Here is a 110,654-nt window from a genome sequence, read left to right as displayed (position 1 = left end):
TTTTCCTATCTAAAAAGCGATGACTTACGCAAATGGAAAGTTCGTTTTCGGCGGAAAAGAAGTAGAGCCTGCAAAGCTCCAGGACCTGTGGCAGTTTCTGTATGACTCATACACGGGGCTCGGGGGATACGAAGACGGAAGCTATCTCGTCAAGCACAAGAGAGAACCTCAGGAGAAATACGAAAGGAGAAAGAAGCTTGCCTATTATCCGAACTATGTCAAGAAGATAGTGGACACATACACGGCACAGATTTTCAAAACTCCCCCCGAAAGGGAGCTCACGCCCGAATACGAGCTCTTCGTGAACGACGCTGACAGGAAAGGCACATACATAGACGACTTCATGAGGAGAGCTTTCAAGCTTGCACTCATATTCGGAACAGCCTTCATAGTCGTTGACAAGCCCTCGGAAACCGCAAGGACGAAGCAGGAAGAGATTGAAAAAAAGCTCCTTCCCTATGCCACGATACGGCTTCCGTGGCAGGTTGAGAGCTACGAGCTCGATGAATACGGAAACCTTGTTCGTATTGTCTTCAAGGAAGGGAAGAAGAGAAAGAGAGAGTATTCCCTTGAAAGTTTTAAGGTATATGAGGGAAAGAGGCTTGTTCTTGAAAGAGAAAATCCCCTCGGAGTTCTCCCTATCGCAGTTCTCAGGACTTCCGACCAGCTTCTATACGAAGAGCTCTTTTCCGAGCCCTTCATATACACGATAGCGATGCTCAACTTTGAGCTCTACAACCTCATATCCGAGATTCGGGAAATTCTCAGAAACATCACGTTTCCCATACTCACGTATCCCTCAAGAAGTCCCGAATTCCTCGCGAACGCAAGCATAGAAATAGGAACGGAGAACGCTCTCATATACAATCCCGAGGGAGGAGGAAGGCCGGACTTCATAGCTCCCCCGCCAGCTCCCGTTGAGGTCTATATGGAATACATGAACCTCGTTATAGAGCAGATATACAGAACCGCAAACCTCGAGTTCACGCTCGGCTCTCAGTCCCAGAGGTCGGGAGTGGCTCTGGAGTTTGAGTTTCAGAACCTCAACACTCTCCTTTCCATGTTTGCCATGAACCTTGAGAAAACCGAATACGAGATTGCAAACATAGTCTCAAGATGGCACGGGAAGGAAAGCTTTGATGGAAGAATCAACTACAGGAAGGACTTCTCCTTCAGGGACGTAGAAAGGGAACTCAAGATTGCTCTTGACTCGCTCACAGCAGGCATCCAGTCCGCAACCTTCACCGCGGAAGTTCAGAAGAAGATTGCGAAGCTTGTTCTCAAGGACGAGGTTGAGGACGAAGTGATGGAGAGGATATACACGGAGATTGAAGGACTTGAAGGCATAGACAATCAGCTCAAGAATGAGCTCAAGCTGTGAACTGGGAACTCCTGAGACAGATATTTCTTGAAATCCTCAACGAGCTCCTTGAAGAGGAAGAGGAAAAGGCAGAAGAATTCCTCCAGAAACTTCTGGAAACACAGGACGCAACTATCCTGCCCACAGAGTTTACCTCCGAGCTCATTTCACTTCTCCTCTCAAAAATAGCCCAGACCGTTCAGGTGTATTCCGAGCTCACGGGGAAAGACCTTCAGAGCGTCGTTGAAGAAGTCGTGAACGAGGTCTATCCCGACGGGCTCAATCTCTCCCAAAGGCTCTGGAAGTGGGACGCAGAAACAAGGCAGGGGATAGCGAACATCATCGCATTGGGAGCAAGGGCTCGTCGTTCCGCAATGGCCATCGCATACGAGATTGAAAGCTATCTCACGCTCCGCGGGGAGTTTGACAATGCCCTTCGGGAAAAGTGGATAGAGGAGCTCAGGCAGGCTCTATCCCTGAACGTCAGAAGCCCCAAGGATAGGAGAAGACTTGAAAGGCTTCTCAAAAGACTTGAGCGTAGCCTTTCACGAGTGAAAGGAGAAAGATACACGGAAAGGAAGATTTTCATTCAGAAGCTCAAGAAAGCCCTTGAAAAGGAAAACGAGAGACTCCTCAGAAGAAGCCTTGAGCACTTCATCAGGAGAGAAACGCTTTCCCGCATACAGCGTATCACGGCAACCGAGCTTGCGAATACATTCCACAAGGTTCAGATACGGGCGACCGAAGGGGACAGGCATCTCGTAGGCTACAGGTGGAGACTCTCGAGGGCTCATCCGAAACCAGATATCTGCGACGTGTATGCAAATGTTGATTTTGGTCTCGGTAGGGGAGTGTGGCCGAAAGAAAAAGTCCCGAGGAGAAAGCCCCATCCCCACTGCCTCTGTTTTCTCGTCCCCATATACAAGCGAGAAAAAGAACAAGCGGGAGAACCGAAGTGGAACCTTGAACCGCTTGCCAAGCAGCACAAATACCTCCAGGCTCTCAAAGAGCTCGGCTACGACCTTGAGAAAGTGATTGACCTTGACACGGAAACGGGGAGATATCTCAGGGAGAAGGACTTTCTTGAGAAATTCGGGCTTGACAGGGAAGAGTGGAGAGAAATCAAGCGGGCTCTGACGGACAGAAAGCTCCGAAAACTCGGCGAAATTCTCGGGATAGGGGCAAGGAGCATATACAGGGAAGGGCACCTGGTCAAGCATCCCTTGAGAGAGGAATACCAAAAAGTTGTAGCGATATACAGGGACTTGCTGGGGAATGAGAGGGTTTTGACGGAATTTTACCAGAGAAAAATGGAGTCCCCCATCCTGCCCAAAAGGAAAACATGGCAGATTCCATACAGGGAGTGGGGAGCGAAAAACCTTGAAAAACTCTTGCGAGACCCCGACGTGATACTGAGCGATAGAGAAGAGGCCTATCTCTACGGAAAATGGCACAAAGGGCAACTTGTGGTAGCTGTGGTCGGGAGTGATAGTTTCATTATCTATACGGTCTATCCCCTTGAAAACGCAAAAGAAATTCTTGAAGGGAAGTCAGAAAGGTATAGAGTTATTTATAGGAGATGATTCTGCATTACAAAGAACACTACTTTGGGGAAGTTTACGAGCTTGACAGTGGACAGGAAGGTAAACCGGTAGATACAAAGGAAAGTCTTATCGATATCCATATCAACAACAAAGGGGAGATTGTCTATTTATGGCAAGAGCTTGTAGGCGATAACTGGGAAGCAAACTTTGAGGTATTAGAGGAAGTTTTAGACAAAATAAAGCCTAAAGGCCTCTACACAGTCCCCGAACTCGGGCTTGAGAACGTTCCGTTTTACGAGGTAATAAGGGCGGTAAGAGAAAGAGTCCTGGGAGAATTAAAAGTTTAGGCACGTCAAAAACTTGCATTTTTTGAAACGAACAGTTCCGTTTTTATCCACAAAAGGTAATTTTTAGAGCATACCGCCCGGCTCACCACCTACCTGACCTAGGTAATAAAATCCTCTTCCTTAAGGGCTTACATATTTTATATGCTTAAACTGGTTCTCGTTACAAAAGAAGATTGTCCAAGGTGTGAAAGGGCTAAGAAACTTTTACATAAATTGAAGGAAGAGCTTCCCATAGATTGGGAAGAAGTTGATATGTATGAATACATGGACGTTTTAACTTATCTCGGCTACAGAACCGTTCCGGTCCTTCTTGTATGGAACGAAGGTGAGGATTACACCGAGGAGGATGTTATCTTTGTCGGTGAGCTTCCGAGATACTGGAGACTCAAGTCAATCCTGGAGGAGAGGTTAAAAGCTGTGAAAAATTAGTCGTAAAAATACGTATATACTTGCCCGGAAGGAAGCGGGATATAGAATAAGGATATAGAGGGGATTGATGAAAGATAAAGTAGTTGTGGGAGTATGTCCGCATGACAGGGAAAACAAAACCTACTGGGAAAACTTTGCCAAGAAGCTTGAAAGTTTAATCGGAAAAAAGGTTGAGCTTTTCTTTCCCGAAAGCTTTGATACGGAAAAAGATGAGATAAGAAGTGGAAGGTTTGACCTCTACTATGCTAGTCCCGACGTTGCCCTTGAGCTTTATAAAATGGATTATGTTCCGGTAGGCAGGTTAAAAGGAAAAATCGACGAAATCGTTCTCCTCGGAAAGAAACAAAAGGAGAAGGAGGTTTACAGCGTAGCCCTCGCGGATTTGAAGATACTCCTTTTCGGGCTATTGAAATTTAAAAAGATAGACAGGGATAGAATTCGTATAATCTATACATCAAATCATGAAGAAACTTTAAAGAATTTAAAGGAATGCAGTGCGGATTACGGAATAGTTTACGGAAGACCTGAAAATATAGAAGGATTAGAACTTTATGAAACTTTTTCTATAAAAACTCACCACCTATTTATGGCGAAAAAAGAAGAAAAGAGTTTATGGAAAAATATTTTAAAAAATTTTGAAGATGTAGAAACGGTTGAAGAGGAAGCTATTGGGGAGATAAAGAACCTTGTGAATGAACTTAATGAACTTCTTAATGCTTGGCACGAACACGATATAGCGAAGGCTGTAAAAAATATAAGGGGCATAGGTGTAATTATTTACGGAAAAAGAATTTTATTTGTAAACTCATTTATATCTGAGTTAACGGGGTACTCAGAGGAAGAGCTTCTCAGAATGAATCCCTTAGAGCTTGTTGATGAAGAGTATAAGGAACTCGTTTCTTCAATTATAGAAAGAAGATTACGGGGAGAAAGGTTTCCCATTCTTTACAAGGAGTTAAAGTTCAAAAGAAAAGACGGAAGAAGGATATGGGCTCTCGTATTTTCCGACACAATCTTATACGAAGGTAAGTACGCGGGATTTGTTCTGGTATTTGATATAACAAAGAGAAAGCTATTTGAAAAACTTTATACATTTTTAAGAGAGTTAAACCAAGTTATTACCATAACTCAAACGGAGGAAGAGCTGTTTCGCGAATCATGCAAAATCTTAAAGAAAAATCTTGATATAAAAGGTATTTCCGTTTACAATGACAGATATAAAGAAATAGTAACCTGCGGTGAGAAAATAAATATAGACATAAAAGAAGCTTTTGAAAAAGGAAGAATACTAATAAAAGAGGATTATCGCTTGGCCATTATACCTATAATGGTTAAAGAAAGAGTTAAGTACGCTTACGTTATAAGTTACGAGGAGCCTTACTACTTTGATGAAGATAAAAGGGAAATTCTTGAGGAGTTCAAAAAGGATATAGAGTTTGCCTTAGAACGTATCAGTAAGTTTAGAACCGCATTAATAGTTTCAAGGGCTCTTCACATATCTCCCGATGTCGTATTTATACTGAATGAAAATGGAGATATACTTTATGCAAATGAAGGGGCACATAAATTACTCGGAAGGGAGAAATTAACGGGAGAGAATTTTTACAAGTTATTTAAAGAGGAGAGTGTAAAAGAAGGGAAAAATTACACAGCCGGCATTCTTTCAGCGATAAAAGAATCAGGGGATAAGGTTTACCTTGAATTTCGGAAAATAACTATAAATCTTCCTGGGAATAAAAAGGTTCTGGTTGTTGTAGGAAGGGATATAACCGCGGAAAGGGAACTTACGGAAAAGGTAGAAAACTTACTCTACAGAGATGTTTTAACTAATCTGCTGAATTACGAAGGTTTTAAGAGAAAAGTTTCGGAAATATTGAGTGTAAATGCTGGAATAGGCGCATTGATAATTATTGATATTCAAAACTTTTCAATAATAAACAGAGTATATGGGAGGGAAACAGGAGACAGAATAATACTGGAAATCGCAGATAGATTAAAGAATATCCTGAGAAAGGGGGATATAATAGCCCGTGTTGGCGGAGACGAGTTTGCCATATTCGCTTATCCTTTAAAAAGTAAGGAAAACACTTTGAGCATTCTCGAAAAGATAAAAAGGGTGTTTTTAAAACCCTTTGCAACCGGTGATACCACATTGAGCGTTCACTTTTCCGCGGGTGTTAGCCTGTATCCTTTTGATGGAAAAAGCTTTGAGGAGTTATACGAGAAAGCTTCCTTGGCCTTAAAAGAAGCAAAGAGGGAAGGAGCAGATGCCATAAGCTTCTTTAACGAGGAGCTGGATAAAAAGGCGGAACAGCTGATTGAGGTTGAAATACTTTTAAAAAGAGCAGTTGAAGAAAATCTTTTTACCTTCTTCTTTCAGCCCTATTATAAGCTTGAAATGCTGGAAATCGCAGGTGTTGAAGCACTTATAAGAATTAGGGACGGGAAAAAGATTATAACTCCCGATAAGTTTATTGAGTTTATAGAAAGGGGAGTTATGTGGGAAGAGTTTATAAGTTTTATGTTTAGCGAAATTGAAAGAATTTTAAAGAAATGGCCTATACCTGTATCCTTCAATATGTGTGCCAGGAGTTTTAGGAGCGATTACGTTATGAACAAACTCATAGACATCTGCAAGAAATACAAAGGGAAACTTACACTTGAGATAACCGAGAGGCTACTCATAGAGGATATAGATAGGACTAAGAAGATTCTAGAAAACCTAAAGAAATGCGGAAGGATAGCAGTTGACGACTTCGGAACTGGTTATTCCTCTCTTTCCTATCTCAGGGATATTCCGCTGGACATAGTTAAGATAGATAAAAGCTTCATAAAAAATATGCTCAAGAACGTTTTTGATAGGGCTTTGGTTGAAGCTATTATCTCCTTTACGAACAAGATTGGCCTTGAAAGTCTTGCGGAAGGTGTGGAAACAAAAGAGGAGTATGAATATCTGAAGAGGATAGGCTGTAAATACGGACAGGGATTTTACTTTGCAAAACCTATGCCCGAAGAGGAAATAGATAAACTCTTGGAGGAAAAGGGATTACTTTAAAGGAACAACTTCAATTTCACCAAAAGGCTCTTTTTCCTTGAAAACTTCTCCCGTGAATGTGTAAACCTTTACTTCCTCTTTCTTCCAGCAATCTTTTGGAAGACCTGCTTTCAGGCATGTGAGTGAAAGAAACTCCTCGGGAGAAAGCCCGTGTTCTACCGCAACCTGTGGAAGCAAAAGTCCGCTTCTTCCTCCCGCCTCAACTATTAAACCGTGTTTACCAATCTCTATCTTCCTGGGTAGTTTTTCTTTTTTCCCTTTAAACTCCTCGGGAACGGAAAGGAGAGTAATCTCCCAGAGGGTTTTATCAAATTCTTCTTTTTCAAGGGGTTTGAAACGCGGGTCCTTAAAGGCTGAGCTCAACGAGGTGTATACTGTTCCGTACCAGAGGGGGTAAATGGGTAGGGGAACGCCTATACAACCTCTCAGCTCTTCATCTGGATAACGCTTTAGCGTTGTAAATATTCCCCTCTTTTCCTTATACTTCTCCTTCAGAAACTCGGGAACTAAAATCTCTTCACCTTTGAAGGCCTTCCATACCGCTTCCCTTCCGAGAGCGACAAGCTCTTCAACATTTCTGATATCCATAGTATAAAATAAATTTATAGGGCTTTACTCATATTTCAACGGGCTATGAGTTCGCCAATCTTGAATATGGGGAGATAAAGGGCTATAAGTATTCCACCGACTATTGTTCCCAAGAAGACTATTAAGAGAGGCTCTATCAGGGATATGAGTCCCTCAACCGCTCTATCTACTTCTTCCTCGTAGAAGTTTGCTATTGAGCTGAGCATCTCGTCCAGATTACCCGTTTCCTCGCCCACCCTTATCATGGCTATAACCATTCTCGGGAACATGTTCGTTTTTTGAAGCGAAGCCCAGAGGGCTTTACCGCTTAGAACGTCTTCTTTCGCTTCTTCAAGGGCTTCCTTTAAGGGAACCAATCCCACAACCCTTGCTGTTATATCTATTGCGCGGTCTATGGAAACTCCTGAGGTGTATAACGTTGAAAAGGTTCTGGCAAAAAGGGCGTAATTACTTTTCAAAAAGATATCACCGAACTTCGGTATACGAATCAAAAGATTATGAACCGCTTTCCTGAAGGTATAGCTATTTTTGTAAAAAGTTGTGAATATAAAAGCGAATACAACTATAAAACTGAGTATATAGGGAAGATTTTCCTGTAAAGCTCTTGAAACGTTGAGGAGAATTTGAGTTGGAAGGGGCAATTCAGCTCCAAATGAGCGATATATATCCGCAAACTTTGGAACTACAAAGGTAAGAATTCCCCAGACAATAATTGTTGCGAATAAAAGAACAAACGTGGGGTAGTAGGATGCGCTCTTAATCTTACCTTTTATAAATGCAAGCTTTTCGTAATACTCGGAAGTTCTTCTCAAAACGAGGTCAAGTTCACCCGTTTCTTCACCTACCGCAACCATGTTTATAATAAATTCGGGAAATATATCCCTTCTCTTTTCAAGAGCTGCGTGGAATGAGCTACCTTCTTCAATCTCCTTTGAAACCTCGAGTAAAGCCTCTTTTAATTTCTTATTTGAAACCTGTTCCGCTATAAGTTCTAAAGCTTCAACTATCGGAACACCCGAAGCTATAAGAACGGATAACTGCCTCGTTATGAGGGACCAATCCCTATAGGAAACTCCTCCGAACGGAAGGGAAATCTTAAAACTAATGGAAATTCCCTTTCCCCTTTCTTTGTCCTTTTCCTTTACCTCTTTCGCGGAAATGAGTATAAGGTTTTGAGAGGAGAGTTTAAGGGTTAAGTCGTTAAGGGAGGCAAATTCCCCCTCCCCTTCAACTACTCTCCCGTCCTCAGTTATAGCCCTGTAGTGGTATAAGGGCATTATCTACCACTCCGTATCATCCTCTCAAGCTCTTTCGGGTCCGGAGAGGCTTCAAGGGCATTTTCTAAGGTTATCAATCCCATCTTATAAAGTTTATATAGACTCTGGTTCATGGTTTGCATACCCGTTTCCGCCTGACCGCTCTGCATAATGGAGTAAATCTGCTGGAGCTTGTTTTCCCTGATAAGGTTTCTTATAGCGGTATTTGGAATAAGCAATTCGTAAGCGAGAACTCTTCCACCACCAATTTTAGGAAGAAGCCTTTGGGATATTATTCCCTGAAGGACGAAGGAAAGGACTGTTCTAACCTGTTCCTGTTGCTCGGGGGGAAACATATCAACAATTCTGCTTATCGTGGATATTGCAGTATTTGTGTGAAGGGTTCCGAAAACGAGGTGTCCCGTTTCCGCAGCCCTCAGAGCTGTCTCCATGGTTTCGAGGTCCCTCATCTCACCGACGAGTATTACATCGGGGTCTTCCCTGAGAGCTGCCCTCAGGGCCTCACTGAAGGAGTGAACGTCCTGGTCAATCTCCCTCTGGTTAACTATGGATTTTCTGTGGGTAAATAGGTATTCTATTGGGTCCTCAATCGTTATTATGTGGTAGGGCATGTGCTCGTTAATGTAGTTTATCATCGCGGCAAGGGTTGTTGACTTACCCGAACCCGTTGGACCCGTCACGAGAACGAGACCCATCTTCTTATGACAAAGCTCGAGAACCTTTGGTGTTAATCCGAGCTCCTCTACCTTCGGTATTCTCGAGGGAAGTAAACGGAATACCGCAGCTACGGAGCTTCTCTGATAAAAAACGTTAGCCCTGAATCTGCCGAGACCCTTAACACCGAACGAGAAATCAACCTGCCCTTTTTCTTCAAGCCTCGTTCTGTGCTTTTCCGCCATTACGGAGTAAGCGAGCTTCTGAGTGTCTTCGGGTCTGAGTTTCGGAAACTCATTAAGGAATCTTATGGCACCGTCAACCCTTACAGCGGGAGGGACACCAACCGTTATGTGTATATCGCTTGCTTTGAGCTCGTAAGCCTTTTTGAGAATATCTATTACCTTTATTTCTACCGTCATGCGTCCTTATTATCATATAATACTTTTACGTGAAAGTTCTTGTAGTTGGAAACGGAGGAAGAGAGCACGCGATAGCCTGGAAGGTAAGCCAGAGTCCACTTCTAAGTGAGCTTTATGTAGCCAAGGGAAACGCAGGTATATGGGAGATAGGAAAAAAGGTAAATATATCTCCCACAGATGTTGAGAGCCTTGCGGAATTTGCGGAAAAGGAGGGGATAGATTTTACGATTGTGGGTCCGGAAGCACCCCTCGTTGAGGGAATAGTTGACGCCTTTGAGAAAAGAGGGCTTAAGATTTTCGGACCTAATAAGGAAGCCTCAAAGCTTGAGGGAAGCAAGGCCTTTGCTAAATCCTTTATGAAGAAGTACAACATACCAACCGCGAGATACGAGGTCTTTACGGATTTTGAGAAGGCAAAGGAATACGTTGAAAAAGTAGGAGCCCCCATAGTTGTAAAGGCGGATGGGCTCGCAGCCGGAAAGGGTGCGGTTGTTTGCGAAACCGTTGAGAAGGCAATTGAAACCCTTGACCTTTTTCTTAATAAAAAGGTTTTCGGAAAAGCTTCCGAGAAAGTGGTTATTGAGGAGTTTCTGGAAGGTGAAGAGGCATCATACATAGTTATGATAAACGGGGATAAATACGTTCCTCTCCCAACCTCTCAGGACCACAAGAGACTCCTTGACGGGGATAGGGGACCGAATACGGGCGGAATGGGTGCTTACTCGCCTACCCCTGTTATAGACAGAGAAACGGAGGAGAGAATAAAGAGGGAGATTGTTGAAAGGGTCATAGAGGGTCTCAAAAATGAGGGTATATACTACAGAGGTTTCCTTTACGCGGGTTTAATGATAACGAAGGAAGGTCCTAAAGTTCTTGAGTTCAACGTCAGGCTCGGAGACCCGGAAGCCCAGCCTATACTTATGCGCATAAAAGGGGATTTTCTTAAGCTCCTGCTTGATTTTTACGAAGGAAAGGATATAAGCCTTGAGGTGAGCGATAACTGGGCTCTCTGTGTTGTTCTTGCCTCTAAGGGGTATCCTCAGAAACCCGAAACGGGTAAGATTATCCATGGACTGAAGTATCTCAAAAAGATGGAAGATGTTGTGGTATTCCACGCGGGAACAAAGAGGGAAGGAGAATTTATCGTTAGCTCTGGGGGAAGGGTTCTAAACGTTTGTGCCTACGGAAATACCTTAAAAGAGGCAAAGGAAAGAGCTTACGAAGCGATTAAATACGTCTGCTTTGAGGGGATGCATTACAGAAAGGATATAGGAGATAAAGCCTTTAAATACCTAAAGGAGTAGTTTCTCCTCCCACTCGTAGTAATCGGGGGTGAACAGTTTTACTCTCTTTTTCTTAAATTCTCTCGTTGAGAATAAAACCTTGTAGTTCCTTATGCCCGTTTCCTTAGAGAGGTATTCGCATAGCTCAAGAACCTCTTTTCTCTCCCTTCCGTGAATCATTGTAAAGAGGTTATACTCCCAAATTCCGTTTGTTTTCCTCTCGTAGCAGTGGGAAATTGCTTTAAAGCTTGAGAAAAACCTTCCTACTTCTTCAACTCTATTCTTTTCTACCTTCCAGACTGCCATTCCGTTTGCCCTGAAACCTGCCCTTCTGTGAAAGAGTATTGCGGAAAACCTCCTCATAACGCCTTTTTCCCTGAGGCTTTTCAGGGTTTCTAACAGCTTTTCCTCATCAACGCCGAGTTTTTGTGCTATATCTTCAAAAGGTTTTTCCTTTATGGGAAGGCTCTCCTGGGTTTCCCTTATAACAGCTTTCTCAAACTCCTTTAAAGGAACGGGTTTTTCTTCCTTTACTTCCCTGACTTCCTCCCTTTCAAATACCGAGCCAAAACTGAGCTTAACGCCTATTTTAAAAGTTTTTACGGTTTTGAGGACGGTGTAATCTTTTACGCTACATATTTCCGAAAGCCTCTTTACCGCCTCTTCAAGGCTGAGCTTAGCATCTGGGGGAGTCGCTATTGTAAACCACAGGTTGAACTCGTCGTTCCTTTCGTAGTTGTGACTTACGCCCGGGCATGTGTTTATAAGCTTCGCCACCGATTCAATCCTCTCGGGAGGAACCTTAAAGGCAACGAGGGAGCTGTCGTATCCCGCCCTTTTTGTGTCGTAAATGGGGGAAATCTGCCTTATCACCTTTTCCCTCATGAGCCTTTCTACTTCTTTTATGACCTCCCTCTCGGGTATGCCGAGCTTTTCCGCCACGTATCTGAAAGGTCTTTCAAGTATCGGTATGTCTTCCTGGAGTATCTTTAAGAGCTCCATAGGTGAACCTCCCCGTCTCGTTAAACTCCTTCAGGACCTTATGAAGATTTACAACATTCCCAATGACCATAACCGCTGGGGGATTTACTTCGGGAGGGTTTTCCGAAACCTCCTTTAAGGTTGATATAACTATTCTCTGGTCCTCGGTAGTTCCCCTTTCCACGAAGGCAACGGGCTCGTAGGGGTTTCTCCCGGCGTTTATGAGCTCCTTTGCTATTCTCCGTCTGTTTTTCACTCCCATCAGTATTACAACCGTGTCTATATCTTTAAAGGCCTTCCAGTTTACATACTTTCTCTTTCCAACGGTTTCGTGTCCCGTAACGACTGCGAAGGAGGAGGATATTCCCCTGAAGGTTAAGGGGATTCCCCCGTATTCGGGAACCGCGTAAAAGGAGCTTACGCCGGGAACGAGCTCGTAAGGTATCCCGTTCCTCTCAAGGAAAAGGGCTTCCTCTCCTCCCCTGCCGAATATAAAGGGGTCTCCTCCCTTCAGTCTCACAACGTTTTTGTAAAGTTTTGCGTAAAAGAGGAGAAGCCTGTTAATCTCTTCTTGGGGAATGGTGTGCTTCCCGTCCTCCTTTCCCACGTAAACGAGCTTTGCCAAAGGGTTTACGTAGTTCAGTATATCCTCGTTTACAAGTCTGTCGTAAAGAACCACGTCCGCCTTTTTCAGTATTCTGTATGCCTTCAGGGTGAGGAGTTCGGGGTCTCCGGGTCCCGCTCCCACGATGTAAACCTTTCCCATATCACTCACCTCCGTAAATAAAAACGCCCGAAGGCGTAGGAACGCTTATCTCCTTCACAACTTCAAGCTCAGGAACGCTTACCTTTTTCAACTTTCCCTCATAGTAAGAGGAGAGGTATATAAACCTTCCGTCCCTCGTAAATCTGAAGTGGAGAATTCTCTTCCCGAGGGCTTTCGTTTTTAAAACTCTTTTCTCTCTCAGGTCAATGAGCGTCAGGTAATCCTCCGTATCCCCGCTGTAATTTACCGCTAAATACTTCCCGTCCGGGGAAACTCTCACGAAAACGGGAAGCCCCTTCACTTCAATGCTCCCCAGGTATGAGAAATCCCTCAGACTTATCACGTGAATCTTTCTCTCTCCTACCGCGGGTATGTAAGCCTTTTCCTCCCAGACTCCCCAAAAGCCGAAGTGGGGAATCTTGAAAACAACCTCCTTCCCTTCTGCTTTAAAGAGGACTTTCTTATATGAGAAATTTCTAAGGTTTATTAGGCCTATTCCCTCCTCAAGAAAGAATCCCACTACGTATATATCCCCGTAAAGGAAAGCGTCAAAGGGCATCTTACCGACGGGTATGCTTCTCAACAGCCCGTAGTTATCGCATCTCCTTATCTCAACGGTATCCTTGTCCATGAGGGCGTAAACGAAGAGGTTTTCCCTTCCCTTTATGCCGACGTTTCTTGAGCCCGTTTTTATCCTTCTTAGGATTTTCAGTTCCGTGTTGAGAATAACTACGTCTTTGGGGGAGTAGTTTGCAACGAGAACCTTATCCCCACAGAAGTTCAGCCCTATCGTGCTTTCCCCAACTTTTACCTTTTTCAGGAGTTTGTAATTTCGGGGGTCTATCTTTGAGAGGTATCCATCCCTGCTTATGAGGTATCCGTATCCCTTGAAGAATTTAAGGGTTGCGTGATTCAGATTTCCGAGTCCCTTAATCTCTTCAACGAGTTTATCTTCTTTTATAACCGCGAGACTTCCCTTCTCCCTCTCTACGACGAAGACATCACCGAAGGCAAAGAAGAATAATAATAAAATCAGAGGTAACATAACGGGTCCTCCTCAAAAAGGTCTCCGTAGGCGAAGTAGGCCCTTGCCCTTGAGTTTCCGTTACATACCTCAAGGTATGGACATTCGGAACATCTTCCCTTGAGCTTTCTCGGGCGTTCCCTTAGTTTTGAGAGAATGCCGTTAGAGTTCCATATCTCTTTAAAGCTCCTTTCCCTTAGATTCCCGAGAATTAGGGGGAAGAAGGGGTCGGGCTTTACGTTTCCCCTGTGGTCTATATTCACAAGCCTTTCTCCCGCGCTGTTTCCTCCCCAGTTTTTCAGTCCCTCATAAAGGTATTCCCCGTATTCGGGATAACGTTCGGAAAAAAGCTTATAGAGAAGAACGCCATCGCACTCGTTGTTTCCCGTAACGACCTCTATCTCCTTTCCCTTCTCAACGTAAGAGAGAGCCCTCTCAAGAATTCTTTTTACAACGCCCTTATACTCCTCCTTTTCAACACCGCCAAGCCTTTTCCCCCTTCCCGCAAAAACTATGTGGGAGATATAAATCTTCGGTATTTCCAAGTCCTCAACGAGCGTAAATACGTAATCAAGGGAGTCCTTCGTAAGCTCCGTTAGGGTGAACCTTAGCCCTGTCCTTATTCCTTCCGAAAGGCACAGCTCCAGGGCTCTTACGGACTCCCGGAAGGCTCCCCTCTTTCCCCTGAAGAGGTCGTGAACCTCGGGATTTCCGTCAACGCTTATTCCCACGTAATCAAAGCTTTCCTTTATCTCCTTTACGTTATCCTCCTTTATGAGTATCCCGTTCGTTGAGAGGTATGTTTTAAATCCTTTATCTTTCAGTATCTTCGCTATATCGTAAATATCCTCCCTGAGGAGGGGCTCACCTCCCGAAATAATTACGAACCTAACGCCTTCTTCTTTCAACTCATCGGAAATCCTCTTTATCTCATCAAGGGAAAGCTCTTCCCTTTTATTCTGGTTTGCGGAAGCGTAGCAGTGCTTACAGTAAAGGTTGCACCTGTTCGTGAGATTCCATATAAGGATTACTCCGTTTATGGGCTTCGGAACTTCCTTCCTTAATGCTTTCCTTACATACCGGCTTACTCTCAGCATCTTTCACTCCACCAAATCCTTTCTTAAAGCTTCAAAAAGCTCCATTAACGCCTCAAGCTCATAGGCACTCAGTCTTATCCTGGGCATGGCGTTTCTGGTGTATCCGAGGAGCTTATAGTTTTTTTCGGGGTTTAAAATCTGGGAAAGTATTAAATCCTTCGGTCTGTTTTTCGCTATCCATTCAAGAGGCGGTGCGAAGGCTTCTCTTTTGAGGTGGTGGCATCCCCAGCACTTCTCCATAAATACCTCGTATCCGAGAAAGGCCCCGTATAAGCTTCTGCTTTTTAGTATCGCGTTATACTTCCCCACAGGATACTTAAGGGGGTAGCTCTTCATTTTCTTAAAGCTGTATGCGTCCAAAAGCTCAAGCCCCTCCCCAAGAACGCTCAGGTATGCTATATTCCCGTCCCCGGAAAACTCCGCATGAGTAAAGGTTCCCCCTTCGGAGACCTTAATTCTTTCAAGCCTTAGGCTCTTTTTGTTAAGGAGGAGTACGTAATTTCTGTAGGTGTCGAGCCAGAGGTATGGGTTCTTGAAGTGGGTCCTCACGAAGAAGCCCTTCTCCTTTAACCTGAAGGTTTTTATTTTCTTCCAGTTGTAAAGCTCCCAGAGTGTCAGGCTCCCGTCCCTGTGTCTCGTAGCCATATAAAATTTTCCCTTCCTATACCAGAAGCTGACCGCAAAGAGGTGGGGAAGGCTCCCGGTTTTTTCTTCATAAACTTTTTTAAAATCCTCAATTCTGTAAATAACTACCTTCTTTCCATCCCTTGAGCTTCCTATTATGTAGTTCTCAAAGGGGTCAATGAAGTAGTCCTGAAGGGGCTCCTCAACGGGATAGCTCCTCAGGGTCTTGTTAAATATGCCTACCTCCCTTCTATCCCTGTAGGCCACTATCAGGGCATCCCTCTTATAGAGGGTGTATATCGCACTTATTCTGCCCTTTAAGGGAATAACTTTTAAGGGTTTCAACGCTCTTGAGAGTACGACGAGCTGTTTCGGGAGGACGCATCCCGCAACAACGTTCTCCCCGTATAGGGCTATGTTTCTGAGGTAAACGCATGCCCTAACCTTTGAGAGGGGTCTTCTCTCTTTCAGGTCGTATGAGATTATCCATCCATCCCTTGAAGGAACGTAAAATACATAATCTTTCAGGGAAAACTTAACTCCTCCGTGGACGTATTTCATGGGGAACTTATCAAGAAGCCTTTCCCCTTCAAGGAGGTAAACAAAGCCGCTTTTATCAACCGCTACGGTGATGTTTATAAACTTCTTTATCTCGTAATTCTTCGGTTTTTCCTCTAAGTATTGAAAGCTTTTCTTTATTTCCTCAAGCCCGTAATTTACGTTTTTCACGGGTTTAGTTATGTAGGAAATGAGAGCGTTAATCTCTTCCTGGGTAAGGTTAGGGAAGGGAGGCATGCCCGTTGCAGAGAGTCCCTCCCTGATTATTTTCTTTAGGTTTTTTCCCTTTAAAAACTCGGGGATTAAGGGAGGTGCTGTTTTGCCGAGTCTGTCTTTGCCGTGGCAGGGAGAACAGTATTTTTCGTAAATTTCCGTCTTTCCGAAGGAAAAAAGGAAGAAAACAAAAAGAGGCAGTGCAATGAGGGAAGGCATATATACACCTCAGTAAATGTCGTGGGTCGTGGTATAAACGTTGAATATGCCCGTGGGCGTCCTCACCCAGTCTCCCGTTATCACCTTCTTGAGTTTCATCGTTTTGTCGTCGTAAACCGCTATAGCGGTGGGCTGGTCCTTCCTTCCCCATATGGAAATCCATACCTCCTTGCCGTGCATGTCGTATTCGGGGTGAACAACCCTTGCGTTTTCGGGCATTTTGTATCCCGCTTTTTTGAGGTCCTCTATCACGTCTATTGTCTTGATAACCTTTAAGGTCTTCTTATCAATTACGTAAACCTCTTTCTTTAGCTTGTCGTCGGGATTGAGCGGTCTGTCAACCCATATGTGTTTTGAGTTGGGGTGAGTCTTTATAAAGAGCGTTCCTCCTCCGGGACCGGGGAGTTCTATGTTTGCGACAACCTTCCAGGCATACTGGGGATGACCTTCGGGGTCCGTTCCTATGCAGGCTACATTGTTAGAACCTATGTGTCCAGTACACCATATCGGTCCGTATTTGGGATGGTTAACGTTCGCTCCCCTTCCAGGGTGGGGCTTTACACCGGTTTCTACTTTTGCGACGAGTTTTTTCTCCTTTGCGTCAACCGCTACGACCTTATTCCTCATATTTGCCGCAACGAGGAAATACCTCTTTGAAGAGTCCCATCCCCCGTCGTGGAGGTATCTCTCGGTTTCTATCATGTTCACCTTAACGTCGGGAAGTTTTGAGTAATCAACAATCCAGACATGTCCCGTCTCCTTTACCGAGACAATCCATGCGGGGTCGTAGTGGGAGGCAACGATTGAAGCTACCCTTGCTTCCCTAACAAACTCTTCCGTATCGTATGTATAACCGCTCGTTGATACTATCTTGAGGGGCTTTAGGGTCTGTCCGTCAAGTATAACTATGCTTGGAGGCCAGTAACAGCCCACTATCGCGAGTTTGTCCATGTAGTTTCCTTTTCTTCCCTTATACTTGCTCGTGTCTATTGAACGGGCATCGTAACAAACCTTAACCTCCGCAACCTTGTCCGGCTTCTTCATCCACAGGTCTATGAGCGTGGCCTTTCCGTCCCTTCCTATAGTGAGGAAGTACCTTCCCGTTCCCGAGGAACGGAATATGTGAACCGCAAATCCCGTATCAACAATATTTACGAGTTCTTTCGTATCCCCGTCTATTATCGCAACCTTTCCTATGTCCCTGAGTATTACGCCCATAAAGTTCTTCCAGTTTCTCTTGTGCTCGGGCTTTTTGGGTCTTTCCTCGGGGGGAACGTAAACGTGCCAGGTCTTTAGCATGTCCTGAAGTGCCATCTCGGGAGGCGGAGGGGGTTCGTGCATTAGGAACTTCGCAAGGAGCTCTATTTCCTCTTCTGTAAGAACTCCTTGCTTTCCCCAGTCGGGCATTCCGCCGGGCGTTCCGTTGTAAACTATCCACTTTATGTAGTCAATTCCCCTCTGTTTCATAATCTCGGGTTTTAAGGGAGGTCCCGTTGCTCCTCCCCTGAGCATCCCGTGACATCCCGCACACCTGTCAAAGTAAATCTGTGCCGCCTTTTTCATCTCCTCGGGAGTAAGCTCCGGAGGTTTCGTTTCTGCCTTTACAACACCCCACACCAGAACCAGGCTACTAACCGCAAGAGAAGCAAGACGCTTCATGACACGCCTCCTTATGACCTTTATCAGTAAATAAATATATACTTTCATATGATTTTAGTCAATAATAAAATGACCTTAAAATCAGAAATTTCTTTTTAGTCTCCCCCGCTAATAAAATCTAAACTTGACAAATAAAGTGCCTCGTGTATATTTAATTATTAGCCCTGCGACGGGACAGGGTGAATCCCCCAGGCCCGAAAGGGAGCAAGGGTAAGCCCGCCGTCCCGTGCGCAGGGTCCTTTCTTAAACCTGGAGGAGGTATTCCGTGGGTTCCCAGGAACTCGCACAGGAGTTAAAGCAACTAAAAGACGGTCGCAAAAACGGAGAAATTTCCCCCGCGGAATTTTATAAACGTTTGCTTAAGCTGGTGGCAAAGCTTGCCAACGAACTCCACGAGGAAGCAATATCCGAGGATAACGTAAAGAAGCAGATACCTTTAATTTTAGCCTTTTTGGAGGAACAGATTAAGAAGTACGCGGAAAGAGGTCATTAATGACCTACGTTCCTTTTGCAAGGAAATACAGACCTAAGTTCTTCAGGGAAGTTATCGGACAAGAGGTTCCCGTTAGAGTTTTAAAAAACGCAATAAGAAATAACAGAGTTTCTCACGCATACCTGTTTGCGGGACCCCGGGGTGTTGGAAAGACGACCATAGCGAGAATTCTCGCAAAAGCCTTAAACTGCAAGAACCCCTCCGGAGGAGAACCCTGCGGGGAGTGTGAAAACTGCAGGGAGATAGATAAGGGCATATTCCCCGACCTCATAGAGATGGACGCAGCCTCAAACAGAGGTATAGACGATGTAAGAACATTAAAAGAAGCGGTTAATTACAAACCCATAAAGGGAAAGTATAAGGTTTACATAATAGACGAAGCTCACATGCTAACGAAGGAGGCCTTTAACGCCCTTCTCAAAACCCTTGAAGAACCCCCTCCCAATACCGTTTTCGTTCTCTGCACAACGGAATACGACAAGATACTCCCGACAATCCTCTCAAGGTGCCAGAGGATAATCTTCAGCAAAGTTCCCAAAGAAAAGGTTATTGAGTATATGAAGTTAATATGTGAAAAAGAAGGGATAGAGTATGAGGAGGAAGCCCTTAACATACTCGCTCAAGCCTCTGAGGGATGCATGAGGGACGCTGCTTCCCTCCTTGACCAGGCAAGCGTTTACGGAGAGGGAAGGGTAACGAAGGAAGCTGTTGAGAACTTCCTCGGTATCTTAAGTGCGGAAACAGTAAGGAGTTTCATGAAGCTTCTCCTTGATTCACAGGTTGATGAAGCGATAAACTTCCTTAGGGAACTTTCCCAGAAGGGATACAACCTTACGAAGTTCTGGGAGATGCTTGAGGAAGAAATAAGGCACGCCATTCTCGTAAAAAGCCTCCAGAAACCCGAAAGGATTGTTGAAAATCCGGAGGATTACGAGGAGTTTAAAAATTACCCCCTTGAGGCACTCCTTTATCTTGAAAACGTTGTGAACAGGGGAAAGGTTGAGTCGCGAACGAGGGAGCCCCTGTTTGCCTACGAGCTTGCGGTAATAAAGACGAAGATTGTTAAGGAGATTATCCCCATATCAAGACTTGGAAAGGTTGAGGTAAAGGAGGAAAAACCGACGAAAGAGGAAATAAAAGAAAAGAAGGAAGAGAAGGAAGAAAGCCTTAAAGATAAGCTTGAAAGGGAAGCAAAACCCATACTGAGAGAACTCATAAGAAACGGGTTTGAAGAGAAGGGGAAGTTAATAATAAAGCTTGATGAGAAAACTTACGAGAGGTTTAAAAAGGAGCTTGAGGAACTCAAAAGCAGGTTTCCCTTCGTTGAGTATGAGGTTGAGGTAAAAAAAAATTCCTCAAGACCGGAGCAAGATGAAGCTGTTTTAAAGGTTATGGAGCTGTTCAATGCGAAAATCGTCAGGGTCAGAGATAAAGGCAAAGGTGATTAAGGTAAGAATGCCCGTTGAAGAGGTCGGGTTGTTCAATTCCCTAATAGACGGGCTTCCCCGTTACGCCCTCACGAGAACAAAAGAGAAGGGAACTGGAGAGGTTTACGTTCTTGCAACGCCACACAAAGTAAAGGAGCTGATGGAAGCCCTTGAGGGAATGAAGAAACACATAAAAGGCCTTGAAATCCTCGGGGAAACAGACGAGGAGCTTACCTTTTAAATTAAAATTCTATGGGAGATTCCTTTAAGCTCGTATCGGAGTTAAAGCCAGCGGGAGACCAGCCAAAAGCTATAGAAAAACTTCTTGAGAATCTTGAGAGGGGTGTAAAGGAACAGGTCCTACTGGGAGCGACGGGAACGGGAAAAACGTATACCTTAGCCAACGTAATAGCCCGGTACAATAAGCCCACACTCGTTGTCGTTCACAACAAGATTCTCGCAGCCCAGCTCTACAGGGAGTTTAAGGAGCTTTTTCCCGAGAATGCGGTTGAGTATTTCGTTTCTTACTACGATTATTATCAGCCCGAGGCATACATACCCGAAAAGGATTTATACATAGAGAAGGATGCGAGCATAAACGAGACCCTTGAGCGATACCGACACTCCGCAACTATATCCGTTCTGGAAAGAAGGGACGTGATAGTTGTAGCTTCCGTTTCCTGCATATACGGACTCGGAAAGCCGGAGCATTACGAGAAGCTCAGGATAAAGCTTGAGAGGGGAATAAGGCTTAGCCTCTCAAAACTTCTGAGGAAACTCATAGAGCTCGGATACCAGAGGAACGATTACGCCTTCAAGAGGGCGACCTTTTCTGTGAGGGGGGACGCGGTTGAGATTGTCCCCTCAAACACGGAGGATTACCTCGTAAGGGTTGAGTTCTGGGACGATGAAGTGGAGCGTATAGTATTAATAGATATATTAAATAGACACATAATTAAGGAAGTTGATAGCTTCTCACTATTTCCCGCTTCCCACTACATAGCCCCCAGACCCACGGTAGAACAGGCACTTGAGGAGATAGAGAAAGACTTAATAGAGAGAGTCAACTGGTTCAAGAAAAGGGGAAGGAACGTAGAAGCCCAAAGACTTTACCAGAGAACTATGCACGACCTTGAGATGATTAGGGAGCTCGGACACTGCAAGGGCATAGAGAACTACTCGAGGTATTTTGACGGAAGAAAACCGGGAGAACCTCCCTTTACCCTTCTCGATTACTTCCCCGAGGATTTTCTCCTCATAATAGACGAGTCCCACATGACCGTTCCCCAGCTGAGGGCTATGTATAACGGGGACAGGAGCAGGAAGGAAAAGCTCGTTGAATACGGATGGAGGCTTCCCTCAGCCCTTGACAACAGACCCCTTAAGTTTGAAGAATTCCTTGAGAGGATAAACCAGGTTATATACGTATCCGCAACACCCGGGGAGTGGGAACTCCAGAGGAGCAAGGGAAACGTTGTTGAACAGATAGTGAGACCGACGGGACTCCTTGACCCCGTGGTTGAAGTGAGACCGAAGATGAACCAACTTGAGGACCTGGTTAAGGAGATTAAGGAAGTGAAAAAGAGAAAGGAGCGAGCTCTCGTCCTCACGACAACGAAAAGGCTTGCGGAGGACGTTGCCGACTACCTTACGGAAAGGAAGATAAAGGCAAAATACATGCACTCGGAGCTTGATGCGATAGAGAGGGCGAAGCTGGTAAAGGAGCTCAGGGAGGGAGGAATAGACGTTATAGTGGGCGTGAATCTACTCAGAGAGGGGCTTGACCTTCCGGAGGTTTCCCTCGTCGCCATACTTGAGGCGGACAAAGAAGGATTTTTAAGGAGTTATCAGGCACTCATACAGACGATAGGGAGGGCCGCGAGAAACGTTCACGGAAAGGCCATACTTTACGCAGACAGGATAACGAAAGCCATGGAAAAAGCGATAAACGAAACAAACAGGAGGAGGAAGATACAGGAGGAGTTCAACAAAAAGCACGGGATAACGCCGAGAAGCGTGAAGAAACCCGTAAAGGAACTCCTCGCCCTTGAAGAGCTTGATTACGTGGAGCTTCCCACGGACATACCGAAAGGTGTGAAATCCGAGGAGGATATTCTCAAGAAAATAGAAAAGCTTGAGAAGGAGATGTGGAAGTGTGCGAAGAACTGGGAGTTTGAGAAAGCGGCAAAGCTAAGGGACGAGATAAAAAAACTGAAAAAGCTTATAGGAATAGATTGAGAACTCCTTTAAGCTATTGTTATGGAAAAGGTTGCGATAATCACGGGAATAAAGAGAATAGGAAGGGAAGTATCAAAGTTCCTTATAGATAAAGGTTATAACCTCACGGTGGTTTACTTCAGAAGCGAAGAGGCAGCAAAGGAGATAAAGGAATACGGAGCTTTCAAGGGAAAAGAGGTTTTAACCTTAAAGCTTGATTTGTGCCTTTCCGAGAACACGAAAAGAGTCGTTGAAGAGACCCTGAATAAGTTCGGGAGAGTTGACGCCTTCGTTCACCTTGCCTCTCCGTACGTGAGAAAACCCATACTTGAGACAATGAGGGAGGATTTATACAACCACTTCATACCAATAGCGGAGGCTTTCTTCTTTATCTCTATTGAGAGCTACAAAGCTATGTTGAAAAACGAGGGAGATATAAAGGGGCATATAGTAGCCTTCGGGGACTGGGCTACCGAAATTTCCCCTTACAAAAACTTCGGGGCTTACTTCGTCGCAAAGGGAGCACTTCACACCGCGGTAAGAGTTCTCGCAAAGGAGTTTGCCCCTCACGTTCCCGTGAACTGCATAGCTCCCGGCCCCGTCCTCAAAGCGGAAAACTACACCCAGGAAGAGTGGGAAAAAATACTCAAGCGAACTCCCATGAGAAGAGAGGTATCAATGAAGGACATACTTAAAACCCTTGACCTACTTCTCACAACTAACAGCATAACGGGGGAGATAATAATGGTTGACGGAGGAAGACACATAGCGGGCTCGGGCGTTTAAAATATTTTTCATCAATGAGGGAGCTTCTTGAGGAGATTTATAAAGATACACTCAAGAAAAGGGGGAACAAATTCTTGGGAGTTATTAAATTTGAGAATTTAAAGTTTCTTGAGGAGCTACTGAATACAGATTTGGGAATAAGGGGAAGGCTTGAGAAAGGGGAAGAACCGAGGAGGAAAAGACCCTTCATAGGCTGGTATATCTCCGGGGAGGAATTAAAACTCGTTTTCCTCACGCGGAGAAAACAAAACCCTCACGTGAACCTGAGGCTATGCAAAAGATGCCCAAATCTTTATGAGGACACTTATATATTCAGGGACAGAAAAAGAAGTTTTGTTGGATACATACTCAAATCAAATACTCTAAAAGATTTCATACTTTGCGGAAGTTGCGAAGACCTTGAATATCTTGAGAGTTTGAGGTTTTACCGTGGCGGATATTAAGGGTAAAGTTTTCGCATTCCTTGAGGGAAAGGAGAAGGAGTATTTTAAGGAGCTAATAAAAAAGGAAGCGACAAAAAGCGGGCTTGAAGTCTTCCTGAGAAAAAAGATAGGAGACGATTACGTGGATGAGATACTCTCGGTTTTATACCTAAAACTTTATCTCCTGAAGGAGGAACTTGAAACAAGACCCCGGATAAACCACTCCTATATCTCAAGGGTTATATACACCTGTATGGTTGACACACTGAACGGGAATTCAGAGGAAAAGGTTGTCTTTAGGGACGAGGAGGGAGAGGTGAGGGATTTTGAGGAGGTTTTCGGAGAGGAAGAGGATTACGAATTAAGTCCTGCTTCGGAGGAGCTCTTCGGTGCTGTAAGTAATAAACTGAAGGATAAAGACATAGACGTTCTGTGTTATTACCTATATAAGGAGCTTTACTCGGTTGAGATAAAGCTTGAGGGTATGAACAAAACAACCCTTTATAAGAGATGGGAAAGGCTGAAGAAGAAGCTTGCAAAACTCTTTCCTTTTAAGCCTACAGAAGAAGAGTTTAGAGAGTTTGCGGAAAAGTATCTGTCAGAGGTATGTGAAAAAAGAGGTTATAAGAGGAAGGAGGAAAATTGATGGACATCCAGAAAATCCTTTACGAGAACTACGTAAAGCGAAGAGGAAGGATACTCCTTGAGGCAAAAAATCCCACGGAACCGAAAGTAGGAGAGGTGAGGCTCTTTCTGACGGACCCGCCCGAGTGGTTTCTCGTAATAAATAAGGAGGGAGAGTTATATACAATTGTCCCCCTTACATCTTTTGTTCAGCTGGCGATTACGAATAAAAAACCTCCCGTAATAAGTTGGAAAAAGTTCAGCCTCGTTCCCCTCCCCTTCTGGGTTTTCGGAAGGAAAGAAATTTTAAAAAAGTATTCAAAACCCGTATTCAGGATAAACGAGAAAGGTCTTGAAAAAGTCAGGGAATACGTGAGAACGGCGAGAACGAAAGGGATAGGAAAGTGGAGGGAGAAGTTTATAAAAGCGGTTTACAAGAGGTATGAGGATTTAAACCTCTCATCAATTGCATACACAATTCTAAAGGAAGAAAGTGAGGAAAATGAGGTTATCGTTCAGTTCCCCACTCTTTTAGCTTACAGGTTAACGGAAAGACCAGAGCTTAGAGTCGCTGCACAGCCCCAGAATTACCTGAGGGGGGAAAACTGGCTCGGCGTCGTTGAGGGGAATAAGCTAATTATTTACCTTCCAGAGGAGCTTATAGGGAAGAGAGTAAGGATAACCTTAAGAGGTGAGCTCATTTACGAAGGTATGGGGGAGGAGAGGATAATTATTGAAAACCTTCCCGAGCTTCCTTCTTACTCTTTCCTTGAGGAGGAGTTAGATGTTCAGGTATTACGCGATTGAGGACGAGCACTTCAAAGGGCTACTCTGGAACGGCAAGCTTGACGAAGACTTAGACGAAGTCATGGAGCAGTTTCAGCTCCTGACACCCTTCAAGCAGTATGAGCTCGTGAAATACATAAAGGAAAAGAAGGTTTATCCGAGTCTCGGCAAGCTAACGGAAGCTTTTCGCGTGTCCGAGGAGGAGGGAAGGGCCTTTTTAAATAACCCCTTCAGGGAGGTTTTAATACCCACGGTAAACGATGGGGAAGGGAAGCTCGTTAGAGCTATAACCGTTGAGGGCTTGAGCAAAGTCATCACAAATGCAGAACACCTCAAAAGTTCCCTCAACGTTATAAAGGATTTCCTCGGATTTGGCTTTTTCGCCTTCTTTGATGAGTTTTTCTCCGGGGAGAGCTATATGCTGTCTCTAACTCTTTCCCTGTATGTTGAAAACCTTCCCCAGGATTTACTATTTACGGGAAAAATAGACAGGGAAGGGAGGATTTACGAGGCAAACGGAATACCCAAAAAGAGGAAGCTCGCTCAAAAATACGGATACAGACTCATTCCGCCCTCAAGACTCTCCAACGTCCGGGATATAAAAGCCTGGCTTGATGCTGAGAGATACGACGTTCCCCTCTTCATTACGAAAACAACCCAGAACTACGAGGGAGAGTTCAGGAGCTTCCTGAAAAGCCTTTTAATAGAGAATGTTGATAAAGTTCTTGAGAACCTTGAACTTTTTAACGCTATAGGTGAAGAAACCGTTCTTATGATTACGGGAAGGCTCGAGCCTAAAGAAAGCGTGTGGAAAGAAAAAGTAGGGGATTTTTACAGAAGAATAAAGAAGATTGAGGAAAAGCTCTCGGGGAGAGAGGTTTACCACATAGGAATTAACGGGGCCTCTGCTTTTGCCTTTGCGTGCGGAACGATTTACGGAAGCTATAAGCCCTTTGTCTTTTACCATTTCCAGAACGGGGAGTATATACCCCTGAAGGTTGATAACGTCAGAAGCTTAAAGGAAAGGCTAAAGGAATACGAGAGCATAAAATACACCTATGAGGAAGGAGGGGAAAAACTTGTTGTTATCCTTTCCCTTTCCCACCACAGCGCTGAAGCGGACGTGAAGGCCTACACAAAGGCCCTGAACCCCTCTTACCTTATTGTGAGACATAAAAAATCGGGAAATCTTGCACCCGAAGAAATGATAAAGGTATCAAGAGAAATAGCGAGCCTCATACAGGACATAAGGGAGAAAAAGAGTGTAAGGGAGTTTCACTTCTTCTTTTCCGCCCCCGTTGCTGTCTGCTTCATGGTGGGTGTAGCCTTTGGTTATTACAGCCCCGGCTACATATACAATTACGAAAAACCATATGGTTATGAAAGAGTTCTTAAACTTGAGGATATAAGAAACATAAGGGAGGGAAATATCTTTGAGATTTATCGTAAAGCTTAAGGCAGAGAAGCCTGCGAGGATAAACGCTGATTACAGGAGGAGGTTTATCTCCCTTCTAAAGAAAACTCTTGGAGAGGATTACTTTTCAGAGGAAGGACCGAGACCCTATACCTTTTGCGTTTACTTTAAAGATGCAAAGTTCAAGGGAGACTTTATAGATAACGTAAAAGGTATTAACCTACGCTTCTCTTCGGGGGACATTGAAACTATAGTTAGGTTTTACAACGGCATACTGAGGCTAAAAAAGGAAAAATACAGACACAGGATAGGAAACCAAGCATTCAGTATCGTGAGGATAGAAAGGGAAGAGATGAAAACACTCACGGGAGCTTTTAAAACTCTCTCCCCTCTAATCGTTGAGAGAATAGGATTTAGAAATGAAAGGGAGAGGTATATAACACCCGACGAAGAGGAGTTTAACATCTCCCTCCTTGAGAACGTAAAGAGGAGATACGAAGCGATAAAGGGAGAACCCCTTAAGGTTAAGGAGTTTGAGTTTATACCTGTTAAGGGAAAAAATGTCCTTGTGAAGCACTACGGAGGAGTGTTAAAGGGATTTCTCGGGAAATTCATCCTCAGAGCTGATTCGGAACTCCTTAAGTTCGTTTACCTTTACGGCTTGGGGCTTAGAACGGGGCAGGGATTTGGTTACATTGAGGTGTCAGATTCTGAAGAAACCGAAGGTTAATAAACGTTAGGGAGGTATAAATATGGGAGGCTTAACCTTAACCGTAATAACCTCAAGGGCTTCAAGCCTGAACTACGGGGAGAATATAGGAAACGTCTCTATCCTGAAAAAGGTTACCCTCGGAGACGGAGCCCAGAAAACCTATATCTCAGATAAGGCACTAAAGTATGACATAAGGAGAAAGGGAAAAGAAGAAAAAGGATGGAAGCTCCTTGACGAAAAGTTAAAGGAACTAATTGAGGGAAAGAAGAGGGAAAGGAAACAGAAGAACAAAACGGAAACGGTTCTTGACGTTGACGAGTTCGGAAAAGAGCTAATAAAGGAGTATGAGGAGTTTGACCTTTTCGGAGGACTCTTTACGAACCTTCCCGTAAAACTCTCTTACGGAAACAGCGTAAAGAGAACGAGCCCCGTTAAGCTAACCTACGCCTTTTCCGTGAGCCCCTTCAGGGGAGACATGAACTTTCTCAACAACATTGACGCATACAACAGGTATATAAAGCACGTGGAAGAAAAGTCCGAGCAGGCAATAGCCTACACCGAGGAACACACCTCTCATTATGTATATACCATCACTGTTGACCTTGACAGGATAGGCATATGGAAAGGGGAGGAAAAAGCGGAGAAAGTTCTTGAGGAAGAGGAAAGAACAAAAAGGATTCAGGAGCTTTTAGATATAATCCTCACCCTTGACAGGCAGATAAAGGGAAGGTGGGAAAACCTCTCTCCCATTTTCGTGATAGGTGGGATATTCTCGGTAAAACATCCTTTCTTTATGAACGGAGTTGACTGTGAGGAAAGGGAAGGCAAGCTCCTTCTCAACCTCGGCAGGCTCAGGGATGCATTGAACATAGTTCCAGAAGGGGAGAGGGACAACGTTCTCGTAGGGCTAAACACCGGATACTTCCTTAACGAAGAGGAGATAAGGAAGGAACTAAAACCCCTTTCCGTTGGTGATGTCTTCACAAGATTAAAGGAGGAGGTCAAGAAATACTATGAGGGTTCTTAAGTTTGAGCTTTTCTCTCCCTGTGCCACTTTTAAAACTCCCTTCTCCATTAAGGGGGTGGAGACCTATCCCCTGCCCCCATACTCCACGATTATTGGACTTCTTTATACCGCCCTCGGAAGAAAGTGGAAAGGGGAGAGGTTCAGGCTATCAGTTCAGGGAAACCACGAGAGCGTATTCAGGGATTATGTGAGCCTGAAGAAGTATAACTATAAGGATAAAGAGCTGGAAAAAGTTCCCCTTGAAATTCCCAGGCTTTATAACCTCACGGTAAAGGTTCACGTCCAGGGAGAGGAGGAGCTCCTGAAGGAGTTTAAAAAGGCTCTTGAGCAGCCAAGAGTTTACCTATTCCTTTCCGGCGGAGAGTATCCCGTCCTCGTCAAGGATATAAAGCTTCTGGAAGCGGAAAAAAGATATATAGAGGAGGAGCTTCTCTATTCCGCATTTATCCCCGCAAAGGAGGATATTTCCCTGTATTCAAAGGGCATATACTACAGAATTCCCTACTTCTGCAGGTTTGAAGAGGAAAGGGAGTGCGAGTGGGCGGAGGTTTACTACTACCAGAAGGGGACGGACTTTGAGGGGGAAGTTTTCGTAGATGAGGAGGGCGAACCCCTATGGCTGTGAATTTTTACATAACCGGATGGCTTACAGCTTCTGCAGGCGTGGGTCTGATAAAGGCATTTAAGGAATACGGAGAGGAGAGTTTCACGGTTGAGGGGAATAAAATCGGAATTCCCGAGGAATTGATTGAGGAAATTCCCCGGGTGCTTGCAAATATACTCACAGAAAACTACGAGCTTAAAGAAAGCCTTAGCGTGAAAGATGCATTACAGAAAGCTTTAAGCCCCTTTAGAAACTTTCACAACAACCACGTGGTGATAAACAATTCCTCAATAAAGAAGTGGGCAGAGGAGAAGGAGGGAAAGGTAAAAAGTAAGGATGAGCTTAAAAAACTTCTTGAGGAATACCTTACTCACGTAATTTTTGAGAATATACTCAAGAGTAAAGAGAGCGAGAAAGCCTGCTTCTTCTGTAACGAGAGGAAAGCTTACCTAAAAGGGAGAGAGGTGAGTGTGTTTGACGCAACCGTCTTCACACCCCTTTCTGGAAGCCTTGAAACGGTTAATAACTTCTTTTACAACGGAAGGAGCAACCTATACCTATGCAAGGAGTGTGAGCTTTTCTTTCTTTTCTCTTCCTTCGGATTTACGAGAACACCGAGGGGAACATACATATTCGCATATGTCCCAGACCTTATGGAAACCTACAGTATAAACAATATGCTCCACATTGAAAAAGAATTCTCAAAGGAGTGGTTTGACAGAAGCGTAGCGGAAATAGTCAAAAATATAGAGAAGGAAAAAGCGGATTGGCTTCTTTCAAACATATACTTCGTGGAGCTTGAACCTTTCGGTAGGGATAAATCAAAGATATACACCTTCAGCATACCCCCTAGGGTTGCGAGAGCTATGAAGCGTTATCTTGATGAATACCCCAAAAATCTGAACTCCTTATTTGGAACCTTCCTTGAATACATATACTCGGGAAGGAACTTATACGAGCTTTTACTTCTTATTTTGTCAGGATATCTATTCTCTGAGAGTTATAAAAAAGGAGGAAAACTACCACCTCCCATTAAGTTCGGAACTGCTCAAAAATTTCTCCCAAAATACCTTCTATTTTTCATAAAATTTCAGGAGGTTCTTGATATGAGGGATAACGTGGAGAAGCAAATTAACTGGGCTTATGCGGAGGGGCTTAACCTGAGAAAGGAAATCTTCAGAAATGCGGAAAATGAGGAAAGGGCAAAGAAAAAGATACAGGGCATCTCTTACAGACTCCTTGATGCAGTAAGGAGGAGGGATACGGACAGCTTTGAGCAGAACGTAATAAGGGCATACCTTGAGGTTGAGAGGGAGATACCTTACCTGTTCGTTGAGGCTATGAAAAGCGGGGCTTTTAACAGAATAGCCTATGCCTTCCTCATAGGTCTTAACGGCGGGAATAAAGGCGATGGAGAACCTTCTGAGTAAATACTGGGCAAAATCGGACGGCACAACCATAAGGGAGCACACCGATAAACTCCTTGAGAACCTGAAGCACTTAAGAAACCTCTACGGGGAAAAGATAGAGAAAGTCGTTCCCGAGAGCTTCAGGAAGGAGTTCTGGAAAGCCCTTGAGCTTGCATGTGAGTATCATGACTACGGGAAGCTCCATAAACACTTCCAGAAGAAGGCGGGAAACAAAAGCGTGAAACCAGATAAAGGACTTCCCGAAGTGAGGCACAACCTCCTCTCTCCCGCATTCATTCCTGAGGATATTCCAAAACCTTTAAAGGACCTCGTCATACTTGCGGTTCTGAATCACCACGAATACGTTCCCGACGAACAGGACATTGAAAAAGTCAGGGAGGTTCTTGAAAAGGAGTTCGGGAAAGAACTTAAATACAAAAAATTATTAAAGAACGAGGAGTATAATTACCTCGGAGAACTATCAAAGAGATTTCCCTATGTTGAGAAAACTTACATACTCCTTAAAGGATTTCTCCTCAGGATAGACCACGCAAGCAGTAATAAATACTTCCCGAAGGTTGAGACAGAGAAACTCTCGGAAAACGAGAAAAGGGTTGAAAAGTATCTCAAGGAGAGGAAAAATAATCAACTTAACGGGCTTCAGAGGTTTGTTCTTGAAAACAGGGAGGATAACCTTCTAATAACCGCATCCACGGGATACGGAAAGACGGAAGCGGGCTTCATATTCCTGAAGGAAAAAGGATTCTTCACACTCCCTATAAGAACGGCTGTAAACGCTATATACGAGAGGGCTAAAGAGGTGTTTTCGGAGGAAGAAGCGGGACTCCTCCACAGCACAGCAATCCTCTACAGAATAGGGGACGAGGTAGAGAGAAACTCCTTTGAGGGGATAGTTAAGGATTACCACCTTTCAAGGAACTTCGGAAAGCCCCTTCTCGTATCAACACCCGACCAGTTCATGCCCTTCATCTTCAGACCCGCGGGTTTTGAGAAATACCTTGCTACCCTTTCATACTCAAGAGTCGTTATAGACGAGATACAGCTATTTGAACCCCATACCCTTGGCTTCATCGTTGAAGCGGTAAAAAAGATAACCGAGTTCGGGGGAAAGATAATGGTCTCAACTGCAACCCTTCCAACCTTCGTAAGGAAGGACCTCATAAACCTGAACTTTAAGGAAAAGGTATTTCTGAAAAGAGAAGAGAGGCACAATGTAAAGGTTCTTAAAGACTCACTAATAAACGCCGTGGAATTTATAAAGAAACTCTCAAGAGAGGGAAAGGTATTAGTAATAACGAACACCGTAAAAAGAGCTGTGGAACTCGGAAGACTTCTCGGAGGAAACATTCTTCACGCACGCTTTACCTACAGAGATAGGAGAAAAAAGGAAAAGGAAATAGAGGAGTTCTTCAAAGCCGAGGGAAAAGGCATATGGATAACAACGCAGATAGCGGAAGCTTCCCTGGACCTTGATGCGGATTACCTCATAACCGAGCTTTCTTCTGTTGATTCTCTTATCCAGAGGATGGGAAGAGTGAACAGGCAGGGAAAAAAGTCTATAGATAAACCCAATGTTTACATATATACACGGGATATTTCGGGAGTTGGAAGCGTTTACAAGAAGAGTCTTCTTGAGATAACGGAGAAAAACCTTAAAGAAGGTATATGGGACGAGGAGTTCAAGTATAGTCTCACGGAAAGGGTTTATGAGGAAGTCTTCAGGCTTGATGAAGAATACAGAAAACATTACGAAAAAGCAAAATCTTACATAAAAGACCTGTGGAGTCTGAAGAAACGCTTTAACAAGAACGAGGCACAAAGGATGTTCAGAGATATATTCTCAATAACCGTAATTCCCGAAGTGTTCAGGGAAGAAGTTGAACCTCTAATAGAAAAAGACAGGGAGGAGAAGGATTTAATGAACAGATATATATACCTTAAAGAAATCCTTGATTACACCCTTGACGTTCTCCCTTACAGGGGAAGTTTTGAACCCGTATGGGGATTAAAAGGGATTTACTGGGCTAAGGGGACTTACAGCGGGAGTGAGGGCTTTACTCCCACCGAAGAAGAAGGAGGCAACATCATTTGAACTTAAAGGAGCTTAAGTTTAAGGGAACGCAGGTAGCTTACGCTGTTATATGTCTCCGAAAACTATGGCTCTTTTCAAGAGGTGTTTCCTTTGAACACACCTCCGACAGGGTTCTACTCGGAAAGGTGATAGACGAGAATACCTTCAAAGAAGAGGAAGGTATAACGGACGAGAGCGTTAGCATAGCTTTCCTGAAAGCTGGAGATGAGGTTATTGTTCACGAGGTAAAGCTCACCAGCTCCCTTGAGGAGGCCCACATACTCCAGGTTAAGTATTACATTTACTACCTAAAGCAGAAAGGTATAAAAACGAGAAAAGGAATACTCCACTACCCAAGGGCAAAAAGGATAAAGGAAGTTCATCTCACCGAAGAAGACGAGAAGCTGATAGAGAACACCCTTGAGAAAATAGAAAAGGTGTTATCCTCAGCAACACCCCCGAGGGTGGAGAAGAAACCTTACCGCAAAAGCTGTGCTTACTATATGTTCTGCTATGGGTAGGGCTTACTACATCTTAAGGGAAGGAAGGCTCGTAAGGAAGGAAAACACACTCCACTTTGAGGGTGAAGACGTCAAGAAAAGCATTCCCCTTGAAGATATAGAGGAACTCTTTATAATGACCAACTTAAGTATAACAACGAAAGTTCTTTCCCTACTTGCAAAAAACGGCGTAATTACACATCTTTTCAACCGCTACGGATACTACGTAGGAAGCTTTTATCCGAGAGAAACCCATGTATCTGGTCATCTTTTGATAAAACAGGCGGAACACTATCTTGACCGAGAAAAAAGGCTCTACCTTGCCAAGGCCTTCGTTATAGGTTCCATACAGAACCTCTCTTACGTTTACAAGCTGGAAGCGGAAAAATACTTCAAACAGCTTGAGAAAGCGGAAAGTATAGAGGAGGTTATGAATGTTGAGGCGGGATTCAGAAAGCTATGCTACGAGAAACTTGAAGAGATAAGCGGTTTTGATTTCGGAAAGAGAACAAAAAGACCACCTCAAAACATGCTTAATGCCCTTATATCTTTCGGAAACTCCCTCGTTTACGCAAAAGTTCTCGGAGAGATATACTACACACCCCTCAATCCTACGATAAGCTACCTTCACGAACCGTCCACAAAGAGGTTTTCTTTATCTCTTGATATAGCGGAGATTTTTAAACCCATACTTTCCGATAAACTCATCTTAGACCTTATAAAAAGGGAAAAGATTACGGAAAAACACTTCAGAAAAGAGCTAAACGCATCTTACCTGAATGAGGAAGGAAAAAGAGTGTTCCTTTCCGAGTTTGATAATCTCCTGAATAAGACAATTAAACACCCAAACTCAGGAGAAAGGTTTCCCATAAAACATTAATCAGACTGGAACTATACAAGTTAATAAAACACCTGCTCGGAGAAGAGCTTTACATACCCCTAAACTACGGAGGTTTAAAATGAAGGTAATTCTCGTTTACGACATAGCTACAGAGGATAATAAAGATGCATACCGATTGAACAAAGTGAGAAAGGTTGTGAAAAAGTATCTAACCCACGTTCAGAAATCGGTATTTGAAGGGGAGATAACCGAAGCAAAACTTGAAAAACTAAAGTATGAACTCAAAAACATCCTTGAACCCGAAAGGGATTTTGTGATAATTTACACCTTTGATAGCCTTACAAAGCTAAAGAGAGAGATAATAACCGATACACCCGACCCCCTTGATAACCTAATCTGAGGAAACAACGCTTAACTTCTTCTTAAGATACTTAAGCTCTTCCAGCTTCTTAGCTATCAAGTCTCCTAATGTGATGTTTTTCTTTATGCTCTCAATTCTCAACTCCTCCCAAACTTCCCTCGGAAGCGTTACGGTTGTTCTCACCACATCTTTTTTCTTCCTTTTTCTCCTTGACATAAACACATTTATAACATAGAATTCTTTCAAGAAGGGCTAAAAAGCCCTTATGGATTCTTGGCAACGGAATAGGGAGCGTGCATCGGGATATAAAGGTGCATTGATGTTTCGATGATATATTTGTTTTCGCTTTGAGTAATGCGGAAAAAATTAGACTAAAATTTTTAGCCTTTTCCCGTACTCCGAATTTCCGAAAATTATGTGGAGTTTCTTGAGTTTATAAATCTCGTAAGTTATTCATAGAGCTTTATAATCTTTACAAAGGAGTGCGGGTTCCTAATTAACCGTGTGGAGGTGGTTGTAAATCCTAAATTTACAGCTCTTGACAAAAGCCCTCTCTTGAAGAAAAATGAGCCTTATGAATCCTGTTAAGGAGCTTTTAAAAGAAAAGAGCGGATACATACTCTCCACCCTTATGTCTCAGGGCGGGGAATACGGAGAGATATTTTACGAAAAGTCAAGGACAACAAGGCTTTCCTTAGAAGATAGGAAGATCGATAAGATAACCCACGGATACGATGAAGGAGTCGGTTTGAGACTCATAAAGAATGGGAAAACCTATTACGGATACACAACAGAACCCACCTTTGAGAACCTCAAGGAGCTTGCAAAGATACTCGCAAGGGGAGAGGGGCACGGCCCTGTCGCAATGGGAAAGAGACACATAAGCGGATGGACCGAGGTTTTAATAGACCCCGACGAGGCTGACCTCAAGTTCAGGGCGGAGATACTAAAAAGAGCGGACGAGAAGGCAAGGAGCTTCGGAGATAATATAAAGCAGGTTCTTGCGGTTCTTATGGATAAGACAAGGGAGATAATGGTTATAAACACCTTAGGTGAGACAGCTGAGGACCTTCAAAAGAGAGTTGTCTTCTTCGTTGAGGTTGTCGCAAGCGACGGGAATATACTCCAGAGGGGATACGAGAGCCTCGGGGGAAGGAAGGGCTTTGAGATATTCAACGAAACCCCACCCGAAGAGATAGCTGAAAAGGCCGCAAAAAGGGCACTCCTTATGCTGAGTGCAAAGCCCGCACCAGCGGGAACCTTCACGGTTGTTATGTCCTCCCAGGCTGGGGGGACTATGATACACGAGGCGGTGGGGCACGGGCTTGAAGCGGACCTCGTTCAGCAGGGACTTTCCGTTTATGCGGGAAAGCTCGGTGAGAAAGTTGCGTCCGAGCTTGTTACCGTTGTTGACGATGCCACCCTTCCCCATCACAACGGCTCTTTTACCGTTGACGACGAGGGCGTCCCAGCCCAGAGGAAGGTTCTCATAAAGGAAGGTGTTCTCGTCGGCTATATGTATGACAGACTGAGGGCAATGAAGGAGGGAGTTGAGAGCACGGGAAACGGAAGAAGACAGAGCTACGCCCACGTTCCCATAGTGAGGATGACGAACACATTCATAGACAAGGGAAAGGACAACCCCGAAGACATAATAAAGGATACTAAAAAAGGCGTCCTCGTCGTGAAGATGGGAGGAGGTGAGGTTAACACCGTAACGGGGGACTTCATGTTTGAAGTAATGGAAGGATACATGATAGAGAACGGAGAGATAACCTACCCCATAAGGGGGGCTACTCTTATAGGAAACGGGCCAAAAGCCCTTCAGGATGTTGACGCTGTTGGATATGACCTCGGCTGGGCCATAGGAACCTGCGGTAAGGACGGACAGGGAGTTCCCGTAACGGATGCACAACCCACCATAAGGATAAGGAAGTTAACCCTCGGAGGAGTGGAGTCCTCTTAAGTTTTTCCTTCAAAATATATTTATTGGAGGGACGGAGATGTTTACGCTGAAAGAGCCCCTAAAGGGCTACGAGCTTAAGATAACGCTTCTTCCCGTAAGCGATATAAGAATTCCCTCAATCCAGAGGGATTTATCGGAGACCCTTATAAAGAGACTCATGGCAAGCATTGAGAAGGTGGGATTCGTTGACCCCATTCTCGTGGTTGAAACAGAAGAGGGATTTTACGAAGTGATAAACGGACAGCACAGGCTAAAAGCTGCGGAGCTCCTCGGCATAAGAGAGGTTCCCGCAATAATACTTCCCGAGGAATCAAAGGACTACATAATAGCCCTGAACGTTGAGAAAGCCCCCAACCTAAAGGACAAAGCCCACCAGGCCTACGAGATATTCCAGAAATACCTCAGGGAATCACCCGATATGGAAGAGATAGAGCTTGAAACTAAGGTAGAAGAACCCTACTTCATAACCGTAGGTTTCATAACGGACCGATTCGGTGAGAAGAGATTTCCCGCCTATGCCTTTGAGAAGGTTTTAAAGAAGGTTGACGAGTTCTTAACCATTCCCCTTGAAGAGGCAGAAAGGGAAAGGGAAAGCAGGGCAAACCTCCTTAGAGAAGTGAGGGAGGTCATGGAGGAAAAGTATCAGGAGCTCGGTCTCACGAACGCCCTCCAGAAGGAAGCCATAATAACGAAAGCCTTCCAGAACGTTTACGGAAAGAGAGTTAGGAAGATAGAGGATGACTTTTACACAACCTTTGAGAAAATAAAAGAAGCCATACCCAAGGTGAGCTTCACGGAAGAGGAGCTGGAGGAGTTTTAGTGAATCCATACAAGGAAAAACTCTTGAAGTGCCAGAAACTCCTGAGTGAGAACAAATACGAAGAACTCTTAAAAGAGATAGAAGAGCTTTCCAAAATGAACCCCGAAGGTATGACGAAGGAAGAGGCTCAGGAGTCCCTCCGCATTCTTGACTTTCTCATATCCGAGGTTGAGAAGAGGAGGGAGGAGCTCTTTAACAGGATGATGAACTACCAGAGGTTTAAAAACTACCTGAGGTGAGGTAATGTATTTTTACGACGAGAACAACGAAAAAAGGTTATGGCTTCACCTCCACGGGCTCGCCACGAACGTCATGGGAAGCAAGATAGCCTTCCTCAGGGAATACTTCTCCCGAAAGAACATTTACTCCTTCTTCGCGATGGATATGGACTACGAGAAGCACACAACCACGAACACCTTAAACACCCTTGAAATACTCGTGAGGGGATTCTCCCAGAAGTATGAGGAGATTCACCTCTGCGGAAGCTCTCACGGGGCTTACGTTGCCCTCAACTATGTAAAGCACAGACCTATTCTCAATATAAAAAGACTGATACTCCTTGCACCCTCTTACAACACCCTCGGACTCATGATAAAGGAGTTCGGGGAGGAGAATCTAAAAAACTGGATTGAGGGAAAGGAAGAGCTCACGATAGAGGAGGAAGGAAGGGAGGTAACCTTCATAAAGGAGTGGGCAAAGGACATTATTGAGAACGGATACGAGATAATAAAAGATGGAAAGGTGGATTTTCCGGAAAACCCGCCCGTTGAGATAGTGATAATGCACGGAACAAAGGACGATATAGTTCCCGTGAGTCTTTCTGAGGAATTCGTCAGGAATGTAAAGGTAAAGAGGTTTATAAAAGTAGAAGATGACCACCAGCTTAACGAGAGCCTGAAGGAGCACATAGAGGAGTTGATAAAATGAGCTTTGAGCCAAGGACGCCTTACCTCGCAACGGACGTGATAATAAGGCTATGGGAAGGGGAGAAGTTTAAGGGAATCGTTCTCATAGAGAGAAAGTATCCGCCCGTCGGACTCGCTATCCCGGGGGGATTCGTTGAGGTAGGGGAGAAGGTTGAGGATGCTGCGATAAGGGAGATGAAGGAAGAGACCGGACTTGATGTTAAGTTGAGCGGACTCCTCGGCATTTACTCGGACCCAAGTAGAGACCCCCGTGCCCACGTAGTTTCGGTGGTGTGGATAGGAGACGCGACGGGAGAGCCGAAAGCGGGAAGCGATGCAAAAGAGGTAAAGGTCTTCAAGCTTGAAGACATACCCCTTGATAAACTCGTTTTTGACCACAAAAAGATAATCCTTGACTTTATGAGAAGATGTTTGTAAAGACGAACCTCTATCCCATCTCTTTTGAGTTTGGAAGGAGCTTTACATTACTCAGGCCTCACGTGAACATTCCCGAGGAACAGGCAAACAGAGTAAGATTTAGACTCTTCACTGAGTTAAAAAAACCCCTTTTCAGAAGGGGAGGGGAGTTTTACGTTCTCGGAGAAGTGAAGGAAAAACCTTCGGTAAAGCTGGAGGAGGGAATTGTTTACACCTTTGAGAATAAGGGAATTACTCATATAGAGTCCTTTTCCTCACCGAGGGAAGCCCAGGAGCTTTTTAGGGATTCCCTCAGGCTAAAGAACTGGAATGAGGTGTGGCTCAAATACTTCTTCAAACACTACGGGAACAATGTGGTCGTAAACTGGAGGCTCGGGAAAGCCCACCTTATACCCGAGGTGTTAACAAAAATCCACGAAATTAACGGAAGTTTATACCTCCAGACAGACCTGAGGTTCAGAATACTCTCACGGGAAACCCTTCAGAAACTCCTTGAAAATCACGGAAGTTTAAACCTTGAAGAAATAGAAGTAAAGCCCATACGCTCCGACACAACCTTCCGCATTCAAAAAGTTCAAACCGCGAGGGAGCTGTCTGAAGAGTTCATAAGGGAGAAGGCAAGGATAACGACAAACCCCTACGTCAAGAAGGCCTGGGAAGAAATTCTTAAAGGAAAGAAAGATATTTTTGTCGTTCATACCGAAAAGGGATACACCTATCCCGCAACCGCCCTCAGAGTGGTTATAGACTTTGAAGACTTTGATGAGAAACAGCTCTCGGAACTCCTCTCCTTCATAAGGCTAAAGCCCGCAGAAAGATTAAAACGAATAAGGTTCGCGGTAGGGCTTATGAAAAGACTCATAAAGGAGTTCGGCTGGGAAATAAAACTCTCGGAGCTATCAACGGGCAAAAAAATTAACTACGTTAACACCCTCGTTGACGGAGCGGGAAGAAGCCAGAGAATATACTCAAACATGAGAAAGTTCATAGAGGACCTGAGACCCTTCATAAGAAAGCCGGAGCTCAGAATAAGTTTCATCTTCGTGGATAAAGAGATAAACGGAAAGTTAAAGAGCAAAAGGTATGAGTTCCTCAAAAAATTGAGTGCATTCCTGAAAGGAAAGGGGATAACCCTGAAAAGGGAAAGCGTGATAAGAGTTCTCGGAGAGAAGAGGAGCAAGGTAAAGGATACACTATCAAGGAAATTTAACGAGATTGGAAACCCCGACCTCGTTATCGTATTCCTTGAGGAGTATGAGAAGGTTGACCCCTACGATGATTTTCTGCTTTACGATTACATAAAGTCAAGGCTCCTCTCAAGGAACATACCCTCCCAGTTTATACTGAACAGAACACTTCTGAGGACCGATATCAGATATGTGGTCCTTAACGTAGGAGAGCAGATTCTCGGGAAAACGGGAAACATTCCCTACAAGCTCGGGGAAAAGCTCAGGAACGTTGATGTGTTTATAGGGCTTGATATCAGCAGAACCAAAAAGAGAGGTTCAACGATAAACACCGCAGCCTTTACGAAGATATTCCTCTCCGACGGGAGTTTCATAAGGTATAAGCTCTCCTCCTTTCCCTCATTCGGGGAGGAGGTGAGCGGAAAGGTAATAGAAGACCTCTTTCTAAAGCTCAGAGAGCTCGGTATTGAAGAAGGCTCAAGGATAGTGATACACAGGGACGGGAGATTTCCGAGCGGTGAGGTAGAGAGCTTTATAAACTTCTCAAAAGTTTACAGGTATAACGTTGAGCTCGTTGAGATAATAAAGAGCGGGAATCCCCGATTCTTCCCCGAAACAGAAGCGGAAAGAAAGCTTAAAGGATACTTCCTGAAGCTTGACGAAAACAGCGTAGTCCTTGCGACATACAACAACATCTTTCACGGAACCCATAAACCCTTGAAGATAAGAAAGGTTTACGGAGAGCTGAGCGTTGAGGAGCACGCCTCTTACGTCCTGAGCCTCACCCTTCTCAATTACGCCTCCTTCCAGCCCGTAAAACTCCCCGCAACAACCCATTACTCGGACAGAATAACGGGATTACTGCTCAGGGGCATAGAACCGGAAAGTAAAGAAGGTAATATTATGTATTGGCTATGAAGTGGTGTGAGCTTAAAAGGTCTAAGATAAAGGTCTACGGAAAGCCTGTAAAAACGCTTATGAAGGGCCTTACAGCCCCGGAGGAACACACCCATTTCCTTCACGGCCTCCTCACAAACGACATAAAATCACTGAAACCCTATACATTCAATTACAACCTCTGGTTGAAGCAGAACGGGAACCCCGTTGCGGACTTCTTCGTTTACAAGATAGAGGACTACTACATCCTTGATACGGAAGAGGACCCCGAATTCGTCATAAACGAGTTCAACAGGCTAAAGCTCTCCCTCAAAGTTTACTTTGAGAACCTGTCTGAATACGAGCATATATTCCTATGGGGAGAAGACTCCGAGGATTTCGTAAGAAAGACTTTCTGCTGTGAGCTTTCCGATTACGAGGTCAAGAAGCTGGGAGAGGAAGTTTATATAGCAAAAAATCCCGTAAGGATAAAGAAGAAGGGATTTGATTTATTCGGTAAGCTTGAAGAAATTAAGGATAAACTTCCGAAGGAAATGAAAGTCGGTGAGGAGGAGCTTGAGAGAGAACGCATAAGGAACTGCGTTCCGAGGATACACAAGGAGCTGAGGGAAGGATTTTCACCCCTTGAGGCCGGAGTTCTCCCATACGCCATAAGCCTTAACAAAGGCTGTTATGTGGGACAGGAAGCGATAGCGAGAGTTTACTTCAGGGGAAGAACACCCAGAGTTCTCACGAAGTTCTCGGTAGTTTCCCCCGTGAAGGAAGAGGAAAAGATAATTGAGGGGAATAAACCCATAGGTCTTATCACATCGGTCTCCCCCGACGGGGACATTGCACTCGGATACATACTGAGGACAAAGCTTGAACCCGGAAAGATTTACGAAACCGAAGGTGGGAAGGTAAGAGCGGAAGGAGTATGCGAGGATGGAAAAGATTAAAGAGGTTGCCAAGTTCACGGAAGATTACTTAAAGAACTACTGCACAAAGCTTGAGAAAAAAGAGGAAAATAACAAGTTTTTATTCTTCTGTCATAACTACCTGATAGGTTCCGTTGTCCTCCTTGACGACGAAAAGGTTGCAACAACCGTTTACTCCTCAAAGATAGGGGACGAAATCCTTAGGAACTTCCTCAAGAAGGTTAAGGAAAGATTCAACGGGGAGGTTATAGAACAGGGAATAAAGATGTCGGGAGTCCTGAACGAGAACTTTTATTACGCCTACAACTGGATTAGTTTATGACTTCTTCTTCACTTCCTCCCAGGTTTCCCTCAAATCCTTCAGGATTTCTAAAATCTTTAAAAGCTCCTCCTTCTTCTTATCCGTTCTCACGAGCGTGCTGAGTATTATGGTGTATATCGTATCAAGGTTCTTTGCTATCTCCCCTCCTTTTTCGTGGTCAAGGAAGGACTTAAGGGCACTCACTATGTCGTAAACCCTGTCTATGTTTTCCACAAACTCCTTTCTCTTTTCAAAGTCTTCCTTCTCGTCGTAAAGCTCTATGGCTCTTTCCATGCACTCTATAGCTTTATCGTATAAAAGGATAATCTGTTCAATGGGTGAAGCGGTCTCAACCATGTTTTGAAAGTAAGCTTCCGCCACGTTCCTCATTTCTTATTACCTCCGCTCATCTCCGAAAGGGTTACGATAAACTGCTTTAACCTTTCCCTTACGTCGTTTGCATAACTCATAAAGCTCTCAAGCTGAGAAAACTGCCTCCTTAACAGCTCCTCCTCCCTCGCAAGCCTCTCCGAGAGGAGTTTTATCCTCTCGTCTATTCTCTCAACCTTATCCTGAAGGAACTCAGTAAACTCCTTAAAGGAGTCCGAGCTTACCCTTAAAACCCCTCCCGCGGTATTTATGAACTCCTCCATTTTGAGTTTAAAAACGTCTGGATTTTCCTCTATAACCTGCTCAAGGTTTCCGGAAAGGGCTATGCTTCCGTCCTCCTTATACTCTATGATTCCGAGCTCAATCAGTGGGTCAAGGGCATCGGAAAGCTCATACTTCACGCCCATTATGGTGTTTTCGCCCCTAAAGGGTGCGTTCTCTCCGAGAGTAAGGCTCTTCACGTTGTTCACAAGCTTGTTGTAAGACTTAACAAAGTTGTTTAAGAACTCTTTAACTTTCCCGAAATCCTGCCTCACTTCAACTCTTGAGCTTCCCGTTTCCTTAACGGTTATATCAATTCCCGTTATTACGTTCTCAAAGGTGCTTCCCGCACTCTCTATAACGCTCCCGCTTCCTACCTGTATTTTTGCATTCTGGGCTTTCTGTATGAGGGAGCTATTTCCGAACTGAGGGGGGAGGGTCCCGAGAAGGTGTATAACCTTCGTTGAGAGGTCGTCAGAGGTTTCAACGGTTGAGTTCTCAGGGGATGTTTCGGAAAGCATGAGCTTATACTTATTCCCGTCGTAATAAATGGAAGCCTTAACGAGGGATTGAGCCTCGTTTATCTTGTTCACGATATCCTGAAGGGTATCCGTTGAGTTGTATTCTATTGTGAACCCCTCGTATTCGGTATCGGTTTTGTAATACCTCAGGGTGAAACTTCCGCTTGAACCGATTTGTTCCTCAAGGGAGTTAAATCCTGAGTCGTAAACGAGTATCTCAACGCTTGCAGTGTTGAGAACATTTACCTCAAAGGTTATCTCGGGAGCTTCCTTTCTCACAGACACGGAAAGAACATCGGGATGTGATACGCTCGCACTCTTTGAGAGAAGGGCATCGTCAAGGTTAAAGTTTTCAATTAAATTTTTCAAATCGTTTACCTTTTTTGAGAATTCGGAGATTAATTGAATTTTCTGGTTTATTATTTGCTTTTCCCGGTTTAGTTTCTGTATAGGAATGCTCTTTACAGCCATAAGCTGGTCAAGCATGGCACCCCAGTCGTAAGCACCGCTAAAACCTGGTAGATATATCTCTCCAGCCATACTTATACCCTCTCGTTTAGTAAAACTCCGAGCATCTCATCAATCCTCTTCATTAACTCAAGGAGATACTCGGGGGGAATTTGCCTTATAACCTTGTTTGTATCTTTTTCTATAATCTTCACAACGGGCATCTCAAGCTCTTTGTCTATCTCTATCTTTAGGTATTTATTCAGGTAATCAAGCTTTTTCTTAATCTCCTCTATGATTTTCTGAATTTCCTCGTTGCTTATTTTCCGAGTTTTCTGGGCTTCCTTTCTCATCTCATTTCTGAACTTCTCAAGGTTCTTAGCACTATCCTGAAGAATGTTTTGCTGAACTTCCTTTAAGGAGCTCCAGTCAAAGCCATCCCCCCTCTCAATCCTCATGGCTAAGAACTCCATTTAAAAGAAAAGTAAAAAGAAAAAGAAGGCATCACCTGAGAAGCTGGAGAACGAGCTGAGGTAGGGCATTTGCCTGTGCAAGCATAGCTATACCGGACTGCATCCTAATTTGATACTTGGTAAACTCGGTCATCTCCTTGGCAAAGTCCACATTCCTAATGATGTTTTCCGCGTTATCCGTGTTGTCCTTGGCAACAGCCTGAGCGTCGTAAATAGCCTGGAGGTTTATTATGGTGGAGCCTATCTGGGAGCGTATTTCATCAACTTTTTGAGCGGCTATTGTCAGAATATCCATCGCAAGCTCCGCCCCTTCATTTGTGGTAACGTCAATTGCGTAAAGGTCTGTAATTCCTACGGTTCCGCTTGGGCTGGTTAATCCAAAGGCACCCGCAATACCCGTGAAATCATATGTATATGATTCATCATCAATAATTCTCAAATCACCTACTTTTATGGCTGATGCTTGGGTGTTTGTATTGTTCACAGTCTTGTTTACGCCAGAAATAATTTGGTCTAATGAAAAAGTTGTGCCTCCTGTACCAGATTTTGAAACCTCTACTCCTACCGTTTCGCCGCTCGTTTCAATAACGAGTCTTCCATTTTCTTCCTTGGCTACTAAGTTCAGACCTGTGGCTTTTGAATTGATATCACTTATAATTCTATCAAGTGTAATAGTTTTACCTGGACCGTAAGTCAATGTTATTGCAGGTGTTGTACTTGTTCCTACATAGAACTTTATCGTTAATGAATCACCTGTATCAACAGCTACATTAACCCAGGGGTCTCCTACGACTCTATTTGAAGCTTTTGCCTTTATTCCCAGTTGTTGTAAAGTCGGGTCCCCGTTTATCCAGTCTGCAATATACCTTGCATCCGTTACTATATTTGTTGGTGGAGAATGTGTTACTCCGGCTATGCTTATAGTTTCCGTGGAAGCGAATTCAAAATTTGTGTCTGTTGTCAACAGGTTAGCAAAGGAATCATATGCGGAATTTGATTGCCCTTTCAAATCAAGTAAATAAGCTCCTAAATTTGAAGCTCTAACATCATCTATAGCCACACTAAGTTTTTGTTCTGAACGTGCTCCGTAGTGTATGTAAATACCGTTCTTAAGTGTGCCGTCTAAGAGCCTTATTCCGTTATACTCCGTATCCTGCGCTATCTTCTGAATAGCGTCCCTCAGGTTTTCTATATCCCTCTGGAGTGCCGCCCTTGCGTTGGGGTCGTTAATGTCGTTCGCGGCACTTACCGCCTTTTGATACATGGTCTTTAGCTTGTCGTATATCTGGGCCACGCCTCCCTCCGCAATCTGGAGTGCGGATATAGCAAACTGGATATTCCTGTTTCCCTGTTCAAGTCCCGTTGATACGAGGGAAAGCTGGTCCGCTATGAAGAGTCCCGAAGCGTCATCCGCTGCGGATAAAATTCTTAGTCCCGTTGAAAGCCTGAGGAGGGACTTGTTCATAAGTCTCTCATTTTGTTTTAAAGTAGTATAAGTAACGGCTGCTTCATAGTTGTAATTAATCCTCGTTGCCATACTTCTTACCTCCTTCTTGGTTCTTTCACTTTTTTATATCGGAGGGAGAAAAAAAGATTTTAGAGGGGAAAGAAAGAAGGTTTAGGTCAGGTATTCCTTGAAGAATGCGACGGTTAGGTTCCAGGCGTCCTGTGCCCTGCAGGGGTCGTAAACGTCCTCTCTCTTCTCGTTCAGGAATGCGTGAGTAACGCCCGAGTAAACTTTCACCTTCACATCAACGCCGTTCTTCCAAACTTTCTTCGCTATATCTATAACCTCATCGTTGTTAACAAACTCGTCCTTCTCGGCAAGTATGAAGAATATGGGAACTTTTATGTTTTCCGCGTCTATTTTTGTGAGCTGGGGAAGTCCGTAAAAGGGAACGCTTGCGTCAATAAGGTCAGGAAACTTACCCGCAAAATACATGGAAAGGGTTCCCCCGCAACAGAATCCTGTAACACCAACTTTCTTGGGAGAGGTGTACCTGCACTCCTTGAGGAAATCTACGGAGGCCTTAAAAATGGCATCCACCTTATCCATTCTGTTTTCAAACATGTCCGTCATGAGCTTTCCCGCATCGTCGGGATTGTCCGCGTACTTCCCTTCGTAAAAGTCGGGTGCGAAGGCAACAAAACCTTCCTGAGCAAACCTGTCGCAAATCTCCTTTATATTTGAAAGGGGACTCTCAAGACCCCACCACTCGTGGATTACGATAACGCCCGGTCCGCCCCACTTGGGGGTAGCTATATAGCCCCTTACCTTAACGCCGTTCTTCTCAAACTCTACCATCTGTCCCATCTTCACCACCTCCTCGGGTTATTAATCTCTTAATTAAATTTTCTCATACAATTTTATATAGGAATGAAAATAGTCTTTACGAGCGTTGACCCGAATTTCGTTGATTTCTTCAGGGAAAACCTGAAAGGCTTTGACGTAAAGGTTTACACGCAAACAATTGACGAGGTTCCCCTTGATGAAATTAAGGATGCGGATATACTGAGCGTCTTTGTATTTGACAGGCTAACAAGGGAAGTTCTTGAAAAATTTGAAAGCTTAAAACTCGTTCACACCCGTTCTGTCGGGTTTGACCACATAGACCTTGAGTTTTGCAGGGAAAGGGGTATAAAGGTTACTCACATTCCCGCTTACTCCCCGAGTGCTGTGGCACAGCACACCTTCTCACTCATTCTCTACCTTGTCAGAAAGCTCGGAAAGATAAGGGAAATGGTTGATAAATTAAACTTTTCCCAGGATTACGGGATAGCTTCTGAAAACCTTGAGGATTTAACTCTCGGGGTTATAGGAACGGGAAGGATAGGCTCAATCGTTGCGAGATACGGGCTCTCATTCGGCATGAGGGTTCTCGCTTACGATATTTACGAGAATGAGGAGCTGAAGAAGGCGGGTGTTTTATACACATCTCTTGAAAACCTATTGAGGGATAGCGATATAATTTCCCTTCACGTTCCCTACACGCCTAAAACCCACCACCTAATAAACGAAGAGAGGATAAAGCTCATGAAGGAGGGGGTAATACTCATAAACACCGCAAGGGGTAAGGTTCTTGACACGGACGCACTTTACAAGAATTACGAAAAGTTCGGGGGAATAGGACTTGACGTATTTGAAGATGAGGAAATTCTAATCCTTAAAAGGTATAAAAAAGGTTTATCTTCCGATAAAAACTTAAAGATTCTTGAGCTATCAAGAAAGGAGAACGTAGTTATAACTCCCCATATAGCCTACTTCACAAAAAGGGCGGTGAGAAATATAAACAACCAGACAGTTGAGGTTATAAAGGCATTTGCGGAAGGAAGGGAAGATATACTCTCAAGATATGAGGTGAAGCTCTATTAACTCAACAAGTTTATTAAAAAGCTCCTCGGGATTTAGGCAGGGTCTTTCTTTGCACACGTTCGGGAAGCATGGGGAACACTCGTAATCAAGACTGAGAACCTTAACGCTATCTCCCAAAGGTTTCCAGACAACTTTATCGGTAGGTCCGTAAATGGCTATTCCCTTTATGCCTAAATAAGAGGCGAGGTGAGTTATCCCGCTGTCAAGCCCTACGTAAAAACGGGCGGTTTTTAAGTTCCTCGCTATCTCAAGGGGGGATAAACTGAAAAAGTTCGGCTTTAATGTATCCGACAGCTCTTCCTCCGCTTCACCGAGAAGGTAAATATACTCAATATTCTTCCTTTTAAGGTAATCCCCGATGGATAGAAAAAGCTCAAGGGGAGGGTTTTTCTTCTTTGAACCGCTTGAAGGGTGTATAACGACCTTTCCCTTAAGGGGGGAGTTTTCATTTTGCTTTATGGGAAGGGTAGGAGAATAAATAGGGGGAAGGTTCAAGCTCTTTAGGTAGTGTTCAAGAATCCATATTCTCTTTTCGGGAAAGGGCTTCAGGTTTCCCTCAAGGGAGATAATAATTTTTTTCTCATACTCTCCTTCGGGCAATTCGGAATAAACCTCGTCCGCAAATCCCACATGCTTTGCTATTTCGTAGTAGTCTGTGTTTCCTACTGCAACCGTTCTGTATCCCAATCTTTTAAATATCTCAAGAACGGGAAAGGTGAATAAGGTATCCCCTAGTCCTCCCCTTCTGTAAAGGAGAACGTTTTTCATAGTTTATAATATTTTTCTTACTCCCATCACGGAGGTAAAGGACTTGTACAAGGTGTTAATTACCGACCCCATAGCTCCCGAAGGTATTGAACTTCTTGAGAAGGACCCCGAGGTTGAGGTTTACAACGAACCCGAGATATCTTACGAGGAGCTCCTTGAGATAATCAAAGACTTTGACGCGATAATAACGAGGAGCAGGACACCCGTCACGAAGGAGCTCATAGAAAGGGGAGAAAAGCTAAAGGTTATAGGAAGGGCTGGTGTTGGTGTTGATAACGTGGATATTGAAACCGCTACGAAGAAGGGCATACTCGTTGTAAACACCCCCGGTGCGAACACGATAGGGGCTACCGAGCTTACGATGATGCACATGCTCACGATAATGAGAAACGGGCACAAAGCCCACGAAAATATTCTCTCATACAGATGGGACCGGAAAAAGTTTATGGGGGAGGAGCTATACGGAAAGACCCTCGGAATAATAGGTCTCGGAAACATAGGCTCTCAGGTTGCGATAAGGGCAAAGGCCTTCGGTATGAAGGTTATGGCTTACGACCCCTATATCCCCAAGGAAAAGGCGGACAGACTCGGGGTTAAGCTCGTTGATAACCTCCACGATATGTTAAAGGAGATAGATGTTCTCACAATACACGCACCCCTCACCCACGAAACAAAGAATATGATTGACGAGAAAGAGTTTGAGATTATGAAGGACGGCGTTTACATAGTTAACTGTGCGAGGGGAGGGATAATAAACGAGAGAGCGCTCATTAAATATATGGAAATGGGCAAGATAAAGGGGGTAGCCCTTGACGTTTACTCAAAGGAGCCCCCTCCTCCCGAATTCGTTGACGAACTGAAAAGGCTTGCGGATAAGGTAAATATATCCCTTAGCCCCCATATAGGTGCAAACACTTACGAATCCCAGAGAAACGTTGCGGTGATAGTAGCCCAGCAGGTTCTGAAAGCCCTAAAAGGGCAGACTGTTGAGTATGCGGTAAACGCTCCCTTCCCCGACCTTTCGGTTCTCACCCTTATAAAGCCCTACCTTGACCTTGCGGAGAAGCTCGGAAAGTTCCTCGTTCAGTGGAGCGACGAAGGCATAAGGTCCGTTCACATAGAGGTGAGGGGAGATATAGCGGAACACTTCCAGCCCATCTCCTCCGCGGTTCTCAAGGGGATTCTTGAGGAAGTCGTTGACTTTCCCGTAAACATAATAAACGCCTTCTACGTTGCGAGGGACAGGGGAATAAGCGTTGAGGAGCTCTCTTCCGAGGAAACGCCCGACTTCAAGCACTACATAAAGGTTGTTGTGAAGGACGGAAGGGAGAAAGTCGTCGCTGGAACGGTTCTTGAGGGACAGATTCCGAGGATTACCGAGATAGACAACTACAAGGTTGATATTGAACCCGAGGGCATCCTCCTTGTGTTTGAAAACAAGGACGTCCCTGGTGTTATAGGAAAGATTGGTTCAATACTCGGAGGGGCTAATATAAACATAGCAGGCTTCAGGCTTGGAAGGGAGAAGAAGGGAGGAATAGCGATAGGAATTCTCAACCTCGATGACCCAATTCCCGAGGAGGTTCTTGAGGAGATAAAGAAGATACCCGAGATACTCTTCGTTAAGCAGATTCTCCTTTAGGCCTTCTTCCTTCCCACCATATACTTTGCAAGGATAAAGAATATAAGTGTAACGAAGGTAAGTATAAGAGCGGAAGCCCAGGCCTTTTTATGCCAGTCCTCGTAAGGACCCATAACGTAAACAAATATGGTTACCGTAAGTGAAGCCATAGGCTCAAATACATTGTAAGTTGTGAAGTTGTTGTTAAAAGAGGTGAATAAGAGGGGTGCTGTCTCACCCGTTATCCTCGCTATTCCGAGTATTACCCCCGTTAGTATTCCCCTCTTTGCGGCGACGAGGGAAACGTCCTTTATAACCTGCCACTTGTATGCACCAAGGGCGTAAGCCGCTTCTCTTAGGGAGTCAGGAACGAGCTTTAGTATCTGTGCGGTCGTTATCGCTATTACGGGGAGCATGAGGAGTGCGAGGGCTACCGAACCGCTGAGTCCGAAGAAGTGCCCTACGGGCTTTACGAGAATTGCGTAGACCGATGTTCCTACGATTATTGAGGGGAGACTAACGAGCGAATCGGTCATAGTCCTCATAAACCCAACAATCTTGCTGTATCTCCCGTATTCGGTGAAAAATACTCCCGCAGCTATGCCTATGGGAACCCCTATTAGGGTTGCTATGCCTGTTATTAGGAAATGTCCGACGAAAGCGTGCTTCAGTCCTCCCCCTTCAACACCGGGGGGATTGGGGTCCTCAAGGATTAAGGAGAAGCTTATGTTTTGGAATCCGTTTATAAATACGTCAATTATAATCCAGAAAAGCCAGAATATACCATAAACAGCGGTTATAAAAGAAAGGAATAAAATGAAACCGCTTTTTATCTTTCTGTATTTAATCCTTCTCTCTAAACGCCTGAGGTCTTCCATTTCTTCTCCAGCCTCTTGAAGATTATAAACTTGCTGATGATAAGAAGCATAAAGGACATGATGAAAAGAATAAAAGCGAGGTAGTAAAGGGAAGAAAGGTATAGGTCCGTATCCGCCTCGGTAAACTCGTTCGCAATTGCTACGGTTATGGTCGTGAAGTTATCAAGTAGAGATTTCGGTATCTGGTGGACGTTTCCCGTAAGGAAGGCGACCGCCATCGTCTCGCCGAGTGCCCTTCCCGTTGAGAGGATGAGCCCCCCAACTATTCCGGGGAATGCATAGGGTATTACAACGTCCTTTATCACCTCCCACTTGGTTGCTCCCATTCCGTAGCCCGCTTCTTTCAAAATCTGGGGGGTCATCTCAAAGGTATCCTTCACTATCGTAGCCATGAAGGGAATTATCATTATTGAGAGAACGAGACTTGAGGTCAGAAGGTCAATCCCCGTCGGTATCCCCTCAAAGAGCTTCCCTATAACCGGGACGTCCATAAAGGTTTCCTGAAGGAAGGGCTCAACGTATTCCCCCATCAGGGGGGCTACTACGAAAAATCCCCACATCCCGTAAATAATACTGGGAATTGCCCCCAGAAGCTCAACAGCGGTGGTGAATACGGGCTTAAGGGGTTTGGGACTTAGCTCCGTTATGAAGATAGCTATGCCTATACAGACGGGAACCGCTATTGTGGTGGCTATAGCTGTTGTGAGAAGGGTTCCCACTATGGCGGGAAGTCCCCCGAATATCTCCCTCACGGGGTCCCATGTCGTTCCGAAGAGAAAGCTTATTCCGAATTTCTGTATGGAAAGCCAGGCTTCCTTAAGTATTGAGCCGCCGATAAGAACGGGGTATATGAGCCCTAAAAAAATTGTTGCGGAAAGAAGGGAGAAAAAAACAACCTTCTCAATGAAGGCGTCTCTCTTCCTTTTTACGTTATTAATACCATCCATGCTTCCTCCAGTAGTCCCGAACCATGTTCTTAACGTTCTCGGGCAGAGGAACGTAGTGAAGCTCTATAGCCATTTTATCACCTTTTCTATACGCCCAGTCAAAGAACTTAACAACTTCCCTGTTTATCTCCTTCCTTTCGGGCTCTTTTGCAAGGAGTATGAAGGTCGCTCCCGCTATGGGGTAAGCTTTCTCTCCCGGTTGCCAGGTTAAAATCTCGTAAAAGTCCTTATCGGGGTCCCACTTTGCGTTTGCGGCTGCCGCTTTAAAGGTCTCTATAGATGGCTTTACAAAGTTTCCTTCCCTGTTTTCAACCGCTACAACGGGGAGCTTATTCTCAAGGGCATAGGCATACTCAACGTAGCCTATTGCTCCCCTTACTCTTCTTATGTAGTTCGCAACCCCCTCGTTTCCCTTAGCCCCGATTCCCGTCGGCCAATTCACAGTTTTTCCGTATCCAACTTTTTCCTTCCACTCGGGGCAGGCTTTTGAGAGGTAGTTCGTGAATATCCACGTAGTTCCCGAGCCGTCGCTCCTCCTTATCACCGCTATTCTCCTGTGGGGGAGGGGAACACCGGGGTTATCTTTCTTTATAACGGGGTCGTCCCAATACTTTATTTTTCCGAGGAATATACCGCATACTGCTTCCGTGGAAAGCCTTAGATTCTTTACGCCCCTCAGGTTGTAGGCAAGGGAAACTCCTCCGATTACCGTGGGGAACTGGGCAAGGTTATACTTCTTTGTCTTTTCGGGGGGAAGAGGTGCATCAGAAGCCCCGAAATCAACGGTTCTGTTCCTTATCTGTCTCACTCCTCCCCCGGAACCTATTGACTGGTAGTTAACCTTTATGCCCGTTTCTCTGTAATAGGCGTCCGCCCATCTCCAGTAAAGGGGAGCGGGAAAAGAAGCTCCCGCACCGTTTATAACCTTTTCCTTTGCAGGAGACAAAGCGGGGAGTAATGCCAGGGAAAGAAGCCCGCTCAAGAATTTTCTTCTGTTCATCAATCACCCTCCTAAAGAAGTTTATAACTCCTTTTAACGGAGTTTTGTTAAGGAATTGTTAAGAGGGGAGGCATGAGAAAATCTAATAAAATTCTTTATGAGATGGAAAAAGCACACAAGCGCGGTGTGAAGATAGACGTTAAAAACCTTAACTTCTACTACGGAAACAGACACACCTTAAAAGATATAACCTTTCCCGTTTACGAAAAAAAGATTACCGCCATAATAGGACCTTCGGGATGCGGTAAGACCACACTCCTGAGATGCTTCAACAGGATGCACGACCTTTACGAGAACGTGAGATACGAAGGGGAGGCTATACTCTACCCCGACGGGATAAACCTCATAGGTGAGGACGTTGATCCCATTCTCGTTAGGATGAGGATAGGTATGGTTTTCCAGAAGCCGAACCCCTTTCCAAAGTCCATATACGAAAATGTTGCCTACGGGCTGAAGCTGAGGGGAATAAAGAAGAAATCCATTCTTGACGAGAAGGTTGAAAAAGCCCTGAGGGATGCGGCACTCTGGGACGAGGTTAAGGACAAGCTCCACGATAACGCTTACTCCCTTTCGGGAGGACAACAACAGAGGCTTTGCATAGCAAGGGCGATAGCGGTTGAGCCGGAGGTTCTACTTCTTGACGAGCCGACCTCAGCCCTTGACCCCATATCAACCGCAAAGATTGAGGACCTCCTCGTTGAGCTCAGGAATAAACTCACGATAGTGATAGTTACCCACAATATGCAACAGGCTGCGAGGATTTCCGATTTTACAGCCTTTATGTATATGGGAGAGCTCGTTGAGTTCGGACCAACGGAGAGGATATTCACTAAGCCCGAGAAGAAGCTCACGGAGGATTACATAACGGGAAGGTTCGGTTGATTAAGCCCATGGAATTGAGACCTGAAACGCCCTCATAATCTATTTACGGAGGTTAAAAAATGCAGATTATGGACCCTGAGAAAATGAAAAAACTCCTTGAGAAGGCAAAGCAGAAGGGATGGATAACGGACCAGAACGTTGAGATAAAGTTCGTTATCCTTGACCTTAAACCCAAGTGGATGAAGTGCAGAAGAACGAAAAGGCTCGTGTTCCAGTTTCACATGCTCGGAGATGCGGAGAATAAAACCCTCTGCGGTAAGACCCTTGAGGAATACCAGATACTTCCCGAAAGGCAGGAGAACCTCGTAATAACCCAGGTTAATATGATGCTGGGGGGTCTCGGAGTTTTGGTTTTCTTTGACCTGTGTCCCGAGTGCTTTGGAAACGTAAACAGGTGTGAGCCCCTCAAGGAAGGTGAGAAGGAAAAGCTGAAAGAGGAAGGTTTAACGAGCTGAGTATAATACTCTCGGGAGGTGGCAGATGTATAAAACTTACCTCTTCCTTCATATTTTCTTCGCAATAGTCTGGATTGGGGGAATGTTCTTTAACGTCCTTTTCCTCAGCCCAGCTCTTCGCTCCGCAAAAGAGGAATGCAGGCAGGATATAGCTCCCAAGGTTCTCGGAAAGTTCTTCATGAGCGTATGGCTCGCCATTATTATCCTATTCGGGACCGGAATGGCTCTGTGGCACGCATTCAGGCCTGACTTCAGCACAAATCCCCTATTTCATCTCAAGTTAATCCTCTTTGCGATAATGGTTATAAACTTCATCTACATTCATTTATTCCTTTACAGGAAAAGGCTTTTCAGCCAGATTCCCGTATTCGTCGGCATTAACCTGATTCTCGGAACGATAATCGTTCTCATAATAACTTACATAAGGTGAACGAGCTTTTAGAAAGCGTAAAAAATACACCGGAGTTTAAGGTTCTCTTTGCCCTCTTTCTCGGCTTCATAATAGGTCTTGAGAGGGAGGTGAGGGCAAAGTTCGGACACGATATATTTGCGGGTGTTAGAACCTTTCCCCTCATATCCGTTCTCGGAACCGTATCGGGATTGCTTTATCTCAAAACTTCTTCAGAGCTTCCCTTAATCTTTATTCTTCTCAGCCTCTCCTTTCTGGCAACACTCAGCTACTGGAAGGACAAAAGCATGGGTATAACCACGGAGGTGGCTTCCTTTATAACCTTCTTCATAGGCGTTCTCGTCGCCTTCGGGGAGTTTTATCTCTCGGTTTTCTTAACCATACTCACCACCTTCGTTCTCGTCCTTAAGGATAAGCTCGAAAGAATAGCACGGCTTATGGAAGAAGAGGATATAATAGCTGTTCTCAAGTTCTTTACCGTTTCCGCTGTAATACTCCCCATCCTGCCCGACAGGGAAGTGATAAAGGGGCTTAATCCCTCCGAAGTCTGGAAGTTTGTTATACTCGTCTCAACGGTTGATTTTATCGGATACTTTCTCCTCAAATATAAGGGGAGCAGGAGTTTACTCCTTACGGGTGTGATAGGGGGGCTTACCTCAAGCACCGCGGTAACAGTTGCCTTTTCCTCTCTCTCGGCGAGGTTTCCCCAGTTTTCCTCCCTCGTATTTTTCGGGATAATCCTTTCCTGGAACGTTATGTTCCTTAGGGTTGTTTTTTACACAATTGTTATTTTTTACAAGCTCACAGTTTTCGTTTTTTTAATCCTGCTTCCTTACTTCCTTATTCTCTTTCTCTTCTCTTTATACGTTTACGTGAAAGGGGAAAAGTCCAGGGAAACGAAAAAGGATGTTCCTTTGAAAAATCCTTACAGTCTCACTCAGGCTCTAACCTTCGGTCTTTTTTACAGCGTTATAAGCGTTGTATCCGTCTACCTCAAAGAGTTCTTCGGCGATGAGGGTATATACGTTCTTAGCTTCATATCGGGCATAATGGACGTTGATGCGATAACCCTTCTTCTCTCAAACATGGCAAAGGAGGGGAAGGTTGAGCTTCTCGTTGCTTCAACGGGGATAGTTCTTGCTGTTATATCAAACAACCTCTTTAAGGCATCATACGGAATTATATTCGGAAGCGGAAAGCTGAGGGCTTATTTCTCCTTAGTTCTCCTGTTCACCTTTCTTTACCTTTTCTTAATTACGAGTCTCTCAACCCTCCTTGAGAGATTGCACATTATCTCGTAGGGAATTGTTCCCGCATCCCTCGCAAGGGGTGTAAAGCTTCTCTCCTCGTTTACGATGTAAACCCAGTCTCCCGTTCTTGCTTCCGTTCCGCTCAGGTCCACCATGGTCATGTCCATGGTTATGTTTCCTATTATGGGAACTTTTCTTCCTTCAAAAATCAGGAAGCTCCTGTTTGATAGTGTTTTCATAAGTCCATCCGCATATCCAAAGGCGACAACGCCGAGCTTCGTTTTCCTTTTCGTTATATAGGTTCTTCCGTAGGATACAGGGTAATTTTCGGGAAGCTCCTTTACGGATATGAGCCTTGCCCTCAGTCTCAGTGCCGGTTTAACCTCAAGGGGGTAATCCTTCAGAGGTTTTTCTCCATAAATCGCAAGTCCTACTCTCACATGGGTTGTAAAAGGAACCCTGTAAATGAGACCTGCGGAACTCTCAAGGTGTATGTATTTAACCTTTTCGTAATTCTTAAGAATTTCCTCAAAACGCTTTATCTGTAGTTTGGAAAAATTTCTGTCCGCAGGGCTTGAGAAGTGGGACATGACTCCCTCAACTCTTGGGTCCTTTATAATTTCGTTTGTAAATCCGAGCCTTCCCATCCCCGTATCGTACTTTACGTGAAACTTTATATTTCTGTCTTTTAGAACCTTAAGGTGTTCGGGGTCCGAAATAACGGGCGTTAAATCATACTCCTCAAGGAGCTTTACATCCTCCTCAAGTATGCCTCCAAGTATGAGAATCTTCTTCTTAATTCCGCATTCCCTCAGTTCAACACCTTCCTGGGTGCAGGCAACCGCAAAGGCATCAACCTCCTCAAGCCCTTCAAGTATCGTTGATACCTCCCTCACCCCTATCCCGTATGCGTTTGCCTTAACGACAGCTATTATCCTCTTCCCGCTGAACCTGTGTATCTCCTTTACATTGTGTATTATTCTCTCCTCCAGTATCTCAAGAACCGCCCTTCTCATCCATGAGCTATTTTAAAATTTTCCTATGGAGCTGAAAGGGGTAAATCTGAACCTCATAAAGAAAAGGCTTGAGGGAATTAAGGATAAAAATGGAAAGGAGAAAGCTGAAGAGCTCCTGATTATCCTGAGAATGCTCTACCCCCTCGTTGCTGACAGCAAGGGAAGTGAGGTTCTTGAGCTTTATACAAAGTTAAAGAAGGGAGAAGGAACTGATGAGGCGGAAAGCTTCATAAGGGAGACCATAAACTCACTTTAGTATATCCATAACCTTTTTAATGCTTATCCTCATTCTCTCAAAGGCCTTTGCGAGCTCCCCTATCTCATCCTCCCTTTTAAGGGGTATCTTATCGTCAACCTCACCCTTACTAATCTTGTCCGCGTGCTCCTTCAGAACCTCTATTGGTCTAAATACGTATCTCTCAAGGATAAAGAGGATTACGAGCATAACGATTATGTTTATTCCGAAGACAACACCTCCCTTTATAAGTCCGTCAAGCCTTGCCTGAAGAAGAGTCGCCTCATAGGGTTCGTAAATGAATATCCCTCCCTGAATCTCTCCAACTTTCCAGTTGGGGTCGTACTGGGGCTTATATATAGCCCTTACAGCTTGGGGCATTGCTTCTTTCTTCCCGTGGCAGTGCAGACAGGAGGCTTTCACCTTTACGGGAAAGGCCGAGACGAGATACCTGTAGTTGTTTATACTTACAATTTCCGAATACTCTTCCGCTTTGCTTTTTTTGAAGTAGTTTATAATGCTCGCCTCAACGGGAGTCGGACTATTTGCCGGATTGAGAGGTCTGAAGGCAACCTGTCTTAACCTGAGACCCTGAAAATCCTCACTCACTTTCCTAAAAATGTTTGCCGTAACGAAGGAGGAAGACTGGGCTTCAAGTATAAAATCTTCCCTGATACACCCTCCGTATTTGTTCATAAGCTCGTATATCTTCGGTCTTAAGGTTTCCCTTACGTAAGAGCGTGTTGCTTTAGAGAAAGAAAGGGTTAGCCTAATTTTTTCATAGGAGCTTTTCTTAGCCCTCTCTATTTCCTCTTTGTAGGTGTAAAATCCCGTTGCAAGACCGCTTATAACCGCTATACCACCGATAAAGAGAAAAACCTTTCCGCGAATAGACTTAGGTATCAATTTCATTAAATACCTCCTTTACCTTATTTATGAAAGAATCTCTTAAATCTTCCTCCGGAATTTCGTCTTTAAGTTTGTACACCAATACCCTGAGCGTTGTTTTTGTTAAACCCTCTTCATTAAGGTGTAAGTCCTTTAATATTTTATGCCACAAAATGTTCCCTATTGGACCCATGTGGTCCACGAAATGCTCTTTTATACTTTTTACAATCTCTTTACTAACTTTTTCAGGCTTCTTACCGAAAATATCCGCAAGCGTTATCCCGAGCGTTTCGGGGTTTTCATCCAGTTTTACTGAGTAGAAATGTCCTTCCTTTAAGGGACTTACTTCCTTTATGCTTTCAGTATCAAGTTTTACGCTTTTCACCGCATCCCCGTCCATAACGAAGGTAAAAACTCTATCCTTCCATAGAAATCCGTATTTTCCGTTCCCATTAAATCCTCTTTTAATTGAGTTGAGAAGCAGGACTTCTTCGGGCTCAATGGCGTAAACGGAAAGGTAGGCTGAGGAAGGTATGGAAATACGCTTTATAGCCTCATCGTCCCAGAGCTTACCGAGGTTAATACCGATGATTTTTCCATCCAGAAAAAATACGTTACAGAGAACTTCCGTAGAAGTATAGCAGGTTACGTATCCGGTAAAACTCACCTTTCCAACGAACTTTTCCAAGTTTGATGGGTCAATTATGTTCACACCCGAGTAGAAAACCTCATTTCCGTATCCCGATATGAGTAAGGTTCCAAGGCTTTCAAAGTCGTAAACCTTACATATATGGGCTGTCGTTAAGGGGGAAGATTTAAAGAGGGATACCTTGCTTTCTTTGGGAGGCTTATACTCTCCTATGGAGAAGTATTCCTTTTCCCCATCGTAAACCCTTACAGCTTTAATAGGTTTTCCCTCCTCGAGTATAACGTAGTCCGTGAACTCCCAGGCTTCTATCTTTACAAAACCCGTGAAATCTTTATCCTCCAGCTCTCTGTAGAGGGCTTTCCAGTTTATAACCTCACCCAGCAGTCCTCCTCTCACTTCCTCCTTCCACATAGCTCTTTAGCACCTCTCTCAGTATAAGCTTGAACGTATCAACAACGCCCCTCCCCTCCGTTGCAATGGTCTCCGTATAAGGTGCGTCCCAGGGATTGCAGAAGGGCTGAAGCTCATCAACGGGAAGGGCATCGGGGAGGTCCCTCTTGTTATACTGAACGACAACGGGAATGGAGTAAAGGTCGTATCCGAGCTCCTTAAGTACGTGGGCCATCTCCCTGAGAACGAGGAAGTTCATCTCCTCCCTTCCCTTCTGGGAATCAACGGTGAAGACGAGCCCGTCAACTCCCTGGAGTATAGCCTTCCTGAGGGGATGAAGCCTGAACTGGCCCGGTGTAGTCAATATCTTAACGTCTATCTCCTCATTCTCAAAGGGAACCTTACTTAAGAACATCTCCACAAACAGGGTTCTCTTCTCATCCGTCTCCATACTTATGAACTCTCCCTGTGTGAGACTCTTTTCCTTGAGTATCCTGTAAAGATTTCTCACGGTTGTGCTTTTCCCCGCAAGGCTTGCCCCGAAGAACACTATTTTTAGCTTCATATTTAATCCAATACCTCCGATAGTTTCTTCTCAAGCTCCTGAGGAGATATCTTGTAGAGCTTTTTCTCAACTTTCTTCACATTCTTCAGAACCTCGTTTAAACCCTTTACGAATTCCCTGAAGAAAAGCCTCACGCTTCCTATTGACATATCTTTATTACAAACAACTCCGACGAGGAAATCCTTCTCCAGCTTCGCTATCGTAAAGATTCTCGTCTTCGTTTCGTAAAATATGTCGTTCAGCGTCTCCTTTTCCTCTATCATCTTTGTGAGCTCTTCGGAGGCAAAGAAGAGGGCACTCATTATGCTTGAGAAGAACTCCGCCTCCAAATCCTTTATCCCTTCTCCCTTGAAGAGTATAACCCTCCCCCCTTTGTCAAAGAGGAAAACCGCATGGGGAGAAGCCTTTTCACAAAACCTGTTAACTATGCCCTCAAGTTTTTCTTTATCTCTTTCATCAAGTTCGTACCCTACTAAGTCAAGCTCCATTAGATATAAAAATATAGATTTCACTGAGCTTAACAGGTGGACAAAAAATCCTAAACAACCTAATTAATAAAATCTTAACGGAGGTGAGTAATGGCTCAGCTCGTTTTATCTCAGGAAAGGGAGCTTACTAAGGAGGAGATAAAGGAGCTTCAGGAAGAGGTAAGGAGGCTTGCAAAGGAGAAGAACGCGGTTATTCTGGCTCACTATTATCAGAGGCCTGAGGTTCAGGATATTGCGGACTTTGTGGGTGATTCCTTAGAGCTTGCGAGAAAGGCCTCCCAAACTGATGCGGATATCATAGTCTTCTGCGGTGTTAGGTTTATGTGCGAAACCGCAAAGATTGTAAACCCGACCAAAAAAGTCCTCCACCCAAATCCCGAAAGCGGTTGCCCCATGGCGGATATGATAACCGCGGAGCAGGTGAGAATGCTCAGGAAGAAACACCCCGATGCGGAGTTTGTCGCATACATAAACACTACCGCGGACGTAAAGGCGGAAGTTGATATATGCGTAACATCCGCAAACGCTCCCAAGATAATAAAGAAGCTTGAGGCGAAGAAGATTGTATTCCTCCCCGACCAGGCCCTCGGAAACTGGGTAGCCAAGCAGGTTCCGGACAAGGAGTTTATAATATGGAAGGGATTCTGCCCTCCCCACTTTGAGTTCACCTATCAGGAACTTCTCAAGTTAAAAGAAAAGTATCCCGATGCGAAGGTTGCGGTTCACCCCGAGTGCCATCCCAAGGTTATAGAGCTTGCGGACTTTGTGGGTTCAACATCCCAGATAATAAGGTATGCGACCTCCTTTGACTCAAAGAGGGTAATAGTTGTTACGGAAGTGGGCCTTAAATACACGCTCCAGAAGATTAATCCCGAGAAGGAATACATATTCCCCGAGAACATGAACTACTGCGGAACTGTTTACTGCTGCACTATGAAGGGGATAACCCTTCCGAAGGTTTACGAAACCTTGAAAAACGAGATAAACGAGGTAACCCTCCCTGAGGACATAATAGAGAGGGCAAGAAGACCCATAGAGAGGATGCTTGAGCTCAGCTAAATTCTCTTTTTAACCGCTTCCCACATCGCTATGGCTCCCGCGGAACCCACATTAAGGGAGCCGACCCTTCCCTTCATAGGTATTGTTATCACCTCATCGGATATATCAAGAACGCTTTTTGATACACCTTTATCCTCCGAACCAAGAACGAGGGCAACGGGAAGGGGAATCTCAATCTCCCTTATGTCTTTCCCTCCCTTTTCAACAGCGTAAACCCACCCCCCCATATCCTTGAACCTCTTTAAAGCCTTTGAGAGGCTCGGAACCTTAGAAAGCATAAGGTAAAAGACAGCACCGCTTGAGGCCTTTACGACTGTCTCGTTTATGGGGGAGGTCCTGTCCTTTGGTATTAATGCTCCCGCCCCCCCCAGAACCTCGCAGGTTCTTAAAAGATTTCCCACGTTCTGGGGGTCCGTTATGTGGTCTATTACTATGAAGAAGGTATTCCTTCTTATAGTCTCCTTAAACAGCTCTTCGGGCTCCACGTACTCAACGGGGCTAAGAAGGGCAACAACCCCCTGAGTTTTCTTTGTTCCCGCGAGCTCCTCAACCTTCTTCCTCGGAACCTTCTGAACCTTTACACTCCTTTTTTTCGCAAGCTCAAGGAGCTTTTTGGGAGGATGGCTGTCGTGGGCCACGAGTATTTTCTCAATTCCCTTTCCCGCCTTAAGGGCTTCTATTACGGGATTTCTTCCCCATACAACGAACTTTCTTTCTTCCATAAGCTTTAAGTTTAAAGCCTGTGAATTCTCCTGACGAAGTAAGATATCGTCTCGTACCACATGCCAACTATATCCCAATCCACCGCGAAGTAGTCGTCAAGGTGGGTGTGCCTTATCGTGAAGGGATTTGAGGAAAGGAAGAGGGTTTCTATTCCCCTTTCCTTGAAGGGTATGTGGTCGCTCGCACCCGTTTTGCTTTCAGCGAAGTTTATATTCACCTTCATATCGTTAACGTGCTTCATAAACTTCTCGTTTATAATCTCTCCGTTGTATCCCTTGACATCCTTGTATATAACCGCAGGGTTCTTCCATCCTATTGAGTCAAGGTTTATAACGTAGAGAATGTTTTTGCTGTTCATCGCGTGCCTGTAGCTCCCCTCAAGGCCGAGCTCCTCACAATCAGTAAAAAGTATTCTTATCCTGAAGGGAAGCTCCTCGTATTTTACGAGTTCTTTTGCTAGAACCAAAAGAAGGGAAACCGATAATCCGTTATCTATCGCTCCGTAAACGAAGGGCTTTGTATCGTAATGGGCAACGAGGCAAACGATGGGACCCCTTCCGAACTCAACGTAAAGGTTCTCCCCCTTTATCTCCTTCTTCTGAGTTTTTATCCTTATTATCACCTCTTTTCCCTCTATTTCCTTTACAACTTCCCTCGTCGTGTTTACGGCGAAGAACTTGACGTCTCCGATTGTCCCCGAGAAGTTTACGTTAAGCTCCTCCATATAGGTTATGAGGGCGCTTGCCTTTTTATCCCTCAATATTCTTGCCTTTTCCGAGTCCCTCATTCCGCCAACGGGCATAGCAACGATTTTCCCCTTAATATCCTCCTCCCCCAGTTCCTTTAAAACCTTAACCTCTCCCGAAACCTCCCCCCACAGGCTACCCACAAGGGGCCAGGCGGGATACTCCTTTCCTTCGGCCTTTATAACCGCTGATACTGGGAGGGTTTTAGAAACGGAAAAGCTTTCTGTGTAAACCTTAAATCCGTTTTCCTTCAGATATTTCTTTATAAAACTCCTCGTTTCCTTGTTTCCCTTACTACCGCTGAGCCTGTTTTTCCAGCATATCTCTTCAAAGACTCTTCTTACCTCATCTATCTTCTCACTTATCATACACGGGTGTTAACCAACTCTTATAACGGGGTATGTAGCCCCTCACCGCTTTAAAGTAAAGCTCCTGAAGCTGTTTCGTTATCTCCCCTATCTCCCCGTTTCCTATCTTCCTGTTGTCTATTTCAACAACGGGAGTGACCTCCGCTGCGGTTCCCGTTAGGAATACCTCGTCCGCGGTATAAAGCTCGCTCCTTGCAATGGGTCTCTCAATTACGTCAACTACGAGCTCCTTCTTGAGGAGCGTTATAACCGCGTTCCTCGTTATGCCCTCAAGGACGTGTTCGTTAGGCGACGGGGTTATAGCCTTCCCGTTCTTTATTATGAATATGTTTTCCCCCGAGCCTTCCGCTACGTATCCCTGGGAATTCAGAAGGATTGCCTCGTCGTATCCCGCCATAAGGGCTTCCGTCTTTGCGAGTGCGCTGTTTACGTAAGCCCCTGCTATCTTCCAGCGGGAGGGTATTGAGTTGTCGTCATTCCTCCTCCAGGAGGAGACCTTAGCCCTTATACCTTTCGAGGTGTCAAGGTATCTCCCGAACCTGTAGAGGTATATTGCAACCTCCGGCGTATAATCAATTAGCTTGGGGGTGAGTTTCAGGTCCTTGAAGTATGCTATAGGTCTTATGTAAACGTCTTCCCTAATCTCGGATTTCCTTAAGATTTCCTTCGTTATATCTAAAAGCTCCTCCGCTGAGTAGGGAATTTCCATAAATATGCATCTCGCGTTATCTATCAACCTCTGGTAATGGGCTTTTCCGAAGAGGATGTAAAGCTGTTCCTCCTCCTCGTTCCAGTAGGCCCTTATACCTTCAAAGACAGCGGTCCCGTAGTGGAAGGAGTTCGTCATTATGCTTATCTTCGCTTCCTCAACGGGGACTATCCTTCCCTCAAAGAAAGCGTAATCCATGGAAAAAGATTTTACCACCTTACTTCTTGAACTTCTCAAGCCTGCTCACCTTCACATCGGAAACAAAGACAACACCCGAGTGCTTGTTGAAGAAGGGAGTAAGTCCCTCAAGAACCGCCTCAACCTGTTCCTCGGGCATCACCGATATAACCATAACGAGAACGTCCTCCTCGTTAAAGAGAAGATGTCCCTCGTGAAAGCCGTGGCTTCCCTTTCCCGAAAGGTTATGAATTATCGTATAGCCCTTAACTCCCGCTTTCTCAAGGAGGTCTATAACAAAGTCAAGGTCCTCACCCCTTACTATCACCTCAAGCTTTTTCATATCGTAAAGATTAAGCTTCTTCATCTTTTACCTCCTTCCATTCCTTTTCATACCTGAAAAATTTACCCTTCTCGGGGTCGTATATAATGAAGTTTACCCACCCGTTCTTAATAAGCTCCCTTACCGCGTAAACTCTGTTTATAACGCTTGTAGCAAACTCAAAGGGAGCCTCAAGAAGGACTATAAGCCTTATGGGTATGTGGTGTGGTTCCTCGCCCTTCAGAACCGTCTGGGAGGGGAGGCCAGTCCTCAGGTCGCTGAAGTTTCCGCTCACGACGCCGAACCTTCCCGCGACGTTGTGGTAAACCTTGCTACCGCTTCCGTAAACCTCGTTATCGGTCGTTGAGAAGTAGTGTTCCATGTTTATCCACTGCCCGACTATCATGGGTCCCGAGAGTATGGTCTCAAGGAGAAAGCCCTTCCTGTCTATCCTGTAGTCGTAGGAGTGCAAGAAAACCTTTCCCTCAAGGTTTAAATGCTTTGTTAGATACCTTCCCCCTATCACAAAGGCATAATTTCCCGAGAGTCCCCACTCGGGTCTTACCTGAGACCAGTCGTAAGCGTTCTCTGCAACCTTGTAAGCCTTCCTTACCTCCTCTTCCCTGTTTTCCTCAAAGAGCTCGTCATATCTCTCAAGGGCTGTAAGAACGGTAGCCCTGTGGAGGTCCCCCTCTATCTCCTTGAGCCTTTGCCTTACCTCTTCGGGGAGTTTATCGGTCTCGTAGAGAACAACCTCGTCTGTGGTCGTATTGTGGAGTGCGGGAATGAAGTAGGTGTTTTCGGGTATATCAACGTTGAAACGTTCCCTCATCAGCTTCCTTACCTCGGGATTGTTTGCCATTCTACAGAAAACTATTGCGTTGTAAAGCCCGGAGGCACCACCGCAGGCTCCGCAGTCAAGAGCGGACTCGTAGGGGTTGTTATCCGACTTGCTCCCGTGCCCGATAATGAAAATGAAAGGGGCGAACTCCTTCAGGCCTATAACCTGGAGGGCTTTTGATATAAGGGCTGCCTGCTCTTCCACGGAAAAGCCGAGCATGCTCAGCCTTTCGTAGAGTATATTCCTGTATCCCCTGTCAACTCTGTAAACCTTCTTTAGCTTCTCAAGAAGCTCCTTTATCCTTTCATCGTCAAATCCCAGTTTCTCAAGCTCCTTCTTCTCTTCCCCCTCTTCCATACAGAGCTTATATACCTCCTCAAGGAGTCCGTCCCAGATGAGGCTTTCCCTTACGCCGAACTCGTGCTTTAAAACCTTCTTTATCGTTATCTTGTAAACCTCCTTAACGATGCGTTCTATCTCTTTTCTGGGGAGCTTGTTTATTATGTAATCAACCTCCTCGTGGGTCTCAAGGAACCTTTCTCTTAGCTTTGAGTAGGAGTAGGGCATGAAGGTTTTTCCTATGAAGTCAAATCCGAAAAGAAAGCCTATCGCCTCAACGGTTATGTAGGGGGTGAGGACGTTCTGCTTGAGGTCGTGGAGAATCTCCTCAACCGCGTGTAAAAAGCTTTCCGAGACCTCTTCCACTTTTTTGGGAACTTCAAGGACTACGTTCTTGGGTCTTATGAGAACGGGGCAGAGGAACTCCTCATGTCCCTTGTGGAGCTCTACGAATGCCATGGGAACGCCGAAAAATCCCGCTATGCCGTAAGTCTCGTAGTTTCCAACCTTCTCAAGGTTTCTCCTGTATCTCTCGGAACGAACGTCTATACAGAATAGTGCCTGAGCTTTGGGCTTTTCTTCTTCCCTCCTCGCCCTCTTGACACCTCTTATGAGCTTCCTTATTGCGGTTTCCTCAAGGGCTTTCAGCCAGATAAATCCCTCATTCTCCTTAAACTCCTCGTAAAAATCAACGAGCTTGTGAAGTTCCTCGTCGGAAAGCTTCTTTACCTTCTCTCCGAGCCACTCCTCAAGGAATAGGGCAAAGTTCTGAGCCTGAGAAAGGGACTTGTAGTTAAGATATGCCTTCAGTATTTTCTCAGGATGCTCAAAATACTCGGGAAGATATGAGACATACTCCCCGAAAGCCCTCCTTGAGTGATACTCATACATGAGGTAAGCCTTGAAGGGTTCTCTCTCAAAGAACTCCTTTAGACCTTCGTAGGTGAGCCTTGAGGAGTATTTCTTTGACCTGTGGGCAAGAAGTCCCCTCTCAAGGGTGAGCCTTACCGCTACGAACTCAACTATGTCGGTGGGATAAACTCTCTGGAAGTAATAATGCTTATTGTGATACCTCCATCTTATGTATCCCGCAAATCCCTTAAGCTTTGCTATCTCAAGGGTTAAGAATCCTTCCCATCTTTCCTCGGGAATGCCCAGATACTTAAGCGTGTCGTCTATAACCTCTTCGGGCTCTTCAAACTTCTCAACGAGCTCAAAGAGCTCCCTTCCTCCCTTCACGAAGTATCTCAGGTTTTTACGGGAAAGCTCCCTCCAGGCCTTGAAAAATCCCTGCCTTCTGTTTGGCATCTCAACAACGGACTGCCCTTCGTCAAGGAAGTCAAGAACAGCCTTTATGAGGAGTTCGTTAACCTCTTCGTTTAATTTCTCCCCGAAAACTGCGTCAACTACGTCAAGGAGCGTATTAGTCTCCCCCACGCTCTCAAGGAGTTTCTTTAAAACCTCTTCGGGATTTTCCTCAAACCTCTCCTTTATCTTCCAGACTATTTGGGAGTTCGCCTCTCTCGTCAGGTAAGCGTTCTTATGGGGTCTTAGGTTTGGGGAGCTCATCAGCTTAAAGATTTCCTCCGCGTTTACGGGAACGTCCTTTGAGCTGAGGTATTCCTCTATTTTCCTTTTTAGAATTTCCCTATCTATGTAGCCCTTCTCCATTAACCTTACGTAATCCTTCCTGCTCAGGAATGGTCTTCCCTTGAATATCTTTTCTCCGAGCTTTACCGCTTCCTCAAAGGGAAGGTGCTCAAGCTCATGAAGAGGATTGTGGTGAACGAAGTTCCTCATAGGCCAGAAGAAGGATATGGGTTCCGCGGAAACGTTCACGAGAGACCTTATGTATAGCTTTCTTCCGAGTTCCATTGCTCAACCTCCGTAAGAAAGGATAAGTCCGAGGATAAAAACAAAACTCCAGAGGAGAACACCTAAGCGGAAAACCTTCTCGTTAACGTCAACGTATAGGAAGTCTGATGGTCTAAAGAAAAGATTCTTACCAAGATTCCAGAGCAGGGCAACGCTGAGGAGAATCCACGATAAGAGAAGGAAAACGGACATTTCTGTATAGATATATGCTCCCTCGTATAGGGCTCGGAAGGTGAGAAGGGGAGGCATTCCGTAGGAGTAAGTAATGAGAAGTATCGTGAGGAGTGCGAGCCTCGGACTTTCCTTCATGAGTCCCGTCGTGAAGCCGAACTCCGTCGTTCCGTAATACCTCTTCAGGTAATCCCTCAGGAATACAAAGAGAAGGGGGGAGGCCATAAGGGCTGGAACGTATATGTAATCCCCCTCAAGTATCCAGACAAGGGAAAGGAGGGCTCCGTAAAGCTCCGCGGTCAGGTCGGTCAAGTTCCTTGAGGAGAGAAGCCTCAGACTGAAAAAGAGGAAGGTTATGAGTCCCGCAACCTTAACCTCCGATGGAACGGTGTAGGTATCAATCACGAGAATGCCCAGAAGTGGAAGGAGGGCATACCAGAAGTAGTCTTTATCTTTAAGGAACTGAACGGTTATATAACCGACGGGAAGGAGGGGAATCAGGAAGCCGGAAAGGAGGGTAAGGAGCGTCTCTTTAGTGCTCATCTCTGAAGCGATATAAAGGAGGAGAAGGAGAGAGAGAAGGATAACCGCGTAATTGTTCCTGAGCATGCGGGAGAGCTTTATAAAGAGCTCCTTAATAAACTCGTAGAAGTCTATGAAGTAAAGCTCCCTTGAGAGCTGAGTGTATAAAAAGAGATTAAGGGTTAAGAACTTTTCCTTGTTTGCGAAGTATATGAATATCCATCCCGCGATAATTATGAGAGCTATGAGAACCATCTCCCCGAACAGGAGAACGGGGTTTGAGAAGGACTTTTCGTAAATCCTCTCTATGAGTGTCTGATTAGGATAGAGGAAGTTGTTAAGGCTGTGTCCCATAACGACGTATATGAGGAGGAATATAAGAAGGGAGAGAACCGAAAGGAGGAAACTGAAGAGGGGTCTTTCCCTCCAGGCCCTGAAGGTGCTTACAACTGCCTGTGCAGCGGTAGCCCAGGCGAATATGAGAATGATTAACTGGGTCTCATACTTCAAAAAGTGCTTCTCAACAATCAGGTGAACGAGAACGACTATGAGAAGGGGGATTACCGCTGTGAAGAATATATAGGCTATTAGTGGAACTCTCTTTGCGACCTCTCTTCCCTTTGTTATGAAGGAGTAAACCTCGTCCTCTGGAATGTTTGGGTCCTTTCTCGCGTTGTGTATTACGTTCCCCGAGTAAAGGAATAGGGTTGCCTTGAATATTCCGTGAGCCATCATGTGGTATACCGCAAGCGCAAAGGCTCCGATACCGAACTCCATAACCATATATCCCATCTGCCCGACCGTTGAGTATCCGAGAGCCTTCTTCACATCGTTCTGAAGTAGCATAAGGGCGGAACCGAGTATGGCTGTAAGAGAGCCCACGAAGAAGGCAAGGTGAAGAGCAACGTTCTCGTGGGTGAAGGTGAAGGCGAGCCTGTTTACGAGGAAGGCTCCCGCGTTTACTATACCCGCGTGCATGAGTGCGGATACGGGCGTCGGTCCTTCCATGCTGTAAACGAGCCAGAGGTGAAAGGGAATCTGGGCAGACTTAATCATTGCGGAGATGACAACGAGAAGGGGAACGACCCATAGGGTAAAGCTGTAATCCTGATTTGAGAGTATAACCTTCTCAAGCTTGGGAATGCTCAGCGTTCCGTATTCCTTAAAGAGAAGAACAACAGCTATAAGAAGGGGAATGTCCGCAAGCCTGTGGGTGATGAAGGAGAGGTTAGCAAACTTGACCGCCTGAGGATTTGTGTAGTTGTGATTGAGCATGAAGGTGAGGAGAACACCCATTACGTGCCATGAGAGGAAAAGGAGAAGTAAGTTTCCCGCGGTAACGAGAAGTATGAGGTTTGCTGTCATAAGGTCAAGGAGAATGTAAAAGCGTCTGTATCCATCGTCATCCTTCATGTAGTTTTCCGCATACTTGTGAACAACTGAGCTAACAAGGAGTATATATGTGGCGAGAAGAAGGCCAAGCCTGTCGGGAAGAAACTCAAGAATCCCCAAAAGCTTAAAGCTTCCAAAGGAGCCCGTTATAAGGAGCAGTGCGGATATAAAGAAGTTCGTAAGCGTGAGGGAGATGCTGAGCCTCACAGCAGTCGTCTCACTTTTCTGCGTATATACGAGGAATGCGGAAATCAGCTGTATGAGAATCAAGAGAAGCACTCCATACTCCATTAGCCTACCTCCGAGATTGGGAGAGAGATTATACCAGTTTTGAGAAAGAAAAAACTATGAACTTAAATCAAAACTGCTAAAATCATTTACAAGGGAGGTAGTTATGGAAGAGAAGGAAAACAAAAGTAAGTTAATTCCCCAACGGAAACAAAGGCTTATATTTCTCGGAGCTGTACTCATAGGTCTTATTCTATTTTATTTCGGTATAGACACATGGCTCAAGCAACAAAGTGCCAAAAATCCGCCTCCACCCGTTGTTATAAAACCGGTAGCACCCATTAAGCCAGTAAGGGAAGAAAATAAAGAGGAGAAAACGGAAATCAAAAATCAGGAGCAACCTAAAAAGGTTGAAGAAATGGCTAAGGAAACCCCACAAGCTCAAAAAGCTCAAGAAAAATCTGAGAAAGCAAAAGAAGAAAATAGGGAAAAGGTTAAAACTCTTGCTAAGAAGGTTGAAACTCAGAAGAAGGTTAACTTGAAAACCTACAAGTTTCAAGTTGGTTCATTCAAATATAAGAAAAACGCTTACAGAATGAAGAAAATTGCGGAGAAAAAGGGATTTAAAGCTGAAGTTGTAAAACGCGGAGACTACTACAGAGTTTATGTATACGTAAATGCGGGGAACTTAAAAGAGGCTAAAAGGAAGGTATTGTCTCACTTCAAAGAAGCCCTATATGTTAGAAAATAAGAAGTTATGAAAAAGCTTTACCTTTTTCTCTTTCTCCTTCTTGTAGCCTGTTCAAAGCCCCAGGATAGGAACTTCTGGAAGGTTCATTACGACCTCGGGCTTGCCGCTTACCACGAGGCAAACTACTCGGAAGCTATAGCGAGGTTTAATAGGGCTTTAAAGCTGAATCCGAACGAACCCCGTATATGGAACCAGTTGGGGCTTACTTATATGGCGGTGGGGGAATACAAAAAAGCTGAAGAAAGCTTTATGAAGGCTTTAACGCTGGATCCGAGTTTTACGGAAGCTAAGATGAACCTGGGAATACTTTACGCAAAGGTAAAAAATTACAACAAAGCGATTAAGTTTTTAAAGGAAGCTGCGGAAGACGACTACTTTGAGAAAAGACACGAAGCTTATTACCACCTGGCACTTATTTACAAGAGACTAAACAGGAAAGATTTATACCTTAAATACCTCAAGAAGGCAGTAGCTTACAATCCCAACTTCTTCCCCGCTCAGTTTGAACTGGCGGAGGCATACGAGAACCAAGGGAAGTACAAAGAAGCCCTTGAGATATACAAATCCCTTCTCAGGAATGGATACGGAGATAACTACATTTTGTATAAGATTGCGGAATTGAATTACAAGCTCGGAAACTACAGAAAAGCAAAAGCTATAGTAAGGAAGCTCCTGGAAGAGGAAAAGCTTAATGAGGAGCAAAGAGAGGAAGTTAAAAAACTTCTAACAAAGATTCTGAAGGAGGAGCATAAAAAGGTTTTGGTTGAAAAGCTCAAAAAAATAAAGAGAAAAAGAAAAGAAGAGAGAAAAGAGGTTTTAAAAAGGGAAAGCTATTTTGCGGTTCAGGTTGGTGCTTTCTCAACGAAGAAAAGGGCGGAAAGTCTTGTAAATACACTTAAAAACAAGGGTCTGAAGGACATAAAAATTATTAATGTAAATGGGATATACAAGGTTGTTTACGGAAAATTTAGGAGCTCGGAAGAGGCGTTTAAGGCGAGGGAAGAGCTAAAGAAAATGGGTATTTACGGGTTCGTTGTAGAAATCAGGTGAGAGAACTTCTTTTTGTAGGCTTTTAAAGTATTTAATAGGAGGGCCGTTACGGTCATAGGTCCAACTCCCCCAGGAACGGGGGTTATAGCTGAAGCCTTTTCTTTTACATTTTCAAAGTCAACGTCCCCCACAATCTTTCCGTTCAGCCTGCTTATGCCCACGTCAACCACAACCGCACCCTCCTTCACCATATCAGCCTTTATGAGATGGGGAACTCCCGTCGCGGATATGAGAATGTCAGCCTCTTTCGTAAACTTCGTTATATCCTTCGTGTGAATGTGGCAAACGCTAACGGTTGCATTTCTCCAAAGAAGAAGGAGACTTAAAGGTCTCCCTACTATGAAGCCCGCCCCCACAACGGTAACGTCCTTTCCCTTTACCTCTATCCCGTAATGCCTTAGGAGTATATCTATGCCGAGGGGTGTGCAAGGAATAAAGCCGTCCTCTATCTGGGCTGCGAGCTTCCCCATATTTTCGGGGTGAAATCCGTCAACGTCCTTCTCGGGAGAGATGGAGAGGATTACCTTGGTCTGGTCTATGTGCTTAGGTAATGGGAGCTGGACGAGAATTCCGTCTACTTCTTCGTCCTGGTTCAGCTCGTATATGAGTCCAAGGAGCTTCTCTTCGGAAGTATCTTCGGGGAGGTGGTAAAAGAGGGACCTTATTCCCACCTTCTCGCACGCCTTCCTTTTATTGTTTACGTATATCTCGCTTGCCGGGTCGTTCCCCACGAGTATGACAGCGAGGGATGGATTTCTGAACCCCTTCTTTCTGAAGCTCTCAACCTCGTTTTTTATCTCTTCTCTAATCTTCTTGGAAAGGGATTTTCCATCAAGAATTACCGCCATCTTCCTTTACCTCACCGAAGTTTATCTTCTTCTCTATTATGTAAGGCTTCTCTCCCCTGCTCTCGTAATAAGTTCTCACAATAAGCTCCGCAATTATTCCCGTGGAGATTAATTGTATGCCAGAAAGTATGAGGAGAACGCTCAGGATAAGGAGGGGTCTTCCCCCTATATCCTGCCCGAAGAATATCTTCAGAACCGTGAGGTAGAGCCCGAAGATAAATCCGAGGAAGAAGAGTATAAATCCAACACCTCCGAAGACGTAAAGGGGCCGTGTTATATACTCGTTCAGGAACTTAACGAGGAATATATCAAGGATAACCCTTATGGTCCTGTCTATTCCGTATTTGGATTTTCCGTAAAGTCTCGGGTGGTGTTTTACGGGAATCTCGGTTATCTTTGCCCCGAAACGCTTTGCAAGTGCAGGAAGAAATCTGTGCATATCCCCGTATAGCCTGTATCTCTTCGCTATCTCTTTCCTGTAAGCCTTAAGGGTGCACCCGTAATCGTGAAGCTCCACCCCCGTCACCTTTGAGATAATCCAGTTGGCTATCATGGAGGGCAGCTTCCTTGAGAGGAAGGGGTCCTTTCTGTCTTTCCTCCATCCGCTTACTATGTCGTATCCCTCCCTTATCTTCTCAAGGAGCCTCGGTATGTCTTCGGGGTCGTTCTGGAGGTCCGCATCCATCGTTATGATGATGTCCCCCTCTGCGTGTTCAAAACCCGCATATATGGCCGCTGTCTGCCCGAAGTTTCTCCTGAACCTTATAACCTTCACCTTTTTATCCTTTTTTGCTATATCCTCAAGTATCTGGGGTGTTCTGTCCGTTGAGCCGTCGTCAACGAATATTATCTCGTAATCCTCTCCGAGATTATCGAGAACCTTTTTCAGCTTCTCGTAAAGTATGGGTATGTTTTCCTCCTCGTTGTATGCGGGAATTACGACCGAAATCATGAGAGAAATATTTTAACATTAATTTAATGAAGCTCATTGACACCGTTATACTCCTTGATTTCCTTTCGGGAGAGGAGGAAAAGGTTCAAAGAATTGAGGCCTTCCTTGAGGAGCTCTCTGAGAAAGGGGAAAAGCTCTTCATACCTGAAGAGGTAATAATAGAGCTCGTTTACTTCCTTGAATACGGCTACAGGTGGGAGAGAGAGGATATAGCAAACGTAGTTAAAACCATACTTGAGGACGAGACTTACAACGTTGAGATAAAGCCCTTTATAAGAGAAGCCCTGAAGCTCTATGAGGAGGGAAAGGGGAGCTTTCTTGATTGTTTAAAAACCGTAAAGGCGAAAAAGGCGGGCGTGAAGGAGGTAATCACCTTCAACAGAAGGTTTAAGAAGCTCGGAATGAAGATACTGAACCCCTACGAGCTCAAATAACGCCCTTTGTTGATGGAACGCCTTCCCCTTCAAGCTTTACAGCTTCCTTAAGTGTTATCGCAAAGGACTTAAAGCATGCTTCCGCTATGTGGTGCAGAATCTTCCCGTCAATAACCTTTATGTGGAGGGTGCTCCTGCTCTCAAGGGCAAAGCCTTTAAAGAACTCCCATATGAGCTCGAAATCAAACTCCGTTATCTTTCCCCTCAGTCCCTTGTCCTCGTAAAAGAAGAGAGGTCTTCCCGATATGTCTATGGAAGAGAGAACGAGCGCCTCGTCCATGGGGATTATTGAGTATCCGTATCTCCTTATGCCCTTCTTGTCCCCGAGAGCCTTCAGGAATGCTTGGCCGAGAACTATACCGCAGTCCTCAACGGTGTGGTGGTGGGACACGTGAACGTCTCCCTCCGCTTCAACCTCAAGGTCAAACTTCCCGTGTCTCGCAAAGGACTCAAGCATATGGGTTAAGAATCCTACGGGCGTTCTTACGTTGTAATTTCCTCTTCCGTCAAGGTTTATGTAAATTTTTATTTTCGTCTCCTTTGTTTCCCTAAAGACTTCCGCTTCCCTCATCTCACACCTACCTTCTCAAGATTGGCACTCTCCTTTATTAGCTTGTGAATTTCCTTAAAGTTTATGTCTCCCGCAAGGACGTAAACCTTCCCGTCGTATTCAAACTTCTTTGATACCGTAATACAGAAGTCATCCGTCGCCTTAGAGAGGTATATATCCGATATATACTCTCCTTTTTCAATGGCTTCTTTAAAGTATGCCCTTTCGCTCCTGTCCGCCCCCTTCTTCCCTTGGGCTACGAAGTAATTAACCCTCGGGTTCACGACGTTGTTAGAAACCTGGAGACCGCTTGAGCTTATAAGGTAAAAGAGCTCAAAATATGGGTATCTCTTGAACATATCGTAGAGAACGAACTCCCACACGTCCTTCGGTGAGGAGATAAGCTCGTCAACTATCTTCCTGAAATCTTCAAGAATCTTTTCCTTTATATCCTTCAGGAGCTTTTTCTTCCTCGGGTCGTAGAGTATGAGCTTTGGCTGAACGCCTTGAATCATAAAGATATAGCCCGATATCTTTTTAACCCTTTCCCTTGCCTCCTTTAGCTTTTTGAAAAAGGTATCCTGGTCCTCAACGTATTTCAGGCTTATGGAAAGTCCGTAAAGGGAAGCCTCTGGGTAATCCCCGAAGAGAACCGAATACTCCTTAAAGAACTCCTCGTAAAGGGCTTTTATCTTCTCCTTCTCGGGAGGCTCGTCCGTGAGAACCCAGACCTCGCTCGTTTCCGCAATCTCTTCTATCTCACCCCTGAATGTTTCCTGTATATCTTCCTTGAGGATTTTTATCAATCCCGTGCATTTCTCGCTCCCGAACTTCTCTCTGAAACCCTTCAGGTTCTTAATACCGAAAACGTAAAGGTATTGTTCCTTCCCGAAGGACTCCCTTACGTGCTGTATTAACGGAATCACGTATTCCTTATACTTGGTTATGTAATGAAGAAGAACGTCATAGGTGAGAACGCCTATGTAGTTTCCCTTTTTATCAACGACTATCATGGGCTCCTTTATTATGGGAAGAAGCTCAACTATGCCTATCAATCCTTCCCTCTCAAGGCTGAAGTCCCTAATCTTTATAACGACCTTGCTTAACTCCCCTGCGGATAGGTTCTTCTGGGTTATATTTTCCACGTCCCTTTTGAAGACTATTCCTATCGGTTTTCCTTCCTTCAGAACGGTGAGGTATTCGTAAATCTTGAGTTCCGAAAATACCTGCTTTAGCTCTTTTATTGAGAGGTCGTAAGAAACGGTTGGTATGCTGATACAAATCTCACCGAGCTCAAAACTCTTCTTCATAACACCACTCCAAATTTTTATAATGGTAAATTTTCCCCTTATAGACAACTATAAATTCTAAGGAAAAATCTTCATTGTAATGAAAGAGGAAGGTTTTTAAAAGTCTTTTTACCTTTTCCTTTGTGAGCTTTTCTGCAGGAAAGTATGTATTCCCGCCTTTGACCTCAATTATCACCTTTCTTCCGTCCTTTTGGGCAAGAATGTCTATCTCCCCGTAAGGGCTTCTTAGGTTTCTCTCAAGGATTTTATATCCCCTCTCGGATAAATACTCCACCGCAAGTTCTTCAAAAACCTTTCCCTTCATAAAGGAAAGTTAAGAAGGAGAGGGAAGGGATTAATGGTATCCGAGTCTCTTGAGGAGGTTTTCCCTGTATTTCCAGAGAAGGGCTCCCATAACTATGAAGTAGGCTATGACGAGTATTCCCATGATTGTTCTCTTTGCTTGTTCCTTGGGGGGAGGTGTGTTTACGGACTTGAGATATGCAACTATCTTAGCAACCTTTTCCTTTGCCTGCTTGTCGTATTGGGGGTTAAAGAGCTGGGGCATCGTGGTTCCCGGAAGAACCTTCTGGGGATTCAGGATGAACTGGTAAAGGTATCCCTCTCCCCTTGCGAGGTAAATCGTTGAGAGGTCGGGGGGAATCTGTCCGAGAGAAGCCTTTAGATTTTGAAGGTCATCGTATGCGAAGGACTCGTAAACGTCCTTGGGAACGAAGAACCTGTCCTTGTAAAGCTTTCCGTGCCTGTATATGGGTCTTCCCGCGGACTTCTCAACGTTCTTCCATTTGGGATTCATCTGAACGCTCATAAGGTATATGCCGTCGTATCTGAGGGAGTGGCAGGAAGAGCAGTTTGTTACGAAGAGCTCCCTTCCCTCTTCCGCTATCGTTTTCCCGTGAATCGTTTTCTTCCAGGGGTTATCAACTATCTTCTGAACTTCCTTATCAACCTCGTAGTGTTCAACGTGCTTGAAGGGGTTGTAAAACCAGAGGATAAAGAAGAAGACGAGGACGGAACCGCCTATGATGACGTTCTTTATAATTCCCCAGGTGTTCATTACTGCTCACCTCCCTTGGCTTTATACCAACCGTATTCTATGAACGAGATTACGGGCAGGGACAGGAAGAATCCGAATACGAGCACAGCAAAGAACAGACCTAGCTTAGCGTTCGTGGGTGTAGGGGGCATTGTTCCGAGTATTGTTAATGCCATGGATGAGAACATGAATATCAGGAAGGCTATGAAGAAGAGGGGTCTTCTCCTTGCACTCTTCAGGGGAGACCAGTCAAGGAAGGGAAGTATAAGCAGGAATATGAGAAGCAGGTTGAAGGCTACGAATCCCCAGAACTTTGAGGGTATGGACCTGAAAACTTCGTAGTATCCGAGGAGATACCACTCGGGTGCTATGTGGGGAGGAGTCCTGAGGGGATTTGCGGGTTCAAAGTTGTCCGCGGGGAGGAAGTGGCTTATGTGGAAGAATACGAAGAAGAAGAAGATTGCGAGATACCACATTACGTAAGCACCTTCCTTGAGCGTCATGTAGGGGTGGAAGGGAACGAACTTGTCTGGATTCTTCTTCTTGTCATACTCAATTCCCTCGGGGTTAGAAATTCCAGCAGCCCTTACAAGGTAGAGGTGTGTTCCGACAAGTGCAAGGAGTATTAAGGGATATATGAGAACGTGTGAACCGAAAACTCTTCCGAGCGTCACGTCCGTGACAACGTATCCTCCCTTCATCCATAGAACTATCGTTTCAGCTATGGCCTTGAAAAGTCCCTTTAGTATGGGAGCATCTCCGAGGGAGCCGGGTATCTCGGTCGTAACTATGAATCCCCAGTAAGAGAGCTGTCCCCAGGGAAGGAGGTATCCCGAAAGTGCGGTAAGTATTAGAACGAAGTAAATGAGCCATCCAACTATCCAGACAAGCTCACGGGGCTTTTTGTAGGCGTTGTAATAAATTCCCGTGAACATGTGGAGGTAAACGATTGCCATGAAGAAGTTAGCTCCCGTTGCGTGTATGTGTCTGAAGAGCCATCCGAAGGGTATTTCCCCCATTATGGTGTAGGTCGCACTGTCAAAGGCGTCCGCTATGGAGGGTTTGTAGTAAAGGAGCAGAACCATTCCCGAAATTATCTGTATGGCAAAGGTGACGAGTGCGAGTATGCCGAAAACGTAAGGGAAGGTGAGGTTCTTGGGAACTTTGTATTCAACCATCTGGGTTCTGTAAATCTCCCTTACGTGGGCCCTTTCATCAATCCAGTCAATTACCTTCTCTATCAAGCCCATTTCCCACCTCCTTTAGATGAGTTCTTTTACAAATCCCTCAACACCGACGGTTAGCTTATTCCCTTCAAGCTTCTGGGGAGGTATGAATAGGGGTCTCGGTGGGGGTCCCGTTATAACGTCCCCGTAAGGGGTGTAAAATCCTCCGTGACACGGACAGTGGAATGTGGGCTTTCCTTTGGAAGCTTCCTCGCCCTGGGGCTTCCAGAGGGGAATACATCCGAGGTGCGTGCAGACTCCCACGAGTGCGAAAACATCGTGTCCTTTAAGGATTTCATAATTCCTCTTTCCTTTGCTGTTGAGGGCTCCATCCTTCAGGGGATATCCTTCGGGGGAGAAATCCTTAGGAAGTCTTATCACAAAGAGCGTTTTACCTTTCCAGGAGGTTACCCTCACCTGAAGGGGTTGAATCTTTGATACGTCAACCTCCGTTTTTGCACCGAGAGCAGCTATTTCGGAGGGTTCAAGCATTACACGAACGAGAGCATAAAGAGCTCCCAAACCTCCTACTGCACCCAAAGCCCCTATACCTATGCTTATGAAATCCCTTCTTGAGGCTTCCATTTTCTTACCTCCCACTCTTTAATAGCCACAAGGATTTATTTTACTACTTTGTTATTTTCAAGGATAAAAAAATTCTTATATAAAGAAATAAGGAAATCTTAGAAGGAGAAGAAGAGGCCCACATTTACGTGGTGAAGGAGGGTGTTGTCGTAATCCCCGGTTATGAAGTTCTTTAACTTGTATTCAAGGATTAAGCCCGTTGTTTCCCCTATTCTGTATTTTCCACCTACCATAAACTGTATGCCTATCGTTGTTGACTCGCTGCTTGAGCTCCCTACCTTTTCCTTAAACCTGTTAATGGAGGGACCAAAGCCCGCGTAAAAGTTAAGCTTTTCCGAGTACTGAATCTGGGCAAAGGGGTTCAGTTCAATGCCCGTGTAGCTCCAGGCGGTATCGTCGTCAAAGTCGTTTGATGTTACAAGCTCAAGGGAGAGGCCGGCTGTAAACCCATAAGGAGCTTCCGAGGAAAGAGCCCCGTAGACCGAGAACGTTTCTATTGAGTTTATATCCTTATCTCCCCCGTAAACGCTGTCGTAAGAACCGACGAGATATCCAAGTTTTATGCCAAACTCCCTATCAAACCCGAAGGAAAAAGCTAATAGTGAGCCAAAAAGGAGTAATGTTTTCCTCATAATTTGGTAATTTTAACTTATTCCCTATGGATATTGCTCTAACTATTGCGGGATATGACAACAGCGGAGGCGCAGGAGTAGTTGCGGACCTGAGAACATTCCGTTACTTTGGTCTTTACGGAGTTTCGGTTATAACCGCTCTCGCGGTTCAAAACACCTTTAAGGTTTACGAGGTCTTCCCCGTTCCGATAAAAACCTTCAGGGAAGAGCTGAGGGCGGTATTTGAGGATTTTGAGATAAAGGGAATAAAAATAGGTATGCTTGCGAACGAGGAGATAGCCCTTGAAACCTACAGGTTTTTAAAAAATATGGATATACCGATAGTTCTTGACCCTGTTTTGGGTTCAACGAGCGGGACGCCTCTTCTTACCGAGGAGGGTGTAAGAGTTCTCAAAGAGAAGATACTTAAAATCATTTACCTTGTAACACCCAACATTCCCGAGGCGGAAAGGCTATGCGAAGAGAAGATAGAGAAACTTGAAGAGGTTTACAGGTGTGCAAAGAGGATAAATCTTTTAGGAGCAAAAAACGTTCTTATAAAGGGCGGTCATCTTGAGGGAGAGGAAGCGGTTGATATTCTTTACGATGGGAAGGATTTTTACAGATTTGCTTCAAAGAAAATTAAGGGAAAGAGTCCCCGGGGAACGGGTTGTGTTTACTCCTCAGCCATTCTTTCAAACCTCGTGAAGGGAAAAAATCTTATAGAAGCTGTAAAAATTTCAAAGGAGTTTATAACTGAAGCTATAAAAGAGAGTAAAAAACTTGGAAAGGGAGGGGAGATAATGCTCTTTTAGACGTTGAACCTGAAGTAAACGACGTCCCCGTCACGAATCTCGTAATCCTTTCCCTCAAGCCTTATGAGACCTTTCTCCTTTGCCTTGTTCCAGGAGCCGGCCTTTATTAAATCCTCGTAGCTTATTACTTCTGCCGCTATGAATCCCCTTTCCATGTCCGAGTGAATCTTTCCCGCTGCTTGAGGCGCTTTCGTTCCTTTCTTTATTGTCCAGGCACGGGTTTCTTTCTTTCCCGCCGTGAAGAAGGTTATAAGGTCAAGGAGATTGTATCCGGTCCTTATTACCTTATTTAAGCCGGGCTCCTTCAGGCCATAGGCTTCAAGAAGCTCCCTCTGTTCTTCCTCGGGAAGTCCCGCAAGCTGGGACTCAAGCTCCGCATTAATGACTACTACGGGAGCATTTTCCCCTTCTGCCATCTCCTTTATACGTTCAACGTGGGGATTTTCCTCTCCCTCAGGAAGGTCCTTTTCCGATATGTTCGCTATATACATGACAGGTTTCACCGTTAGTAAAAATAGGGTATTCTTTGCGTAGTTGAGAACCTCTTCAGGTAGTTCCCCCGTGTATTTCCTCACGGGTTCAAGGTTTTCAAGGATTTCCTTTAGTTTTTCAAGTATCTCAAGCTCCTGCTTTGCCTTTTTGTCCCCGCTTTTCGCAATCTTTTGAACCTTTTCAAGTCTTTTGTTTACGCTTTCAAGGTCCTTTGCTATGAGCTCAATCTCAACGATTTCCTTGTCCCTCACGGGGTCAACGGAACCCTCAACGTGGGTTATGTTTTCGTCCTCAAAGGCTCTCAGAACCATAGCTATGGCGTCAACCTCTCTGATATGGGCAAGAAACTGGTTTCCGAGGCCCTCTCCCTTTGAAGCCCCCTTAACGAGCCCCGCTATATCCACGAACTCAATAAAGGTAGGTGTTATCTTCTCCGATTCCTCAATTTCCGCAAGCTTGTAAAGTCTTTCGTCGGGAACCTCAACTTTCCCCACGTTCGGCTCAATTGTGCAGAAGGGATAATTCGCCGCCTGCGCCTTCATTGTTTTTGTCAATGCGTTAAAGAGCGTTGATTTTCCCACATTCGGAAGACCTACTATACCAAGCCTGAATCCCATAAGAAGAATAATATATGCCTAAAGAAGGCCGTGTTGTTTAAGGATTTGAGCAAGCTCCTTATCTTTCTTTGCCTTTTCCCTTAAAACTTCTACAACTTTTTTAAGCGTTCCCTCCCTTTCCATATAATCAACCGTTTCTTCTCTAGCTTTTCTTATTATCGTTCTTCTATCCCACCATGCGAAGGCTATAACGCTTACCGTTAATGTCGTAAATATCCCGGTTATTATCCACAGGAACGTGTATAACTGGTCAAATCGTTTGTCCATGGACTCTAATCGTTTATCCATAAGCTCAAATCGTTTATTCATGTCCTCCCTCAGCTCCGATATGCGTTTATCAACTTGTTCAAGTCTATTGTTTATGTTCTCTCTTAGCTCTAAAAACCTTTTGTCCGTTTGTTCCATAAAGATTCTTAAAGTTGTTTCAATTCTTATTAATCTCTCCCTATCTTCCTGTGAAAAACCGATATTTCCTGAGAAAGAAGGTTGAGCCACGAGAAGGAAAAGGAGTAAGGTTATAAGTGTTTTCATCCCTCTTCCTCGTCCTTCATGAGCTTGTAAATTATGCTGTCCCTGAGGGCTATCCAGGAAGCTTCAATTACGTTTTCGGAAACCCCTACAGTCCCCCATTTCCTTCTTCCGTCCGTGCTTTCTATGAGAACCCTTACTTTTGCTGACGTTCCCGCACTCTCGTTTATTATCCTCACTTTATAGTCTATGAGCTGAAGCTCTTTAAGGTTCGGATAGAACTCCTCAAGGGCTTTTCTGAGGGCTCTATCAAGGGCACTTATGGGACCGTTTCCGAGGGAGGCGGTATGCTCCTCAACGCCCTCAACGGAGAGCCTTACGGTAGCCTCGGAAGTTGGAATTTCATCTCCCTTCCTCTTTGCTATTAAAACCCTGTATGCGTCAAAATCAAAGTAGTCCTTAACGAGTCCGAAATGCCTTTTTATGAGAAGTTCTAAGGAGGCTTCCGCAGCCTCAAAGTGGTAGCCTTCCTTCTCAAGCTCCTTAATCTTGTCAACGAGCTTCTTAACCTCGGGAGATTTGGGGTCAACTTCTATACCGAATTCCTTCAGTTTATAAACGAGGTTGCTCCTTCCTGCAAGGTCGGATACGGTTATCTTCCTCTTATTTCCTACAAGTTCGGGATTTATATGCTCATAAGTATTCGTATTCTTGAGAACCGCGGAGGCGTGAACACCTCCCTTGTGGGCAAAGGCACTCTCACCGACGTAGGGCATATTCCTGGGAAGGGGCATATTTGAAAGCTCCGCAACGAAGTTAGCAAGCTCCGTTAACTTTTTGAGGTTCTCCTGTGGTATTACGTCAAACTTCAGCTTTAACTGAAGGTTGGGGATTATTGAACATAGATTTGCGTTTCCCGTCCTTTCACCTATGCCGTTTATGGTTCCGTGAACCTGGCGGGCTCCCGCAAGGACCGCCATCAGGGAGTTGGCAACCGCGGTTTCCGAGTCGTTGTGAGCGTGAATGCCTATGTTTGCATCTTTGAACCTTTCCCTCACCTTCTTCGTTATCTCGTAAATTTCGTGGGGGAGCGTTCCCCCGTTCGTATCGCATAGAACTATCCAGTCCGCACCTCCCCTTACCGCAGCCTCAAGAACCTGAAGGGCATACTCGGGGTTTGCCTTGTATCCGTCAAAGAAATGTTCCGCATCAAATATAACCTCGTCCGTATATTTTTTCAGGTATTCAACGGTCTCGTAAATCATATTCAGGTTTTCCTCTAAGGTAGTTTTCAGGGCTTCTGTCACGTGGAGGTCCCAGCTCTTTCCGAATATCGTTATAACGGGCGTTTCCGCCTTTATGAGGGCCTCAACCTGCGGGTCCTCGTTAACCTTCTTGTTGGGTCTCCTTGTTGAGCCGAAGGCTGTAAGCTTTGCGTTTTTAAACTTTATCTTCTTTGCCTTCTGAAAGAAGAGGTTATCCTTGGGATTCGCGTAAGGCCATCCCCCTTCTATGTAATGAATGCCGAAATCGTCAAGCTTCTCCGCTATTCTCAGCTTATCCTCCAATGAGAAGTTAACGCCTTCCATCTGGGAGCCGTCTCTCAGCGTCGTATCGTATATATAGACCTTTTCCGCCATGATAGGAATAATAAGATAGGCTACTTTTTGGAATTTGTTAACGGAATGTAAACCTCTACGCTCGTTCCCTTTCCCTTCTCACTCTCAATTCTTATATCCCCTCCGTGTAAGTTTGCAATCCTTTTAACGATTGTAAGTCCGAGACCGAGCCCATTGCTCTCTTCTCCCTTGACGAAGGGCTCAAAAATTATGGGAAGCTTTCTCTTTTCTATACCTTCCCCGGTGTCCGAAACTTTTATGAGTACATTATCCCCGACCTTTTCGCTCCCGATGATAACCTCTCCCCCTTCTTTGTTGTATTTTATAGCGTTATCTATGAGGTTTCTGAGAAGAAGCCTTATGTAATCCCTGTTTCCCTTTATATGTTCTTCCCTTATCTCGGTTTTTACACTTATTTCCTTTTCCTTTATTTCACTCTCGTAGTCCGAGAGTATATCCTCAATAACCTCCCTTAGGTTTACATCTTCTATCATGTTTAGAGAAGTTTTCTCAAGGAACGTGATTAGGTAAACTATCTCCATAAGGTTTTGGAGCTCTTTCAATCTCTCAAGGGCTTTCCTCAGTATCTCTCTTTTCTGTTCTTCCTCCTCCATTCCGAGGAGTGTTTCAAGAGATAGGGATACAACGGAAAGGGGGGTTTTAAGCTCATGGCTCAGGTTTGCGAGAAACTCCTTCTTCAGGCTGTCCATTAAGCTCTCTTCCTTTTCCCTGACAAGAATGCTAATGCCTTTATCTTCAACGAAGGTTTTAAGGCTGTAATTCCTCTCCCTGTATGTAAACTCCTTTTCTAAGCCTTCCTTCCTTGATAGGGTTTCCTGTATGGCACCTATCAGGTCTATGCTCTTGAAGGCTTCATAGTAATGTATTCCCTCCTTAAAGCTTCCGAGTCTTTTCCTTAGGAATGCGTTCATATACTTTACCCTTCCCTCTTCGTCAAGAAGCGCTATGCCTTCCCTTAAGCTTTCCAGAGCCTTCCTCATTAGAATATAAAGTTATCCCCCAGGATTTTAGTTATTGACTATAAAGTTTTATTACAATAAATTTATTAACTAAACTTAACGGAAGCTTAACGTTAAGACTTTAAAAGATTAACCAAGGAGGTGAAAGATGAAGCTAAACGTTCTCTTCGTTAAGAATCAAAAGCAGAAGGAGAGAGCTTTGAGGAAGCTGTTGAGAAGGAAGAAGGTGGTTGCGGTCGTGAACAGACCTGAGGACCTAAAAAGAGACCTCATAAAGAAAGCGGATGTGGTAATACTTGAGGAAAATGAGGAGAATAGCCTTAATTGAAGACGACAGGGATTTGGCCTTTCTCGTTCGCCTAAACCTTGAGAAGGAAGGTTTTAAGGTCTTTCACTTTGAACGGGCTACTCCCTTCTTTAACTTTATTCAGAACAACGAGGTTGACCTCATTTTGATTGATATAATGCTTCCCGACTTTGACGGTTTCAGAATAGCGGACTTTCTGAAGAGAAGGGCTGACCTTAAGGACATTCCCGTCATATTCATAACCGCAAGAGGTGAAGAGGAGGATAAATTAAGGGGTTTTGAGCTGGGTGCGGACGACTACATAACTAAGCCTTTTTCTTTAAAGGAGCTCATAGCCCGAATAAACGCTGTTCTAAAGCGCTACAAAAAATCCGAAAGCGGAAAAATCCTTGAGGTTGAAGGTATAAAACTATTGAAAGATGAGGGGAAGGTTTTTATTGACGAAAAGGAAGTTTACTTTACACCCGTTGAGTTCAAGATTCTCTCCCTCCTTATGGAAAACTATGGCATCGTTCTCTCAAGGGAAAGGATTATAGAAAGTTTGTGGGGATTTGATAGGGAAACGAGCGAAAGAGCTGTTGACGTTCACATAAAGCATATAAGGGATAAGCTTGGAAAATACAAGGGTTATATAAAAACGGTGAGGGGAGCGGGATATAAGTTTGAAAAGGATTAAACGTTTCCCTTTTTCTTCCATACGAGGTATATCGTGAGAAGAACACGTATATTGGTTATGAGCGCCAAGAGAACCAAAAGTGCTTTTAACCAACCAAAGAGCGTGAATATCATTATGAGGAATATCCTCTCATCCCTCTTTCCGAGAAGGTACCTGAGCTCCTTTATAACTACGTATGCGTCTTCGCAGTAAGCCCCTTTATACCTTTCCGTTGAGTAGCTCACCATCAGCGTTCCGAAGAGTGCGAGAAAAACCCACGGCATAAACTCCCACGAGGGCTTCATATGAAAAGTTAGAGCGGTTAAAAAGGCAAAATCCACGTATCTGTCAAGCAGTGAGTCAAGCCACGCCCCGAACTTGGTTGTCTGCATACGGGCACGGGCTATCTCTCCGTCAAGTCCGTCAAGAACGGAGCTTATCTGGAGAAGAATTCCACCGAGAGCGGGAGAAAAGTAAGCAACGAATGCGGAAAAGAGTCCCAGTAAAAAGGTGTAAATAGTTACCTGGTTGGGTGTAAACCTCTCAACGAGGTAAGGGGATATTCTCGTTGATATCTTTCTGTTTAAATTCCTTGAGATGAATCCGTCCCCCGCCCCTTTTATTGCGGTTTTCACGATAAGTTTTCTCGCCTTCTCTATATCCTCGGGTGTGTCTATATCCATCCAGAAATATCCGGACACTTCGGTGCAAGGAAGTTCTGCATACTTTGCAAGCTGACTCATGGTGAGCTTATCCGTCTCTTTAAGGAGTTCCTCCGCCTTTTTAAAAATCTCATCGTTTAACACGAAAAATCCCGTATCAAATCCGTCGTAATCTTTTATTTCCTTTCCTATTTCCTTTATTTTCCCTTCTTCACACTTAACCTTCGTTGCCTCATTCCTATCTATGTATAAACCCATACGGTCAACAATTAGACCTTCTCCTTTAATCGCTTCCTTTATAAACTCCTTCTCGTAAACGTGGTCCGACATAACTACCGCAAACCTTCCCTTTACTCTATCCTTTGCAAGGTAAAGGGAGTATCCGTTCTCTTTTTCGGGATTTGGGTTAGGAACAACTTCCGCCTTAAAGTTATTTTCCCTTAAAAATTTCTCTATTTTCTCCTTAAACCTTTCGTTTATAACTATTACGAACTTTTCAACTCCCTCTTCCTGGAGCTGTTTCATTATCCTGTAAAGGAGCTCCCTTCCTGCAACCTTTATAAGGGCTTTCGGGAGTTCTTCCGTATAGGGTCTCAGTCTTTTTCCTTCTCCTCCCGCAAGGATTACCGCAGTCTTAATCATCGTAAAAGTATTATATAAGTATGAACCTTCCTTTTATCTTGAGCCGTGTGAAAGGCATAACCTCAAATTCTAAAGAAGTGAAAAAGGATTACCTCTTTTTCGCTGTAAAGGGAAGCAGGTTTGACGGGCACGATTTTGCAAAGGAGGCTCAAAAGAGAGGAGCTTACGCGGTAGTTGCCCAAAAGCCCCTCCACCTAAACATTCCCGTAATAATTGTTGAAAATACACGAAAAGCTCTGGGAGAATCCGCACATATATTTTTCGGGAAGCCTTCGGAAAAGCTCAACGTTATAGGTGTTACGGGAACGAACGGAAAAACAACAACCACTTACGTAATAGAGAAGATACTTGAAACAGCGGGGGAAAAAGTAGGAGTTCTCGGAACGATAAATTACCGAATTGGGAATGAAATTCTCGGGGAGGGGAGAACAACTCCGGACCCCATAACGTGGCACAAAACGTTAAAAGAATTTTTAGAAAAGGGCACTTCTCACGTTGTGGCGGAAATTTCCTCTCACGCACTTGACCAGTTCAGAGTTTACCCTACAGAGTTTGAAGCGGTAATATTTACGAACCTCACGAGGGATCACCTTGATTACCACAAAACGATGGAAAATTATTTCCTCTCCAAAAAGAGACTTTTTACCGAATACACCTCAAAGGTGAAGATAATAAACGCGGATGACCCTTATGGCAAAAGACTCATTAACGAAGTTCAAGGAGAAGTGATTACATACGGAAGGGACGGAGATTTAAGGATAGAGGAGTTCTCTACAAGCCTTGAAGGTTCTCATATAAAAGTTTCCTTCAGGGGAAAAGAATACACCTTTTACTCAAACCTGATAGGGGAGTTTCAGGCTTACAACCTCGGGGCGGGAATAGCTTACGCCCTTTGGAAGGGAATAGACGAAGAGATAATAAAGGAAGCCCTGAGATGTATAAGGGTTCCCGGAAGGTTTGAGGTTGTTTACAAGGGAGCGTTTACGGTTATCGTTGATTACGCACACACTCCCGATGCGGTTGAGAACGTTTTAAGAACAACCAGGAAGATTACAAAGAAGAGGCTCATATCTCTTTTTGGAGCAGGCGGAAACAGGGATAGGGAAAAGAGGCCTTTGATGGGAGAGGCTTCAGAAAAATACAGCGACATCATTATTCTCACCTCCGACAATCCGAGGGACGAAGAACCCGAGAAGATAATAGAGGATATACTAAGGGGCATAAAGGAAAGGGAAAGGGTTATAGTTGAGCCCGACAGGAGAAAGGCTATAGAACTTGCCTTGAAGACTGCTGAGGTAGGGGACACGATTGCGATACTCGGAAAGGGGCACGAAAATTATCAAGAAATAAAGGGTGTAAAATATCCTTTCAGTGATGCTGAGGTTGTTAAAGAAATCCTCGGAGGTGATGGTTGTATAGGGAAGGACTGAATCCCAAAGAAGGAAAACAGCCCTGCGATTTTGAAACCCTTTACTACCACGTAAAACAGGAACTTCTTGAGATATTTAAAAATGCGGACAGACCGATACCGAGGGTTAAGATAAAGGAGCTCAAATCCTCCCAGATATGTGGGCTCGTTAACCTCGCAAAGGTCCTTCTCTATCTCGAAAACCTTGGCGTCGTAACGGTTGTGAATAAAGAGTATTACTACCAGGAGTGGGAGATAGATATACAGCCCCAGGTTCTTGACGTTTTATTTGAGCAGATATGAAGAGGATATACCTGATAAGGCATGCACAGAGCGAGTATAACGAGAAGGGTATATTTCAGGGAAGGCTGGACAGTGACCTCACCCCCCTCGGCTTCGTTCAGGCAAGACTCCTGACGGGATACTTCAAGGAGGAAAAGCCTGAGATAATATTCAGCTCTCCCCAGAGAAGAGCTTACAAGACCGCTCTAACTCTTTCGGACATACTCGGTGTCAACCTAATAGTTGACGAGAGAATAAGGGAGATGTCCTTCGGTGTTCTTGAGGGAAACCACTTCTGGACCATGTTTGAGGAAAATAAGAAGATGATTCTTGACTGGCTTAAGAATCCCGTGGAGAACCCCCTTCCGACACAGGAGGACATGAAGCTCTTTGAGGAGAGAATATCCGATTTTTTAAAGGAAATTATTCAGAGGAAGGAAAGAGTTATTGCGGTAGTAGGGCACGGGGGAACACTCCACGGACTCGTGTGCTTAGCCCTCGGGATAGGGCTTGAGAAGATGTGGCACATCCACATGGATAACACAGGCATTACAATTCTTGAGTATGATGGAGAGATGTTTAGCCTCAGGGAGCTGAACAACACGTGTCATCTTGAGGTTCTGGGCTGAATTGCGGGGATTATGTTGTTCTCAATCCATTTTTTATCCCACCACTCTATCGGGTTTACGGGAATTCCATGAATCATTATACCGAAGTGGAGATGGTCTCCAAAGGCGAGACCCGTTGAATCTGTAATCCCTATTATCTGCCCCTTTTTCACTATATCACCCTTCTTTACCCTGAACTCAGCAAGGTGTGAGTATATGCTCATGAGTCCGTATCCGTGGTCTATCACAACAGTGTTTCCGTATATGCCGAGGAATCCCGCAAAAACAACCTTACCCCCGTTTGAAGCCTCAACGGGAGCGTTCTTAACAGATGCGAGGTCGTATCCCCAGTGGTAGCTCTCGCTTATCCTCTTTCCTCCGTATGTGTATATTCTCCTCTCCCCGAAGAGGGATATAACCTTGCTCTTCCTCATCTGGATAAATCTTCCCTTCCAGTAAATCTTTTCCTCCGATTTCCTTCCTATCTCGTAAAGCTGTTCCTCGTTTTGTTTTCTTAGCTCTTCGTTAACCTTCTTAAATGCCTTTATTAAGTTTTCCCTGCTTACCTCTTCCGCAAGAAGGGTAGAGAGCTTCGGTATCAGCAGCTTCTCCCTACCTTTTAGCTCAATCCTGTAAACGGGATACCTCCTTATCCTTACCCTTGTGGGAATGGATATTTTTGTCTCATTCCCGACCTTATCAACCGCTGTTAGCTCTATGCTGTCCTTCTCTGAGAAATTAAGAGGAATAGCAAAGAGGGAGAAGTATGTATTTTCCCCGACCCTGTAAAGGGGGAAGGTAAGATTTCCCACCTTAAGCTGAAGTTCCGACTCCTCACTCACGCTCACCCTTACCGCTCCGCTACCCCCGTTCATAACCGCATAAGGGGAAAAGATAACGCTCAGGGTGGGGGGAGTGTAATCAATGACCGCGGACGTTTTGTAAACCTCCTTAAGGAAGAAAAACCTCGTTAGTTCCACATATACCTCCGCACTTCCCTCTTTCAGCCCTATACGTTTCGGTTCAACGACAAGCCTAATCTCCTCCTCGGGCTTACCCTCATAAAGTATGAACTCCTTCCCGTTCTGGACGAACTTCACCCTCAGGAGGTTAGCCCTTTGGGGATTCTTCACCTTAAGTATTACAACCTTCTTCCTCGGGAGGCGAGAGAAATTCTTATACCCGTAAACCTCGGGTTTGGATAAAAACAACGTATAGTAAACAAATCCCCCAAGTATTAGAAGGGCTAAAAGAACAAGGATAATCTTTCTCTTCATCGTTGATAAATTATAACCTTATGGCGGTTAAGATAGTTGCCCTCACGGGAGCGGGCATCTCGGCGGAAAGCGGTATCCCGACCTTCAGGGGAAAAGACGGACTCTGGAACAGGTTCAGACCCGAGGAGCTCGCAACACCCGAGGCCTTTTTCAGAAACCCGAAGCTGGTTTGGGAGTGGTACGACTGGAGAAGACAGCTCATAGCGAAGGCCGAACCCAACGAAGGCCACAAAATTCTCGCAAAGATGGAAAAAGAGTTCCCCGAGTTTTATTTAATTACTCAGAACGTTGACGGGCTTCACCAGAGGGCGGGTTCGGAAAAGGTTATAGAACTTCACGGGAATATATGGAAGGTGAGATGTGTAGAGTGTGGAAGGAAGAACTACGACTACAGAACACCCCTTCCCGAGATACCCCCGAAGTGCGAGTGCGGAGGTCTTTTGAGGCCGGGAGTTGTATGGTTCGGGGAAAGCCTCCCTATGGATGCCTTAAGCAGGGCCTACGAGCTCTCAAGGGAATCCCACGTTTTTATAGTTGTGGGAACTTCCGGTGTAGTTTATCCCGCAGCGGAGCTTCCTTATGTTGCAAAGGAGAGCGGTGCGGAGGTAATAGAGGTTAATCCCGAAGAAACACCAATCTCCCGCATAGCGGACGAGGTTTTCAGGGAGAAGGCAAGTACCGGACTCAAAAAGGTTTACGAATACGTGAGGGAAAGATATGGCTCTGAGAGATAGGGTGAGGAAGTTAAAGCTAATAATAACGGATATAGACGGCGTTTTCACGGACGGAAGCCTTTACTACACAGAAAAGGGAGAAAGTATAAAGGTTTTCAACGTTCTTGACGGACTCGGTATAAAGATGCTCCAGAGTATGGGGCTTGAGATTGGAGTTATAAGCGGGAGGGATTCATCTCCACTGATTGTAAGGTTGAGGGAACTCGGAATTGATGAGATATTCACGGGAAAACACTCAAAGCTTGAGATTTACCAGGAGATAATAAGGAGGAAGGGCCTTAAAGACGAAGAGATATGCTTTATAGGGGATGACGTTGTGGATATTCCAGTTATGGAAAGGGTGGGTTTCCCCGTAGCGGTAAGAAATGCGGTTGACGAAGTAAAAAGGATAGCCCTTTACATAACGAATGCGGAAGGGGGAAGGGGTGCGGTGAGGGAAGTAGCGGAGCTCATAAAACTTCTGAAAGATGCTTAAAGGATTTCTTCTAATAATTTTCTTCCTTTCGGGAGTCCTTTTTTCCGAGCTTTACGTGAAGGAATATTTATCCCTTGAGGAATACAATTTGGTAAGAAGTAAGGTTGAGGATGTTCACATAAAGGTCTTCACAGGTGAGGGGAAGGTATGGGATGTAAGAGGTAAGGAGCTCCTTTACGAAAGGGGCGTAGCAATCGTAAAAAAGAGTGTTATAAGGGGAGGTGGATACACGATAAAGGCGGAAAGACTTTACCTGAACAGGAGGAAAAAGAAAGGAAAACTTGAGGGAAACGTTGAGATATTCGGGGAAGATATGTACCTCAGGACGAGAACCGCCTACGTTGATTTTAAGGAAAACAGAGCTTGGGGATACGATGAGATAATACTGAGAAAGGAAAAAAACGTAATAAGGGGAAAGGGCTTCAAAATATCTTTTAAACCTTTTAAGGTAATAATAGATGAAGTTAAGAGCATTCATTCTTACCCTTAGTCTTGTCGGGCTTGCTTTTTCTCAGGCCATCACGGGAGAGGCGGACAGCCTCGTTTACACCCAAGATAGACTCATATACAGGGGAAACGTGAAGTTAATAAAGGACTCCTCCGTTCTGAATGCGGAAGAGGTTATTATTTACCTCAACAAACAAGGGAAACCTGTGAAAATCGTTGCGAAGGGAAAGGTGAGCATAGTGGAAGGAAACCGTAAATCCTTTGCGGATTACCTGGAGTATGACCTTACGAAGGAAGTCATTTACATGAGGGGAAATGCTAAAATAGTTGAGGGTAAAAGAATTCTTGAGGCGGACGAGATATACCTATACAGGAAGGAGAAAAAGCTTGTAGCAAAGGGAAAGAAAAGGAGAGTGAGGAGCGTTTTTGTGGAGGAAAAGAAGTGAATAAATCGGAGATTGCGAAAGAACTTTCAAAAAGAAAGGGGATACCCCTCAGGAAGGCAATGATTATAGTAAACGAGGTCTTTGAAATTATAAAAGAGGAAGTTCTGAAAGGAGAAAGTGTTGAGATAAGGGGTCTCGGAACTTTTAAGTTAAAGAGAAAGCCTGGAAGGTTCGTGAAAAATCCAAAGCTCGGAATAGAGGTTTACGTAAAGGAGAGATACATTCCCACCTTTAAGGTTGCGAAATCTTTAAGAAAAAAGATTAACGGGAAGTAGATTAAAGAACTATGAAATACGACGTCTTGGTAGTGGGAGCCGGACCGGGCGGTTCAACCGCAGCTTACAGGCTTGCCCAGGGTGGTGCAAAGGTCCTTCTGGTTGATACCCGTAAAGAGATTGGGTATCCCGTTCAGTGTGCTGAATTTGTCCCCGTTCAGCTCAGCTATAAATTCCCCGAGTTCTTTACTAAAGAAACGATAGCCCAAAAGGTTAAGGATATGGTTCACTACACCCCTTGGGGTGAAGTTGTAAGTATGTATTCCGAGGGATTTATTCTCCACAGGGAAAGGTGGGACAGGAGAATAGCCCAGCTCGCACGGGAAAAGGGAGCGGAGCTAAAGCTCAAAACGAAGTTCCTCGGATTTGAGGACGGATATGCGGTATTGAAGGATATGAGAACCGAAGAAGTAATGAAAATAAAGGCGGATTTCGTCATAGGGGCTGACGGGGCACGTTCAAAGGTTGCAAAGGAAACGGGAAGGTTTACGAGGGATTTCCTCATAACCGCTCAATACACCTTAAAGCTAAAAAAACCCCTTGAGGACCTTCTAATCTTCTTCAGGGATTACATACCCGGCGGATACGGCTGGATATTCCCGAAGGGAGAACTCGCGAACGTCGGGGTTGGGGTTGATCTTCACTATAAACTTAACGTTCTTGAGGTTCTGGATAGGTTTGTCAGGGAAATGGAAAAGTTTGTATATATAGATAAAATTTTTGGAAGAACGGGAGGCTTCATACCCGGAGAGGGGATAATAGAACCCTTCAGGGGAAGGGTTATGCTCGTTGGTGATGCGGGGGGATTTTGCCATCCCATAACCGGCGGAGGTATAGCGAACGCGGTTCTAACGGGAGATATGGCGGCGAGAAGCATACTTGAGGGCGAGCCGGAGGAGTATGAAGAGGAAGCCCTTGATACCTTCGGTTCTTCCATAAACAGGGCTGCGAAAAAGAGAAAGGAGCTTATGAAGGAATGGGACAGGCTTGAGTGGCGCATCCCGAGAACCTGGATAGCCTTTGAGGAGTATTACAAGGATTAGAACTCTTTCTTAAATAAGCTGTATGCCTTTACCTCTTCTTCCTTTGCATCTACGGTTATTCTTAAGCTTCCTGCCTTTTCCTCGCTTCCCCATTCTCTGAACCTCTTTCCTTGCCTGAAAATAGGACTTATCTCTTTCCACGCAAACAGCTCCCTATTAAAGAAGGCAACAGCGGTATAAACGTCGTGGAGGCTTTTTTCCCTCCTTACATTCTTTAAATACTTTTTCAGAATATTTATATAAATCTCCTGGGGTTTTGTGCTCGGGGAAATATCGGGAATGTCCTCCTCTTTCACAAGTATGAGGTGGTTCACGTTCTTTGAGACCATATATGTGGGAATGTCAAGCTCCTGTCTGAGAAGGAAGAACTCATCGGAAGCTTTTATGTCCTTGTTAAGGTTAAAGGTGGGTGTGAAAACTTTCTTTCCGAATTTCTTATTTACCCTTCGGGTTATGTTGAATCCGGCAAATCCTCCCTGAAAGAATATTTCCTTCGGGATAATTCCTTTCTTCAGTAGGAATACCGCAAAGTTGAGGCTTCCCCCCACTATTAGTGTAAACTCCTTACCTTCAAGAAGTTCAAGGGTTTCCTCCCTCGGAGGAAGAATTATTTCTTTCCTCTCAAGACCTTCAAAGAAGGTGTAGTAATACTCGGGAATCTCGTTCTCCTGAGATTCTAAATTCCTTGAAAAGAGGGGAATATCCTCTTCAGCTATCTTGAGAATATACTCAACGTAAGTATTCTGGAGACGTGTTCCCCTGTCAATCTCAACACCGAGGAGGTTTATCCTCCCTTTTCTGTGGTAATGGAGCAAAAAAAGAAGGAGAAGGGTATCGTCTATGTCCCAGGTTTCTATTGAGAGGAATAGGTTCACCTGCTTGCCTTTATCACTACCTTTATTATCTCGTCCTCTCCAAGCTTCCATCTCGTTCTGGGAACGCTTTTCTTGGTAGATAGGGGAATATCATTCTGGGAAATCCTGTCGTAAAAGGCCTTACCCTCCTTCGTCGTTATAAGAAGCTCAACCTCTTCCTTTATAGGTATTAAATCTACAAGCTTATCCTTCGTTCCCGATACCTCTGTTCCCTTTACTCCCCTGTTCGTTTTGGGAATTTCCTTTTCGGATATCTTTTTTACCTTCCCCTTTGCGGTTATTACCAGAAGGAAAGGCTCTCCGCTCCATACCCTCAATCCCGAAACCTCGTCTCCCTTTTCAAGCTTTATGCCCTGAACGCCTCTCGCTCCCGGCGTTGACGGAGGAACTTCTCTGACTCCGAACCTCGCAACCCTACCCTTTGCGGTAAACATAAGGAGGTCCGTCTCGTCTATTGAGCGTGCAAGGGAAACGACTTCATCTCCTTCCGTGAGTTTTATTATGGGCATTCCCTGAGCCTTATACTCAAAGTCTGCGAGGGGTATCTTCTTAACGTATCCCTTCTTGGTTGCAAGGAGAAGCCTGTCCGCAAACTGCTCCCTTATGAATGCACCTATTACCCTTTCCTCCCTTCCCCTCAGGGATACCTTGCTTCCCTGGAGTGCCTGAGAGCCCGCAACCCAGTAAACCCTTCCTCTGTTTGATACGAGGAACAGGCCTTCCGTGAAGGGAACCCTCAGTATATTAACCACCGGCGCATTTTCGGGAGGAAAGTTCTCAACGGGAATTATGCTTCCGTCCTGAAGTATCGCAACGGTTATAGCTCCTTCTTTTGCTCCCTTCTCCGTTCCCTCTATGTAGGTTCTTCTGTTGTCCCCGAACTTCTTTATGAGCTCCTTCGTTTCTTCAATAAACACCTTTATCCGTTCCTCTTCGCTCTTTACGAGCTTTCTGTAATACTCTATCTTTTCCCTTAACTCCTTTTCTTCCTGGAGGAGCTTTTCCCTCTCAAGGGATGTGAGCCTCTGGAGTCTGAGGTCAAGGATTGCGTTAGCCTGTCTTTCGGAAAATCCGAACTCCTCCATAAGGAAACTCCTCGCTTCCGCGACATCCTTTGAGTTTCTTATGCGTTCTATTATGTCGTCTATGAAGTTTACCGCCCTCAGAAGTCCCTCAACTATGTGGAGCCTATCCTGAGCCTTTCTTAAAAAGTATTTTGAGCGTCTCAGTATAACATCAAGCCTGTGCCTTATGAATTCCCTCAAGAGGGTTTTTATATCAACGAGCTTGGGTTCCTTATCTATAAGAACCACGAGGTTTACGGGAAAGCCCTTTTTAAGGGGAGTGTATTTGTAGAGTTTTTCAAGAACCTGTTCCCCCTTTGCATCCCTCTTCAGCTCAATAACTATCCTTATACCTTCCTTGTCCGTCTCGTCCCTTATGTCCGATATCTCCTTTATCCTTCCGTTCCTTACGTTGTCCGCAATCTTCTTTATAAGCTCCGCTTTATTGACCTGGTAGGGAATCTCGGTTATCACTATCCTCTCCCTTCCCCCCTGAACCTTCTCAACGTGTGCCTTCCCCTTTACCTGTATTATTCCCCTTCCCGTTTTGTAGGCTTCCTTAACCTGTTCCCAGCTCTCTATTACACCTCCCGTGGGAAAGTCGGGTCCCTTCAGGATTTCCATTATTTCTTCAATCTCCGTTTCGGGATTTTTAGCGAGCTTTATGAGCGCCTCCCCGACTTCCCTCAAGTTGTGGGGAGGGATTGATGTTGCGAGTCCAACCGCTATACCGCTCGTCCCGTTGCAAAGTAGGTTTGGAAACTTTGAGGGGAGAACCTCCGGTTCCATGAGGGTGTCGTCAAAGTTGGGAACGAAGTCAACGGTTTCCTTATCTATATCAAGGAGCATCTCAACCGCCACGGGGGATAGCTTTGCTTCGGTATAACGCATCTGGGCGGGAGGGTCCCCGTCAACGGAGCCGAAGTTTCCCTGCCCTATGATGAGGGGATACCTCATAGTAAAGTCCTGTGCCATTCTCACGAGAGCGTCGTAAACAGCCTGGTCTCCGTGGGGGTGATACTTACCGAGAACCTCCCCTACAACTCTCGCACTCTTTTTAAAGGGCTTATCGGGTGTTAAGCCCATCTCATACATTGAGTAGAGAATTCTCCTCTGAACGGGTTTTAGCCCGTCCCTTACGTCGGGAATTGCCCTCCCGACTATAACGGACATAGCGTAATCTATATAAGCCTGCTTTACCTCTTCCTCTATGGGAACTTCAACGACTTTGGGGCTTTGTTCCATAAGAAAAGATTATAACACTCAAACTCAGGTTTTATAAGTGTCTCACAGAACTAACTTTTTAAAGCTTCCTTTAATTCCCTTACCAGCTCTTCTATCTCACTTATCCTTTTGCTTCCCGCAAGCTTAACGAGGGCACTTCCGACCACAACACCTTCGGAGAACTCCCCTATCCTCTTTGCATGCTCCCCTTTTGAAACACCGAAACCCACAACAACAGGTTTATCGCAAACACTTTTGTAGAGCTCAACCTTTTCCCTTATCCTCTCGTAGGGAAGTTTTTCCCTTGCTCCCGTCGTTCCCGTAACGGAAACGAAGTAAACCATCTCGTCTGCGGATTCACAGATTAACTCAAGTCTTTTTTTTGTACTCGTCGGTGATGCAAGGGGAACAAAGGAAAGACCAAAATTTTTCATAACGCTTTTCAGCTCTCCCGACTCTTCAGGGGGAAGGTCGGGAACTATAAATCCGTCAATCCCGCTCTCCTTTGAGAGCCTGCAGAACTTCTCAAGCCCGATTTTGAATATGGGATTGTAATAGGTCATTAAGAGGAAGGGCTTATCGGGAAACTCCTCCCTCAATGTCCTTGAAAGCTCAAGAACGTCCTTGAACCTTATACCGTTCCTGAGGGCTACCTCGTGGGCTACCTGAATGGTTGGGCCGTCCGCCACGGGGTCCGAGAAGGGAAATCCTATCTCAAGTATATCCGTTCCGTTTTTTAAAACAGCTCTGAAAGCCTTAAGCGATGTTTCGTAATCGGGATAACCGACCATAAGGTAGGAAACGAGAGCTTTATCCTTTTTCTCCTTTAACCTTCCGAAGGTTTCCGTTAATCTTCCCATACCGTCTCCCAGGAGATTTTTAACTTCGTTGAGTTTTTAATCATTGCGAGAACGCTGCAGTACTTTTCCGTGGAAAGCTTTACCGCCTGCTCAAGGGCTTTTTCATCAACCTTTCCGTACGCCACGTATCTTATCTCTATCTCCTCGTATATCCTCGGGTGTTTATCCCTTCTTCTTCCCTTAAGAATTATCTCTATATTTTTTACTTCCTGCCTTTTTTTCTTGAGGATGTGGTAAACGTCAACGCCCGAACACCCGCCGACTGATGCGAGCAAAAGCTCCATGGGCTTTAAAGCTTTCTCCCCCACCTTTATATTTCCCGAGGGGAGAATAGCTTCGTAGGTTCCTTCGTCAAAAAGCTTCAGCTTTACCTCTTTCTCTTCCATATTTATACTTCCCGCCCCGAAGGGCGGGCAATCAGATTACTTGAAGGAAAGCATATACTCCGCAAGAGCCTTTAGCTCTTCGTCGGAAAGTCCCTTAAGCATGGTGAGCTGAGCTTTCATTATAGCGAACTTTGCGGGGTCAACTATAGCAGGAGCTTCACCTTTCAGGAACTTAACGAGCTTATCAACGTCGTTTCCGTAAGCCTGGGCTATCTTCTTGAGGGAAGGTCCTACGGTATCAACGTTGGGCTGGTGACATGATGCACATCCTTTGGACTGGAATATAGCCTTTCCGTCAGCTGCAAATACCGCCCCTGCGAGGAGCACTCCCGCCAGAAGGAGCTTTTTCATGGCAACACCTCCTTAAGGTTTTAAGAATATTTTAATCTTTTCCTTCCCCGAATACTTCCTTCTTAATCTCCTCTTCCCTTCCGAACACGCCCATTATGTGGTATCCGTTGTCAACGTGAACGACCTCACCCGTTATAGCCCTTGCCCAGTCACTGCAGAGAAAAACCGCGGTATCTCCAACGTCCTCTATCGTTATCGGCTTACCGAAAGGGTTTACCTTAGTTGTGTGCTCCATAAGTAGGTGAAAGCCAGTTATGCTGTAAGCTGCAAGGGTTTTCACAGGGCCCGCGGATATCGCGTTTATCCTGTGACCGTATTTAGCTATATCATAGGCGAGATACCTTACCGTGCTCTCAAGGGCGGCCTTGGCTATTCCCATAACGTTGTAGTGGGGAACTACCTTCTCCGCTCCGTAGTAGGAAAGCGTTATTATCGCTCCGTTCCTTCCCTCCATGAGGGGAAGAAGCTCCCTCGTTAGGGCTATCAGGGAGTAAACGGATATATCCATAGCTATCTTAAAACCTTCTCTTGAGGTGTCTATCACACCCCCTTTGAACTCCTCTTTTGGAGCGTAGGCTATTGAGTGGACGATAATATCAAGGCTTCCCCACTTTTCCTCCAAAAATTCCCTAAGGGATTTTATATCCTCGTCGGAGGATACATCGCACTTTGTGACGAGCTCGCTCCCGAACTCCTTTGCTATCTCTCTGACTCTTTTTTCAAGCTTTGTAGTCGCAAAGGTAAAGGCAAGCTCCGCCCCTTCCCTGTGAAAGGACTTAGCAATACCGTAAGCTATACTCCTCTCGTTCGCAACACCCGTAATAAGCGCCTTCTTACCCTCAAGAAGCCCCATCTATCTCCTCCGCTAAAATCCTAATCCTATATTCCCGTAAATACCACCCACCTTTATATCCGCGTTAACATCCCCGACATCCTTCAGCCTAAGTCTCTGGAACCTGTATCCCCCTTCAATGAAAAAGTGTGCAAGTTTAATGTTGAAAAACCTCACTCTAAGACCTGCGGAATACTCATAAAAGTAATCATCTCCCGCCTTTATCCCTTTGAACTCACCAACCAATCCTACGAACTTGAAGGGATAAACACCGATATGCGTATAAATAAGGGGAATGGGAACTGTCTCCGACTTTTCCTCCCTGTAACTTCCTTTGTTTCCCGTTCTTACCTCCGTAGCATTTCCCGATACAGAGGCTTTAAAATCAACTACTTTCACAACCACACCTATCTCGGGGTCAAGAACTTTTGACTTTATAAAGGGAACGTGATAGTAGAGGCCTATGTCGTACTGGTCCGCTTTTACAGACGTATTTATGTCAGCGTTAAACTCGTAATTACCAAACCTTACTTTAGTTACGTTATTGGAGCCGTTGAACTTCATCTTCGTGTATGCGAGGTATATGTTAGGGAGTATAAAGGGAAGCTCAACCTTCACCTTTGCAGTCGGTCTCGTTTTATCCCCCAGTTTAAGGTCCTTTTCAAGGTCAAGGGTAGTTCCCTCATCCGCGGGATACTGGATGTAACCCTTTGGGTCTTGATTCCATACACCTATTGAGGCTTCTCCACCGACGGGGAAGGAAAAAGAAAAGCATGCCAAAGAAAGGGGAATTAATAACTTTTTCATAAAGACCTCCCTCAGGAGAGAATTTTTAGTGCCTCATCCACGCTCTTTCCTTCGTGAACGATAAGGGACATGGCCATGACCATCTTAGTCGGGTCCTTTGCCTGGAATATGTTCCTTCCTATTGAGAGGCCGGAAGCTCCCGCCTGCATTGCTCCGTAAACCATCTCAAGGACTTCCCTTTCGGACTTCATCTTAGGCCCGCCCGCTATCACGACGGGAACGGGGGAGCCCTCAACCGCTAAACGGAAGGTTTCTGGATCTCCCGTGTATGGAACTTTCACTATATCCGCTCCGAGCTCGGCCCCTACTCTCGCACAATGGGCCACAACTTTTGGGTCGTACTGGTTCTCTATCTTTGGTCCCCTTCCGTAAACCATGGCGAGAAGGGGCATCTGCCACTCCTCGCAAACCTTTGATACGTATCCGAAGTCCTTGAGCATCTCCTTTTCGCCTTCCGCACCTATGTTTACGTGTATTGAAACCGCATCCGCCCCGAGCCTTATTGCCTCTTCAACGGTGCAAACGAGAACCTTATCGTTCTTCCTCGGAGAGAGGTCCGTTGACGCTGAGAGGTGGACGATTAATCCTATATCCCTGCCCCTTCCCCTGTGTCCCGCTCTCACCATTCCCTTGTGGAGAACGACTGCATTCGCCCCTCCTTCCGCTACCTTCTCAACCGCTTCCCTTATATTAACTATTCCCTCTATGGGTCCCGAGCTTACTCCGTGGTCCATGGGAACTATAATCGTTTTACGGGTTTCCCTGTTCATTATCCGTTCAAGTCTTATCTCCTTTCCTATGCCCATTCTATACCTCCGTATTTACAAATAGATAGTATACTTTAAACCATGGGTAAGCTGGCTTACGTTTTCCCCGGTCAGGGTTCCCAGTACGTCGGTATGGGATATGAGTTTTATAAAAACTTTCCCGAGACCGCGGACGTCATACACGCCGTTGAACACTCCCTAAGGATGTCCCTTGACGATATCGTTGACGTTATCTTTAAAGGTCCCGAGGATAAATTAAATAAAACCGTTTATACACAGCCCGCCCTTTTTGCGGTTTCTTTCGGTATATATAAAGCTCTTGAGAGCATGGGTTTTCCTAAGCCCGACTTCGTAGCGGGACATTCCCTCGGTGAGTATACCGCCCTCGCAGTTGCGGGTGGCATAGATGTCCAGCTCGGTGCAAGACTCACATACTACAGGGGAAAGTATATGCAGGAAGCGGTCCCCGAAGGAAAGGGTGCAATGGTCGCAATCCTGAAGCTCCCCCCCGAAAAGGTTGAGGAAGCCTGCGAAAAAGCTAAGGAGTACGGAGTGGTTGAGCCCGCAAACTACAACTCACCCACCCAGACCGTAATATCCGGCGAGAAGGAAGCTGTAAACAAAGCCGCGGAGATTGCAAAGGAGATGGGAGGAAGGGCCGTCCCTCTGAAGGTTTCCGTTCCCTCCCACTGCTCCCTGATGAAGCCTGCAGCCGATGCCTTCAGGCTAAAGCTCGCCCAGGCTCCCATTCAGAATATAAAGATTCCTCTCGTTCAGAACTACACAGCAAAGGCCCACACAATGGCCCACGAGATAAGGAATAACCTCTACCACCAGATATTCTCACCCGTCAGGTGGTATCAGAGCGTTCTCTACATGCACGAACAGGGCGTTGACACATTCGTTGAGATAGGTCCCAAAAACGTTCTCTCAAAGCTCATTCAACAAACCGTTCCCAACGTGAGGGTTTTCAACGTTGAGAAGCCCGAAGATGCGGAAGCTGTTCTGAAGGCTTTGAGATGAAGGCTTATCCCGAGTGTATTCCCTGTCTTATAAATCAGGGGCTGAACGCTGTAAGGAAGCTAAATCTCCCAAAAGAGAAGGAGATGGAGATAGCGGTAAGGAGTCTTAAGTTCCTCTCCCAGTTTGAACACTTTGACCGCTCCCCCGCCTATTACGCTTACTTCATCCAGAGGATAGTTAAGGAGATAACGGGGGAGGATGACCCCTTCAGGGAGTATAAGAAACTCGCAAACGAGAAGGCAAAAAGGATTTACGGGGAACTCCTCAAAGAGCTTGAAAGAGCAAAAGACAAGTTATACTTTGCTCTTAAGGTTTCCGCAGCTGGAAACGCCATAGACTTCGCGATAAAGGGAGATTTTGACCCGGAAAGGGAGCTGAAAAAACTCCTTTCAAAGGACTTCCTCGTGAACGATTATGAAATTTTAAGGGAAAAGCTGAGGGAAGCGAGGAGCGTTTTCGTTATAGGGGATAACGCCGGGGAAATTGTTCTTGACAAGATTCTCGTGAGGGTTTTGAAGGAGCTTGGAAAGGAAGTTATTTACGGGGTAAGGGGAAAGCCCATACTGAACGACGCAACCTATGAGGACGCGGTTGAGGTATCAATGACTGAGCTCTGCAAAGTAATAGACAACGGAAACGATAAGGTAGGGACGTGGCTTGAGGAGTGCGGAGAGGAGTTCAAAAAAGTTTTTTACGGCTCGGATATCGTCATAAGCAAGGGGCAGGCAAACTTTGAAACCCTCTCGGATGCGGACAGGGATGTATTCTTCCTTCTCGTTGCGAAGTGCAATCCCATAGGAAATGAGACTGGCGGAAGAAAGGGAGAGCTAATACTAAAGTACAAAGATGGGTAAGCTTTATGTCGTTCCGACACCCATAGGAAACCTGAAGGACATAACCTTAAGGGCTTTGGAGGTGTTGAGAAGCGTTAACTACATAGCCTGTGAGGATACGAGGAGAACCTTAATACTTCTCAACCACTACGGTATAAAGGGGAAAAAACTCATATCCTACTACGAGCCGAAAGAAGAACATAGGATTCCCAAAATTCTTAAGATACTTGAGAAGGAAGACGTTGCCCTCGTGACCGATGCGGGAATGCCCGCCGTTTCAGACCCAGGATACAGACTCATAAGAAGGTGCATAGAAGAAGGAATAGATGTTGAGGTTCTTCCGGGACCCAGCGCTGTTCTTACCGCTCTCGTAGGTTCGGGACTTCCTCCGGATAGGTTTTTATTTCTCGGCTTTCTCCCGAAAAAGGGAACTAAGGGCTTCCTTGAAGAGGTAAAGAGGTGTGAAGATACAACGGTCATACTCTTTGAAAACCCAAACAGGGTTCTTAAAATCCTTGAGTTAATACTGGAAATATTCGGGGACGTTGAGGCATGCGTTGCGAGGGAGCTGACGAAGGTTCACGAGGAGTATATAAGGGGAAGCGTGAGCGAAATTATTGAGGAGATTAAAAGGAGGGAAAAGATAAAAGGGGAGATAGTCATACTCTTTCGTGTTCCTTAAACTTTTAAAACCTTTACGTTCCTCTTCTCAAGCTCCTCAACAAGCTCCGCCGAGGGCTTCACGCTGTAATCGGGAGAGAGCATAAGGTCAACTATCTTGTCCCCGAGGTCAAGGCTAAGGTAAACGAGTTTACCGTTTCGGTCTGCATAGCTCTTAAGGAGTTCCCTTAGCTCCTCAAGAAGGTTTAAGGCCTGTTCGCGGGTTAGGAATAGCTTAAGGGTGTCCGATTCCGTTCTTGTAAACTCCTCGGGGGTGTAAACCTCATCAACGACGAGTTTCTGGGTCTCTGTCTCAAGGTCCTCGTCAACCACTCCGTTTACGACAACAACTCTGTCCTCCTCTATGAGCTCCTTACACTCCTCATACCTGTTCGGGAAAAGGACCGCTTCAATAATGCCCGTCTTATCAACGAGGTTGAATACCGCCATATAATCCCCTTGTTTCGTCTTTTTGACTTTAAGTTCAGTTATGACACCCGCAACGCTCACCCTATCGTCCCTTTCCGCTTCCTCAAGCTCTTCTATGTTTTTTACTTTACCTTTGAGAAGCTTCTCATACTTATCTATAGGGTGTGCGGATATATAAAAGCCGAGAACTTCCTTCTCAAGCTTTAGGGAATCAACCTCCTCAACGTTGCTTTCCTCTTTGGTTGCTCCGAACAGCGTGTTCTGTGCCAGCGCCATGCCCTTCTCGGAGCTTGAGACCTTGGCGAGAAGTTCCGCCCTGCTTTTCTTCGTAAAGTCAAAGGCTCCGGCCTTCACTAGGGCTTCAAGAACCTTCTTGTTTACCTTTCTGTTCTTTACCTTCATAGAGAAGTCCGCAAGACCCTTAAAGTGTTTATACTTCTTCCTTGCCTCAACGATTACCTGAGCAGTTTCCTCCCCGACCCCCTTTATCCTCGCAAGTCCGAACCTCAGTTTATTATCACCTTCTATGGTAAACCCTACATCGCTCTTGTTTATATCCGGCGGGAGAATCTCAAAACCGAAGAGCTTTGCGTCCTTTAGAAGGTTCAGGAACTTGTTGTCATTTTTCTCCGTGGTCAGCTTAACGGCGAAGAACTCCGCAGGGTAGTGGGCCTTAACGTAAGCGGTCCAGTAGGATATATAGCCGTATGCGACGGAGTGAGACTTGTTGAAGGAGTATGAAGCGAACTTTTCTATATCCTCCCAGAGCTTAACTATCTTATCCCTCGGATATCCCCTCTTTACCGCTCCCTCAATAAACTTATCCTTCATCTGTGCCATTAGGTCCGCCTTTTTCTTACCTATAGCCTTTCTGAGGGTGTCCGCCTCTCCGGGTGTAAAGCCGGCAAGTATCTGGGACATCTTCATGACCTGCTCCTGGTAAACTATCACCCCGTAGGTCTCCTTAAGGACGGGCTCAAGCTCGTCAAAGGGGTATGTAACCTCTTCCTGGCCGTGCTTTCTCCTTATGTAGGTATCAACGAGACCGCTCTTTAAGGGACCCGGGCGGTAAAGAGCGAGGACCGCGACTATATCGTCAAAGTGGTCGGGCTTAAGCCTTTTTAGGAGCTCCTTCATTCCCCTGCTCTCAAGCTGGAAAACCCCGGTAGTTTTTCCTTCCTGGAGTAGCTTGTAAACTTTGGGGTCGTCAAGGGGAAGCTTGAGGAAATCTATCTCAACGCCGTGTCTCTTTTTTATGAGCTCTTTCATCAGCTTTAGCTCTGTAAGGGTCTTGAGTCCCAGGAAGTCCATCTTTAGGAGTCCGAGCTCTTCAAGCTGAACCATGTCGTACTGGGTTGCCACCTCTCCTTCCTTGTCGTAGTAGAGGGGAACGAGCTCGCTTAAGGGTCTTGGTGCTATAACGACGCCCGCGGCGTGAAGGGATGTGTGTCTCGTCAGTCCCTCAAGCTTGAGGGCTGTTTCAACGAGCTGTTTTATCTCGGGACTTTCTTCGCACATCTGCCTGAACTTCTGAACGTTGTCCTCTATGTCCGTTCTGTGTCTTCCGTACTTCTCAAGGAGCTCCTCAACGGGAGTTTTATACATCTCTTCAAGGGAGAGCCACGTTCCCTGAACGTCTCCCTGGGGTATGAGTTTTGCGAGCTTGTCCGCGGTTGAGTAGGGAAGTCCCATAGCACGGGCTACGTCCCTAAGGGTTTGTTTTGCTTTCATTACGTTGTAGGTGATTATCTGGGCAACGTTATCCTTTCCGTATTTCTCCCTCACGTACTCAATAACCCTGTCCCTGTTGTCCTGACAGAAGTCAACGTCTATGTCGGGCATGGAAACCCTTTCGGGGTTCAGAAATCTCTCAAATAGAAGGCCGTGCTTTATGGGGTCAACGTCCGTTATGCCTATGGCGTAAGCGACGAGGGAACCTCCCGCACTTCCCCTTCCGGGTCCAACGGGTATATCCTTGCTCTTCGCCCAGTTTATGAAGTCCTGAACGATAAGGAAGTATCCTGCAAAGCCCATTTTGTTTATAACATCAAGCTCATACTCAAGCCTCTCCCAGTATTCTTTTGTATCCTTTGCCTGTCCCTTTGCTATCCTGTGTTTTAATCCCTTTATAGCGAGCTCCCTAAGATACTCCTCAAGTGTTTTGTCCGGGGGAACGTCATACTTGGGAAGGAGGTAAGAGGAGTTCTCAAACAGTTCAAAGCTATCCGCGGTCTTTTCCGCAACCTCCAAGGTGTTGAGGAGTGCCCTCTCCCATCCCTCAAACTTACCCTCAAACTTCTTCCACATATACTCCGCACTCGCGAAGTGAAGGTCCTCGTTTGAGCACTTGAAGTTTCCGGAGGAAAGCTCGTGAACGGTTTTCTTCATCTGGAGGGCCATTAATACCGTGTGGGCGTATCTGTCCTCGGGATTGAGGTAGTGGGCGTCCTGAGTAGCTATCAGTTTTACGTCATACTTTTTCGCAATCTCTATGAGGTTTCTGTTTGCGACATCCTGCTCGGGAATGTTGTTAGCCTGAAGCTCAAGGTAAAGGTCATCCCCGAATATATCCTTAAACTTCTTTACCCATTCCTCAGCCTTCTTTACCTCGTTTATTGAAGCGTAGTAGGTTGGGACTCCTTTCAGGCAGGCGGTAAGGGCTATTAATCCCTCTCCGTATTTCTCAAGGAGTTCGTAGTCTATACGGGGCTTGTAGTAAAAGCCCTCCTTGTATGCGAGCGTTGAGAGCTTCATGAGGTTTTTAAGACCCTTATCGTCCTTCGCTATGAGTATGAGGTGGTGGTTATACCTGTCGGTTATGTTATCCTCGGACGCCTTTCCTCCCCTGTCAAAGCGGGAGCCCGTTGTGAAGTAAGCCTCCATACCTATTATGGGCTTTATCCCTTCCGCTTTAAGGGCTTTGTAGAATTTATAGGAACCGAAGAGGTTTCCGTGGTCCGACATCCCAACCGCTTTAAATCCATACTCCTTAGCCTTCTTTACGAGTTCATCTATCTTTATAGCCCCGTCAAGGAGCGAGAACTGAGTATGTAGGTGAAGGTGAACAAAATCCTTTTTCATAAAAATAGATTTTAATCGTTACCCCTTCAGGAGGTATTTCGCAAAGGCGAGTATTCCCAAGATGAGGAAGAGAACAACGAGAACCCAGAAAAGTCCCATGCCCCACCCGTGCATACCCCAGTCCATCACTTACCTTCCTCCAGAAGCTCCTTCATCTTCTTCCTGAGCTCAGGATTTTCCTTCAGAGCTTTCTTGAAGGCTTCTGGATGCATTTCTATCATCTGGAGCATCATATTCGCAAACTTCTCGGCACGGAGTTTTGCCAGCTTCTCCATAAGCTCCCTTCTGCACTTCATCATATGCTCTCTCATAATCCTCCTTACCTCAGGATCCTGCATCATCATATACATCATGTGGTCCTGCATACCCATGCTCCCCTGCATCATCATCTGGCTTCCCATTCCCCCGTGCATATGGGAAAAGGAAAAGCCTACTCCCAGGGCAAAAGCAACTAAAAACTTCTTCATTTCCCACCTCCTAAGCTTAAGGATAGGGGAGAATGGAGATTTTTAAACTGTTTAATTCATCAAATTTTTAACCTTTTATTTTTAAAAATTCCTCACACCACCTTGAGATACTTCCAGCACCGAGGAAGAGGATAACGTCCCCCCCTTCGTGAATTTCTTCTATCTTTTTGAAAACATCTTCCTTACCTTCTACGAAGATGCCTCCGCTCTCCCTTGCGAGCTCTTTTGCACTCACCCCGTATACATTCTCCTCGCTTGCGGGATATATATCCGTTATTATGAGCTTGTCCGTCTCCTTCAGGACCTCAACGAACTCCCTGAAGAGGTAGTATGTCCTTGAATACCTGTGGGGCTGAAACACAACGAGGAGTTTTGAGGTCGGATACATCTCCCTGAGGGAGCATAAAACAGCCCTTATTTCGGTCGGATGGTGTCCGTAATCGTCGTAAACGGGAGACCCCCTGAAATAGCCTTTAAGGTCAAGTCTCCTCTCGGCGTTCCTGAAGTTCTCAAGGGATTCCTTTATAACGCTGAAGGGAACACCAAGCTCAAAGGCTACACCTATTGAGGCAAGAGCGTTATAAACGTTGTGCTTTCCCGCTATTCCGAGGTGTATCTTCCCCAATTTCTCACCTCTGTATGAGACGAGGAACTCATACCTTCCATCCTTTAAATTCAGCTCTTCCGCCCTCAGAATCCCGTTCTTTAGGCCGTAGGTTATCACCCTCTCGTGGGAGCGTGAAGCTATATCTCTTAAAACCTCGTCATCCCCGTTTAAAACGGAAAAGCCGTAAAAGGGAACGGAGTTTACGAACTTCTCAAAGGCTTCTTTTATCTCCTCAAAACTTCCGTAAAAATCAAGGTGCTCCTGGTCAACGTTCGTCACAACGGCAACTGCAGGGGAGAGCTTAAGAAAGGAGCCGTCGCTTTCGTCAGCTTCGGAAACGAGAAGGTCCCCCTTCCCGAGCTTCGCATTCGTCCCGAGCCTTTTTAGTCTTCCCCCTACTATAACGGTAGGTTCAAGACCTGCGTTTATGAGTATCTCCGCTATCATGGATGTTGTGGTGGTCTTGCCGTGGCTTCCGCTTACCGCTATGCCCTCCTTGAGCTTGAAGAGTTCCGCAAGCATATCCCCCCGGGGAATTACGGGAATATTTCTCCTTCTCGCCTCAAGTATCTCAGGATTGTTTTCCTTAACGGCCGAAGAGTAGACGACAACTTGAGCATTCCCGAGATTTTCTCTTTTGTGTCCTATATGTATTTTTGCCCCCTTTTCCCTGAGAAGCTTTGTGTTCCTGTTCTCCCTTATGTCGGAACCCGAGACCTCATACCCCATCTCAAGGAGAATCTGGGCTATACCGCTCATCCCTATTCCGCCTATACCTACGAAGTGAAACCGCCTTATCCTCTCCCTGAGCATCAATCCACCCTTAAAACCACCTTCCCGAAGTGTCTTGACTCCTCAAGGTATCTGTGGGCCTCGGGGGCTTCTTTTAAGGGAAATACCTTATCAACCACAGGTTTATAAACTCCCCTTTCAAAGAGCTCCGTTATCTTAAAGAGGTTAGCCCTGCTGCCCATATAGACGCCGAGAATTTCTATCTCCCTTACGAATAAATACCTTATATCTATCTCCGCTCTGCTTCCCGTGGTTGTTCCGAAGAATACGAGTCTCCCCCCCTTCCTTAGAAGCTGTATGCTTTTAGGAAAGGTTGCCTCCCCCACATGGTCAACGACTATATCAACCCCCTCCTTAAATACCTCCCTCACCCTCTTCACAACGTCTTCCTCGTAGTGGTTTAGGACCATATCCGCACCCAGCTCCTTACACCTCTTCATCTTCTCCTTATTTCCCGCCGTCGCTATAACGAATGCGTTGAAGGATTTTGCTACCTGAATGGCCGCAACGCCGACGCCCGATGCTCCTCCCCATATAAACACCCTGCTGTATGGCTTTATACCTCCTTTATCAACGAGTGCGTTCCAGACCGTAAGGAATGTGAGGGGATAGGAAGAGGCTTCTTCAAAGCTGAGATTCTTTGGCTTCTTTATAACGTTCCTTTCGGGAACGACGACATATTGGGCATAACCACCTTTACTTTTAAGACCGAGGATATCGTAATCCTTGCAGTGGTTATCCTTTCCCCTCTGGCAGTCCCAGCAAACCCCGCAAGAGAGCCCGGGAGCTATAACTACCTCGTCCCCCTCTTTTACCGTTTTCACGAGGGAGCCCACCTTCTCAACTACGCCGCTCACGTCCGAGCCGAGTATGTGGGGAAGCTCGGGCTTTACAGGGAGAGCGCCCATCCTTACCCATATATCAAGGTGATTAAGGGCTACCGCCTTTACCCTTACGAGAACCTCGTTCTCTTTGGGCTCGGGCTTGGGGAAATCTTCAACATACTTCAGGTTCTCAACTCCGCCAAAACCTGTAAGTATAACCGCCTTCATACTTAAATTTTAAACGTTTGTGTCTATCAGAAATAGGGGCTGTCCGTATTCAACGGTTTCCCCGTTCTCAACGAGTATCTTCTCAACCCTACCCCTTACATCGCTCTCAATCTCGTTCATAACCTTTAAAGCCTCAATTATGCAAAGAACCTGTCCGGGAGAGACTATATCTCCTACCTCAACGAAGGGAGGGGCACCCGGTGCGGGAGAGCGGTAAAAGGTTCCCACAAGGGGGCTCTTTATGACGTGATAACGTTTTTCCTCCTCCTGAATGTCCTCCGATGGCGGAAGAACCTCAAGGTGTTTATACTCCTCCTTCTTCTGAGGTTTTACCTCTGCCTTTATGAGCTCCTTGTGTGTCTCTATGTGTATCTTCAGGTCTCCCTGTTCAATCTTCAGGCTCTTTATGTTTGAGTTCTTTACAAGATTGATAAGCTCCTTTATAAAATCCTTCTCTATCATTTTTCTTCTTTTACCCTCTCAACGTAGCTTCCCGTTCTCGTATCAACCTTAACGATATCCCCTTCCTTTACGAAAAAGGGAACCTGAATAACCGCACCCGTCTCAAGCTTTGCAGGCTTCGTTCCTCCCGCCTGAGTGTCTCCCTTGAAGGCGGGCTCGGTCTCAACTACCTTCAGCTCAACGTGTTTCGGGAGCTCTATGCCTACGGGCTGTCCCTTGTAAAGGAAAACTATAACCTCCATTCCCTCCTTTAAGAATTTAGCCTCGTTCTCTATATTTTCCTTAGGTATAGCTGTCATATCGTAGGTCTGAGTGTTCATAAAGTAGTAGTTCTCACCGTCGTTATAGGAGTAGGTTGCGTAAACCTGCTCAAAGTCCGCGAGTTGTATCTTGTCGGAAGCCTTAAAGGTTATTTCGGTAACGTTTCCCGTCTTCATGTTTTTTGCCTTCACCCTTACGAAGGCCTGTCCCTTTCCCGGCTTTACGTGTTCGTAGTCAAGAACCCTGTATGGCTCTCCCTTATACTCAATGAACATATCCTTCTGTATCCTGTTGATGTCTATCTCCGTAGCCATGGGAAAATATTTTAACCAATGAAGTTATCCCTTACCGAGAGACTTCTTATCGGTAAGAGACCAAAAGGTGCGGATGTGTGGTTTCATGTGGCGAGCATCGGGGAGTTCAACACAGCAAGGCCTCTCCTAAAAGAGTTAAAAAAGCATTATAGGATTCTCCTTACCTTCTTCTCCCCGAGAGCCAAAGATTACCTTCTCTCCCAAAAGGAGTTTTACGACGAGCTCTTTCCACTCCCTCTGGACTTTCCTCTTCTCGTGAGGAAGTTTGAAGAATATGTAAAACCAAAGGTGATAATAATGACAGAAAGGGAGCTCTGGCCTTCTCTCATAACCTTCACGAAAGCTCCCAAGGTTCTCATAAACGCCTACGCAAGGGGAAGCCTTCTTGAAAGATTTCTCATTAAGAAATTCTCTTTAATAATAACGAGAACGGAAAGGGATAAGGAAATTTTTGAGAATTATGGAGCTAAAAAGGTCGTGAGCTGTGGAAACCTTAAGTTTATATGCAACGGAAGGGGCGTAAATCTATCCTTCGGAGGGAAGGTGATTGTTGCGGGGAGCACCCACGAAGGTGAGGAGGAGATAATCCTTTCCGCCTTCAGGAAGGTGAAAAGAAGCGTAAGGGAAAGCCTTTTGATAATAGCACCAAGGCACGTTGAGAGAAGCGGGGAGCTATTAAAAAAAGCTAAGGCTCTCGGTTTTAAGGCTTCGCTCTTTTCCGAGAAAAAGGACGGGGATGTAATCGTTGTTGACAGGTTCGGCATTCTACGCTCCCTGTATTCCTCGGGAGATGTTGCGATTGTAGGAGGAACCTTCGTAAAGGTGGGGGGGCATAACCTTATGGAGCCCGCCTGCTTTGGCGTTCCTGTCCTCTACGGGAGATACACCTCAAAGGTAGCGGACTTGAGAAAATACCTTGAGGAGAATGAACTTGGATATCCCGTAAGGGACGAGGAGGAGCTCGCGGAAAGAATTGTTGAGATACTGAAAAACGGAAGGAGAATAAACCCGAGGATAAAGGAGGAATCCGAGAGGATAAAAAAGTGCTACCTTGAGGAAATACTTAAAGTAATTTCTTCAGAAACGGTATGAGAACTCCGTTAAAGGCTTCGGGATTCTCAAAGGGGGGAAGGTGTGCGGAGTTTTCAATCTCGTGATACTCAGCACCTTTTATGCCTTCCGCTATCTTCTTCACAACGGAAGGAGGCGTTACCTTCTCATCGTCCTTTCCCGCAACCACAAGCGTGGGAACGCTTATCTCGGGAAGGAGGTCCCTGT

General features: G+C 45.1%; 118 protein-coding genes and 1 other RNA gene (1 of these 119 cut by a window edge). 59 read left to right on the top strand and 60 right to left on the bottom strand.

Features of this window, described 5'->3' with window-relative positions; all coding sequences use genetic code 11:
• Positions 1-19 precede the first annotated feature (19 nt).
• From ACYQZ0_RS05665 to ACYQZ0_RS05645, 5 genes are all read left to right on the top strand, one after another.
• Positions 20-1,381 carry a phage portal protein gene (locus ACYQZ0_RS05665; RefSeq protein WP_459775632.1) on the top strand — a complete coding sequence of 454 codons (1,362 nt, stop codon included), beginning with the start codon at positions 20-22 and terminating at the stop codon, positions 1,379-1,381.
• On the top strand, positions 1,378-2,943 hold the full coding sequence (locus ACYQZ0_RS05660) for a hypothetical protein (RefSeq protein WP_459775631.1): 1,566 nt from the start codon (positions 1,378-1,380) through the stop codon (positions 2,941-2,943). Before ACYQZ0_RS05665 ends, ACYQZ0_RS05660 begins: the two co-directional genes overlap by 4 nt.
• On the top strand, positions 2,940-3,251 hold the full coding sequence (locus tag ACYQZ0_RS05655; protein WP_459775630.1) for a hypothetical protein: 312 nt from the start codon (positions 2,940-2,942) through the stop codon (positions 3,249-3,251). The genes ACYQZ0_RS05660 and ACYQZ0_RS05655 overlap by 4 nt, the downstream gene beginning before the upstream one ends.
• A gap of 141 nt (positions 3,252-3,392) precedes the next feature.
• Complete coding sequence (locus ACYQZ0_RS05650) at positions 3,393-3,680, top strand: glutaredoxin family protein (RefSeq protein WP_459775629.1); 288 nt, start codon at positions 3,393-3,395, stop codon at positions 3,678-3,680.
• A gap of 67 nt (positions 3,681-3,747) precedes the next feature.
• A complete protein-coding gene (locus ACYQZ0_RS05645) occupies positions 3,748-6,735 on the top strand; it encodes an EAL domain-containing protein (protein ID WP_459775628.1) in 2,988 nt (995 codons plus the stop codon).
• Here ACYQZ0_RS05645 and ACYQZ0_RS05640 read toward each other — a convergent pair.
• Genes ACYQZ0_RS05640 through ACYQZ0_RS05630 form a run of 3 tightly spaced genes read right to left on the bottom strand, consistent with a single transcriptional unit; the run spans position 6,727 to position 9,676 of the window.
• Positions 6,727-7,323, bottom strand: a complete 597-nt coding sequence (locus tag ACYQZ0_RS05640; RefSeq protein WP_459775627.1) for a TIGR00296 family protein — start codon at positions 7,321-7,323, stop codon at positions 6,727-6,729. The genes ACYQZ0_RS05645 and ACYQZ0_RS05640 overlap by 9 nt on opposite strands.
• A gap of 35 nt (positions 7,324-7,358) precedes the next feature.
• On the bottom strand, positions 7,359-8,600 hold the full coding sequence (locus ACYQZ0_RS05635; protein ID WP_459775626.1) for a type II secretion system F family protein: 1,242 nt from the start codon (positions 8,598-8,600) through the stop codon (positions 7,359-7,361).
• On the bottom strand, positions 8,600-9,676 hold the full coding sequence (locus tag ACYQZ0_RS05630; RefSeq protein WP_459775625.1) for a type IV pilus twitching motility protein PilT: 1,077 nt from the start codon (positions 9,674-9,676) through the stop codon (positions 8,600-8,602). The genes ACYQZ0_RS05635 and ACYQZ0_RS05630 overlap by 1 nt, the downstream gene beginning before the upstream one ends.
• 29 nt (positions 9,677-9,705) lie before the next feature.
• Between ACYQZ0_RS05630 and purD the strand changes: the two genes are divergently transcribed.
• A complete protein-coding gene (gene purD / locus ACYQZ0_RS05625; RefSeq protein WP_459775624.1) occupies positions 9,706-10,980 on the top strand; it encodes a phosphoribosylamine--glycine ligase in 1,275 nt (424 codons plus the stop codon).
• On the opposite strand, the gene ahbB is transcribed toward purD, so the two are convergent.
• The 6 genes from ahbB to ACYQZ0_RS05595 are packed head-to-tail and all read right to left on the bottom strand — an operon-like array spanning position 10,969 to position 18,100.
• Positions 10,969-11,961, bottom strand: a complete 993-nt coding sequence (ahbB, locus tag ACYQZ0_RS05620) for a siroheme decarboxylase subunit beta (protein WP_459775623.1) — start codon at positions 11,959-11,961, stop codon at positions 10,969-10,971. The genes purD and ahbB overlap by 12 nt on opposite strands.
• The gene (cobA, locus tag ACYQZ0_RS05615; RefSeq protein WP_459775622.1) at positions 11,918-12,706 is read right to left on the bottom strand and encodes a uroporphyrinogen-III C-methyltransferase; all 789 of its coding nucleotides are present in this window, start codon (positions 12,704-12,706) and stop codon (positions 11,918-11,920) included. The genes ahbB and cobA overlap by 44 nt, the downstream gene beginning before the upstream one ends.
• Before the next feature lies 1 nt (position 12,707).
• Positions 12,708-13,751 carry a cytochrome D1 domain-containing protein gene (locus ACYQZ0_RS05610; RefSeq protein ID WP_459775621.1) on the bottom strand — a complete coding sequence of 348 codons (1,044 nt, stop codon included), beginning with the start codon at positions 13,749-13,751 and terminating at the stop codon, positions 12,708-12,710.
• Entirely contained in the window at positions 13,739-14,827 is a 1,089-nt protein-coding gene (locus tag ACYQZ0_RS05605) for a radical SAM protein (protein WP_459775620.1), read from the bottom strand. The genes ACYQZ0_RS05610 and ACYQZ0_RS05605 overlap by 13 nt, the downstream gene beginning before the upstream one ends.
• A 3-nt stretch (positions 14,828-14,830) precedes the next feature.
• Positions 14,831-16,441: a cytochrome D1 domain-containing protein gene (locus ACYQZ0_RS05600; RefSeq protein ID WP_459775619.1), complete on the bottom strand. Its 1,611-nt coding sequence runs from the start codon at positions 16,439-16,441 to the stop codon at positions 14,831-14,833.
• Positions 16,442-16,450: 9 nt separating this feature from the next.
• Complete coding sequence (locus tag ACYQZ0_RS05595) at positions 16,451-18,100, bottom strand: cytochrome D1 domain-containing protein (protein ID WP_459775618.1); 1,650 nt, start codon at positions 18,098-18,100, stop codon at positions 16,451-16,453.
• Between the two features lie 158 nt (positions 18,101-18,258).
• On the opposite strand from ACYQZ0_RS05595, the gene ffs reads away from it, so the two are divergent.
• From ffs to cas2, 18 genes are all read left to right on the top strand, one after another.
• Positions 18,259-18,343, top strand: an RNA gene (gene ffs, locus ACYQZ0_RS05590) — signal recognition particle sRNA small type.
• Positions 18,344-18,455: 112 nt separating this feature from the next.
• Positions 18,456-18,593: a hypothetical protein gene (locus tag ACYQZ0_RS05585; protein WP_459775617.1), complete on the top strand. Its 138-nt coding sequence runs from the start codon at positions 18,456-18,458 to the stop codon at positions 18,591-18,593.
• The gene (gene dnaX / locus ACYQZ0_RS05580; RefSeq protein ID WP_459775616.1) at positions 18,593-20,041 is read left to right on the top strand and encodes a DNA polymerase III subunit gamma/tau; all 1,449 of its coding nucleotides are present in this window, start codon (positions 18,593-18,595) and stop codon (positions 20,039-20,041) included. The genes ACYQZ0_RS05585 and dnaX overlap by 1 nt, the downstream gene beginning before the upstream one ends.
• Positions 20,034-20,261, top strand: coding sequence for a hypothetical protein (locus tag ACYQZ0_RS05575; protein WP_459775615.1), 228 nt, complete (start codon positions 20,034-20,036; stop codon positions 20,259-20,261). The genes dnaX and ACYQZ0_RS05575 overlap by 8 nt, the downstream gene beginning before the upstream one ends.
• Before the next feature lie 11 nt (positions 20,262-20,272).
• Positions 20,273-22,258: an excinuclease ABC subunit UvrB gene (uvrB, locus tag ACYQZ0_RS05570; RefSeq protein ID WP_459775614.1), complete on the top strand. Its 1,986-nt coding sequence runs from the start codon at positions 20,273-20,275 to the stop codon at positions 22,256-22,258.
• Between the two features lie 21 nt (positions 22,259-22,279).
• Positions 22,280-23,023, top strand: coding sequence for an SDR family oxidoreductase (locus tag ACYQZ0_RS05565; RefSeq protein WP_459775613.1), 744 nt, complete (start codon positions 22,280-22,282; stop codon positions 23,021-23,023).
• A 14-nt stretch (positions 23,024-23,037) separates the two neighbouring features.
• Positions 23,038-23,466: a hypothetical protein gene (locus ACYQZ0_RS05560; protein WP_459775612.1), complete on the top strand. Its 429-nt coding sequence runs from the start codon at positions 23,038-23,040 to the stop codon at positions 23,464-23,466.
• Positions 23,453-24,091 carry a hypothetical protein gene (locus ACYQZ0_RS05555; protein ID WP_459775611.1) on the top strand — a complete coding sequence of 213 codons (639 nt, stop codon included), beginning with the start codon at positions 23,453-23,455 and terminating at the stop codon, positions 24,089-24,091. The genes ACYQZ0_RS05560 and ACYQZ0_RS05555 overlap by 14 nt, the downstream gene beginning before the upstream one ends.
• Positions 24,091-24,876 carry a hypothetical protein gene (locus tag ACYQZ0_RS05550; protein ID WP_459775610.1) on the top strand — a complete coding sequence of 262 codons (786 nt, stop codon included), beginning with the start codon at positions 24,091-24,093 and terminating at the stop codon, positions 24,874-24,876. Before ACYQZ0_RS05555 ends, ACYQZ0_RS05550 begins: the two co-directional genes overlap by 1 nt.
• The gene (locus ACYQZ0_RS05545; RefSeq protein ID WP_459775609.1) at positions 24,854-26,311 is read left to right on the top strand and encodes an SAVED domain-containing protein; all 1,458 of its coding nucleotides are present in this window, start codon (positions 24,854-24,856) and stop codon (positions 26,309-26,311) included. Before ACYQZ0_RS05550 ends, ACYQZ0_RS05545 begins: the two co-directional genes overlap by 23 nt.
• On the top strand, positions 26,289-26,999 hold the full coding sequence (cas6, locus tag ACYQZ0_RS05540) for a CRISPR-associated endoribonuclease Cas6 (RefSeq protein WP_459775608.1): 711 nt from the start codon (positions 26,289-26,291) through the stop codon (positions 26,997-26,999). The genes ACYQZ0_RS05545 and cas6 overlap by 23 nt, the downstream gene beginning before the upstream one ends.
• A 22-nt stretch (positions 27,000-27,021) precedes the next feature.
• On the top strand, positions 27,022-28,008 hold the full coding sequence (gene cas7i, locus ACYQZ0_RS05535; RefSeq protein ID WP_459775607.1) for a type I-B CRISPR-associated protein Cas7/Cst2/DevR: 987 nt from the start codon (positions 27,022-27,024) through the stop codon (positions 28,006-28,008).
• Positions 27,995-28,633 carry a type I-B CRISPR-associated protein Cas5b gene (cas5b, locus tag ACYQZ0_RS05530; protein ID WP_459775606.1) on the top strand — a complete coding sequence of 213 codons (639 nt, stop codon included), beginning with the start codon at positions 27,995-27,997 and terminating at the stop codon, positions 28,631-28,633. The genes cas7i and cas5b overlap by 14 nt, the downstream gene beginning before the upstream one ends.
• Entirely contained in the window at positions 28,624-30,042 is a 1,419-nt protein-coding gene (cas8a1, locus tag ACYQZ0_RS05525; protein WP_459775605.1) for a type I-B CRISPR-associated protein Cas8b1/Cst1, read from the top strand. Before cas5b ends, cas8a1 begins: the two co-directional genes overlap by 10 nt.
• Positions 30,023-32,134 carry a CRISPR-associated helicase Cas3' gene (cas3, locus tag ACYQZ0_RS05520; protein ID WP_459775604.1) on the top strand — a complete coding sequence of 704 codons (2,112 nt, stop codon included), beginning with the start codon at positions 30,023-30,025 and terminating at the stop codon, positions 32,132-32,134. The genes cas8a1 and cas3 overlap by 20 nt, the downstream gene beginning before the upstream one ends.
• Positions 32,131-32,634 carry a CRISPR-associated protein Cas4 gene (gene cas4, locus ACYQZ0_RS05515; protein ID WP_459775603.1) on the top strand — a complete coding sequence of 168 codons (504 nt, stop codon included), beginning with the start codon at positions 32,131-32,133 and terminating at the stop codon, positions 32,632-32,634. The genes cas3 and cas4 overlap by 4 nt, the downstream gene beginning before the upstream one ends.
• The gene (gene cas1b, locus ACYQZ0_RS05510) at positions 32,627-33,493 is read left to right on the top strand and encodes a type I-B CRISPR-associated endonuclease Cas1b (protein WP_459775602.1); all 867 of its coding nucleotides are present in this window, start codon (positions 32,627-32,629) and stop codon (positions 33,491-33,493) included. The genes cas4 and cas1b overlap by 8 nt, the downstream gene beginning before the upstream one ends.
• 79 nt (positions 33,494-33,572) lie before the next feature.
• Positions 33,573-33,854 (top strand): CRISPR-associated endonuclease Cas2, encoded by a 282-nt coding sequence (gene cas2, locus ACYQZ0_RS05505; protein WP_459775601.1) that lies wholly within the window; start codon positions 33,573-33,575, stop codon positions 33,852-33,854.
• On the opposite strand, the gene ACYQZ0_RS05500 is transcribed toward cas2, so the two are convergent.
• The gene (locus tag ACYQZ0_RS05500) at positions 33,846-34,031 is read right to left on the bottom strand and encodes a chromosome segregation protein SMC (protein WP_459775600.1); all 186 of its coding nucleotides are present in this window, start codon (positions 34,029-34,031) and stop codon (positions 33,846-33,848) included. The two genes, cas2 and ACYQZ0_RS05500, sit on opposite strands and share 9 nt — an antisense overlap.
• A gap of 358 nt (positions 34,032-34,389) precedes the next feature.
• On the opposite strand from ACYQZ0_RS05500, the gene ACYQZ0_RS05495 reads away from it, so the two are divergent.
• The 8 genes from ACYQZ0_RS05495 to ACYQZ0_RS05460 are packed head-to-tail and all read left to right on the top strand — an operon-like array spanning position 34,390 to position 41,267.
• Entirely contained in the window at positions 34,390-35,781 is a 1,392-nt protein-coding gene (locus ACYQZ0_RS05495; protein WP_459775599.1) for a TldD/PmbA family protein, read from the top strand.
• Between the two features lie 37 nt (positions 35,782-35,818).
• Positions 35,819-36,601: a ParB/RepB/Spo0J family partition protein gene (locus ACYQZ0_RS05490; protein ID WP_459775598.1), complete on the top strand. Its 783-nt coding sequence runs from the start codon at positions 35,819-35,821 to the stop codon at positions 36,599-36,601.
• Positions 36,601-36,840, top strand: a complete 240-nt coding sequence (locus ACYQZ0_RS05485) for a hypothetical protein (protein ID WP_459775597.1) — start codon at positions 36,601-36,603, stop codon at positions 36,838-36,840. Before ACYQZ0_RS05490 ends, ACYQZ0_RS05485 begins: the two co-directional genes overlap by 1 nt.
• A 4-nt stretch (positions 36,841-36,844) precedes the next feature.
• The gene (locus ACYQZ0_RS05480; RefSeq protein WP_459775596.1) at positions 36,845-37,528 is read left to right on the top strand and encodes a YqiA/YcfP family alpha/beta fold hydrolase; all 684 of its coding nucleotides are present in this window, start codon (positions 36,845-36,847) and stop codon (positions 37,526-37,528) included.
• A complete protein-coding gene (locus tag ACYQZ0_RS05475; RefSeq protein WP_459775595.1) occupies positions 37,525-37,944 on the top strand; it encodes an NUDIX domain-containing protein in 420 nt (139 codons plus the stop codon). The genes ACYQZ0_RS05480 and ACYQZ0_RS05475 overlap by 4 nt, the downstream gene beginning before the upstream one ends.
• Positions 37,935-40,049: a Piwi domain-containing protein gene (locus ACYQZ0_RS05470; RefSeq protein WP_459775594.1), complete on the top strand. Its 2,115-nt coding sequence runs from the start codon at positions 37,935-37,937 to the stop codon at positions 40,047-40,049. Before ACYQZ0_RS05475 ends, ACYQZ0_RS05470 begins: the two co-directional genes overlap by 10 nt.
• Positions 40,046-40,966 (top strand): CAF17-like 4Fe-4S cluster assembly/insertion protein YgfZ, encoded by a 921-nt coding sequence (ygfZ, locus tag ACYQZ0_RS05465; protein ID WP_459775593.1) that lies wholly within the window; start codon positions 40,046-40,048, stop codon positions 40,964-40,966. The genes ACYQZ0_RS05470 and ygfZ overlap by 4 nt, the downstream gene beginning before the upstream one ends.
• Positions 40,953-41,267 (top strand): hypothetical protein, encoded by a 315-nt coding sequence (locus tag ACYQZ0_RS05460; protein WP_459775592.1) that lies wholly within the window; start codon positions 40,953-40,955, stop codon positions 41,265-41,267. Before ygfZ ends, ACYQZ0_RS05460 begins: the two co-directional genes overlap by 14 nt.
• Here the strand turns inward: ACYQZ0_RS05460 and fliS are convergent.
• The 5 genes from fliS to ACYQZ0_RS05435 form a co-directional block, all read right to left on the bottom strand.
• Complete coding sequence (gene fliS, locus ACYQZ0_RS05455; RefSeq protein ID WP_459775591.1) at positions 41,262-41,636, bottom strand: flagellar export chaperone FliS; 375 nt, start codon at positions 41,634-41,636, stop codon at positions 41,262-41,264. The two genes, ACYQZ0_RS05460 and fliS, sit on opposite strands and share 6 nt — an antisense overlap.
• Positions 41,633-42,958 (bottom strand): flagellar filament capping protein FliD, encoded by a 1,326-nt coding sequence (fliD, locus tag ACYQZ0_RS05450; RefSeq protein ID WP_459775590.1) that lies wholly within the window; start codon positions 42,956-42,958, stop codon positions 41,633-41,635. The genes fliS and fliD overlap by 4 nt, the downstream gene beginning before the upstream one ends.
• 2 nt (positions 42,959-42,960) lie before the next feature.
• Positions 42,961-43,323 carry a flagellar protein FlaG gene (locus ACYQZ0_RS05445; protein ID WP_459775589.1) on the bottom strand — a complete coding sequence of 121 codons (363 nt, stop codon included), beginning with the start codon at positions 43,321-43,323 and terminating at the stop codon, positions 42,961-42,963.
• A 46-nt stretch (positions 43,324-43,369) separates the two neighbouring features.
• Positions 43,370-44,875, bottom strand: a complete 1,506-nt coding sequence (locus ACYQZ0_RS05440) for a flagellin N-terminal helical domain-containing protein (RefSeq protein ID WP_459775588.1) — start codon at positions 44,873-44,875, stop codon at positions 43,370-43,372.
• Positions 44,876-44,956: 81 nt separating this feature from the next.
• A complete protein-coding gene (locus tag ACYQZ0_RS05435) occupies positions 44,957-45,652 on the bottom strand; it encodes a dienelactone hydrolase family protein (RefSeq protein WP_459775587.1) in 696 nt (231 codons plus the stop codon).
• Between the two features lie 63 nt (positions 45,653-45,715).
• Between ACYQZ0_RS05435 and ACYQZ0_RS05430 the strand changes: the two genes are divergently transcribed.
• Positions 45,716-46,711, top strand: coding sequence for an NAD(P)-dependent oxidoreductase (locus ACYQZ0_RS05430; RefSeq protein WP_459775586.1), 996 nt, complete (start codon positions 45,716-45,718; stop codon positions 46,709-46,711).
• Here the strand turns inward: ACYQZ0_RS05430 and ACYQZ0_RS05425 are convergent.
• Positions 46,685-47,479 (bottom strand): glycosyltransferase family 9 protein, encoded by a 795-nt coding sequence (locus ACYQZ0_RS05425; RefSeq protein ID WP_459775585.1) that lies wholly within the window; start codon positions 47,477-47,479, stop codon positions 46,685-46,687. The two genes, ACYQZ0_RS05430 and ACYQZ0_RS05425, sit on opposite strands and share 27 nt — an antisense overlap.
• A gap of 43 nt (positions 47,480-47,522) precedes the next feature.
• Here ACYQZ0_RS05425 and serA point away from each other — a divergent pair, with 43 nt between their 5' ends.
• Positions 47,523-49,121, top strand: a complete 1,599-nt coding sequence (serA, locus tag ACYQZ0_RS05420) for a phosphoglycerate dehydrogenase (protein ID WP_459775584.1) — start codon at positions 47,523-47,525, stop codon at positions 49,119-49,121.
• Here serA and pstA read toward each other — a convergent pair.
• Genes pstA through pstS form a run of 3 tightly spaced genes read right to left on the bottom strand, consistent with a single transcriptional unit; the run spans position 49,118 to position 51,925 of the window.
• On the bottom strand, positions 49,118-49,978 hold the full coding sequence (gene pstA / locus ACYQZ0_RS05415; protein WP_459775583.1) for a phosphate ABC transporter permease PstA: 861 nt from the start codon (positions 49,976-49,978) through the stop codon (positions 49,118-49,120). The genes serA and pstA overlap by 4 nt on opposite strands.
• Positions 49,957-50,925 carry a phosphate ABC transporter permease subunit PstC gene (gene pstC, locus ACYQZ0_RS05410; protein WP_459775582.1) on the bottom strand — a complete coding sequence of 323 codons (969 nt, stop codon included), beginning with the start codon at positions 50,923-50,925 and terminating at the stop codon, positions 49,957-49,959. Before pstC ends, pstA begins: the two co-directional genes overlap by 22 nt.
• Positions 50,912-51,925, bottom strand: a complete 1,014-nt coding sequence (gene pstS, locus ACYQZ0_RS05405) for a phosphate ABC transporter substrate-binding protein PstS (RefSeq protein ID WP_459775581.1) — start codon at positions 51,923-51,925, stop codon at positions 50,912-50,914. Before pstS ends, pstC begins: the two co-directional genes overlap by 14 nt.
• A 72-nt stretch (positions 51,926-51,997) precedes the next feature.
• On the opposite strand from pstS, the gene pstB reads away from it, so the two are divergent.
• From pstB to ACYQZ0_RS05385, 4 genes are all read left to right on the top strand, one after another.
• A complete protein-coding gene (pstB, locus tag ACYQZ0_RS05400; RefSeq protein WP_459775580.1) occupies positions 51,998-52,807 on the top strand; it encodes a phosphate ABC transporter ATP-binding protein PstB in 810 nt (269 codons plus the stop codon).
• A gap of 68 nt (positions 52,808-52,875) precedes the next feature.
• The gene (locus tag ACYQZ0_RS05395; protein ID WP_459775579.1) at positions 52,876-53,262 is read left to right on the top strand and encodes a hypothetical protein; all 387 of its coding nucleotides are present in this window, start codon (positions 52,876-52,878) and stop codon (positions 53,260-53,262) included.
• A 25-nt stretch (positions 53,263-53,287) separates the two neighbouring features.
• Positions 53,288-53,692 carry a hypothetical protein gene (locus tag ACYQZ0_RS05390; RefSeq protein WP_459775578.1) on the top strand — a complete coding sequence of 135 codons (405 nt, stop codon included), beginning with the start codon at positions 53,288-53,290 and terminating at the stop codon, positions 53,690-53,692.
• Entirely contained in the window at positions 53,689-54,972 is a 1,284-nt protein-coding gene (locus ACYQZ0_RS05385; RefSeq protein WP_459775577.1) for an MgtC/SapB family protein, read from the top strand. The genes ACYQZ0_RS05390 and ACYQZ0_RS05385 overlap by 4 nt, the downstream gene beginning before the upstream one ends.
• On the opposite strand, the gene alr is transcribed toward ACYQZ0_RS05385, so the two are convergent.
• Positions 54,912-55,937, bottom strand: coding sequence for an alanine racemase (alr, locus tag ACYQZ0_RS05380; RefSeq protein WP_459775576.1), 1,026 nt, complete (start codon positions 55,935-55,937; stop codon positions 54,912-54,914). The genes ACYQZ0_RS05385 and alr overlap by 61 nt on opposite strands.
• A gap of 25 nt (positions 55,938-55,962) precedes the next feature.
• On the opposite strand from alr, the gene ACYQZ0_RS05375 reads away from it, so the two are divergent.
• Positions 55,963-56,193, top strand: coding sequence for a hypothetical protein (locus ACYQZ0_RS05375; RefSeq protein WP_459775575.1), 231 nt, complete (start codon positions 55,963-55,965; stop codon positions 56,191-56,193).
• On the opposite strand, the gene ACYQZ0_RS05370 is transcribed toward ACYQZ0_RS05375, so the two are convergent.
• From ACYQZ0_RS05370 to ACYQZ0_RS05355, 4 genes are read right to left on the bottom strand one after another with little or no spacing between them, the layout of a single operon-like run.
• Positions 56,185-57,084, bottom strand: a complete 900-nt coding sequence (locus tag ACYQZ0_RS05370; RefSeq protein ID WP_459775574.1) for a c-type heme family protein — start codon at positions 57,082-57,084, stop codon at positions 56,185-56,187. The genes ACYQZ0_RS05375 and ACYQZ0_RS05370 overlap by 9 nt on opposite strands.
• A complete protein-coding gene (locus ACYQZ0_RS05365; protein ID WP_459775573.1) occupies positions 57,068-58,120 on the bottom strand; it encodes a DUF8082 domain-containing protein in 1,053 nt (350 codons plus the stop codon). Before ACYQZ0_RS05365 ends, ACYQZ0_RS05370 begins: the two co-directional genes overlap by 17 nt.
• Entirely contained in the window at positions 58,083-58,664 is a 582-nt protein-coding gene (locus ACYQZ0_RS05360) for a GTP-binding protein (RefSeq protein WP_459775572.1), read from the bottom strand. The genes ACYQZ0_RS05365 and ACYQZ0_RS05360 overlap by 38 nt, the downstream gene beginning before the upstream one ends.
• A gap of 2 nt (positions 58,665-58,666) precedes the next feature.
• Positions 58,667-59,152 carry a roadblock/LC7 domain-containing protein gene (locus ACYQZ0_RS05355; RefSeq protein WP_459775571.1) on the bottom strand — a complete coding sequence of 162 codons (486 nt, stop codon included), beginning with the start codon at positions 59,150-59,152 and terminating at the stop codon, positions 58,667-58,669.
• 90 nt (positions 59,153-59,242) lie between these two features.
• Between ACYQZ0_RS05355 and nadA the strand changes: the two genes are divergently transcribed.
• Positions 59,243-60,211, top strand: a complete 969-nt coding sequence (nadA, locus tag ACYQZ0_RS05350) for a quinolinate synthase NadA (protein WP_459775570.1) — start codon at positions 59,243-59,245, stop codon at positions 60,209-60,211.
• Here the strand turns inward: nadA and rlmB are convergent.
• From rlmB to ACYQZ0_RS05320, 6 genes are read right to left on the bottom strand one after another with little or no spacing between them, the layout of a single operon-like run.
• Complete coding sequence (rlmB, locus tag ACYQZ0_RS05345; RefSeq protein WP_459775569.1) at positions 60,208-60,933, bottom strand: 23S rRNA (guanosine(2251)-2'-O)-methyltransferase RlmB; 726 nt, start codon at positions 60,931-60,933, stop codon at positions 60,208-60,210. The two genes, nadA and rlmB, sit on opposite strands and share 4 nt — an antisense overlap.
• Positions 60,934-60,944: 11 nt before the next feature.
• Positions 60,945-62,048, bottom strand: a complete 1,104-nt coding sequence (locus ACYQZ0_RS05340) for a Zn-dependent exopeptidase M28 (RefSeq protein WP_459775568.1) — start codon at positions 62,046-62,048, stop codon at positions 60,945-60,947.
• Complete coding sequence (gene ilvE / locus ACYQZ0_RS05335; protein ID WP_459775567.1) at positions 62,038-62,955, bottom strand: branched-chain-amino-acid transaminase; 918 nt, start codon at positions 62,953-62,955, stop codon at positions 62,038-62,040. Before ilvE ends, ACYQZ0_RS05340 begins: the two co-directional genes overlap by 11 nt.
• A gap of 19 nt (positions 62,956-62,974) precedes the next feature.
• The gene (locus tag ACYQZ0_RS05330) at positions 62,975-63,301 is read right to left on the bottom strand and encodes a DUF190 domain-containing protein (RefSeq protein WP_459775566.1); all 327 of its coding nucleotides are present in this window, start codon (positions 63,299-63,301) and stop codon (positions 62,975-62,977) included.
• Complete coding sequence (locus tag ACYQZ0_RS05325; RefSeq protein ID WP_459775565.1) at positions 63,288-66,311, bottom strand: DUF2309 domain-containing protein; 3,024 nt, start codon at positions 66,309-66,311, stop codon at positions 63,288-63,290. Before ACYQZ0_RS05325 ends, ACYQZ0_RS05330 begins: the two co-directional genes overlap by 14 nt.
• Positions 66,312-66,314: 3 nt before the next feature.
• On the bottom strand, positions 66,315-68,687 hold the full coding sequence (locus tag ACYQZ0_RS05320; RefSeq protein ID WP_459775564.1) for a proton-conducting transporter transmembrane domain-containing protein: 2,373 nt from the start codon (positions 68,685-68,687) through the stop codon (positions 66,315-66,317).
• A 103-nt stretch (positions 68,688-68,790) separates the two neighbouring features.
• Between ACYQZ0_RS05320 and ACYQZ0_RS05315 the strand changes: the two genes are divergently transcribed.
• Complete coding sequence (locus tag ACYQZ0_RS05315) at positions 68,791-69,375, top strand: SPOR domain-containing protein (RefSeq protein ID WP_459775563.1); 585 nt, start codon at positions 68,791-68,793, stop codon at positions 69,373-69,375.
• 6 nt (positions 69,376-69,381) lie between these two features.
• Positions 69,382-70,425: an SPOR domain-containing protein gene (locus tag ACYQZ0_RS05310; RefSeq protein WP_459775562.1), complete on the top strand. Its 1,044-nt coding sequence runs from the start codon at positions 69,382-69,384 to the stop codon at positions 70,423-70,425.
• Here ACYQZ0_RS05310 and folD read toward each other — a convergent pair.
• On the bottom strand, positions 70,398-71,273 hold the full coding sequence (gene folD, locus ACYQZ0_RS05305; protein ID WP_459775561.1) for a bifunctional methylenetetrahydrofolate dehydrogenase/methenyltetrahydrofolate cyclohydrolase FolD: 876 nt from the start codon (positions 71,271-71,273) through the stop codon (positions 70,398-70,400). The two genes, ACYQZ0_RS05310 and folD, sit on opposite strands and share 28 nt — an antisense overlap.
• Complete coding sequence (locus ACYQZ0_RS05300; RefSeq protein WP_459775560.1) at positions 71,257-72,225, bottom strand: glycosyltransferase family 2 protein; 969 nt, start codon at positions 72,223-72,225, stop codon at positions 71,257-71,259. The genes folD and ACYQZ0_RS05300 overlap by 17 nt, the downstream gene beginning before the upstream one ends.
• Positions 72,226-72,251: 26 nt before the next feature.
• Here ACYQZ0_RS05300 and ACYQZ0_RS05295 point away from each other — a divergent pair, with 26 nt between their 5' ends.
• Positions 72,252-72,659: a type II toxin-antitoxin system VapC family toxin gene (locus ACYQZ0_RS05295; RefSeq protein WP_459775559.1), complete on the top strand. Its 408-nt coding sequence runs from the start codon at positions 72,252-72,254 to the stop codon at positions 72,657-72,659.
• Here ACYQZ0_RS05295 and hisB read toward each other — a convergent pair.
• From hisB to ACYQZ0_RS05260, 7 genes are all read right to left on the bottom strand, one after another.
• Entirely contained in the window at positions 72,652-73,230 is a 579-nt protein-coding gene (gene hisB / locus ACYQZ0_RS05290; protein ID WP_459775558.1) for an imidazoleglycerol-phosphate dehydratase HisB, read from the bottom strand. The genes ACYQZ0_RS05295 and hisB overlap by 8 nt on opposite strands.
• Positions 73,227-74,519 (bottom strand): PDC sensor domain-containing protein, encoded by a 1,293-nt coding sequence (locus tag ACYQZ0_RS05285; RefSeq protein ID WP_459775557.1) that lies wholly within the window; start codon positions 74,517-74,519, stop codon positions 73,227-73,229. The genes hisB and ACYQZ0_RS05285 overlap by 4 nt, the downstream gene beginning before the upstream one ends.
• Positions 74,503-74,823, bottom strand: a complete 321-nt coding sequence (locus tag ACYQZ0_RS05280; RefSeq protein ID WP_459775556.1) for a YraN family protein — start codon at positions 74,821-74,823, stop codon at positions 74,503-74,505. Before ACYQZ0_RS05280 ends, ACYQZ0_RS05285 begins: the two co-directional genes overlap by 17 nt.
• 30 nt (positions 74,824-74,853) lie before the next feature.
• Positions 74,854-75,576, bottom strand: a complete 723-nt coding sequence (locus tag ACYQZ0_RS05275; RefSeq protein ID WP_459775555.1) for a cytochrome c1 — start codon at positions 75,574-75,576, stop codon at positions 74,854-74,856.
• A complete protein-coding gene (locus tag ACYQZ0_RS05270; RefSeq protein WP_459775554.1) occupies positions 75,576-76,805 on the bottom strand; it encodes a cytochrome b in 1,230 nt (409 codons plus the stop codon). Before ACYQZ0_RS05270 ends, ACYQZ0_RS05275 begins: the two co-directional genes overlap by 1 nt.
• A gap of 12 nt (positions 76,806-76,817) precedes the next feature.
• On the bottom strand, positions 76,818-77,366 hold the full coding sequence (gene petA / locus ACYQZ0_RS05265) for a ubiquinol-cytochrome c reductase iron-sulfur subunit (RefSeq protein WP_459775553.1): 549 nt from the start codon (positions 77,364-77,366) through the stop codon (positions 76,818-76,820).
• 98 nt (positions 77,367-77,464) lie between these two features.
• A complete protein-coding gene (locus tag ACYQZ0_RS05260) occupies positions 77,465-77,998 on the bottom strand; it encodes an outer membrane beta-barrel protein (RefSeq protein WP_459775552.1) in 534 nt (177 codons plus the stop codon).
• Between the two features lie 26 nt (positions 77,999-78,024).
• Between ACYQZ0_RS05260 and thiD the strand changes: the two genes are divergently transcribed.
• Positions 78,025-78,792, top strand: coding sequence for a bifunctional hydroxymethylpyrimidine kinase/phosphomethylpyrimidine kinase (gene thiD, locus ACYQZ0_RS05255; RefSeq protein ID WP_459775551.1), 768 nt, complete (start codon positions 78,025-78,027; stop codon positions 78,790-78,792).
• On the opposite strand, the gene ychF is transcribed toward thiD, so the two are convergent.
• The 4 genes from ychF to ACYQZ0_RS05235 are packed head-to-tail and all read right to left on the bottom strand — an operon-like array spanning position 78,789 to position 82,989.
• On the bottom strand, positions 78,789-79,901 hold the full coding sequence (gene ychF, locus ACYQZ0_RS05250) for a redox-regulated ATPase YchF (protein WP_459775550.1): 1,113 nt from the start codon (positions 79,899-79,901) through the stop codon (positions 78,789-78,791). The genes thiD and ychF overlap by 4 nt on opposite strands.
• 18 nt (positions 79,902-79,919) lie before the next feature.
• Positions 79,920-80,432, bottom strand: a complete 513-nt coding sequence (locus ACYQZ0_RS05245) for a coiled-coil domain-containing protein (RefSeq protein WP_459775549.1) — start codon at positions 80,430-80,432, stop codon at positions 79,920-79,922.
• Positions 80,429-82,009 (bottom strand): citramalate synthase, encoded by a 1,581-nt coding sequence (cimA, locus tag ACYQZ0_RS05240; RefSeq protein WP_459775548.1) that lies wholly within the window; start codon positions 82,007-82,009, stop codon positions 80,429-80,431. The genes ACYQZ0_RS05245 and cimA overlap by 4 nt, the downstream gene beginning before the upstream one ends.
• A gap of 20 nt (positions 82,010-82,029) precedes the next feature.
• The gene (locus ACYQZ0_RS05235; protein WP_459775547.1) at positions 82,030-82,989 is read right to left on the bottom strand and encodes a sensor histidine kinase; all 960 of its coding nucleotides are present in this window, start codon (positions 82,987-82,989) and stop codon (positions 82,030-82,032) included.
• A 127-nt stretch (positions 82,990-83,116) separates the two neighbouring features.
• Between ACYQZ0_RS05235 and ACYQZ0_RS05230 the strand changes: the two genes are divergently transcribed.
• The gene (locus ACYQZ0_RS05230) at positions 83,117-83,296 is read left to right on the top strand and encodes a hypothetical protein (protein WP_459775546.1); all 180 of its coding nucleotides are present in this window, start codon (positions 83,117-83,119) and stop codon (positions 83,294-83,296) included.
• Positions 83,274-83,951, top strand: coding sequence for a response regulator (locus ACYQZ0_RS05225; protein WP_459775545.1), 678 nt, complete (start codon positions 83,274-83,276; stop codon positions 83,949-83,951). Before ACYQZ0_RS05230 ends, ACYQZ0_RS05225 begins: the two co-directional genes overlap by 23 nt.
• Here the strand turns inward: ACYQZ0_RS05225 and ACYQZ0_RS05220 are convergent.
• Positions 83,948-85,234 carry a bifunctional L-myo-inositol-1-phosphate cytidylyltransferase/CDP-L-myo-inositol myo-inositolphosphotransferase gene (locus tag ACYQZ0_RS05220; RefSeq protein WP_459775544.1) on the bottom strand — a complete coding sequence of 429 codons (1,287 nt, stop codon included), beginning with the start codon at positions 85,232-85,234 and terminating at the stop codon, positions 83,948-83,950. The two genes, ACYQZ0_RS05225 and ACYQZ0_RS05220, sit on opposite strands and share 4 nt — an antisense overlap.
• A gap of 20 nt (positions 85,235-85,254) precedes the next feature.
• Between ACYQZ0_RS05220 and ACYQZ0_RS05215 the strand changes: the two genes are divergently transcribed.
• Genes ACYQZ0_RS05215 through ACYQZ0_RS05205 form a run of 3 tightly spaced genes read left to right on the top strand, consistent with a single transcriptional unit; the run spans position 85,255 to position 87,553 of the window.
• Positions 85,255-86,664, top strand: coding sequence for a UDP-N-acetylmuramoyl-L-alanyl-D-glutamate--2,6-diaminopimelate ligase (locus ACYQZ0_RS05215; protein ID WP_459775543.1), 1,410 nt, complete (start codon positions 85,255-85,257; stop codon positions 86,662-86,664).
• Positions 86,646-86,945, top strand: a complete 300-nt coding sequence (locus ACYQZ0_RS05210) for a hypothetical protein (protein WP_459775542.1) — start codon at positions 86,646-86,648, stop codon at positions 86,943-86,945. The genes ACYQZ0_RS05215 and ACYQZ0_RS05210 overlap by 19 nt, the downstream gene beginning before the upstream one ends.
• The gene (locus ACYQZ0_RS05205; protein ID WP_459775541.1) at positions 86,942-87,553 is read left to right on the top strand and encodes a histidine phosphatase family protein; all 612 of its coding nucleotides are present in this window, start codon (positions 86,942-86,944) and stop codon (positions 87,551-87,553) included. The genes ACYQZ0_RS05210 and ACYQZ0_RS05205 overlap by 4 nt, the downstream gene beginning before the upstream one ends.
• Here the strand turns inward: ACYQZ0_RS05205 and ACYQZ0_RS05200 are convergent.
• A complete protein-coding gene (locus ACYQZ0_RS05200) occupies positions 87,532-88,809 on the bottom strand; it encodes a M23 family metallopeptidase (RefSeq protein WP_459775540.1) in 1,278 nt (425 codons plus the stop codon). The two genes, ACYQZ0_RS05205 and ACYQZ0_RS05200, sit on opposite strands and share 22 nt — an antisense overlap.
• Before the next feature lie 20 nt (positions 88,810-88,829).
• Here ACYQZ0_RS05200 and ACYQZ0_RS05195 point away from each other — a divergent pair, with 20 nt between their 5' ends.
• Genes ACYQZ0_RS05195 through ACYQZ0_RS05170 form a run of 6 tightly spaced genes read left to right on the top strand, consistent with a single transcriptional unit; the run spans position 88,830 to position 92,229 of the window.
• The gene (locus ACYQZ0_RS05195) at positions 88,830-89,543 is read left to right on the top strand and encodes an SIR2 family NAD-dependent protein deacylase (protein ID WP_459775539.1); all 714 of its coding nucleotides are present in this window, start codon (positions 88,830-88,832) and stop codon (positions 89,541-89,543) included.
• The gene (locus ACYQZ0_RS05190) at positions 89,527-90,018 is read left to right on the top strand and encodes a KdsC family phosphatase (protein ID WP_459775538.1); all 492 of its coding nucleotides are present in this window, start codon (positions 89,527-89,529) and stop codon (positions 90,016-90,018) included. The genes ACYQZ0_RS05195 and ACYQZ0_RS05190 overlap by 17 nt, the downstream gene beginning before the upstream one ends.
• A complete protein-coding gene (locus ACYQZ0_RS05185; protein ID WP_459775537.1) occupies positions 90,011-90,508 on the top strand; it encodes a hypothetical protein in 498 nt (165 codons plus the stop codon). The genes ACYQZ0_RS05190 and ACYQZ0_RS05185 overlap by 8 nt, the downstream gene beginning before the upstream one ends.
• Complete coding sequence (locus tag ACYQZ0_RS05180) at positions 90,477-90,911, top strand: LptA/OstA family protein (protein WP_459775536.1); 435 nt, start codon at positions 90,477-90,479, stop codon at positions 90,909-90,911. Before ACYQZ0_RS05185 ends, ACYQZ0_RS05180 begins: the two co-directional genes overlap by 32 nt.
• Complete coding sequence (locus tag ACYQZ0_RS05175; RefSeq protein WP_459775535.1) at positions 90,908-91,186, top strand: HU family DNA-binding protein; 279 nt, start codon at positions 90,908-90,910, stop codon at positions 91,184-91,186. The genes ACYQZ0_RS05180 and ACYQZ0_RS05175 overlap by 4 nt, the downstream gene beginning before the upstream one ends.
• A gap of 11 nt (positions 91,187-91,197) precedes the next feature.
• Complete coding sequence (locus ACYQZ0_RS05170) at positions 91,198-92,229, top strand: geranylgeranyl reductase family protein (RefSeq protein ID WP_459775534.1); 1,032 nt, start codon at positions 91,198-91,200, stop codon at positions 92,227-92,229.
• On the opposite strand, the gene ACYQZ0_RS05165 is transcribed toward ACYQZ0_RS05170, so the two are convergent.
• From ACYQZ0_RS05165 to ACYQZ0_RS05130, 8 genes are read right to left on the bottom strand one after another with little or no spacing between them, the layout of a single operon-like run.
• Entirely contained in the window at positions 92,226-93,104 is an 879-nt protein-coding gene (locus tag ACYQZ0_RS05165; RefSeq protein ID WP_459775533.1) for a hypothetical protein, read from the bottom strand. The two genes, ACYQZ0_RS05170 and ACYQZ0_RS05165, sit on opposite strands and share 4 nt — an antisense overlap.
• Positions 93,101-95,413 carry a DNA gyrase/topoisomerase IV subunit A gene (locus tag ACYQZ0_RS05160; protein ID WP_459775532.1) on the bottom strand — a complete coding sequence of 771 codons (2,313 nt, stop codon included), beginning with the start codon at positions 95,411-95,413 and terminating at the stop codon, positions 93,101-93,103. Before ACYQZ0_RS05160 ends, ACYQZ0_RS05165 begins: the two co-directional genes overlap by 4 nt.
• Positions 95,414-95,463: 50 nt before the next feature.
• Entirely contained in the window at positions 95,464-96,252 is a 789-nt protein-coding gene (trpA, locus tag ACYQZ0_RS05155; RefSeq protein WP_459775531.1) for a tryptophan synthase subunit alpha, read from the bottom strand.
• On the bottom strand, positions 96,240-96,638 hold the full coding sequence (locus tag ACYQZ0_RS05150) for an OsmC family protein (protein ID WP_459775530.1): 399 nt from the start codon (positions 96,636-96,638) through the stop codon (positions 96,240-96,242). The genes trpA and ACYQZ0_RS05150 overlap by 13 nt, the downstream gene beginning before the upstream one ends.
• A gap of 36 nt (positions 96,639-96,674) precedes the next feature.
• The gene (locus tag ACYQZ0_RS05145) at positions 96,675-96,989 is read right to left on the bottom strand and encodes a c-type cytochrome (RefSeq protein WP_459775529.1); all 315 of its coding nucleotides are present in this window, start codon (positions 96,987-96,989) and stop codon (positions 96,675-96,677) included.
• 31 nt (positions 96,990-97,020) lie between these two features.
• Entirely contained in the window at positions 97,021-97,842 is an 822-nt protein-coding gene (locus ACYQZ0_RS05140; protein ID WP_459775528.1) for an enoyl-ACP reductase FabI, read from the bottom strand.
• A 12-nt stretch (positions 97,843-97,854) separates the two neighbouring features.
• Positions 97,855-98,628, bottom strand: a complete 774-nt coding sequence (locus tag ACYQZ0_RS05135) for a TIGR04219 family outer membrane beta-barrel protein (protein ID WP_459775527.1) — start codon at positions 98,626-98,628, stop codon at positions 97,855-97,857.
• Positions 98,629-98,639: 11 nt separating this feature from the next.
• Positions 98,640-99,434, bottom strand: coding sequence for a 2-amino-3,7-dideoxy-D-threo-hept-6-ulosonate synthase (locus ACYQZ0_RS05130; RefSeq protein WP_459775526.1), 795 nt, complete (start codon positions 99,432-99,434; stop codon positions 98,640-98,642).
• 42 nt (positions 99,435-99,476) lie between these two features.
• Between ACYQZ0_RS05130 and fabD the strand changes: the two genes are divergently transcribed.
• Genes fabD through rsmI form a run of 3 tightly spaced genes read left to right on the top strand, consistent with a single transcriptional unit; the run spans position 99,477 to position 101,933 of the window.
• A complete protein-coding gene (gene fabD, locus ACYQZ0_RS05125; RefSeq protein ID WP_459775525.1) occupies positions 99,477-100,418 on the top strand; it encodes an ACP S-malonyltransferase in 942 nt (313 codons plus the stop codon).
• Positions 100,415-101,272 (top strand): damage-control phosphatase ARMT1 family protein, encoded by an 858-nt coding sequence (locus tag ACYQZ0_RS05120; RefSeq protein WP_459775524.1) that lies wholly within the window; start codon positions 100,415-100,417, stop codon positions 101,270-101,272. Before fabD ends, ACYQZ0_RS05120 begins: the two co-directional genes overlap by 4 nt.
• Complete coding sequence (rsmI, locus tag ACYQZ0_RS05115) at positions 101,265-101,933, top strand: 16S rRNA (cytidine(1402)-2'-O)-methyltransferase (RefSeq protein WP_459775523.1); 669 nt, start codon at positions 101,265-101,267, stop codon at positions 101,931-101,933. Before ACYQZ0_RS05120 ends, rsmI begins: the two co-directional genes overlap by 8 nt.
• On the opposite strand, the gene dnaE is transcribed toward rsmI, so the two are convergent.
• The 6 genes from dnaE to efp all read right to left on the bottom strand — a co-directional run bounded on the left by dnaE (position 101,930) and on the right by efp (position 109,376).
• Positions 101,930-105,421: a DNA polymerase III subunit alpha gene (gene dnaE, locus ACYQZ0_RS05110; protein ID WP_459775522.1), complete on the bottom strand. Its 3,492-nt coding sequence runs from the start codon at positions 105,419-105,421 to the stop codon at positions 101,930-101,932. The two genes, rsmI and dnaE, sit on opposite strands and share 4 nt — an antisense overlap.
• A gap of 125 nt (positions 105,422-105,546) precedes the next feature.
• Positions 105,547-105,888, bottom strand: a complete 342-nt coding sequence (locus tag ACYQZ0_RS05105; RefSeq protein WP_459775521.1) for a hypothetical protein — start codon at positions 105,886-105,888, stop codon at positions 105,547-105,549.
• A gap of 67 nt (positions 105,889-105,955) precedes the next feature.
• Positions 105,956-107,308, bottom strand: coding sequence for a UDP-N-acetylmuramate--L-alanine ligase (murC, locus tag ACYQZ0_RS05100; protein ID WP_459775520.1), 1,353 nt, complete (start codon positions 107,306-107,308; stop codon positions 105,956-105,958).
• Positions 107,308-108,339, bottom strand: a complete 1,032-nt coding sequence (locus ACYQZ0_RS05095; RefSeq protein WP_459775519.1) for a zinc-binding dehydrogenase — start codon at positions 108,337-108,339, stop codon at positions 107,308-107,310. The genes murC and ACYQZ0_RS05095 overlap by 1 nt, the downstream gene beginning before the upstream one ends.
• 9 nt (positions 108,340-108,348) lie before the next feature.
• Entirely contained in the window at positions 108,349-108,798 is a 450-nt protein-coding gene (gene accB, locus ACYQZ0_RS05090) for an acetyl-CoA carboxylase biotin carboxyl carrier protein (RefSeq protein WP_459775850.1), read from the bottom strand.
• A complete protein-coding gene (efp, locus tag ACYQZ0_RS05085) occupies positions 108,798-109,376 on the bottom strand; it encodes an elongation factor P (protein ID WP_459775518.1) in 579 nt (192 codons plus the stop codon). The genes accB and efp overlap by 1 nt, the downstream gene beginning before the upstream one ends.
• Before the next feature lie 18 nt (positions 109,377-109,394).
• On the opposite strand from efp, the gene ACYQZ0_RS05080 reads away from it, so the two are divergent.
• On the top strand, positions 109,395-110,468 hold the full coding sequence (locus tag ACYQZ0_RS05080) for a 3-deoxy-D-manno-octulosonic acid transferase (RefSeq protein WP_459775517.1): 1,074 nt from the start codon (positions 109,395-109,397) through the stop codon (positions 110,466-110,468).
• On the opposite strand, the gene ACYQZ0_RS05075 is transcribed toward ACYQZ0_RS05080, so the two are convergent.
• Positions 110,440-110,654, bottom strand: partial view of an alpha/beta fold hydrolase gene (locus ACYQZ0_RS05075; RefSeq protein ID WP_459775516.1) — the final stretch only. It continues 547 nt past the right edge of the window; the window shows 215 of its 762 coding nt (coding positions 548-762); its start codon lies beyond the right edge, outside the window; the stop codon is at positions 110,440-110,442. The genes ACYQZ0_RS05080 and ACYQZ0_RS05075 overlap by 29 nt on opposite strands.

It is taken from the genome of Aquifex pyrophilus, from assembly GCF_054656935.1.
This window is presented reverse-complemented; position numbering and strand designations above follow the sequence as displayed.

Excerpts from the sequence above, each read along its gene's own strand:
- ACYQZ0_RS05130 (WP_459775526.1), bottom strand. The coding sequence starts at position 99,434 with ATGGGCATAGGAAAGGAGATAAGACTTGAACGGATAATGAACAGGGAA.
- ACYQZ0_RS05275 (WP_459775555.1), bottom strand. The coding sequence starts at position 75,576 with ATGAACACCTGGGGAATTATAAAGAACGTCATCATAGGCGGTTCCGTC.
- ACYQZ0_RS05105 (WP_459775521.1), bottom strand. The coding sequence starts at position 105,888 with ATGAAGAAGTTTTTAGTTGCTTTTGCCCTGGGAGTAGGCTTTTCCTTT.
- ACYQZ0_RS05095 (WP_459775519.1), bottom strand. The coding sequence starts at position 108,339 with ATGAAGGCGGTTATACTTACAGGTTTTGGCGGAGTTGAGAACCTGAAG.
- hisB (WP_459775558.1), bottom strand. The coding sequence starts at position 73,230 with ATGAGGGAAGCGGAAGTCTTTAGGGAAACAAAGGAGACGAAAATAAAA.
- ACYQZ0_RS05650 (WP_459775629.1), top strand. The coding sequence starts at position 3,393 with ATGCTTAAACTGGTTCTCGTTACAAAAGAAGATTGTCCAAGGTGTGAA.
- ahbB (WP_459775623.1), bottom strand. The coding sequence starts at position 11,961 with ATGGAGCTCTTAAAGATACTCCAGGAAGACATACCGATACTTGAAAGA.
- cas1b (WP_459775602.1), top strand. The coding sequence starts at position 32,627 with ATGGGTAGGGCTTACTACATCTTAAGGGAAGGAAGGCTCGTAAGGAAG.
- ACYQZ0_RS05470 (WP_459775594.1), top strand. The coding sequence starts at position 37,935 with ATGTTTGTAAAGACGAACCTCTATCCCATCTCTTTTGAGTTTGGAAGG.
- ACYQZ0_RS05480 (WP_459775596.1), top strand. The coding sequence starts at position 36,845 with ATGTATTTTTACGACGAGAACAACGAAAAAAGGTTATGGCTTCACCTC.
- trpA (WP_459775531.1), bottom strand. The coding sequence starts at position 96,252 with ATGGGAAGATTAACGGAAACCTTCGGAAGGTTAAAGGAGAAAAAGGAT.
- ACYQZ0_RS05135 (WP_459775527.1), bottom strand. The coding sequence starts at position 98,628 with ATGAAAAAGTTATTAATTCCCCTTTCTTTGGCATGCTTTTCTTTTTCC.
- efp (WP_459775518.1), bottom strand. The coding sequence starts at position 109,376 with ATGGCTACGGAGATAGACATCAACAGGATACAGAAGGATATGTTCATT.
- ychF (WP_459775550.1), bottom strand. The coding sequence starts at position 79,901 with ATGGGATTCAGGCTTGGTATAGTAGGTCTTCCGAATGTGGGAAAATCA.
- ACYQZ0_RS05475 (WP_459775595.1), top strand. The coding sequence starts at position 37,525 with ATGAGCTTTGAGCCAAGGACGCCTTACCTCGCAACGGACGTGATAATA.
- dnaX (WP_459775616.1), top strand. The coding sequence starts at position 18,593 with ATGACCTACGTTCCTTTTGCAAGGAAATACAGACCTAAGTTCTTCAGG.
- ACYQZ0_RS05140 (WP_459775528.1), bottom strand. The coding sequence starts at position 97,842 with ATGGGGCTTCTTGAGGGTAAGAAGGCGCTTATTACGGGTGTTGCGAAC.
- ACYQZ0_RS05215 (WP_459775543.1), top strand. The coding sequence starts at position 85,255 with ATGAACCTTCCTTTTATCTTGAGCCGTGTGAAAGGCATAACCTCAAAT.
- ACYQZ0_RS05225 (WP_459775545.1), top strand. The coding sequence starts at position 83,274 with ATGAGGAGAATAGCCTTAATTGAAGACGACAGGGATTTGGCCTTTCTC.
- ACYQZ0_RS05565 (WP_459775613.1), top strand. The coding sequence starts at position 22,280 with ATGGAAAAGGTTGCGATAATCACGGGAATAAAGAGAATAGGAAGGGAA.
- pstC (WP_459775582.1), bottom strand. The coding sequence starts at position 50,925 with ATGGATGGTATTAATAACGTAAAAAGGAAGAGAGACGCCTTCATTGAG.
- uvrB (WP_459775614.1), top strand. The coding sequence starts at position 20,273 with ATGGGAGATTCCTTTAAGCTCGTATCGGAGTTAAAGCCAGCGGGAGAC.
- nadA (WP_459775570.1), top strand. The coding sequence starts at position 59,243 with ATGGCTCAGCTCGTTTTATCTCAGGAAAGGGAGCTTACTAAGGAGGAG.
- ACYQZ0_RS05180 (WP_459775536.1), top strand. The coding sequence starts at position 90,477 with ATGAAGTTAAGAGCATTCATTCTTACCCTTAGTCTTGTCGGGCTTGCT.
- folD (WP_459775561.1), bottom strand. The coding sequence starts at position 71,273 with ATGGCGGTAATTCTTGATGGAAAATCCCTTTCCAAGAAGATTAGAGAA.
- ACYQZ0_RS05200 (WP_459775540.1), bottom strand. The coding sequence starts at position 88,809 with ATGAAGAGAAAGATTATCCTTGTTCTTTTAGCCCTTCTAATACTTGGG.
- ACYQZ0_RS05300 (WP_459775560.1), bottom strand. The coding sequence starts at position 72,225 with ATGATTTCGGTCGTAATTCCCGCATACAACGAGGAGGAAAACATACCC.
- ACYQZ0_RS05595 (WP_459775618.1), bottom strand. The coding sequence starts at position 18,100 with ATGAAGCGTCTTGCTTCTCTTGCGGTTAGTAGCCTGGTTCTGGTGTGG.
- ACYQZ0_RS05315 (WP_459775563.1), top strand. The coding sequence starts at position 68,791 with ATGGAAGAGAAGGAAAACAAAAGTAAGTTAATTCCCCAACGGAAACAA.
- ACYQZ0_RS05545 (WP_459775609.1), top strand. The coding sequence starts at position 24,854 with ATGTTCAGGTATTACGCGATTGAGGACGAGCACTTCAAAGGGCTACTC.
- rsmI (WP_459775523.1), top strand. The coding sequence starts at position 101,265 with ATGGGTAAGCTTTATGTCGTTCCGACACCCATAGGAAACCTGAAGGAC.
- ACYQZ0_RS05500 (WP_459775600.1), bottom strand. The coding sequence starts at position 34,031 with ATGTCAAGGAGAAAAAGGAAGAAAAAAGATGTGGTGAGAACAACCGTA.
- ACYQZ0_RS05355 (WP_459775571.1), bottom strand. The coding sequence starts at position 59,152 with ATGGAGCTTGACTTAGTAGGGTACGAACTTGATGAAAGAGATAAAGAA.
- ygfZ (WP_459775593.1), top strand. The coding sequence starts at position 40,046 with ATGAAGTGGTGTGAGCTTAAAAGGTCTAAGATAAAGGTCTACGGAAAG.
- fabD (WP_459775525.1), top strand. The coding sequence starts at position 99,477 with ATGGGTAAGCTGGCTTACGTTTTCCCCGGTCAGGGTTCCCAGTACGTC.
- ACYQZ0_RS05425 (WP_459775585.1), bottom strand. The coding sequence starts at position 47,479 with ATGAAAAACGTTCTCCTTTACAGAAGGGGAGGACTAGGGGATACCTTA.
- thiD (WP_459775551.1), top strand. The coding sequence starts at position 78,025 with ATGGATATTGCTCTAACTATTGCGGGATATGACAACAGCGGAGGCGCA.
- ACYQZ0_RS05285 (WP_459775557.1), bottom strand. The coding sequence starts at position 74,519 with ATGAAGAAGAGTTTTGAGCTCGGTGAGATTTGTATCAGCATACCAACC.
- ACYQZ0_RS05630 (WP_459775625.1), bottom strand. The coding sequence starts at position 9,676 with ATGACGGTAGAAATAAAGGTAATAGATATTCTCAAAAAGGCTTACGAG.
- ACYQZ0_RS05430 (WP_459775586.1), top strand. The coding sequence starts at position 45,716 with ATGAAAATAGTCTTTACGAGCGTTGACCCGAATTTCGTTGATTTCTTC.
- pstS (WP_459775581.1), bottom strand. The coding sequence starts at position 51,925 with ATGAACAGAAGAAAATTCTTGAGCGGGCTTCTTTCCCTGGCATTACTC.
- ACYQZ0_RS05390 (WP_459775578.1), top strand. The coding sequence starts at position 53,288 with ATGTATAAAACTTACCTCTTCCTTCATATTTTCTTCGCAATAGTCTGG.
- ACYQZ0_RS05120 (WP_459775524.1), top strand. The coding sequence starts at position 100,415 with ATGAAGGCTTATCCCGAGTGTATTCCCTGTCTTATAAATCAGGGGCTG.
- ACYQZ0_RS05445 (WP_459775589.1), bottom strand. The coding sequence starts at position 43,323 with ATGAGGATTGAGAGGGGGGATGGCTTTGACTGGAGCTCCTTAAAGGAA.
- cobA (WP_459775622.1), bottom strand. The coding sequence starts at position 12,706 with ATGGGAAAGGTTTACATCGTGGGAGCGGGACCCGGAGACCCCGAACTC.
- cas3 (WP_459775604.1), top strand. The coding sequence starts at position 30,023 with ATGGAGAACCTTCTGAGTAAATACTGGGCAAAATCGGACGGCACAACC.
- cimA (WP_459775548.1), bottom strand. The coding sequence starts at position 82,009 with ATGGCGGAAAAGGTCTATATATACGATACGACGCTGAGAGACGGCTCC.
- ACYQZ0_RS05295 (WP_459775559.1), top strand. The coding sequence starts at position 72,252 with ATGAAGCTCATTGACACCGTTATACTCCTTGATTTCCTTTCGGGAGAG.
- pstA (WP_459775583.1), bottom strand. The coding sequence starts at position 49,978 with ATGGAAGACCTCAGGCGTTTAGAGAGAAGGATTAAATACAGAAAGATA.
- dnaE (WP_459775522.1), bottom strand. The coding sequence starts at position 105,421 with ATGAAAAAGGATTTTGTTCACCTTCACCTACATACTCAGTTCTCGCTC.
- ACYQZ0_RS05280 (WP_459775556.1), bottom strand. The coding sequence starts at position 74,823 with ATGAAGGGAAAGGTTTTTGAAGAACTTGCGGTGGAGTATTTATCCGAG.
- cas5b (WP_459775606.1), top strand. The coding sequence starts at position 27,995 with ATGAGGGTTCTTAAGTTTGAGCTTTTCTCTCCCTGTGCCACTTTTAAA.
- ACYQZ0_RS05270 (WP_459775554.1), bottom strand. The coding sequence starts at position 76,805 with ATGGGCTTGATAGAGAAGGTAATTGACTGGATTGATGAAAGGGCCCAC.
- ACYQZ0_RS05330 (WP_459775566.1), bottom strand. The coding sequence starts at position 63,301 with ATGAAGAAGCTTAATCTTTACGATATGAAAAAGCTTGAGGTGATAGTA.
- alr (WP_459775576.1), bottom strand. The coding sequence starts at position 55,937 with ATGAGAAGGGCGGTTCTTGAGATACTGGAGGAGAGAATAATACACAAT.
- ACYQZ0_RS05080 (WP_459775517.1), top strand. The coding sequence starts at position 109,395 with ATGAAGTTATCCCTTACCGAGAGACTTCTTATCGGTAAGAGACCAAAA.
- ACYQZ0_RS05490 (WP_459775598.1), top strand. The coding sequence starts at position 35,819 with ATGTTTACGCTGAAAGAGCCCCTAAAGGGCTACGAGCTTAAGATAACG.
- ACYQZ0_RS05245 (WP_459775549.1), bottom strand. The coding sequence starts at position 80,432 with ATGAAAACACTTATAACCTTACTCCTTTTCCTTCTCGTGGCTCAACCT.
- ACYQZ0_RS05460 (WP_459775592.1), top strand. The coding sequence starts at position 40,953 with ATGGAAAAGATTAAAGAGGTTGCCAAGTTCACGGAAGATTACTTAAAG.
- ACYQZ0_RS05260 (WP_459775552.1), bottom strand. The coding sequence starts at position 77,998 with ATGAGGAAAACATTACTCCTTTTTGGCTCACTATTAGCTTTTTCCTTC.
- ACYQZ0_RS05190 (WP_459775538.1), top strand. The coding sequence starts at position 89,527 with ATGGCTCTGAGAGATAGGGTGAGGAAGTTAAAGCTAATAATAACGGAT.
- murC (WP_459775520.1), bottom strand. The coding sequence starts at position 107,308 with ATGCTCAGGGAGAGGATAAGGCGGTTTCACTTCGTAGGTATAGGCGGA.
- cas7i (WP_459775607.1), top strand. The coding sequence starts at position 27,022 with ATGGGAGGCTTAACCTTAACCGTAATAACCTCAAGGGCTTCAAGCCTG.
- ACYQZ0_RS05205 (WP_459775541.1), top strand. The coding sequence starts at position 86,942 with ATGAAGAGGATATACCTGATAAGGCATGCACAGAGCGAGTATAACGAG.
- rlmB (WP_459775569.1), bottom strand. The coding sequence starts at position 60,933 with ATGGAAGAAAGAAAGTTCGTTGTATGGGGAAGAAATCCCGTAATAGAA.
- ACYQZ0_RS05160 (WP_459775532.1), bottom strand. The coding sequence starts at position 95,413 with ATGGAACAAAGCCCCAAAGTCGTTGAAGTTCCCATAGAGGAAGAGGTA.
- ACYQZ0_RS05440 (WP_459775588.1), bottom strand. The coding sequence starts at position 44,875 with ATGGCAACGAGGATTAATTACAACTATGAAGCAGCCGTTACTTATACT.
- ACYQZ0_RS05635 (WP_459775626.1), bottom strand. The coding sequence starts at position 8,600 with ATGCCCTTATACCACTACAGGGCTATAACTGAGGACGGGAGAGTAGTT.
- ACYQZ0_RS05645 (WP_459775628.1), top strand. The coding sequence starts at position 3,748 with ATGAAAGATAAAGTAGTTGTGGGAGTATGTCCGCATGACAGGGAAAAC.
- petA (WP_459775553.1), bottom strand. The coding sequence starts at position 77,366 with ATGGAAGCCTCAAGAAGGGATTTCATAAGCATAGGTATAGGGGCTTTG.
- ACYQZ0_RS05435 (WP_459775587.1), bottom strand. The coding sequence starts at position 45,652 with ATGGGACAGATGGTAGAGTTTGAGAAGAACGGCGTTAAGGTAAGGGGC.
- ACYQZ0_RS05605 (WP_459775620.1), bottom strand. The coding sequence starts at position 14,827 with ATGCTGAGAGTAAGCCGGTATGTAAGGAAAGCATTAAGGAAGGAAGTT.
- ACYQZ0_RS05665 (WP_459775632.1), top strand. The coding sequence starts at position 20 with ATGACTTACGCAAATGGAAAGTTCGTTTTCGGCGGAAAAGAAGTAGAG.
- ilvE (WP_459775567.1), bottom strand. The coding sequence starts at position 62,955 with ATGGATTACGCTTTCTTTGAGGGAAGGATAGTCCCCGTTGAGGAAGCG.
- cas8a1 (WP_459775605.1), top strand. The coding sequence starts at position 28,624 with ATGGCTGTGAATTTTTACATAACCGGATGGCTTACAGCTTCTGCAGGC.
- ACYQZ0_RS05370 (WP_459775574.1), bottom strand. The coding sequence starts at position 57,084 with ATGAAATTGATACCTAAGTCTATTCGCGGAAAGGTTTTTCTCTTTATC.
- ACYQZ0_RS05550 (WP_459775610.1), top strand. The coding sequence starts at position 24,091 with ATGGACATCCAGAAAATCCTTTACGAGAACTACGTAAAGCGAAGAGGA.
- ACYQZ0_RS05640 (WP_459775627.1), bottom strand. The coding sequence starts at position 7,323 with ATGGATATCAGAAATGTTGAAGAGCTTGTCGCTCTCGGAAGGGAAGCG.
- ACYQZ0_RS05340 (WP_459775568.1), bottom strand. The coding sequence starts at position 62,048 with ATGATAAGTGAGAAGATAGATGAGGTAAGAAGAGTCTTTGAAGAGATA.
- pstB (WP_459775580.1), top strand. The coding sequence starts at position 51,998 with ATGAGAAAATCTAATAAAATTCTTTATGAGATGGAAAAAGCACACAAG.
- ACYQZ0_RS05360 (WP_459775572.1), bottom strand. The coding sequence starts at position 58,664 with ATGAAGCTAAAAATAGTGTTCTTCGGGGCAAGCCTTGCGGGGAAAAGC.
- ACYQZ0_RS05235 (WP_459775547.1), bottom strand. The coding sequence starts at position 82,989 with ATGAGGAAGGCTCTGGAAAGCTTAAGGGAAGGCATAGCGCTTCTTGAC.
- ACYQZ0_RS05145 (WP_459775529.1), bottom strand. The coding sequence starts at position 96,989 with ATGAAAAAGCTCCTTCTGGCGGGAGTGCTCCTCGCAGGGGCGGTATTT.
- ACYQZ0_RS05395 (WP_459775579.1), top strand. The coding sequence starts at position 52,876 with ATGGACCCTGAGAAAATGAAAAAACTCCTTGAGAAGGCAAAGCAGAAG.
- ACYQZ0_RS05560 (WP_459775612.1), top strand. The coding sequence starts at position 23,038 with ATGAGGGAGCTTCTTGAGGAGATTTATAAAGATACACTCAAGAAAAGG.
- cas2 (WP_459775601.1), top strand. The coding sequence starts at position 33,573 with ATGAAGGTAATTCTCGTTTACGACATAGCTACAGAGGATAATAAAGAT.
- ACYQZ0_RS05320 (WP_459775564.1), bottom strand. The coding sequence starts at position 68,687 with ATGGAGTATGGAGTGCTTCTCTTGATTCTCATACAGCTGATTTCCGCA.
- ACYQZ0_RS05610 (WP_459775621.1), bottom strand. The coding sequence starts at position 13,751 with ATGTTACCTCTGATTTTATTATTATTCTTCTTTGCCTTCGGTGATGTC.
- ACYQZ0_RS05365 (WP_459775573.1), bottom strand. The coding sequence starts at position 58,120 with ATGTGGAAGGAGGAAGTGAGAGGAGGACTGCTGGGTGAGGTTATAAAC.
- fliS (WP_459775591.1), bottom strand. The coding sequence starts at position 41,636 with ATGAGGAACGTGGCGGAAGCTTACTTTCAAAACATGGTTGAGACCGCT.
- ACYQZ0_RS05220 (WP_459775544.1), bottom strand. The coding sequence starts at position 85,234 with ATGATTAAGACTGCGGTAATCCTTGCGGGAGGAGAAGGAAAAAGACTG.
- ACYQZ0_RS05230 (WP_459775546.1), top strand. The coding sequence starts at position 83,117 with ATGAAGCTAAACGTTCTCTTCGTTAAGAATCAAAAGCAGAAGGAGAGA.
- ACYQZ0_RS05655 (WP_459775630.1), top strand. The coding sequence starts at position 2,940 with ATGATTCTGCATTACAAAGAACACTACTTTGGGGAAGTTTACGAGCTT.
- ACYQZ0_RS05375 (WP_459775575.1), top strand. The coding sequence starts at position 55,963 with ATGGAGCTGAAAGGGGTAAATCTGAACCTCATAAAGAAAAGGCTTGAG.
- ACYQZ0_RS05195 (WP_459775539.1), top strand. The coding sequence starts at position 88,830 with ATGGCGGTTAAGATAGTTGCCCTCACGGGAGCGGGCATCTCGGCGGAA.
- ACYQZ0_RS05325 (WP_459775565.1), bottom strand. The coding sequence starts at position 66,311 with ATGGAACTCGGAAGAAAGCTATACATAAGGTCTCTCGTGAACGTTTCC.
- ACYQZ0_RS05600 (WP_459775619.1), bottom strand. The coding sequence starts at position 16,441 with ATGCCTTCCCTCATTGCACTGCCTCTTTTTGTTTTCTTCCTTTTTTCC.
- fliD (WP_459775590.1), bottom strand. The coding sequence starts at position 42,958 with ATGGCTGGAGAGATATATCTACCAGGTTTTAGCGGTGCTTACGACTGG.
- ACYQZ0_RS05310 (WP_459775562.1), top strand. The coding sequence starts at position 69,382 with ATGAAAAAGCTTTACCTTTTTCTCTTTCTCCTTCTTGTAGCCTGTTCA.
- ACYQZ0_RS05170 (WP_459775534.1), top strand. The coding sequence starts at position 91,198 with ATGAAATACGACGTCTTGGTAGTGGGAGCCGGACCGGGCGGTTCAACC.
- ACYQZ0_RS05150 (WP_459775530.1), bottom strand. The coding sequence starts at position 96,638 with ATGGAAGAGAAAGAGGTAAAGCTGAAGCTTTTTGACGAAGGAACCTAC.
- ACYQZ0_RS05495 (WP_459775599.1), top strand. The coding sequence starts at position 34,390 with ATGAATCCTGTTAAGGAGCTTTTAAAAGAAAAGAGCGGATACATACTC.
- ACYQZ0_RS05185 (WP_459775537.1), top strand. The coding sequence starts at position 90,011 with ATGCTTAAAGGATTTCTTCTAATAATTTTCTTCCTTTCGGGAGTCCTT.